Raw genomic sequence first — 113855 nt, 5'->3', positions numbered from 1 at the left:
GTACAAGGTAGCCGCCCGACACGCTGACAAATTCGTCCTGCACTGCATCTTCTGTAAAATCAACCTGCAGGAGACGAATATTTTTTTTCGCCGTTAAAATGTTCAATGCTTCTTCTGAGAAATGCGGGGCAATAATTACTTCTAAAAACACCTTGCTTAATTTTTCTGCTGCCGCTTCATTCACTGTTTTATTAAGCGCAACGATACCGCCGAAAATCGACTGATTATCAGCATCGAATGCATTTTGAAACGCATCTTCCAGCGTATCGCCGGTACCGACACCGCAAGGGTTCATATGTTTAACTGCAACTGCCGCCGGCAGGTCGAATTTCTTCGCCAGCTGGAAGGCGCTGTCCGCATCCCTTAGATTGTTGTAGCTCAGTTCTTTGCCGTGGAGCACCTTGGCGTTGAGAATTGTATTTTGCTCGTCTGACGTTTTAACGTATTTTGCACTCTGGTGCGGGTTCTCACCGTAACGGAGAGTCTTCTCGCTCTGTGCAAAGAAGTTTACGATTGCCTGATCATAGTCGTTCGTGTGGCGGAACACTTTGATCATCAGCTGTTTTCTGAAGTCCTCATCAAGCTCATTATTTTTAAGACGCTCCAGCACTTCTTCGTAATCAAACGGGTCCACAACTGTCGTAACATGTTTGTAGTTTTTCGCCGCTGCACGAAGCATTGTCGGACCGCCGATATCGATGTTTTCAACTGCATCGCTTTCAGTCACATCCGCTTTTCTGACTGTTTCTTTAAACGGATACAGATTGACAGCAACAAGATCAATCGTTTCTATATTATTTTTACGAAGATCTTCCATATGCGCCGCATTGTCACGATCTGCTAAAATACCGCCGTGAACTGCCGGGTGCAGTGTTTTGACACGGCCGTCCATAATTTCATTGAAATCCGTTAAGTCACTGACCTGCTTTACAGCAATATCAGCATCCTCGAGAGCTTTAAACGTGCCGCCTGTTGAATACAGCTCATAGCCTTGTTCAATGAGACCCGCTGCAAATTTCTCTATGCCTGTTTTGTTTGATACACTCAGCAATGCTTTCATAGTTAAACTCTCCCATCCAGTACTTTCTTCAGAGCTTCAGGATATAATTCGTACTCTGCCTGATGTATTTTATCTTCAAGTGATTGAAGTGTGTCATCTTCTTCTATTATAACTGCACTCTGTTCAATAATTTTTCCGGTATCAATCCCGGCATCGACATAATGCACTGTCACACCGGTTACTTTTACGCCGTAATTGTAGGCATCTTCTATACCATTCCTGCCTTTAAATGACGGCAGCAGCGAAGGATGCAGATTAATAATCCGGTCTTTATATGCATTAATAAACTCAGCCGACAATATTCTCATAAAGCCGGCGAGCACAATATAATCAATATTAAAACCTGAAACTGCTTCTCTGATGGCAGTCTCAAATTCCCGTTTGCTGGAATAAGCACCGCGATCAATAATAATTGAAGGTATATTTAATTTCTCTGCCCGTTTAAGTGCGAATACATCCGGCGAGTCAACAATCAGCACTTTAATATCAAATCCGGATTCTCTACTTCTTAAAGCAAGGTTTTCAAAATTAGAACCGCCGCCGGAAGCAAATACCGCAACATTACTGACCATTTATTTTAATTCCCTCTTCAGCAGTGACTTCACCAATCACGCTGCTCGTATAATTGAAGTCTTTCAATATATCGAGTGCCGTATCCGCTTCTTCTTTTGGCACGACAATAATAAAGCCGATGCCCATGTTGAAGACATTATATGCTTCTTCCTGTTTCATCCCGCTTTGTTCGAGCAGCCAGGCGAGTACTTTCGGCACTTCAATATTCGTAACGTCGAGACTCACGCCCAGTGTTTCAGGCAAGGCTCTCGGAATATTTTCAATAAAACCGCCGCCGGTAATGTGACTCATCGCTTTTATCGTTACTTTGCCTTTTAATGCTTTAACTTCCTGCGCGTAAATACGCGTCGGTTCAAGGAGCAGATCAAGCAGCTTGTCGCCATCCAGCTCTGCAGTCACATCAATTTGATTATCTGCAATAATTTTACGGACCAGGCTGTAGCCGTTTGAATGAATGCCGCTTGAAGCGAGACCGATAATTTTATCGCCGGCTTGAACAGATGTTCCGTCGATATACTGATCTTTCTCAACTGCACCGACAGCAAACCCCGCAATATCATATTCACCTTCGCCGTACATTTCTCCCATCTCGGCAGTTTCCCCGCCTATCAGCGCGCATTCAGACTGCACACAGCCTTCCGATACCCCTTTAACAATCTCTCCGATATGTTCAGGAACCACCTTGTTAACAGCAATATAATCAAGGAAATATAACGGTTCTGCGCCGGTCGTAATAATGTCGTTTACACACATTGCAACAGCATCGATGCCGATCGTATCGTGACGGTTATAATCGATGGCGAGCTTCAGTTTCGTGCCGACACCGTCAGTACCCGACACAAGTACAGGGGAGATCATCTTTAACTGTGACAAATCAAATGCTGCGCCGAAACCTCCAAGACCGCCGATAACTTCGGGACGCATAGTGCGTTTTACATGTCCTTTCATCTGTTCGACCGCTTCATATCCGGCATTAATATCGACACCGGCTTTTTTATATTGTTCAGACATGGTTATACTCCTTTCGTTTTCGCATCTTTTTCCTGCGGCAGCAAGCCATCAGTATTTTCAATCGGATAATTCCCTGTAAAGCACGCATCACACTGTCCGCGTGAACCGTATTTTTCATATACTTCATGCATTTTTTCTACGGATAAATAAGTTAATGAATCTGCACCAATTTCTTCCCGCACCTCTTCAGTTGATTTCGATGAGGCAATAATTTCCGCATGCGTCGATACATCGATACCGTAATAGCATGGATTTTTAAGTGGCGGTGATGACACCCCCATATGCACTTCTTTAGCACCCGCTTTTTTCAAAGCTTTGACGATAAATTTACTCGTCGTCCCCCGCACAATGGAATCGTCGATAACAATGACGCTCTTACCTTCAACTATATCTCTGACGGGAGACAATTTCATCCGGACTGCGCGTTCACGCGCTTCCTGTCCCGAGGCGATAAATGTTCTTCCGACATAACGGTTTTTTAACAACCCCTGTTCGCCGGGAATTCCTGATTCATCGCTGAACCCTTTAGCCGCAGCGAGACTTGAATCCGGCACGCCGATAACCATATCTGCTTTAATATCCATTTCTTTAGCCAGTTCTTCACCGAGCGCTTTACGAATTGTGTATGTTGACGTGCCGCGGAACTCTGAATCTGCACGTGCAAAATAAATGTATTCCATAGAGCACATATTCGGGTTTTCGAAATCTGTATAACGATCAAAATCAATACCCTCGTCGCTTATTGTAATGAGTTCCCCCGGTTCAATATCACGGATGTACTCTGCACCAATTGCGGTAAAGGCGCACGTTTCGCTGGCTACGCAGTATGCACCGTCTAGCGAACCGAGCATCAAGGGGCGGACACCGTGATCATCAAGCGCTACGGTCAATGCATCTTCGTGCAAAATTACAAAGGCGAACGCGCCTTTAAGCTGTTGAAGTGTTGTTTTAATTCTTGCCTTTCTCGTCGGTCCTTTGGCACGTCTTAGCAGATGTGCAAAAACTTCCGAGTCGGATGTCGTCTGGAAAATCGCACCGTCATCTTCTAATGCACGTCTAATTTGCAATGCATTTACCAGGTTTCCATTATGTGCCAGTCCTAAATCTCCTGTATGACTTTTAAATAAAAATGGCTGCACGTTAGATAATTCACTGCCGCCAGTCGTTGCATATCTTACGTGACCAATTGCCTGCCAAAAAGGATTCAGTGATTCCAGCTGTGTTTTGGTTAGTGCTTCATTTAAAAGCCCTATCCCCCGGGCTCCGAATAAATATTCACCGTTTGATGCTACAATTCCAGCCCCTTCCTGTCCCCGGTGCTGTAAACTGTGAAGCGCCATATATGTCAGTTTACTTGCTTCGCTGTGCCCCCAAATTGCAAACACACCGCATTCTTCATTCAATCCACGTAATTCATACATGACGGGATTGCCCCTTCCCAATGCGCTTTAATTTCAATTAACGATTGTATCAGCTCAAAGTCTTTTGTCTTCACGCTGAATTTATCACCAGATAATTTTCCAATTTCTACAGCATCTTCTATATCCATGCCGCTCTCTGCAACAACTAGGTAATTAGATGCACCTTCAGAGAAAAGCAGATCTTTGCGGACATCTACGTTTACATCAATACCAAGGTTGAAATAACCAGCAAGCTGAGCAAGTTTAGTAATTAATCCGCCACGTCCAAGTGGTGAAATTTTATTAATTTCACCGTTAACTAATTTCCTCTGTAAACTGATTCCACGCTTATATTCAAGTTCCAAATCAATATTACGAACTGTTTTGCGTATTCTATTTTCCAATATTTTTTCAATTTGACTGCCGGAAAATGATGGTGTTAATTCACCCACAAGATACAGTGCATCGCCTTCACTTACTTTAGAGCTTTTCATAAAGTTTACATCATCTATTAAACCTACCATCCCAACTACTGGTGTTGGCAGTATTGATCCTTCTCTATTTTCGTTATATAAACTGACATTCCCCGACACTACTGGTGTTGATAACGCTAAGCATGCTTCCGCCATACCTTTAGTTGATTCGCTCAACTGATTATATATAATTGGATTTTCCGGGGAACCGTAATTTAAACAATCAGTCATTGCCAGCGGTGTTGCGCCTGTTGCAATAATACTTCGGAATGTTTGAGCAACTACCTCTTTCCCACCATTATAAGGGTCTGCATAGACGTATCGGCTCTTGCCGTCGATTGCCATCGATATTGCTTTATCAGTACCTTCTACCCGGGTTACTCCTGAACCGAAACCTGATTCTTTTACAGTATTCGCACCTACCTGGCTGTCATACTGATCAAAGATAAATGACTTATCGCCGTGCGTTGGATGACTGATTAACTGTATAAAAACATTTTCCAGATCTTCATTTGAATAATCTTCGCGCGCTTCATCCTTGTCAGCTTCTTGTTCTTCTAAAATGTACTCTGGTGCTTCTTCTGATAAAGGCATCACAGGAATATCTGCATACAGCTCATTTTCAAAATAAAGCAGCAAACGGTCATTATCAGTTACTTCGCCAATAACAGCAGAATCTAGTTCTTTAGCATCGAATAGTTCCAGGAACTTATCTTCAGATCCATTTTCAACAACGAGCAGCATTCTTTCCTGAGTTTCAGATAACATCATTTCATATGGTGAAATACCTTCTTCACGCACAGGAACCTTGTCAAGATACAGCGTCATACCGGAGTTTCCTTTAGCTGCCATTTCAGAACTTGACGATGTTAAACCGGCAGCTCCCATATCCTGAATGCCTACAAGTTCCGGCATGTCTATCGCTTCAAGAGTCGCTTCCATTAATTTTTTACCTGTGAATGGATCACCAATTTGCACAGATGGCCGTTTAGCATCTGATTCTTCACTTAGTTCTTCAGATGCAAACGTGGCACCGTGGATACCGTCACGTCCGGTCTTCAGTCCCACATAAATTACTTTATTACCGGTACCTTGAGCAGTTCCTTTTTGAATCTTATCATGCTCGATAATTCCAACACACATTGCATTTACTAATGGATTTCCGTCATATGATGAATCGAATTCAACTTCCCCTGAAACTGTTGGTATACCGATACAATTACCGTAACCGCCAATCCCGCTTACAACACCGCGTAATAATCTTCGATTGTTGGCAGTTGTAAGTTCACCAAAACGAAGTGAATTTAACAAGCCGATTGGGCGTGCCCCGATTGATACTATATCGCGAATAATTCCGCCTACTCCCGTCGCTGCACCTTGATAAGGTTCTACTGCCGAAGGGTGGTTATGTGATTCTACTTTAAAGACAACAGCTTGATTATCTCCAATGTCAACAACCCCAGCCCCTTCGCCGGGCCCCATTAAAACATGCTCGCCAGTTGTCGGGAATTGTTTTAAAAATGTTTTAGAATGTTTATATGAACAGTGTTCACTCCACATTACTGAAAATATACCCAGTTCAGTATAGTTAGGCTCTCTTGATAAAATATCGATAACTTTTTGATACTCAGTATCCGTCAAACCCATTTCCTTATATAATTTCTGTTCTTTTATGTCCTGTGCCGTAGGCTCAATGAATCTCATTTTATTTGTCCCCCCACTTAGCGATACTATCAAAAATTCTATAACCATCTTCACTGCCTAATAAAGTTTCTAATGCACGTTCAGGGTGCGGCATCATACCACAAACATTGCCGGCTTCATTAACAATTCCTGCAATATCATTTCTGGAACCGTTTGGATTATTATTATAAGTTAAAACAATTTGATTATTTTTCACTAATATTTCATATGTCTCATCAGAACAATAGTAATGTCCTTCACCATGTGCAATAGGGAAAATCACATTTTCATTATGTTCATACTGGTCTGTAAACGCTGTTTGATTGTTGACAATCTTTAAAGACTCATTGCGGGAAATGAATGTATGACTGTCATTATGTATGAGTGCTCCCGGCAGCAAACCAATTTCAGTTAAAATTTGAAATCCATTGCAAATACCCAGGACCGGTCTGCCTTCGTCAGCCAATTTTTTTATTGCAGCCGTAACTGGTGCAACACTCGCCATAGCTCCGGAGCGCAAGTAATCTCCAAATGAAAAGCCACCCGGAATCAGAACACCGTCATAATTATCCAAAGAGGTTTCGCGATAATCCACATAGTCCGCTTCTGCACCACTTTTAATCGCTGCATTGTATAGATCACGGTCACAGTTTGACCCTGGAAAACGAATAACTGCAAACTTCATTTAAAATGTCTCCCTATCTAAAATTTTATATTCGTAAGTTTCAATTACTGTATTTGTAAACAATCTCTCAGCAAGCTGTTTGACAATATTCTCAATCTTTTCATTATCATTCTCTGCAATATCGAAATACAATACTTTACCTACTCTAATATTAGATACTTCATTGTGTCCAAGTTCTGCTACCGCCCTGTCCAATGCTTCTCCCTGAGTATCTAAAACCTGTTCCTGCAATGTTACGATTAATTCAATTTTCTTCATCTTAAATTCCCTCCAGCTTATTATAAAATTTATTATACGTATCAATTAGTGACCCTGTATCGTTACGATAAACGTCTTTATCAAAGTTTTCATTGGTATCTTTGTCCCACAAGCGGCAAGTGTCAGGCGAAATTTCATCAGCAAGCAGTATATTGCCTTCGACATCTCTACCAAATTCAATTTTAAAATCAACAAGTGTCAAATTCATCTTATTCATAATTCCTGTAAGGACTTCGTTAACTGCGAGTGCTTTTTCTTTCAGCTCTGCAACATTGGAATCAGTGCCATGACCGAGAAGCTTAATATGATCCTCAGTTACAATGGGATCGTTTAGCGAGTCTTCCTTTAAGTAAAACTCGACTAACGGTGTTTCAAACACTTCCCCCTCCGTGACACCTAAACGTTTTACAATATTTCCTGCCGCAGTATTTCTGACAACGACTTCAAGCGGAATGATATCGACTCTTTTTACAAGCTGACTCGCTTCCCCGGTCTTTGCTATAAAGTGGGAAGGGATGCCAAAAGCATGGAGTCTTTCAAAAAGAGCAGCTGAAATAATATTGTTTAAATGCCCTTTACCTGGAATAAAGTCATGCTTTTCTCCGTTACCCGCAGTAACTTCATCTTTGTATTCAATAGAAAGTACATTTTTATCATCAGTTTCGTATACACTTTTCGCCTTGCCCTCGTATAATAAAGTCATTCTTCTCACTCCTTCTCAAAGCTTGTTTTTAAACGCACTAACTCCGCTTCTACATCATCGGTTAAAACTGTTACATGTCCCATTTTCCTTGCCGGTTTGCGGTCTGATTTACCGTACAAATGAACATTCCATTCGGAATAATCAAACAATTCAAAGTCCAGTCGGTCCAAGTCTTCACCGAGAAGGTTCATCATGATTGCATCTTTGTGCTGATAAACTTCCGGCAATGGCTGGTCTGTCACGCTTAGTATATGTGCATCGAATTGGCTGATGTTACATGCCTCAATTGTGTAATGTGCTGAATTATGAGGACGCGGAGCAATTTCATTTACGTACAATTCCCCGTCCTGATCTATAAAGAATTCGATTGTAAATACGCCGACGAACAGCATCTCTTTCATAATTTTATCAGCTTCAGCTTTCGCCTTTTCAAAATAATCGACTCTAGCCGGTGCAATTGTCCGGTATAAAACCTGATTGCGGTGAAGGTTTTCCTGCAGCGGGAAATAAATTATCTCTCCACTTGCACTCCGTGCTGCAGTCAATGATACTTCTCTCGATAAATCTATATATTTTTCAACGATAAATGCTGTATCTTCAAATGGTATATTTTCATTTAATAGTTCCTGTTCTGAACTGATATAATACTGGCCTTTGCCATCGTAGCCGCCTGTTGTCGTCTTCACAATTAACGGATATGAATGTATTTCAGCAAATGCTTTGACATCTGCTTCAGATGAAATATTTTCAAATGGCACTATACTCGCACCCGACTCTTTAATTGCATTTTTCTCAGTCGTGCGGTTTTGCAAAGTAAGTACTGTTTCTGCACCCTGAGGCACGTAATAGTCAGAGACGAGTTTTCTTAAAATATGTGCATCAATATTTTCAAATTCGTATGTGACAACGTCTGACATGTCACTTAATTTAATCAATGCTTCTTCATCGCTGAAATCAGCGTGGATAAAAGTATGGCATACAGAACGTGCCGGAGCATCTGCTGACGGATCGAGCACTGCAACTTTGTAACCCATGCGCTGGGCACTTTGTGCGAGCATTTTTCCAAGCTGTCCGCCGCCGATAATACCAATTACAGCTGCCGGATATAATCGTCTACTTAAGGTCATTTTGCATATCCTCAACTTTCTTTTCGAGACTTTTCGTATATTCAAACAGCTTCTCAAAAACTGCTTGATCTGATATTCCAATCATTCTTGCTGCAAGGAGTCCGGCATTTTTAGCACCGGGAATACCGATAGCCTGTGTGGCAACCGGAATCCCTCCCGGCATCTGAACGATGGACAATAAGGAATCCATGCCTTTTAAAGATTTAGATTCGATAGGTACACCAATTACAGGTGCATTTGTTAAAGATGCAATCATTCCCGGCAGATGTGCAGCACCGCCTGCGCCTGCAATGATAATATCGATGCCTTCTGACGTTGCGTTTTTGGCATATTCAACCATCATCTCCGGTGTACGGTGAGCACTGACTACTTTTGTCTCATAGCTTATTCCGAAATAATCCAGCATTTCAGCACTGTGTTTCATAGTGGACCAGTCCGAAGAACTGCCCATAATAATACCTACTGTCATGTTGTATGCACTCCTATTTTGACGAACATTATTTATAATATTAATTATAATGTGCGTATTTTAAATGTCAATGGTTAAATAATTATGAATATCGTCCGTTTTTAAAGTGTTTTCCTTTGAAAACGCAAAAAACCGGGCAGCAGCCCGGTTCTAATTTTTATATTCTTCATTATTAATATCAGTAATAAACATATGTCCCGGTGCATGACTGATTAAAATTTCAGGTCTTGCTTTTAATACAGCATTTTGAGGTGTGACGCCACACGCCCAGAACACCGGAACTTCATCTTCTGCAATAGCAATCGAATCTCCGTAATCGGGACTATCAATATTTTCTATTCCGATTTCTTGAGGGTTTCCAACATGCACCGGTCCCCCGTGCATGTTTGGAAAGTCATTTGTTATATTAATTACTTTATCGATAAGCTCTTTTTTAAATGGACGCATGGAAACTACTGTCTCTCCTGAAAAAATGCCGGCAGGCACCGTTTCGATATTCGTTTTATACATTGCGACATTGCGCCCTTCATCAATATGTTTAATATTGATTCCCGCATCTAAAATTGCCTGTTCGAAAGTAAAACTGCAGCCGATTAAAAAGGTGACAAAATCATCCCGCCATTCATCTTTAATATCGCTGACTGTATTTGTCAGCTTACCTTTTTTATAAATGTTATACAGCGGAACATCCGTGCGGATATCCGAGTTCTGTGCATATCTGCTGGTAAACTCGCCCGCTTCAAGCACTTCAATAATCGGAACCGGTTTACTGTTGCGAAGAGCAAATAACAAGAAGTCAAAAGCATATTCCTTTGGCAGAATTGCTAAGTTCGCCTGTACTTTATCTCCCGAGATACCGGACGTCGGACCTGAATGTTCACCTGTTCTAATCTTCATTCTTATATTTTCAGCATTCATTTAATCACCTATCCATTCCATAAATCTGCAAGACCCTGAAGCGACATAAATCCTGCGATCAACGTAACTACAACTGCAATTACACCGAAAACAATCATCCATGTCGGATGGTGGTAATTTCCAACGATGCTTTTTTTCCGTGAAGCAAGAAGTATCGCACCGAGTGTCAGCGGCAGAATCAGTCCGTTGAAAGAACCTGCCAGTATAAGCAGAGTAACCGGGCGGCCGACAAGTAAGAATATTAAAGTCGACGTCGCAATAAAGACAACAATGACTATATTATTATACCTGTCAAAGACCTGGTTAAATGAGCGCATAAAACTTGCACTTGTGTATGCCGCACCAATTACAGATGACAGAGCCGCTGCAAGCAGGACAACACCGAACACTCTCATTCCAATATCACCGAGAGCAAACTGAAAAACAGAAGCCGGCGGGTTTTCATCTGATAAGACTGCACCCTGAGTCAGTACCCCGAGGACTGCCAGGAATAAGAGAACCCGCATAACACCTGTAGTTAAAATTCCCCAGTTTGCAGCGTGACTGACAAAGCGCAGGTTTTTCTCACCTGTCATTCCTGCTTCAATTAAACGGTGGGCGCCGGCAAAAGTAATGTAACCGCCGACTGTGCCTCCGACCAGAGTAATAATCGGCAGCAGCATCGCAATTGGATCTTCAGGTAAAATTACCCGTTTAGCCGCTTCAGCAACCGGCGGCTCTGAAATAATCATTACATATGCTACGATACCGATCATCAGCACTCCGAGCACCTGTGTCACGATATCCATAACAGCACGGCCGTTCTTTATTAAAAATATTATAATTGCAAAAATACCTGTAATTGCAGCGCCAACTCTTACATCCCACCCGAAAATGGCATTGAAACCAAGTCCTGCACCAGCGACATTTCCGATATTAAAAGCAAAACCGCCGATTACAATCAGAATGGCAACTAATGAGCCGAGCCCTGGAAAGACTTCGTTTGCCACATCCTGTCCGCGTTTTCCGCTGACTGACAGTACGCGCCAAATATTTAGCTGCGCACCGATATCAATAACGATGGATGCTAAAATGGCAAAGGCAAAACTCGCCATGAACTGCTGTGTGAATACTGTTGTCTGTGTTAAAAATGCAGGTCCGATTGAAGATGTTGCCATCAGGAACACCGCACCGAACAGCAGTCTGCGCTGTGCGGCTGTCATTTTCGGTTTATTTTCCATATTTGCACCCCTCAGTTATAACGTTTCGATAGAAATTCCTTTTTCTTCTATCTGACGTCTGATTTCTTTTACAAATTCCAATGCTTTTTCTCCGTCTCCATGGACGCAGATGCTGTCCGCCTGAATATCCACGTCTTTTCCGTTGATACTTTCTACTTTACCTTCGGTAATCATACGGACAACACGTTCTGTAGCGAGAGTACTGTCGGTAATCATCGCACCTTCCTTGCTTCGTGAAACCAGCGTGCCGTCATCTTCGTAGGCACGGTCTGCGAATACTTCATTAATGACATCAAGCCCCAGAGTTTTTCCGGCTTTGACTAAATTATTATTGGCAAGTCCCATTAATTTTAAATCTGGATTAAAATCTTTAACCGCTTTTGCGATAACATGAGCGAGATCTTCATTTTTAAAGGTCGCATTGTAAAGCGCACCATGGGGCTTCACATGATTCATATCAAGTCCGTATGTCCGCGCTATACCGTCCAGCGCTGACAGCTGATAGAGCATAATTGCATGAACTTCCGTTTCTGACAATTCCATATACCTGCGGCCGAAGCCCATTAAATCCGGGAATCCCGGATGGGCTCCAAGACCTGTTGAACCCGATTCTTTGATGCGTTTAACCGTCTCAATCATCACGGCCGGATCACTGGCATGAAATCCGCACGCCACATTCGCTGAAGAAATCAGAGGAATGATTTCCGCATCGTTGCCGATTGTATAATTTCCATAGCTCTCCCCGAGATCCGCATTTAGATCAATCGTTAATTTACTCAATTAAACCATCCTTTACTCAATAATATTTTCTGTATGAAGCAACTTAATATCGTAATCATTCGCTAACACTTTCGGATGTCCCAGCAGATAATACTGAAAATCTAAATTTGTCTTAACCGGTTCAATAACTGTTTCCCCGAGCACAAGTTTCAGTTTGAATAAGGCATCTTCCCGGTTATCAGCCTTCACAATAATTTTAGCAATCATCGAATCGTAATACGGCGGTATAGAATAACCGCTATAAATATGCGTGTCCACACGTACATTTCTGCCGAGGCCAAAATGCAGTTTCTCAATTTTACCCGGTGAAGGCATAAAACGATTTTCCGGATCTTCCGCATTCAGCCGTGCTTCAATGGCATGTCCTGACAGCTTCACTTCACCCTGTGTAATACCGATATCATTATTAAATGCAACATCAATCTGAGCTCTGATAATATCAATTCCGGTCACTTCTTCCGAGACGGTATGTTCAACCTGTACCCGCGTATTCATCTCAATAAAATAAAAACGCTTTTCTTCAGCTACATATAAGTACTCAATTGTCCCTGCTCCGCGGTAATTCAGTTTTGCAATCGCCTGCCGCGTCGTTTCTGTAATATCAGCACGTTCTTTACCGCTTAAAATGGTTGCCGGTGCTTCTTCAAGCAATTTCTGGTTATTTCTCTGAATCGAACAATCCCGCTCAAATAAATGGATTGCTCCGCCCTTGCCGTCACCGATAACCTGAATTTCAATATGGCGTGCTTTTGGAATGTATTTCTCAACGTACAAGCGGTCATCGTTAAAAGAGTTTTTTGCTTCTTTTTTTGCTTCATCGTACAATTTGTCCACATCTTCATCATTGTGGGCAAACCGCATACCTTTGCCGCCGCCGCCGGAAACAGCTTTTATTACGATAGGATAGATAATTTTTTTTGCCAGTTTCTTCACTTCATCTTTTGTTTTGACAATGCCGTCACTGCCCGGAATAACAGGAACACCTGCTTTTTTCATAGTCTCTCTTGCCATGGACTTATCACCCATTTTTGCCATCGTTTCCGGTGAAGGTCCTATAAATATCAGACCGAGCTCTTCAGTCCGTTTTGCAAATTCAGGTGTTTCCGATAAAAACCCGTAACCCGGATGAATAGCATCTGCCTTACTCATAATTGCAGCCTGCAGTATATTATCGATGTTTAGATAGCTGTCAGCGCTTTTCGGTCCCCCGATACAATAAGCTTCATCTGCCAATGCAACATGAAGACTATCTGCGTCACCGCTCGAGTAGACTGCAACGCTCGCAATATTCATTTCCTTTAAAGTTCTGATAATTCTTACCCCGATTTCACCGCGGTTCGCAATTAAAACCTTTTTCATCGTCATGCCTCCTCTGGACGGACACGAAACAGCACATCACCGTATTCCACAGCATCTCCATTGGCCACAGTTATTTCTTCAACGATACCCGCGACGCTGCTTTTCACATCGTTAAATACTTTCATCGCTTCAATAAAACCGACCTGGTCCCCTTTAGAAACTTTATCTCCTTCTGAAACAAATATCTCATCGCTGTTTTCATCTTTCTGATTGTAGAAGGTTCCGATTTGACCGGCTGTTATTTCAATCAGTTTGGAGGCTTCCTCTTCTGAAACTGCCGGTGCAGGTCGGTCTGCCGCAGGCTGTACTGCAGCTTCCGCGCCTTTCTGTTCGATATGAATATGAGTATCATTTTCCGAGATGCTGAGTACAGCCAGATCTTCTTCTTTTAACAATTTAACCAGTTTTTTTATTTCTTTAAAATCCATTATTTTATCCTCCAATTAATTGCGTAATACTTAATGCATCCCGCCGTCTCGCATTTTTAAAATTAACTGATGTATTAATATATGAACCGTCAGTTAATGCCTTCAGACTGTCTTTATACAGCTGTGACGCTTCATCTACACTTACTTCGGTAAATGTAATCTTCTCTCCCGGTTTTTTCTGGGCAATTTTTGGCAGGTCGACTTTTGCGACAGTGCCAATTTTCTTATAGCCGCCTGCGGTCTGGCGGTCGGCAAGCAGAACGATCGGCTGCCCGTTTTTCGGCACCTGGATGCTGCCGAATTGTGTCGGTTCACTCAATATATCGTCGTCATCTGCAGATCCCACCGCCGGACCTTCAAGACGGCAGCCCATCCGGTCGCTGTCTTTTGTAAGGGTATATTCACTTTCTGTAAATATCCGTTTATTCACAGAATCAAATCTGTCATTTTGCTGACCCGGGATAAAGCGTATCTCAGTATCTTCAGTCAATATTTTTGTGATTACCGGAAAATTATGTTCCACTGTTTTCCCTTTGACTGGCAAAATATACCCCGCCTTTAAGACGCGTCCTTTGTAACCGCCCATCTGGCTTCTCGTATGAGTTGAGTAGCTGCCGAGTTCCTTCGGAAGATCGAGCCCGCCGCTGAAAGCAATATATGTACGGGCACCTTTTTTAACACCGCCGAACTTTACAATGTCACCCTTAACGAGATCAACAGCAGTTCCTGTCTCAAAAGGTTCTTCGTTAATTGTCAGTTCCATTTCTGCTCCGGCAGACGACATACTCGTGCTGTGCAGTACTTCAAAGGTAATTCCGTAAAGCGTGAGTTCGAGCACGCCGCAATTATAATCATTGCCGAGCAGTGCATTCGCAAGATAATAACTTTCATAATCCATGACCCCTGCAGGGGTAAAACCGTATGATTCATATCCGTAGCGGCCAAGATCCTGCACTGTCGTAAACAGGCCCGGATTGATAATTTTAAGCGCCATCTGCTTCACCTCTGTATTCTGTCTCCACAGTATATTCACCTTTATCGTATGCTTCTTTTATGCGGTAATATTCCCGCTCGTCAATTGACGTAAAAATAATTCTGTCCCCTGCTTCATATAAAATTGCATTGTCACGCGAGCTGTCGTACAGCGGAACCGGGGTTCTTCCGAGAAGATTCCAGCCGCCCGGAGAATCAAAAGGATAAATACCGGTCTGCCGTCCGCCGATGCCGACGGTGCCTGCTTGAATTTTCATTCTCGGCGAGTCTAGTCTTGCTTTAAACAGCTTATCGCTGAGCCCTCCTAAAAAAGGAAAACCCGGCATAAATCCGAGCATATAAACAAGATATTCTTTGTTGCTGTGCATGCTGATGACATCTTCCGGCGTCAGCCCGTTTTCTTTAAAACGAGCGAGGTCCGGGCCGAACTCCCCGCCGTAGCACACCGGTATTTTAACAACTTTATACGCGTACTCCCTGTCTTTCAATTCTCTTAATTCCAGTGCTTTTACTGCTCCTGTTATTTTTTTTGAATCAGCTTTAAGCACATCAAAATATATAATCAGACTCGTATAGGATAAGACAATATCAGTGATGCCTTCTAAGTTAAGTTCCGTTACAGCTGATTTCAGCTGTACAAGCTGTTTATTGATTTTTTCATCGATCTCGCTGCCTAAATTTACCGTCAGCGAATCTTCTGAGTATTGTTTCACTTTCATTTTCGGTCTCCTTTTCAGTAATAGCTGCAGCTGTTAATTGCGGCCGAGTCTTTCTGCCGCCCCATCAAACTGTTTTTTAATAGACGGTATTTTTAAGGCATACAGAACGAAGCTTACCGGTGAATCAGTAAACAGTTTTGCTGAAATAGTTACCTCAGAGCGGTCTTCCACAGGGACGATATTAAACATTGCTTTTACTGTTCCAGCCGGAATTTCCAGTTCCAGTTCTATTCTTCTGTCCTGTCTGAATCCGGTAATTTCAGCTTCCACAGGCGATGCACTGTATTGAAGTATGGCTCTCGTTCCTTCTTCTCTCGGCATTGAAGTACTGTTTATGTATTCGATATCCGTTAATTTTTCTATCGTATTTAACAGCTTTTCATCACTTTTAATCACGCTGAAAATTTCTTTAGGTGTCAAACTGATTTCCTGATGATAAAAATATAATTGCAGCTCCATTTATTCCACCCTGTTTCTAAGTATTTTATTCCACTTTTCACTGAAACCGTATACAATCATAAGTATAAACAAATAAGCACTATCTTTCAATATCAGAAAATTCTTGCTATAATTAATTACTTATATCAAATACGGGGTGAGTCATGGTTACCATTTCAACCGAGAAAAACATGTCATTCGACGATATCGTCGATCTCTACACTTCCGGAGACACTGAATTGTATACCGATTATAACCAGCTTTATCAAAGCATTTTAAACTCGGATTACTGCATTACTGTGCGGGACGGCAAACAGCTCGTCGGCATTATCCGTTCAAGCGGCGACGGCAATATTAACCAGTATATAGCAGAGATTGTTATGCACGCCGGCCATCCTACACCGGGCATCGGCTCCAAGCTGCTGGATGCCTATTTAACTGCAGCAGCGGAGGTCAGTAAAATTTATATCCTGTCGCATGAACATTACCGAACTACTTTTTCGAAAACATGGCTGCAGTACAAAGGTTTTAGGCTCATCGCGGAAAACGGGGATATCATAGTATATATGCTCGACCGCGGGATTAAATACTAGCATTCTGCTAAAGAACATTGGAGTGATTTTAAATGATCAGCATTTATGAATTAAAACCAAAGTTCCAGCAGCTTCTTATGCCGTTCGTTAATAATCTTCACAAACATCATGTCACCCCAAACCAGGTGACAATATCAGCATGCCTGTTATCGATAATTACGGGTGTGCTTTTTTATTTTAATTATGACAGCCGTTGGATATATATCGTTATTCCTCTATTTATGTTTGTACGGATGGCGATGAACGCTATTGACGGTGTACTCGCTAAAAAATTTAACTTAACCAGCCGCCTCGGAAAGTTTTTAAATGAGCTCACAGATGTCATCAGTGATACCGCACTCTTCATTCCTTTTACTCTAGTCACTCATACCTTTTCGGCAAGTGTTATTATCTTTATCACTTTGTCTATTATAAGTGAGATGGCGGGAGTACTTGCAGAAGTTACATCAGGAGAGCGGCGCTACGATGGACCGATGGGAAAAAGCGACCGTGCTTTCCTAATCGGTGTTATCTCTGTCATACTTTTATTTAAAATTCCGCTTGAACCTTACCTGCATATTATCTTCATAGCTGCTTCTATATTAATTGCATTTAACATTTATAAACGCGTACTCGGCGGACTGGAGGAAAGTTCATGAATATAAATCTGCTGACTGATGAAGTACTTTACGTCTTAATCGGTATTGTCGGTGTCTTAGTTATTTCTACAGTCATTACTAAAATAATGAAGCGAAAAAATAAAAGCAACGGTTTAAAAGAAGTAGAAATGCGTATTCGTTCATGGTGGGTCATGTTCATTATTTTTACGTTTGCACTGCTTATTCATTCGACAATTTCACTGATTTTTATGGCACTGCTGTGTTTCCTGGCTCTGAAAGAATATTTTTCACTCATTCCATTTAACCGGGCGCATCGTCTTGTATTATTTTGGGCATATCTGACAATTCCCATTCAGTTTTTGTTAATATATCTCGGCTGGTACGGGATGTTTATCGTATTTATTCCGGTGTATATGTTCCTGCTCATTCCTATACAGGCTATAATCGTCGGTGAAACGAAGAATTTTCTGCGCTCTATTGCGACTGTTCAGTGGGGTGTAATGCTGATGGTATTCGGGCTGTCGCACCTGGCCTTTCTGCTCGTCCTGCCCGGCCGCGAGGAAAGCGTTGCCGGAGCGGGTCTTGTGCTGTTTTTAGTCGTCCTTACTCAAGCGAACGATGTTGCACAGTTTATATGGGGCAAGATGCTCGGCAAGAAGAAAATTATCCCGAAAGTCTCACCGAATAAAACATGGGCCGGCTTTATCGGCGGTGTGCTGACCACGACTGTACTCGCTGTACTACTGGCACCGCTTATTACACCCTTTTCGCTTCTCGCGAGCATTATAGCAGGACTCTATATCGGCTTGACCGGCTTTGTCGGTGACATTAATATCTCAGCTTTAAAACGCGATTTAAATATTAAAGATACTTCTGCCATCATTCCCGGACACGGCGGTATTCTCGACCGTGTCGATTCACTGACATATACGGCGCCGCTGTTTTTCCACTTTACAAGATACTTTTACTTTTAGGTGATGACTATGAAAAATCTGCTGTTTGCTATTTTAGTAAGACCGGTTATTTTGTTTGTTCTAGGCTTGAATATACGCGGAAGAGATAAGCTGCCGGAGAGCGGGCCGTGTGTGATTATTGCCAATCATAACAGCCATCTCGATACCCTGGTGCTGATGTCCCTGTTCAGAGGCAAAAGCTTTTCAAAAGTCCGTCCGGTTGCTGCGGGTGATTATTTTATGAAGAATAAATTTCTGGTTTTTTTCTCAACTAAAGTAATGAATATTATTCCGATAGAAAGGAAGATGACCCGGGACTTCAGAGGCATGTTTAAACCAGTACTTCAGTCACTGGATGACGATGGTATTATTATATTGTTTCCTGAAGGTTCGCGCGGCGAAGCTGAACAGCTCAGTAAATATAAAAGCGGTATATATTATCTGATGCGCGAAAAACCTGAAGTCCCTGTAGTTCCTCTTTTTATTCACGGGCTCGGCAAAGCGCTGCCGAAAGGCTCATTTGTATTTGTGCCTTTTTTTATCGATATCTTTGTCGGTGATAAATTTTATTACAAGGATAACCGCAATGACTTTATGACGGAGCTGAATGAGCGGATGAATACACTGCAGGAGGAAGGACAGTTTAGCGAATGGTAATGATGATCGTTATTTTTATATGGGGGTTAAGTGAGGCAACGTGGTTTTTTATTATTCCAGATGTCATTTTATCGCTGTACGCAATCAGAAAAAAGAAGTTTAAGTATGTAATATATGCAAATCTTACAGCAGCAGCAGGAGCACCGGCAGGCGGTATTATAATATTTATATGGAGTAGCTCTAATGCGGGGCAGACCGAAGCATTTATGCTTAGTATTCCAGCAGTTCATGAATATATGATTGAACATGTGCATCGTACAATGAGAGACAGCACTTTCACCGCGCTGATTACCGGCCCCCTGTTCGGCGTTCCGTATAAACTTTTTGCTGCGGCTGCACATGAGTATACAGGCCTTGTAATGTTTCTTATATTTACCATCCCGGCAAGGCTGCTGCGTTTTTTAACCGTCTCTATAATTGCATATGCACTGTCGCATTATGTATTTAAAACACTGTCTATGCAGATGAAAGTTATAATCTGGTCTATTGTCTGGATAATCGTTTATGTAATTTATTTCAGTATTCACAGCCCATTTTAATGATTATCCTGAAGGTCAGGTTGAATCCTTCCAGCGAGAAACTGTACTGTTAAACTGTATTAAATGGTAAAAAGTTAAGGAGGACCCGGATATAAATATTTTCAGCACAAATAACCCGTACGTCAGCTCCCCCTATGGAGTCTGGCGTACGGGTTATCTATACTTTATGAAATAAAACTATTTCCGACCGCTTCAGTTACAGTTTATTTTTTAAATTTATTAAATCAGATAATTCCCAAGTACACTGTTTACGTCGTGCACAACAACAAATGCCTGATCATCATTTGCTTTAATAAGCCGTTTCAAACGGTTAAGCTGTGATTTGTTAATAACTACAAACAATATATCTTTTTCTTCTTTTGAATAGTAGCCGTGGCCGTCTAATATCGTGACACCACGGTGTATTTTCGTATTAATTAAATTCGCCAGCAAATCCGGGTTCTGAGAAATAATCGTTACTGCTTTTTTCGGGTTCATACCTTCTATAATGAAATCCATTACTTTTGTTGCGATATATAAAGCGATGACTGTCAGCAGCACCTGTTCAAGTGACATTACTGTCAGACCGATTGTAATGACAATTAAATCGAAGAACAAAAGTGCATAAGAAACGTTAACATCGAGAAATTTATTGGCCATTTTGGCTAAAATCGTCGTTCCTGCTGTCGTTGAACCGATTCGGATAATTAATCCTATACCCATTCCGATAAACAGCCCGCCGAATACTGTGTTGATTAAAATCTCATCAGTCTGTATCTGCCATGATTCTGTTACCCAGAGAGCAAGAGACGTCATTGGAATTGTAAATATTGTATACAGCATTGCGCGTCTGCCTAAAAATTTAAAGCCGACGATAAGTATTATGAAGTTCAGTATTAAATTTGACAGTGCTGTCGGTATGCCATAAGCATAAAACAAAATAATGGAGATACCGATGAAGCCGCCCTCACCGAGGTTTCCTGCAATCATAAAGCCGTTCACACCGATAGCGAATAGAAACGATCCTACGATGATGGTCAGAGCGTTGATTAATGTCTGGACGGTAAACTCTGAGTTAAATGTCAGTCTTATCTTTTCGAACCGGGTATTTTTTAAAGCTTTTCTGATTTTCATGCATATCCCCCTTCGGCACTTGTACTTTTTCTATGTTATATTACTTTAACACATCTTTCAACGCATGAAAAAAGCCGTCACAGCAGACGGCTCAATTTTGCTTATATACTTTTTAATATTTTCCCATCTTTTGCTACAACTTTAATTTCATCGTTATTTTTCAGAATTCCTATATCTTCAAGCGGGTTGCTTTCAGTTAAAATGAAATCTGCAAGATACCCTTCTTTAACGACACCGAGGTCTTCAATTTCCATACATTCCGCTGCATTTTTCGTTGATATAACGATAGCATCCATCGGCGTTGCTCCCGATTCCACCATCAGTTCAAGTTCCCGCAGATTTGTACCATGCTTGAAGACTCCGGCATCTGTACCCATCGCAATCTTCACACCTGCGTCATATGCTTTCTTAAAGCTTGCTTTATGATCTTCCATTACTTCTTTAGATTTCTGAAGACCCACTGCGGAAATACCGAGTTCATCGGCAAATTCTATTACTGACACCGGTGCAAGCAGCGTGGGAACGAGATACGTTCCTTTCTCTTTCATCTGTTCAATCACTTCATCGTCCAGATAGATACCGTGTTCAATCGAATGAATTCCCGCTTCTACACAATTTTTAATACCTTCAAGCCCTTGTGCATGCGCCATTACTTTAACACCATTTCTAAATTCTGCTTCTTCAACGATTACTTTTAATTCATCCAGCGAATACTGAGTAAATTTAGGATGGTCTGTCGGGCTTGAAACCCCGCCTGTTGCCATCACTTTAATCACGTCAGCACCGGCCCGGAGTAGTTCGCGTGTCTTCTTGCGCACTTCTTCAACACCGTCAGCAATACCGTCCGGCATGCCTTCATAAGGCCGTACAATACCGAGCTCCACGCCCGAATAATTATAACCGTCACCGTGACCGCCTGTAATAGATAAAGCATTAATTGAAACCTGCATGCGCGGTCCGGTAACCAGGCCGTCATTAATTGCCTGCTTGAAGCCGAGAGAGCTTCCAAGTGCATCTCTTACCGTTGTAATACCTGCATTAATCGTTCTTTCAGCATACTGAGCCGCTTCATAGAAATGATACGAAAATGGTGTTGCAATTCTGTCGGCGAGCGGCTTAAATTCTGTAGATAAGTGTACATGCGTATCTATCATTCCGGGCAGCATGTATTTCCCTTGTCCGTCGATTACTTCAGCGCCGTTTGTTTCAACAGAATTTCCAACATGGGTAAAGCGGCCATCTTCAATAACAACCGTTACATTTTCTTTGACATCAGCACCGCTGCCGTCAATCAGATTAATATTTTCTACAATTAATTTACTCATTATATAAAAACTCCTTTTTTATAACATTCCCATAACAAATGATGCAACCACTATCGATGCAACAGTAACAGTAACAAACCCGCCAATCAGCATCGGTGTCACAATTTCATTAAATACACGTGTCTGATCAACCTGGTTGTCAGTCGTACTCCGCGATACTTCTTCACAAATAATATAATCACCCGGAAAACCGACCAGTGCAGTAAGTGCAATTGGCATTCCTTTAAACGGATGCCAGCCGACAGCTTTCGACGCGATAAATCCGCCGGCTGCAAGACCTCCGATACCACATGCTAAAATCAGCAGCACGGCAGGAATATTATTCACAACATCCTGCGGTGTAATACCGCCCATTGTACCGATAATAACAAAAATTAAAGCTACCATCATAAAGCTGAATGAGTTTGACTTTTCAAGCACTCCCTCGGGAAACAGTCTGCCGTTCAGCATTAAAATACCGAAGAGGAGACAGAATAATGTAAAGTGAACTCCTGTCCATTCGCTTAAGACAGTAGCCGCCGCCGCCAGTAAAAATACTGTGAATAATAAAATTACATTGTTCTTGAGCAGATTAAACCTTACCGGTGTTTCTTCTTCTTTTTGAGATTCTATTTCTTCTTCCGTTGCTTCAGTCGTGCTGACAAAATGTCCGGCATAGCGTTTTAAGAAGAATGAAATTAACGGCATCCCAATCGGTGTCTGGAAGGCTGCGATGAGCACCGGTACGACAATTAAAGCTGTCAGTCCGAGTTCCGTCAATTTTTCTGTTGTAATTAATAAAGCTACGACGCCGCCTGAAATCGGCCCGACACCGCTTGCCGCAGTTTCAAAATCGAAAACTAAAGGAACAATTAATAAAACCAAAACAAGCGCTCCGATTAAGCCGCTGATTGAAATGACGACTGCACGCCATTGTTTTTTTAATATACTTAAAGGCATCAAAGTTCCCATATGTATAATAAGCGGCCCGATTAATAATGCACCAAGTGCAGGCAGCGTAGATAATTCTAAAATATTTTCGGGGAATACTCCCGTCCATGTTAATAATAAGTAACCGATCATTGCTGTCATCAGCATTGGAATACGCGCTTTCGAGTAAATAGAAATAACCTCTCCAAGTGCCAGCAAAGCAAACAGCATGACGGTGGCAACTAATGGTTCCTCAATCATATTATTTCCCCCTTTTAAGGTAATGTTTGAATTATACGACAATTCAAACATTATTTAAATATGATTACGTTTCCATCATCCGAATTTTCCGAATTAATTGTTTTTATCATCCAGTATCCGCTTAAGATTTTTAATCATTATCTTAAATTCATTAAATCCATCCGCCGTTAACTCCTGGCTGTCGTACCGGTATTTCTTATAAAGGTCAATCATTTCTTTGTTGCTTTCACTCCTTATATTCATTCTTTCTGCCCATTCACTGACAGTTTCACCGTGATATCTTCCAAGTTCTTTTTTAGCAAGCCACTTCTCAAAAGCATAATATTGCTTTCTGATTCTGCTGTCCGGCTGAGATACACTCTCAGTTCTTTTTTCTTCAGGTATATTATCTGTCACAGCTGTTTTGTAGGTCTGCACCGCTCTATTTTCTTTTACAGGCAGGCTTCGTTTTCTAAAGTACATAAAAAGAAAAATAGCGATACAAGCAGCTGCCAGTACAAGTAATATAGTCATTACCGGCACATCGCTGATTGCGGCAGTCCCTTCAAAAGACTCTTCCACCGCATCTCCTTCATCATTAACTTCCATTTGTTCCTGTTCCATTTCAGGAAATTTAAACTCTACTTTCTCTAAAAACGAGAAGAACGGTCTCAGCATCATTACAAATCCGTTAAGCATAAAAATAAATAGCGTCTGTATACCAAATACAATATAGTTATACACAACAGTAAATAAAGCTGCTGATCCAAGCAGTACGAGAGATGACATTACTAATACCTGGAGGCGGGACCCCGCTCTGTAACTGCTGCCTGCCATCAGCATAATTATTCTCCCTAAAAAATAAAAGACAAACATGCCTGCAGCAATGAAATGAAGCAGCTGGTAATGCATAATTATAATATCTGAAGGAATCAGATTAATAACAAGCAGCAGCAAAAGCATAATTACCAGCATCAGATTGTTATAGTGATTATTAATATTGTCATGCATCTGTTCGAGAGTCCACACTGAATAACCGGCAATTAAAAACGCTGTCAGCCAATAAGAACCTGTAAGCATTAACAGAATAATTCCAAACGGCACAAGAAAGTAAATATAGGATAACTGCCACTTTCCCGCAATGAAATGACTCATTACAAGCAGGAGGGAAAGTATGCTGACTAAAGGAAGCAAGTGAGATTCATGTGCTGCTGTATTATGAATATTAATTAATATTCCAATAAACAACGGCACAAACATTTCCACGGTGTAGTAAAAGATAAACATCGAGTGGTATTTCATTTTATTCATCTGCTCACCGCCTTAACCGTCCCGGTATTTTTCCCGTATCTTTCAAGCCCCTTGTCATTCAGTTGATATATCGTAATGCCCCTGTGTAAAAAGTATTCGAGTTCTCTGTCGATTAGTGCATCCGTTTCTCCTGTAAAAATTATGTGGGTTGGCACCTTTTCATACAGCCTCACGTGGTTTAAAAATCTTTCGAAAGCTATCGTGAATGTTACTGTTTTAATTTTCGAGAGTGCTTCCAGCACCGGTCTGTAACTCCGGAGCCCATTCAGTTCATCGATTCTGAAATAGCTCCCTTTATCAAAAGTTTTCATATTTGCAATGAGACTGTAAGTAATTTCTTCTTTAGCGATCTCTCCAGTTAGAAAACTCAGCTTCTCAAATATTCTTTCGATATTCTCAGGAGGTGCGAATACTGATTCAGAGCGCAGGTTAACAAGTATCAGCCATTCGGTACAAGTTGTCTTTTCATAAATTTTAGATTGTAGTTCTCCCATTCTTGCTGACTGCTTCCAGTTAATATCTCTGAATGAATCCATCTCCATGTACTCTCTGTTGCCGAGCGTTAACAGCGGATCATTATACAGAGATTCATTATTTTTAAATAACCCTTGAGCAATTTTGAATTTAATCGGTTCATTATGAACAGCAAACTTATCCGGGTATATCATGATTTCATGTTTTGCAGAACCTATCTGTCTTAAATCCATATAACCAAAACCGAATATCCTGGGAATGCTTATACGGCTGTCAACGATGTAGCTCACGCCGCGTTTTACCGCAGTGTACGGTATTTCTATAACTGTTTCACTTTTAGACAGCACTGTAAATATCGCAGTTGTTTCTGTCTGCTGACGGATTTTCAGTGCCTGGTCGCTGAAAAACTTAATATCGTTGCCGGCAATAACTGTGAGCTCGGCACTTAAAATCGGCATGATACCCTTTTGTGCAATCCGGATCTTCAGCACACCGGACTCACCTTTATAATGCCTGACTTCATCATTAATAATGTCAACATGAAGATGTTTCATAACATTTCTTTCATAAAACCTGTTCAGCCCCATGGCTGACAGCAGAACACCAAGAATAAAAACAACGTAAATATTTATGGTCGCCGCATAAAAAATATCAAAAATAATCAGTACAGATGCGATTACTGTAAACAGCGAAGCAATCTGTGTCTCGCTATAGTCGTACTTATACCTCATCACGGCTCACTCCAAATTCAACAGGCACAGCTGTTTCATTTAAAATATCCTGTATAAGCGCCTCTCCTGTCGTAAGTGTCATCCCTTCTATATTGAGCACTATTCTATGAGCCAGCACATACGGCGCAATATATTTCACATCTTCAGGCGTGACATAATCTCTGTTATTAATCAGGGCCACGCCCATCGCTGCGCGTATTAAACCAAGGCTCCCCCTCGGTGAAACACCAAGTTCTGTAAATTTGTGATTTCGCGTCTTGCCGACTAAATCTATTATGTATTCTTTGACCGTATCATTAATACGAATTTCAGACGCCTGTTTTCTGAGCGTCATAATCTCTTCTTGTGTAAACACCGGATTAATTTCAATCTTATTTTTATTTCTATGCATATCGAGCATTTTTAATTCTTCACTCCGACCTGGATAGCTAAGTGAAATCTTCATTAAAAACCTGTCCATCTGCGCTTCCGGCAGTTCGAATGTGCCCTGCCTCGATTCAATCGGATTCTGGGTTGCCAGCACGATAAATAAATTATCGAGCTCTACGCGTTCTCCGTCTATTGTGACCTGCCGTTCTTCCATCACCTCAAGGAGCGCCGACTGCGTTCTCGGTGTCGCCCTGTTGATTTCGTCAGCAAGTAAGATGTTTGTTTTGACGGGCCCCATCCTCAAATTAAAACTCTGGGTCTTCGGATTATACATATTCATGCCGGTAATATCCGTCGGCAGCACATCCGGTGTAAACTGGATACGCGAGAATTCCCCGTCCACAGCGGCAGCCACAGCTTTTGACAATACCGTTTTCCCCGTTCCCGGCACGCTGTCGAATAATATATGTCCTTCCTGAATCAAGCTGATAAATACCAGCTCAAGTACTTTATCCTGTCCGATAATCACCTTTCCTATTTCTTCTTTAAACTGCGCAAGCTTTTTTACGGCTGACATTCAAAATCCCCCTTATTTTGTATACGTTTTCTTAATTATAGCAATATTTAAACAAAATAAAAAAGCACCGAGTAAGGGAGGTCAAACTCGGTACTTTCATTAAACATTATTCTGCAGGCTGACCAGGTTCAAACGCCGGTGTAAACATCTCATGTTCAGCTTCTTCCATTAACAGGTCGTAAACTTCCTGAGATGCGAGCGCGCGTTTTGCCGCCTGCATTTTTGGACTATCTGCTTTGCCTTCACGCGTTACCAGCTGGAAGGCAAATCTTTTTTCATCTTCATCTTCAAGTAAAATGGCATCTTTCGGATAAAGTCCGATATTCGCAATTAAATTCGGGTGTTCAAACACAAGCTCCACACCATCTTCATAGGCTGCTGTTAAGTTAAACAGGTCGACAGGTGTGAATTGGAGGTCTTTCGGGTTCTCAACAATATCGGACACCGCAGCATCGATGCCTGTATCTTCATCGAGTGTAATCAGTCCTGCACTGTCTAAAATCAGCAGTGCCCGGGCTTCGTTCGGCGGGTCACTCGGAATTGCGACTTCCGCTCCCGCTTCTATTTCATCAATTGAATCATATACCGGCGAGTAAAAACCGACATTAGAAATATATGCGGGCTGAATTGCAACAAGATCGGCTCCCGCTTCTTCATTAAAACCTTCCATATAAAGTTCGTGCTGGGATAAGCTGCCATCGACTTCATCATTAAATGTTGCTTCATTGTACTGAATATTATCGTTTACAGGCAGAAGTTCCATTGTGTAGGGCTCTTCAATCACTTCAGCTGCAACTTCAACCATAGAGGTCAGCGGTTCAGATTGAGAAGCGATAACAATATGCGTATCATTTTCAGATGCTGTACTTTCTTTATTATCATTGCTGCAGGCTGCAAGCAGCAGCATCAAAAGAAATAAAGGAAGTAATTTCTTCATCATTCTTCACCAGGCTCGAATGCAGGTTCGAGGTGTCCTTTCTCTGCAAGTTCATTCAGGAAATCATACACTTCCTCAGACGTGAAAGCTTCGTTTAAAGCTTTGATTTTATCAGAATCTTCATTACCTTCGCGTGCAACAACACGGATGGCGAAAGTATTTTCATCATCATCTTCAAGCAGCACCGCGTCACTCGGCGTCAATCCGAGCGGCTCAATATAGGTCGGATAGTTAAAGACCAATGGAATGCCGTCTTCATAAGACGAACTTAAGTTCAGCAGATCAACATGGGTGAAGTTCAAATCTTTCGGATTGTCTTCAATATCATCTACGGAAGCTTTGTGTGTAACATCATCAGCCAGTGTAATAATATCTGCATTATCGAGAATCATGAGTGCACGTGCTTCGTTTGTCGGATCGCTTGGAATTGCAACTTCAGCACCGTCTTCCAGTTCATCGATTGAATCGTATACCGGGGAGTAGAAACCGACAATTGCGTTATAGATTTGCTCCATCGCCACTAAATCGGCATCGCTTTCTGCATTAAACTGTTCCATAAATGGTTCATGCTGTGCAAAACTTGCATCAGCTTCATCGTTAAACACCGCTTCGTTGTACTGTATATTGTCAGCTACTTCAATCAGTTTAACCGTATAGGGTTCTTCAATTGCTTCCGCAGCTATTTCAACAATATCCGTCATCGGCGTCGTCTGCGAAACCACTGTAATTTCTGTATCCTCTTCAGCACTTTCTTCTTCGCTGCCACAGGCTGCCAGCACTAATACCAAAGCACTGACAATACTTAACAGCCAATATTTTCTCTTCATAATTTTAATCCCCTTTTATCTTTTATCAATTTTTCTTGCCAGCCATAGACCGAACCACTGTGCAATCTGCACAAAAACAATAATAACGACAATTGCAGTGTACATAATATCTGTTTCATACCGCTGATAACCGTAACGGATAGCGAAATCACCGATTCCTCCGCCCCCGACGACACCCATAATAGTTGAATATGATATAAAGCTTACGAACGCGGTCGAAAAACCTATAATTAAAGAGCTTCTTGCCTCGACAAATAAAAAGCGATAAACCAATTGCGGTATTGAAGCCCCGAGTGCCTGAGCTGTTTCAACAACACCTTTTGGCACATCTAAGAGGGACTGCTGAACAAAACGCGCGTACAGTGCAATCGCAATAACCATCAGCGGAAACGATGCCGCAACGGGATCTCCGGTAGCCCGGCCGTATACTTCCCGTATCAGCGGCTGCATCGCAATAACAAGCAGCAGGAAAGGAAATGAACGGACGATATTTACCACAACGTTCGCTGTATGGTATATAAATTTGTTCTGCAACGGTTTATCTTCATCAGTTAAGTAAAGCAGAGTTCCGAGCGGCAGGCCGAGAACAATAGCCGCAGCCATCGCAAAACCCATCATAATCCCTGTTTCATTTAAACTCGTCAGTAGATTCGGCCAATATTCAGCAACACGTTCAAAATAGACAGTAATCATCTCACTCATTTTTTAGCACCTCTACTATACGGTCGTAATACGAGGCATCGGAAAGTACATGAGAGGTCTGTTTTATATCGATCGTATCGATAACATTTCCTTCTTCAAGCACGAGTGTCCGGTCGCATAATTGTTTAATCACATTTAATTCATGGGTTACGACGACGATAGTCATGCCGTATACTTCATGGGCCTTTCTCAGTACGCTGACAATTTCGTCAGTAGTTTTTTCATCCAGGGCGCTGGTCGGTTCATCGCAGAGCAGTATTTTCGGGTTAGTGATTAAGGCCCGGGCTATACCGACACGCTGTTTCTGACCGCCCGACAGCTGTCCCGGGTAATTATCTTTTTTGCCGCTTAAACCGACGAAAGAAAGCACTTCTTCTGCATCAAGAGCGGATTCAAACTTGTGAAGCTTTAAAGGCAGAGTAATGTTTTCGAGCACTGTTTTATTATTAAGCAGATTGAATTGCTGAAAAATCATGCCGATTTTTTTACGGTATTTTCTTAACTGCTTTGGTGACAGGCTGCCGATATTATCGCCTTCCACGGTTACGGTTCCCTCGTCCGGTGTTTCAAGAGCATTAATCATCCGTAGCAGCGTCGATTTGCCGGATCCGCTTTCACCGATAATACCGAATTTTTCTCTTTTTTTTATATGAACAGATATATCGTTCAAGGCATTGAACGGTCCATCACGGCCCTGATACTGTTTAATAATCCCATTTAATTCAATCATTTAAAGCCTCCTTCGCAAATTACCACTGCAGTAAACTGTTATAATATAAACAGATAACATATGTAACAGTGTTAAACTGTATCAGTCTGTTCTCATAAAATTGTAAACAATACTATATCAGTTGTAAAGGGGGAAAATAGAATGAAGGCAGCAATGCCCTTTTTAACATTTGAAGGACGTGCTTTTGAAGCACTGGAATACTATAAAGAGGTGTTCCATCAGTTTGATATCATTCAGCTGGTGAATTATCCTGATTCAAATAAAATACAGCAGGCCATTATACGTATAGGCAATATGCATCTCATGCTCCGTGATTCCAAGGTTCCATCGGAATTCACCTTTACACCGAGCATGTCTGTTTATATTGAGTGTGAAGATTTAAATGAAATAGAACTGTTGTACAGAAAACTTAAGAAAAATGGTGCTATTCATATTCCGCTTGATGATTATAATATGAGCAGGCGGTATGCGTGGATTCAGGATCAGTTTGGTGTTTCGTGGCAATTAAATTTAATTTAAACACAAAAAAGCCATTCCTCTCTCTTCAGGAATGGCATCTTATATTATTTCTTATAGAGATAAAGCACTGATCAGTTTGTTTAAGAACGGACGTTTAACTTTTCCAACATTCTTCTTTTCACTTAAAATTGAATTATTATACGCAACTTCCTTATATTCCTGCATACGAACTTCTGCTGTAAGTTTATCAGATATAATCATTTTCACCCTCCTAATTTGAAATTATATATTAGAGTATTTCTCTGTACCTCTTTTATGTATCTTAATAATACTATATATACCAACGCTTTTCAAATGTTATGTGATGATTTTATCAAAGTAAATCTATTGTTAATTTTTAGTTAATTCACATACAAATAATATTATATGTAGTTAAGTTTTATATGTATTTATATTAAGATTATTTTATTCATAAAATTGTATATTAACCCGTCTTGTTATCGTTTTCATTCAGATCTTATGTATTGAAACGTTTTCATTATTTATGGTAAAAAATAAAAAAGAGCGAAATAGTCGCTCTTTTTTCAACTTATGTTACTTATGTTTATTTTTCAGTATTGCGACATTCAGCACGTGAGGCACCTTATGTTTTTTTTCATCATCTATAGAATCCAGCAGGTCTGCTATTTTTTCCATTGCCTTATCCATACGTTTTTGCTTAAAACTGACAAGCCATGAGGATGTGCCAAGTCTGCCGAGCCATTCCTGATCTGTAAATTTCACTTTATATTCGTGTTTGAAAAATTCTTCCAGATCCAGCTTTTCATGACGCCAGTCACTGAACCATTCTACGGGGAAACCATTAATCAGCTGAATTGAGTCTTCTTTAGAACCGGCCGGTTTCAATTCTTCATTCTTGGAACTTTTCTTAATAATTTTCATAGATTCTTTCATCATCTTATTGGCCACTTTGAAGCCGATATCCGCCACAATTAAAATGCCGTCGGGTTTTAAAATGCGCCTGACTTCTTTGGCTGCTTTGTCGCTGTCAAACCACTGCCATGCTCTCATCACAAAAACAATGTCATACGTATCATCATCGAGACCTGTTTTCTCTGCAGTGCCTTTTGTAAAATTGATTCTGTCATCTTTGCCGACATATTTCTTGCCGATTTCTATGAACTCTTCCGATGGTTCAACCGCATCTACAATCGCTCCGTAGCCGCTCAACGCTTTGCTGAGGAAGCCGGGACCGGCTCCGATATCTGCAACTTTGCTTCCCGACAATTCAATATTCCTTTTAGCCAGTTCTTCAAAAAATACACTCGGAATATCATTTCTGTGTTTAAAATACTCCTCGGCATAATTATGAAATTTTGTCTTCATAATAAGTTTCCCTCCACTAATACTGATTATCTTATATTATCAATGTATTTTACTCACATGTCCACCTTAAGGTTTGTTAAGATTTAAAGATACAGTTATTTTCATAAGGAGGATAATTATGACGCGTGTTTTAGTTTCTATCGTTATTATGGCATTATGCTTTTTGGGAATCCACTGGATTATTGAAACTTTCTTACCATCCATTCCTGATACGTATGCGCTGCCGATTTCCGTATTACTTGGTGCAACAATAGGTTTCTTTGTTTATATTCAGATTGATAATCGTATCGGATAAATCTTTTTAGTGAAATTATATTTAATATAGGGTATAATAGTTAAATTGATTTTAAGGTAAAGGGGAAAATAAATGTCTGAAACATCTCAAAAAAAACCGGATTACAAATTAATTATCATCTTATTATCCGGTGCTTTCATCTCGTTCTTATCGAACACTTTTTTAAACGTCGCACTTCCTGCAATCAAAAATGATTTCGGGATTTCAACTTCAGCTGTACAATGGGTTTCTACATCCTATATGCTGGTCTCCGGTATTATTATACCGACCACGGCGTATCTGATGCAGAAATTCAGCGCCAGAACATTGTTCTTAACCGCAATGTCGCTGTTTCTCCTCGGGACAATCGTCGCCGGATTCTCTCCTGCTTTTATCGCCCTTATTCTTGGCCGGATGATACAGGCTTCCGGTTCAGCAATGCTCATGCCGCTTTTAATGAATATTATGATCAGCAGTTTCCCGCCTGATAAACGCGGTACTGCGATGGGTCTATTCAGTTTAGTCATGTTCTTCGCCCCGGCAATCGGACCGACTGTATCGGGTATCGTAGTTGAAAATTACTCATGGCATGTTCTGTTCTACATGATGATTCCAGTGCTGATTATCGTACTCGTCGTTGGTTTCTGGCAGCTGCCGGAAATTCAGCAGAAACGCGAAGCCCATATAGATATTATGTCTATTATTCTGTCAACTATCGGTTTCGGGGGCGTGCTTTACGGGTTAAGCTCTGCAGGAGAAAACGGTCTCGCCAGTTCGAGCGTTTTAATTCCTCTGCTCATAGGTATTGCCGGTATTACGCTCTATGTAATCAGACAGTTTAAATTAGAGTTTCCAATGCTGGACTTCAGAGTATACAAGTATCCAATGTATACTATCGCTTCGCTGATTATCGGCGCAGCAAACATGGCTCTATTTGCCGGAATGATCTTAATTCCTATTTTCATGCAGGATATTCAAGGATTAAGTCCGCTCGACACCGGTCTTTTAATGCTTCCGGGAGCTTTGATTATGGGATTCATGAGTCCTGTGTCAGGTAAATTGTTTGATATGTACGGGCCAAAAACAATGGCAATTACCGGCCTTGCTTTGGCTGTTGTCACAACTTTCTTTTTGAGCCGTCTCGAAATAGATACATCATTTACGTATTTATTAACTATTTATATGGTTCGTGCACTTGGTATGACAATGGTCAACACGCCTGTTATGACCAACGGTATGAACTCACTTCCGTCACATCTGACTCCGCACGGTTCATCACTCAACAGCATGCTGAACCAGGTCAGCGGTTCAATTGGTATCGCGCTTCTGATAACAGTAATGCAGACATACACAAATATTACTGTGAACAATATGGATAGCCCGACAGAAGCGATGATTAACCAGGCGACACTGGAAGGTATCAACCTTGCCTTTCTCGTTGGTACCGGCTTTTTATTCCTCGCACTTGTCGCTGCCTTCTTCCTGAAGCAGTCAAGTTCAGCGGATACAATCGGCAAATCGATTGCCAGAGCACGCCCTATAAATGAAGACAATAAAAAAATCAGCAGAGATTAATCTCTGCTGATTTTTTTATTTTGCGTTAAGCTCGATAATTCTTATAATTGTCTTCGCTGATTTTTCCATATCATCAATAGATGCAAATTCAAATTTGCCGTGGAAGTTTTCTCCGCCTGTAAAAATATTTGGTGCCGGCAATCCTTTATAAGACAGCTGCGAACCATCTGTACCGCCGCGAATCGGCTCAATAACAGGTTCAATATCTAAAGATTTCATGGCTTCTTCAGCCAGGCTTACAATTGTCATATCTTCTTCGATAACTTCTTTCATATTGTAATACTGATCTTTCAGTTCCAGTTCTATTTTTGCTTCCGGATACTTTTCCCGGAATTCATCTATTTTCTGTTCCACTGTTTCTTTGCGTTCTTTAAATGCTGATGTATCAAAATCCCGGATAATCATACTGAATTCCGCTGTTTCTACGTCACCACTGAAGTTTAATATGTGATTGAACCCCTCATAGCCTTCAGTCTTTTCAGGTGTTTCAGCAGCATCAAAAGAAGTAATTATATCCGCAGCAATACGGACAGCATTCACCATTTTATTTTTCGCCGTTCCTGGATGAACACTGTTTCCAATTACTTTTACTGCTGCCCCTGCGGCATTAAAACTTTCGTACTGCAGCTCACCGACCGGGCCGCCGTCGACAGTATATGCAAAATCAGCATCGAATTTTTCAATGTCGAAGTCATGCGGTCCTCTGCCGATTTCTTCATCAGGTGTAAATCCGACTTTTACTGTTCCATGTTTTATTTCCGGATGACCGATTAAGTATTCCACAGCTGTTATTATTTCTGCGATACCCGCCTTATTATCGGCACCGAGCAGAGTTGTACCATCTGTAGTCATCAATGTATGTCCCTGATAATTATTTAAATTCGGAAATTGTTCCGGTGTCAGTACAACATTAAGCGCTTCGTTTAAAACAACACTGCCGCCTTCATATTTTACGAGCTGCGGTTTAACATTTGTTCCCGTAAAATCTGTTGCGGTGTCTACATGCGCTAAAAAACCGATTGTTTTTTTATTTTCAGCATTTGCAGGCAGTGTTGCAAAAAGATATCCTTTATCATCTAAATTAACATCGCTCATACCGATTGCATTAAGTTCTGTCTCGAGTTCTCTCAGCAGATTCCACTGTTTGTCAGTTGATGGTACTGTACCGCTTGACGCATCGGACTGTGTATCAATTTTCGCGTATCTTGCAAGCCGTTCAATTAATTCTTCTTTCATTATCTTCATCCCCAGTTTTTATATTTTGTTAATATCATTATAACCGTAAAATGATTCCTCTATGGATATACCGTCTATTGTAATCGTTTCTTTTCCAAGATAATACCCGCCCATATGCCTGTAAAAATTCACTGCAGGATTTTCCGACAGGACTGCAACAACCATTTTTTTGTAGCCGCGTGCTGCGAGATTTTGTACTGTGTATTCGAACAAGGCACGCCCTATCCCTCGTCCGTGTACGTGCTCATAAGAGTAGATCGCGTATAATTCGCCGTCGAAGCCCGGATATGTATCCTTGTCTCTGTTTTCACCGCCAATTGCAAAACCGACAATTTCATCATCCAGTTCAGCGACGTAGAGCGGCTGATTAACGGCAGCCTGTTTCCAGATTCTCTCTCTCTTTTTTACATCGAGACTGTCGAGGTAGCTTTTTGGCACTATACCCGGATAAGTCGTATTCCAGCTTTCAACCTGAACTTTCGCAATACCTGCCGCATCTTCCGGCACTGCCAGACGAATTATCATACATTCATCTCCTTATTTAAGAAATATCTGTTTTCAATCTTTCAGAGCGTTCATATCTTTCAAGACTCAGTTCAATCAGCCTGTCCAGTGTTTCGCTGTAGGGAATCCCTGAAGCTTCTAGCAGCTTCGGATACATGCTGATGCTTGTAAAACCGGGCAGTGTATTGACTTCATTAACGATAACTTCTCCATCCGGAGTTAAAAACACATCCACCCTTGCCATACCTTCACAGTCAAGTAACTTGAAAGCATCGTATGCAATCTGCTGAATCCGCTGCATTTCTTCTTCTTCCAGCTGCGCCGGGATATTTAAAAGCGCCCCGTTTTCATCCAGATATTTTGAACTGTATGAATAAAAGTCTGTCTGCGACACAATCTCTCCGGGAACCGAGACAAACAGTTCTTCATTACCGAGAACAGACACTTCAATTTCACGGCCTTTGATGCCGCTTTCAATCATCACTTTTGTATCGAATAAGAAAGCCGAGTCCAGCGCCTTATAAAATGATGATTCATCCGAAACTTTTGACACACCTACTGATGAACCCTGGTTGACCGGCTTGACAAACATCGGCACACTGAGCTTCTCAAGGGCCTGCTCATACGTCTGTCCATCTTTTTCATAGTAATTCAGTACAATTGACGGTGCGACTTTAATACCTGCAAGTTCAAGGAGCCTTTTCGTCATATCTTTGTCCATGCATACCGCTGAGCTGCGGACGCTGCAGCCGGCATACGGAAGCTCAGCGAGCTCGAGAAGTCCCTGTATACTGCCGTCCTCTCCTGCTGTGCCGTGCAGAATCGGCAGTACTGTATCAAGCTCAATCAGTTTTCCGTCAGCGGTCAGACCTTCGGACGGTATAACTGATATTTTTTTACTATTTGAATTATCCAGCATTTCTATTTTTTTATTATCAGCTGCCAGGAGCCACTCACCCTGTTTGGTAATATTAATCAGACTGATATTATACTTTTCTTTATTCAGCGCTTCAAATACGCTTTTTGCAGAACGCACTGACACTTCGTGCTCTGTCGATTTACCGCCGTATATAATACCAACGTTTATTCTCTTCATATTATAAGCTCCTCAAATCTGTTTATTCTGTACACCTGATTTTACACCACTTTGCTTTAGAAGTTAATTTTTTATAATACTGTTTTGTTTATTACTGCAGTCGGTAAAAATTTAATAGTGGTATAATTTAATTGTTTATATTACATAAGAAAAGGATGGGGCATGGTGAAGAAATTTTTATCTTATTACGCACCTTATAAAGTCTTATTCACAGTTGATTTTCTATCTGCTGTTATCGTCGGTTTGCTGGAACTCGCATTTCCTGTAATCGTCAGCATGTTCATAGATGAACTGCTGCCCACCGGCAACTGGCAGTGGATATTAATTGCTGCTCTGGGATTAGTGCTAATTTATCTGTTCAACACATTGATGCAGTTTATCGTAACATACTGGGGACATATGCTCGGGACGAACATCGAACGTGATATCCGGAATGACCTGTATGGCCATATACAAAAGTTATCGTTCAGATTTTTCGATAATACCAAGACCGGAAAACTGTTAACCCGCTTGACAAACGACCTGATGAACATCGGGGAAATGGCGCACCACGGACCCGAGGATCTATTCATTGCGGTTATGACGCTGCTCGGTGCTTTCGGAATTATGTATTACATCCATCCCGAACTTGCAATAATCGCATTTATTATCGTTCCGTTAATTTTAGTAATTGCCATTTACTTCAACAAAAAAATGACCGTCGCCTTTCGTGAACTGTTTGGCCGCGTATCTGAATTTAACCATCTAATCGGCGATAAAATCGGCGGCATCCGTCTGGTTCAGGCTTTTGCAAACGAAGATCAGGAACTTGAAGAATTTAAAAAAATCAACGACCGCTTCAGAGCCACAAAGTTAAAAGCCTACAAAATTATGTCTTTCAACACATCCAGCACTTATATGCTGATGCGGCTGGTCACTGTTTTCATCCTTATCGCAGGTGCCTATTACGTTATGCGCGGAGAGCTGACTTACGGTGAATTCGCAGCATTTATTTTAATTTCTAATATCCTGTTTAAACCACTCGAGAAAATTAATGCCGTCATTGAATTATATCCAAACGGTATTGCGGGCTTTAAACATTTTCTCGATACGATGGCGGTACAGCCCGATGTTAAAGAAAAAGAAGATGCGCTTGAACTGGGGAATGTGAAAGGTGATATTCAATACAGCAACGTGACTTTTAAATACGAAGAAAAAAATGTACTGACTGATATATCATTTAATATTTCTCCGGGTGAAACGATTGCTTTTGTCGGACCTTCCGGAGCCGGAAAAACTACCTTGTGCTCGCTGCTCCCCCGTTTCTATGATGTGTCGGAAGGCAGCATTCAGATTGACGGCACAGATATTAGAGATTTAACACTGTCTTCACTCCGGAAGAATATCGGCACAGTGCAGCAGGATGTATTCTTATTTGCAGGCACACTGAAAGAAAACGTCGCTTACGGCAAACCAGATGCAACAGACGAGGAAGTCTACGATGCACTTCGAAAAGCACAGCTGAAAGAACTTGTCGACAGTTACAGGGACGGACTTGAAACAATCGTCGGCGAGCGCGGTGTCAAACTGTCAGGCGGACAGAAACAGCGTATTGCGATTGCACGCATGTTCTTAAAAAACCCGCCGATTTTAATTCTTGATGAAGCAACCAGTGCACTTGATACAGCGACGGAAATGTATATTCAGGATGCACTGAACCGTCTTGCCGAAGGACGCACAACACTCGTTATCGCCCATCGTCTCGCAACAATTAAAAATGCGGATCGTATTATGGTCGTAACAAAAGACGGTATCGCTGAGAGCGGCACCCATGAAGAGCTCCTGTCACTCGACAGCGGTGTATATAAAGGACTTCATCAGGCTCAGTTCAGGCAAATATAAATTGACAAAAGAATTCTTAATTGTTAGACTAATTAACATTATTAAAACTTTAATTAATGAGAGTGATTTTTATGTTATCCACAATAAAAATATCACAATTAAATAAAGACTTTTTCAGCTATTTTAGATAGCGTCTGTATTCCATCGTGGATGCAGGCGAAACCTGATCTATGATGGCTGAATTAATGATGCAGAAAACCAGCCATTAGAAAAAATCTGATTGGCTGGTTTTTTATATTTACTTTTACCAGGCCAATTGGATTCTGTTAACAGAATCCAATCTGGTCTTTTTTAATATTAAAAATAAGGAGTGTTTCAAATGAAAATTGGTTATCAGGGCGTAGAAGGCAGCTACAGCACACTTGCATGCGCAGCATATGCCGGAAGTGAAGAGTATACAGCGGAGGGTTATATGACATTTAAACTGCTTGTTGAAGCACTTTTAAACGACGAAGTGGATTACATTGCGCTGCCTGTTGAAAACTCAACAAGCGGACCGATTACAAGAACAATAGATCTGATGAAATATCTGGATGTAAAAGCAATTAAAGAAGTATATGTGAAAATAGACCATGCACTTATTTCCAAAAATCCAATTGCGCTAGATAAAATAACTGAAGTATACTCGCATCCGGAAGCATTGGAACAGTGCTACACATATTTAAGCCGGTACCCAAATATTGAAGTGAAGGAATTCAGCGATACAGCAGGGGCTGTACATATGGTTAAAGAATCAGAGGACGAAACAATTGCAAGTATTGCGGGCAGCCATGCCGCTGAAATGTACGGCATGAATATCGTCCGTGAAAATATCAGTGATAATCCGCTTAATACGACGCGCTTTTTAATCTTCAAAAAAGAACTGAGCGAAAAAATTCTGCATGAAAAAACATCACTGTACATAGAATCTGATCACAGCACCGGTTCCTTAAGCGGCATTCTGGATATTTTTAAAACATATAATATCAACCTGCTCTATTTAATGAGCAGACCGATACAAAACAAACCATTCTCCTACGGTTTCTTTATCGATATTGAAAACGATTTAGACCGTCCGAATTTCGATGCCGCACTCTCTGTGCTGACAAAAGAAACGTCGTATATTAATATTCTCGGCAGTTATGATAAAGGACTCATCCCGGAGTATGAAGGAGTGATTCAGAATGAAGAATATACTGACAGGTAAAAATCATTTATTTACAAGAATTGCAATTGGCTTTGCGCTCGGTGTTATACTCGGTATATTCCTCCCCGGATTTTCGATGAAAATTAAATTCATCGGAGATATATACTTAAATATTATTCAGGCAATGATTATCCCGATTATATTTGTTGCAGTATCTACAGGTATTATTAATATCGGCAGCGGTAAGGATCTGGGAAGAATCGGATTTAAAAGTGTTTCGGTATTTGCTGTAATGTTCGTTGCCACAGCAGCAATCGGACTTCTGATTTCATATATTGTCAGACCTGGGAAGCATATTAATATTGGTTCGAGCAGCTATGAGGGAGAAGTAGCTATACCATCTGTTGAAGATTTTTTTATGAATATTATTCCCGATAATCTATTTATGGCACTGACTGAAGGCGATATACTTGCGACTATTATCTTTACTGTTATTTTTTCCATTGCTATTGTCGCCGTAGGAAAAGAAGCGGAGCCTGTGAAAAATTTTATCAACAGCCTCTCGTCAGTAATATTTAAAGTGCTCAATTACATTATGGAGCTGACGCCGTTCGGGATTATTTCTCTCATGGCATTTGCTGTAGCAGAATACGGAGCAGGTATATTCTCTTCTCTCGGACTCTATATTGTCACGGCGTATGCATCATGCATTATAGCCTTTATTATAGTAATGCTTATCCCGATATGGATATACACGGGCCTCACTCCTGCTGAGCTTCTTAAAGGCATTTACAAGGTCTGGCTCGTCTCACTTGCCACAACAAGCTCTGCTGTCACGATGCCCACCACTATCAAAGTGACAAAGAATGATTTTAAAGTCAGCGAATCGATTACAAATTTTGTCGTTCCTCTTGGAACAACAATAAACATGGCCGGCGGAGCAATATCTTTCAGTCTGCTCGCTGTATTCGTTTCTGACTTTTACAATATACCTCTCGGGGTCGGCCAGATTATTTATCTCGTTATTATCGCAACAGTAATTAATATGGCGGCACCGGGTATTCCGGGCGGCGGAATTGTACTCGGTGCATCATTCCTGACACTGCTCGGCCTCCCAATTGAACTGATGGGTCCGATTGCCGCTATATACAGGATCCTCGATATGGCCTACACTACGATGAACATAACCGGTGACGCGGCAGCGGCAATTTTAATTGATGAATCAGAAAAACGCCGTCATAATAAGAGAAGTATCAGCGCAAAGGCTTAAATATTTGCGCATAATCACTGAATCCAATATTCAAAAAACCGTCCGGAACACGATTCTTCCGGACGGTTTTGTCTATTTATCATCATTCTTTTGTATAAAGAAGCCATTCTCTTCATCCCACTCCGCGAAAAATACGTCTTCCAAATCCGCTCCGGTTTCTTTTTTGATGTTCTCCCTTAACCAGGATTCATCCCGATTAATATTTTTGAGTCTCTGATGCTCGACCTTCCCTCCGTCTATCAGTAGCTCCGGCAGGACGTTCTCACTGTACTCCTTCATTATTTCAACTCGTGTCGGCGCTTCTTCGCGTGCATACTGCATCACTGAAAGCTCTCCGCTTTCTTCAAGTATTCCGTATTTCACCTGACTTAGAGAAAATACATCTTTCATTCTCAGCAGCATCCGCACTTCATCAACGTCCATATTATTTTCATCCATTATCTTTCTGTCTAAATGACCTTCATTTATCAGCAGCTGTGGATCTCCTTGTGAAATACTTTTAAATCTCCGGCTTTTTAAAGCAAATTTTTCTAAAACAAATATAAGCAGCGCCCAGAAAAATATAGAGAACAGCATCTCATAAACGGGCACGGTCGCATCATACAATGATTCTTCTATAATGCCTCCAAGTATCAGAGCATAAACAAAATCAAGAGGAGTAACTTGAGCAAGCTCTTTTTTCCCGATCAATTTAAGAACAATCATGACTCCTATTAAACCTAAGGTTAATTTCATTGCATACATCAGCATATCTTCCATTTTCCTACCTCGCTTCATTCTTAAATGCTAAAAGATATCTCTGTACTTATAGAAGTACCCCTGCTTATGTATTCAAAACAAAAAGAGACGGCTTCCTTTGAGAAACCGCCTCCTTTGTTGTGTATTCTATTATTTTCCTCCCGCTTTTGATTTCACGAGAATATCTCTTTCATCAATATCATTGATTTTCTTTGCACTATCGTTCAGATAATACTTACCTTTAGTAATATAAGCAATAACGATTGTTAGTACCGCTGCCAGCAGTGCCGCAAAGAATGCTGCTGTACTTTGCATGAATGGACCCATGTAGCCAAGTGCTGCGATTGTTCCCAGCAGACTTGAAATAATCAGAGACCAGACACCCACTGGATTCCATTTATATAAATATTCCTGGCGTTCTTCATAGTAGCCGGGCCCAATTTTCATCATCCGTTTTACTACGAGGAAATCAGTAACCAAAATCGCTGCCCATGACATCAGAAAGACACCCTGGAATGTTAATGCTGCATCTAAATGATCGGTAATACCGCCGAGCATTAAAGCCATTGCCGTAACACCTGCAACTACGACCCAGAATCTGCGGCCCGGTTTAAAGTTTACGACGTTTTCAAAGAAGTTTGATAATGATAAAGAACTGCTGTAAATATTGGTTACATTAATACGAACCTGAGTGAGCATCGTAAATAATGCACCGCCGATACCTAATAAGTGTACAATGTATACACCCGGATTCGGTTCATTTAAACGCACTCCAAACCATATACCAAGTCCGCCCATTACACCGTAACAGAAAATCTGCGGAATAAATCCTATGGCAAGTGATCCGCCTTTAATGTGATTCGGCTTCAGGAAGCGAGCATAGTCTGATGCTATAAGCGCAGTCAGTCCGATAATTCCATGCTGCATACCAATACATAATAAGAGCGCTGTTCCGCCAATCTGCATTCCTTCCGGCATATATGTCCAGAATGCGCCGTCATATTGTGACGGTGTCATGAATGACACTACGATTGCTGTAATTAAAAACACAAAGAATATTGGCAATGACCATTTTTGTAATTTATCGAGCTGTTTAATTCCGAACCAGTTAAGTGGAATAACGAGTGTTCCAAATACGACTATGAGCAGCCATACAGGAATTACAGGGAAGAATTCGTGTACTGCAAACACGAGAATCATACCTTCAAGTGCACAGTACATAATAAAGTTAGAAGCATATATTAAAGATGTTAATGACGCACCTATGTAGCCGAAGCCTCCGCCCCGCGACATTAAGTTTACGTTCATTCCCGATCGTGCTGACAGGTAAACGATAACTGTACCCATGATACCTGCAACGATAATTGCGTATGCTGCTGATATCAGAGCATTAATTGCACCGAACTGCAGTGCCATAACACTCCCTATTTGGAAGTAGAATATTGCTGTAGCAATACCAAAAGTAATGTTGGTAATACTGAGCCATCCCATTTTACGTTCGTTATATGGAACTTTAGATAATGAGTGGTCACTCTCGGTCGTTTCAATCTGCTGATCTGCTGTTTGCTCAGACCTCATAATTATCCTCTCCAATCTTATGAAACTTTATATTAAGGCGACTTTTACACTATACACTCTTTTCGCGAATAAATCAAGCTCTTATGTATATTTTTACACTATATAGTCGACATAATATGTATATTGACAATTAAAATGAAAGTATAACACTATATTCTTATTGAAATTTAATTTCAAAATGCATAATCTATTTGAAATAATGCACTAAAACTCATACAGTATATATATATAAAAACCTTGCCGGAACTGGCTTTTCCCGGCAAGGTTCTTTCATGAAATTTATTTATATTTTGCCCCTTCAGAGTAAGTATTTTGAGCATTCCATAATAAATATTCCTCCACACCATTATCTTTTAATGCTTCAATCTGGGCCTCTACTTCTGCCGCTCCATAATTTATATAATTACCCGGTCCGAGATATGAAGCAGTAAAGTCCTGAATCCAAGGTCTCGATTTTGGCGGTTCTTCAAGTTTCCCAAGCACTTCATTTTCCACTTTCATATACTGGTTAACTACTTCGTACGGTTCTGTATCTGGCGTATCAAAGCCAAATGCACCTGCGCCCCAGTGCGACGGGTATATCATCGATGATATAATATCAACATTATCGGCAATTTGAGAGAAGTTCTGACCAATCCCCGGCGCTTCCTGCTGGGTAGCTGCATAGCCGAAAACATCTACTGATACATCGACATCATAAGGTTTTAACTGTTCATTCGCATAAGCGACGAAGTCCGTTACAGCATTTACTCTCTGCTGCACCTCATCAGCTTCAGTATCTGCATACTCTCCAAAATCATAAGTAAGTTCAGAAGAGAGAGTTTCAAATGCTTCCGGGAACCTCACATAGTCAAACTGAATTTCTTTAAATCCGAGCTTGGCTGCTTCTATGGCAATGTCCACATTATAATCCCAGACTTCCTTAACAAACGGATTGACAAAACTTTCCCCGCTTCCGTTCTGCCATACTGTTCCATCGCTGTTTTGATAAGATAAATCCGGACGTTCCGCAGCAAGCCTCGAATCTTTAAAGACAACAATACGCGCGATCGGGTAAATCCCGTTGTCTTCAAGTGTCTCCATCAATACTTCCGGATTAACATAATCATACATGTGGGCCTGTGCAACTTCATTATCGACATCAAGCGGCATCATAATATCACCGATATCTTCTTTAACGTCGATAACCATAGAGTTTAATTCCGTATTATTGACGAGTTCTGTCAATTCCTGCATCCTCTCACCGCCTGCGGAAAAAGCAGTTACAAATATACCTTTTACTCCTTCTTTCGGATAAGCAATATCAACGCCGGACTGATGCTGAAATACAGGTGCTGTATCCTCATTAAGCGAATACAGAGGGCCGTCATTTAAATCCAGCTCAGCAAGAGGCTTTTCTGTTTCTTCCGGTGCCGTGCTTTCACCTTCACTTTCCTCTGCAGCATTTTCTGCCGCTGTCTCTTCTGCAGTTTCAGGCTCACTGCTGCCTGTCTCTCCTCTGATTGCCAGCGCAAGCAGTAAAAACAGTACTGCAAGAATTCCTCCGACCATAATTAAAAATTTTCTCGTGCTCATTCAGTCACCCCGCCTTCAGTATCGATTGTTTTCGGATCAATCAGCGTATAGCCTTTGTCTCTAAGACCGTTAACGATATCCTGAAGCGCCTCGCTGGTCCATGTACGGTCATGCATTAGCAAGTTTGCCCCATCGCCGAGCATCTCAGTATTTACCATAATATCCGCGAGTGATTCCGCTTCCTGATACTCAGGCTCCCAGTCAAAACCGTATGTCCAGTTCATAACTGTCATGTTTTCTTTTTCCGCTGTGCTGATGGATGCTTCACTGTTGACCCCGAACGGAGCTCTGAAATATTTCGGCCGCTCCCCGACCGCTTCTTCAATCAAGTCACTTGTATCGATTATTTCAAGTGCAGTATCTTCAGGAGTAATCTCCTGCATATTAAAATGGTTATAAGTATGATTTCCGATTTCGAAACCCAGCTCATGAATTTCTTGCAGCTTTTCCCGTCCTTCTTCCGACTCGATAAACATGCCGTTAACAAAAAATATGGCAGGGGCACCGAGTTCTTTTAATGTATGAGCCATGGCTACTGCATTTTCATCCGGAGCATCGTCTATCGTAAGCAGTACAGCAGCCGGTTCGGCTTCCTCCGAAGACGGCACTATCGCAGACGTTTCAGGGTCTACCGTATACAGTTTTTGAGATGCGCTCTCTTCTATTTTTACGTCAGTTGTCCCAGTCTCTACCTGTGCTGATTTTTCACTGCCTGCCGTCTTTGCGCCAAGTGCATTCTTCATCTCATTACTGCTGTTTTGAAATGCCTGCAGCTGCTCGTTAATCGACTGATAGTATGCTGCGACTTTCCCGTGAACTTCATTAACTTCCGTTATGCCTTCCTTCAATGTATTATAATCGGCATTCTCGCTTGCAAGAGATTCAAAAAAGGCAGTTTCTGTACTGCTGACATTTTCATAGCCCTCCCGCACATTCTTAATACTTTCACCAAGCTTCTCTACTGTTTCCGCTAACTGCTGGACCTGTTCTTCTTTCAGTTCTTCGCTTTCGCTGACATCAGCAGAACCGATATTTTCTGACATACTCTTCAGTTCCCCTTCAATCTCCGTGAGACCTGCTGCCAGTTCACTGCGCTGATTTAAATTTTCATAGAGCGGTGACTGGTCATTTTTAAAGTCAGACAGCTCTTCATCAGTCACCGAAGTATTAAACAAAGCGGACATTTCCGCTTCATAGTCAATAATGTTCTGCATGGTGTCCGTCAGTGCCGGCACAGTATTTTCTTCAATAGTTTCAATGTTTGATAAAACTTTATTTTCCGGACTACCACAGGCACCAAGTATGACCGCAGCTGCAGTAAACAGCATAACTATTATGTATTTCCTCATCGATAACACCCGCTTTCCAAATTTACTTAATAAAATATTCCTCCAATATAAAAAAGGGCAGCTCCATATAATGAAGTTACCCTCTTAAATATAAAAAATGCATATTTTACACTTATTTCATTTGGAATCCGGATCAATACTTACACTGCAGTACATCCCCGCAATGAATAATATCAACACTGCCAGGTACACGATAAAGTTATACTCCACAGGAATAAGAGTACCCACGCTGAACATCAGCAGAGTCGCTGTTAAAAATAAGAGAATGGCTGCTTTTTTCATTTACTTCTCATCCTCTGTAATCCATACGGTCTTCTCTTCAAAAGGAATTCGTTTAGGTTCCGGGTTTTTCTTCATATCCGATTCCCCGACGAAAATAACACCTAAAATTTCTTCCTCATCCGTCAGTTTAAAGTAATTTTTAACGGGAGCGGCATAATATGCCGGACCGCTCTTCCAGATTGCACCGAGGCCAAGACCGTGTGCTTCAAGAAGAATGTTCTGGACTGCAGCGGAAACCGCCGACACATCTTCAATGTAAATTGCTTTTTTACTATCCTGTTTTGGACTCAGTGCAACGACAATTGCCGTGGGTGCAATAAGCGGCTTCCTGCTGATTTTTTTAATGCGTTTCTGTCCCGCTTCGCTTGCAGGATCATCCACCCGCGATTTTGCCCATTCAGCAAGCACACGCGAGAGGGGGAGCCGTCCGTCTCCCTGCAGCACAAAAAACTTCCACGGCTCGGTATGATGATGGTTAGGAGCCATAATCGCCGCCTGGAGCAGCTGTTCAACAACCTCTTTACTAACCGGTTCAACATCCTTAAATATTTTTATACTCCGCCTCGTTTGTATCGCTTCTGTAATATTCATTATTTTTCTTCCTCCGCACTTTTCAGACGTTCTTCAATCCAGCTGATGACAGTATTGAAAATTTCTGTCTTCATAGTAAATTCGTTAAATATTTCATGCTCGAGTTCAGGGTAAATGATTAATTGTTTATCTTCTGAAGATATTTCATCATGAAATTCCACTGAATCCTGAACAGCTACAAGCCCATCGTTCTCTCCGTGAAGAATAAGCACTGGATCTTTAAAATCTCGAGCTTCAAGTTTTAAATACTCGATACCTTTTTCAAGCGTCCGGATTAGTCCGACAGATATCTCCTTTTTATTCAGCGCATCCTCAACGTAATGTTTAAGAACAATTTCTGTACTGCATAGTCCTTCGCCCAGTTCATTTTTAATATAATCGTTGCTGTCGAGCCCGACAGGAATGCCCGCAAACAATTCGTGGTTATAGCGTGTCAGCGCGCCGGATGTAATATACCCGTCAATTTTCCGCGGATACTTGGTACCGTATAGTGCAGCTGTATAGCCCCCCATGCTGTGGCCGATAACGAAAACCTGCTGCTGCGGCAGAAGCTTTCTTGTATAGAGTACTATAGCACCGAGATCATCTGTAATCTCATCAACTTTTGAATAAAAAGTATTTTCGCCGGAAGAGTGACCGTGTCCGCGCTGATCATAGCGGATGACATTGAATCCTTTTTGTATCAGCACATTTGCAATATCATCATATCTTCCTAAATGTTCCGCAAGACCATGAACAATAATGATTGTCGCCTTCGCTGTTTCAGGCACTTCTGTCGTCTGTACTTTCGCATAAAGCAGCGTTCCGTCTTTCGACTCAATGTACTTTACAAATGACATAATCATCTCTCCAATCTCTGTTACTTGAAATTATAACCTTTCCGCCGGGAAATTGCATATCTTAAAAGGTTAATATATTATTGATGGTAATACTAATTATAAAGGTGCTATTATGTCCAGTCAGAAAAAATATATACTCTCATTTACATGCGGCTTTCTCTTATATCTAATTATGTTTGTCGCATTAATTTACTTTAATTTCATTTATTATACGACCGGTTTTTTTGCTTTCGTTATTTTTGCCTTCGTTGCATCAGTAGTGTTCAGAATGCTTGCACATAAATTTGCAAAAGAAGGTGACCGTCCGGATCTTTACTATATGATTTTTATCGGCAGCTTTGTTATTCCGACACTGATACATATGGTTTTCTTTATATAAAATTTAACCAATTTAAAAATCGCACTTGTTCTCCCAGAGGAGTCAAGTGCGATTTTTTAAGCTTAAAGAGTTTCTATGCATTTACTTTTAATTTATTCGCAAATAATTCTAAAATAATCGCTACGACCAGAATAATAAGTGTAATCGCCCCGACTTCCTGCATATCATAGTAGAAGGTGCTCGCCATGAATAATTCGTAACCGATACCGCCTGCTCCGGCGGCTGCACCCATAGCAACTGCTACCCCGAAATTAATTTCAAAGCGCAGGAATGTCCACGAAATTAAAAAGCTTTTTGTCTGCGGCACGATGACCTGGAACAGAATATGAAAATAACTTGCGCCGGAAGCACGCAGCGCTTCAATTTTACCTTCGTCTACTTCTTCAAAAGCTTCCGAGTATGCTTTAACCAGATATGCAATGGAGTGGAAAATCATACCGATTACCGCTGCTACAGAGCCTAAGCCCGCTGCAATCGCAAATATTAAAACCCAGAGCACAGTCGGCACCGCACGCACGACAGTAATAAATGCTTTAATCGTGTTGCTGACCCACGGTTTTGATAGATTAACAGCTGTTCCAAATGCTAAAAAAAGTGAAATTACTGCTCCTAAAATAGTCGATAAAAACGCAAGCGATAAAGTGATTGTCACTTGCCACAGCGCATTTGACCAGGTTGTATTATTTAAACTCGGAGATAAAAACATCTGCCCGAGATTATCGAGTGTCATCGGAATGGCATGTGTCAAATCCAGGCCTGCGTAATCCATAATAAAGAATCCGATAACCGTGAATATTGCTGAACCGAATAATAATCCCTTTAAAACTCTTTGTCCTCTGCAGGGTTTAGAGACCTTAATGCAGCCATTTTTATTACGTTCAACAAGAGCAGTCATTATAAAATCTCCCTTCTGATGATGTTTGATATTGCTTCAATCACAAGGACCGCGAGGACGATTGCCAATGTAATCAGTGATACCATTTCATAATTCAGCTGTTTATAATACAGATCGAATAAGTAGCCGATACCCGTTCCTGTTAAAAGTCCGACGAGCGTCGCACTGCGTATATTCGTTTCAATCATAAATAAAATCCAGCTGAACATCTGCGGCATGCTGCCCGGCAATACCGCTTTAAATATCGTATGCCAGTATGTAGCTCCTGTTGCTTTCAATGCTTCCACGGAATCTTTGCTGCCTTCATCGATTGTTTCTACAAAAGCTCTGACTAAAAATCCGAATGAACCGAAAAATAAGGCCAGGAATCCGGTCATTGAGTTCGTTCCAAAACTGATGACTAAAATTAATGCCCAGGCAACGACCGGAATATTACGTGATATTGAAGCAATTATTTTTGCTGCCAGCATTAACGGTTTGTTAATATAAGTCAGTTTTGAGCCCATGAGAGCAAATACAACAGCAAATACTGCAGCTGTCGTTGTGGAAACAATTGAAATTAAAATTGTTTCCCATAAAAGACGCATTACACTGCCGAGGTTTGCCAGTGTCGACGATGAAAACCATATGTTGCTGGCCATCCATGACGCTGCTGCAGGAATCGACAGCACACCTTCTATATGATTATATTCGGTAATGTAGCTCGCGAGCATAATCAGTCCTACAATGACGACGACTGTCAGCAATAAATAAAGATTTTTCTTCTGAATAATATTTATTTCATTAACGTTTAACGTACTTGTTTTGCCCATCATTAATCACCTACTCCGTAATTAAGTCATCAAAATCCGTACCGTAAATCGACTGGATGACTTCTTTATCAATTTCAGCCGGATGGCCGTTAAAGACTACCTGACCGCTGTTTAAGCCGATAATACGGTCCGAGTAATTTTTAGCTACATCCACCTGATGCAGATTAACGATTACCGTAATGCCTTTTTCACTGCATATTTTTCTGAGATGATCCATAATTACTCTTGAAGAACTCGGATCCAGTGAAGCTATCGGCTCGTCACAGAGAATAATTTTAGGTTTTTGCACTAGGGCACGTGCGATACCGACACGCTGCTTCTGACCGCCAGACAGCTCATCACAGCGCTTGTAAATGTGGTCCTGAATACCCAGTTCCGTAATAATATCGAGGGCTTCCTCTTTCTCTGATTCTGTATACATTGAGAAAATGCCCTGCAGGCTATTTTTATAACCTAAGGTGCCGTGCATCACATTTTCAAAGACCGACAAACGGTCGACCAGATTATAATGCTGGAAGATCATCCCAATATTCGTTCTCATATGTCTCAATTCTTTTCCTTTAACACTGGTAATGTTTTTGCCATCGAACGTAATCTCACCCGACGTCGGCTCTATCATGCGGTTTATCGAACGAAGTAACGTAGACTTCCCGGCACCGGACGGACCGATAATCGACAATAATTCACCCTGCTTAATATTGAAATTAATTTCTTTAAGCACCGACTTGCCTTTTGAGTATTCCTTATTCAGATTTTCAATCGACATGATTACAGGCATTTCTTTAAGCTCTTTTTTCGATGCGGTTTCGACTTCGTTACCTGTAACTTCTATATCTTCATCAAAAGAGATCAGTACTCCATCTGTTTCCTTCTTGTTAAAATCTGTTCTATTTTTTGTTACTTCTTTTGTTTTATGTTCCACCGCCATGGAAGATGCCTCCTAATTAAAAAGAGGGGAAGTCCCCTCTCAGATGAATAAATTTTATATCGCTGGATGCCGGTTTAAATTTTCAATTTAGTTTCCTGAGTTGAGTTCTCTAATCGGGTTGAACCACTCATCTTCAACAACTACAAAACGCTCGTCCGCTGACTTGGTAAATAATCCGCCTTCTTCTGCATCTTCAGGAACGAAAATCTTTTCGTTATTTGCAACTTCATCAGAAGCAAGAACTTCCTGAATTTCATTGAATGTTTCTTCACCTAAAGTGCTTACGTTACCAATAAACGGTGCGTTCAGTACCGGTGTTGCCGAGATGATTCCAAATTGCTCTCCAGCAAGATTGGAGAATGGGTCTGCTGCACCTTCAGATACTTCGTAAATCGCACCTGCTGTATTTTCTTCGCCTTCTGCAAGTTCTACGTAGTTCTCAACACAAGTGTCACAGAAAGCTGCAACATCTGCTCTCTCGTTAATTAAGTTGACTGCAGAGCCCTGATGAGTGTTACCGAACATTACCTGCTCAAAGAAACGTCCGCTTTCAGCTAAATCTTCTTCTGTTAAGTCTGCATATTCTTCAGTTTCAGTAAATTCATTTAAAATCGTAGACGTTGGTACTCTGAAACCAGATGTTGATGAAGTTGAGACAAATGAAAAGTTGCTTCCCGGGAATTCTTCAATTGAGTATTCGCCTTCGCCTGTTTCATATTTTTCCATGTTATCGACTTTAGTAGCGAACCAGCTGTAGTATAAAGCATCTTCTTCAGTTCCTGACGGTCCTGACGGCACCGCCAATGGTTCGATATTGTCATTGCGTTCCTTAGCCTGTATGTATCCTTCTGCACCTGTAAATGCGAGGTCTGCATTATCATTAACAATGCTCTCGATGGCTATTGCATAGTCTGTAGTCAGTTCATGTTCTACTTCTCTGCCTGTCGCTTCTTCTAAAATCGCTCCAATTTCTTCGCGTGCATCAGCAAGCTCATTGCCGGATTCGTTCGGATACCAGACGACACTTAGAGGCTCATCACTGCTCGAAGCAGCATCTGCAGAACCGTCTTCTGTCTGTGTATCTCCTTCTCCGCCGCATGCTGCAAGCGCTAAAACAAAAGCTGAACCAAGAAAAACATTCATTAACTTTTTCATTTTCAAACTCCTTAAGTTTTATTTACATGATTAATTTAAAATGATTTTAGAAGGCAAGTAAATGCACTTTACGTCTATTTAACACATGTTTATACTATCTAAATAATTGGGCTGTTTCCTTTAATAATCCGCTGTCTATACCAATCTCATCAGTTGCTCCGAAATCTCCGTGATAATCTGACCCTCCTGTAATGAACAGGTCATATTTCTCACACACAGCATCGATTTTTTCATAATCAGTGGGACCGTGATCCGGATGATATTTTTCTATTCCGTCGATTAGTTCATAGTTATCCTCAATCAGTTCATAACTGTGCAGCTGACCGGGATGAGCAATGACCGCGAGGCCCCTGTCCTGTTTAATTGCTTTCAACGCTGCGATATAGTCGATATACTCTATATCTCCTGCAGCAGGACCGTTGTTCTTAAAGAGAGTACGGTACTTGGTTGTATATTTCGGGCAAGTGTAATGGTCATCGCATATTGCGTGCATAATATGCTGCTTATATATGATACCGGCCGGTCCAACGGTTTTTTTGACTTCATCCATATCTATATCAATACCGTAATCTTCAATTTTTTTAATTTGTTCCAAAGAATGCTGATGACGCCTCGTTTGTAAAGGCTCCGTTAATTTTTTAATATTCGTTGCATCCAAATCATAGTTATATCCCAAAACGTGTACTTTTCTCCTGCGTTTAAAATCGTAAGCTGAGATTTCTATGCCCGGAATTAAGTCGATACCGAGACGTTTTGCATATGGTAACGCTTCATTATATGTCAGATTTGTGTCGTGATCGACGAAGCTTAACATTTTAACATCTCTTTCTTTTGCCAGATTCAGCACTTTATTTACACTATCTTTACCATCGGAAAAGCTGCTGTGCACATGCAGATCTATTTTTTCCGTCATACCGCACGCTCCTCGAGCATTTTCGTACTCATGTCATATACTTTTGTGCATAAGCCGTCCATAAATTCCAGATCGTGAAAAATGCCAATCAAAGTTGTACCATTATCGATCAGTTTTGAGATTGTTTCCCTGACTTTTAGTTTCGATTTCTCATCAAGCGATGCTGTAGGCTCATCGAGCAGCAGAAGACGCGGGTTTTTAACGACTGCACATGCGATATTTAAACGCAGTTTCTCCCCGCCGCTGAAAGTGTTTGGATAGTTATGCCACAGTGCTTCTGGAATATCGAAGTGTCTGAGTGTTTCTTCAGCTTTTACCGCGGCGCTGTCTTTATCGACGCCCATTTCAAGCATTGAATTAATAACAAGCTCAAGCGTTGTTGTACGCGGCATAACTTTTAAAAATTGAGATACATAGCCGATTTCTTTCGTGCGCAGTTTAATCAGTGCTCTGTCTGATATATTATGCAGATCGACGGAGCCGAAATTCTCGGAATCGTAATTCACAGTACCTGCTGTCGGTTTATAAGTGCCGTAAATACTTTTTAATATAGTCGATTTACCGCTGCCGCTTTCGCCGACAATACCGAGAAACTCGCCTTTTTCTACATCGAACGATACCCCGCTGACTGCTTCTCTTGTCTGATTCAGATGGTGAATGGTGAATGATTTGCTGAAATCATTTATTTTAATCATAGTTATCCTCCTAATCTATCCGGTAGTGGTACTGGCTGACAATTTTTCCGTTAACAATACATTCTGTAATAGTCGGATAATCGTCAAAAATTCTTATGACGTTTAAATCCGCTTTTTTACCTGGTGCAACCGAACCAATTTCATCGTCCATCTGCACTGCTTGGGCTGGATTCAGCGTAATTAGTTTGAAACCGTCAACGAGCGGATAGCCTGCTTCTTTGTTTAACTTAAATACAGAGTGAAGCATGGCAGGCGGGTAATAGTCGCTGCAGAGAATGGATACGCACCCTTCCATAATTGCATCTTTTGCGTTTAAATTACCCGAGTGCGAACCGCCGAGCATAATGTTAGGCGCTCCGGCGAGCGTATACATGCCCTTGCCGTGAGCGTATTTTGCAACTTCCATCGTGATTGGAAATTCGCTGATCGTCGTTGCCAGCGTTTCATTAAAATCAATTTTCTCTGTTGCATCATCGTCATGAGATGCCACTGCGATGCCTTTTGAACGTGCCAGTTCTGACATCGTTTCCATTTCTTCAACTGACAGTCTGTTCATTTCTTTTTTATTTTCAATCTGTTTATTAATTTCTTCATCAGAAAGATCCTGGTAGCCTTTCATCGTATGACGGTACTTTTCAATATCGCGGTACTGTCCCTGACCGGGTGTGTGATCCATAAAACTCAGGAGATGGACACGCCCTTTTTCAATATGGTCTTTGATGGTGCTGACCATGCCGAGTGAATCTAGCTCAAAACGCGCATGCAGACGGTGACGGATTAAGTGTTTCTCAGAATGCGTGCGGTGGATTGCATGAATCAGTTTATTCACATTATCCGGCTGCCTGACCGGTTTGTGTCCGAATAAATCCTGTTTATATATCGATAAAGAATGGAACATTGTTGTAATGCCGTGCGAGCTTAAAATTCTTTCCGACTCTTTTATACCGATATTAAAATCCATCACTGTCGTCGGACGCGGTGCAATAATGCCTTCAATATAGTCGGAATGAATATCGATAAATCCTGCAGTCACATAACCGCCTTTAGCGTCGATAACTCTCTGGTGACCTTCAGTATCCGCCTCTGCCGTCGGGACAATTGTTTTAATTGTGTCACCTTCAACCACGACTGCATGATTTTCTAAAATTTCTGTCTCTGTTATGACGCTGCTGTTTATAATAATCAAAACTTGTCACCTCTTATAAGATTGAGTAAACTAACTGCTGAGTATATTTATGCTGCGGGTCTTCCAGAATCTGATCGGTAATTCCGTGCTCGATGACCCGCCCGTCAAGCATAACTATGGTCCGGTCACAGAGCATGCGGATAATCGCAAGGTCGTGAGATACGACAATCATACTGACACCCATGTCGCGCTGAATTTCTTTAATTAATTCCAGCACATCTGCCTGCACTGATAAGTCGAGCCCGGTTGTAACTTCATCCAGCAATAATATCGGCGGGTAATTCGACAGCGCCTTAGCGATTTGCACGCGCTGCTGCATACCGCCGGAGAAATTTTTCGGTGCTTCGTATTTACGGCTGAGCGCAATGTTAACTTTCTCAAGGAAGTGATCTGCCCGGTCTGTCATCTGCCCGACGTTGCGGTTTCCGCTCGCAATCAGTTTTTCTGCAATATTGGTCACCGATGAAAAATCCATCTTTAAACCCTGAAGCGGGTTCTGATACACCATACCGAGCTGTTCGTTCCGGATCTGTCTCTTTTTCTGGCTGGAGACGTCGCAGGCATTGCCTTCAATGCTCGCGTCACCTGGCAGTATATATTCACCGCCAGTCGCTTCCTGATCAAAGTACAGCGTCTTCATTAAAGTGCTTTTCCCGCTGCCGCTCTCACCGACAATGCCGAGAATTTCACCTTTATACAAGTCGAGTGACGCGTTCCTCACTGCATACACTGTATGGCATTCAGGACACATATTTTTTTGCAGTTCGGCATCAGTTCCCCTGCAATAGTCACAGCCGCTGCCAAATTTTTTCGATAAATCTCTCAATGACAATACAACTTCATCATTTGCCGGCATTGTTCACAGCCTCCTCGTTCAGCTTCTCAAGCATGTAGCTCGTATCGTTGGTCAGGTAGTACGTTTCTCCTGTTTTCTCGTCCTGAAGTTCATCCATGTAGACGCCGGTTAAACCTGACTCGCGGCAGACTTTATCTTCAAATTGTTCAACTTCAAATGGATAATCTTCAAAAGCGAGTGATTCCACTTTGGTGTACGGCGGTACGGCATGAATCTTCTTCTCGCGCCCGGCACCGAGGAGAATAAGTCCTTCGTTGTAGTTCATTTTCGGATTATCAAATCTCGGAATCGGGCTCGGTGCCATAACATAGCGGTCATTTACCATGACCGGATAGTCGGCATCATCTGTAATGTGGCCGTATTTCATAATCTGCTCAAATAATTTTATAAATGCGCCGCTGTATTCTTTATCACCGTGCAGCATTTTTGTTTTGCGCTCGCTGACTTCAACGGTTCTTAACGGTTCCGGCATCGGCACCTGCAGCACTAAAATCTGAAAAGGCTTCAGCGGAACTTCCGGGATTCTGTGACGCGACTGAATCAGTGAGGCTTCCGATGTATGAATGGTTTCTTTTACGCCTGTTGTGCTCTGTATTAAATTGCGGATATTAACAGCGTTGACGGATTCGTCTGAACCCTGGTCGATAACTTTTAAAATATCTTCCCGGCCGACGAGTGACAGCGTCAGCTGCAGGCCGCCTGTTCCCCATCCTCTGGCAATCGGCAGTTCACGTGACGCAAATGGCACCTGATAGCCCGGAATTGCGATTGCTTTTAATGTTTTTCTGCGTATTTCTTTTTTTGAGTGTTCATCTAAAAATGCGAAGTTCTGACTCACTGTCTTTCCTCCTTGCCCTGACGCATACGGTCGAGTTTTGATTGGAATGTAACGTAGTGCGGCAGTTTTAAGTGTGAAATAAAACCTGTCGATTCAACTGAATCAATATGATATAAAACAAATTCATCATCACTCGTAGCGACACCCGGTTCCGGATGCTCGAGACTGTAATCCAATACGCTCATGGCGATGGCTTTCGTTTCATTTTGGCCGAAGACAAGACCGTAGCCGATTTTAATCATCAGATCTTTTTCACCGGCATCCGAATCATCTTCATCTAAGTCCGGCATAAAGCCGTCTATTTCAGTGACTTCATAATCCCCGATAAAATACTCGCCGTAATCATCATCTAAATCGACATGAACAGGCTGCTGGCCGACACGGCATTCTCCTATATTCGGATGGGAAGCAATTCCGTAACCTCGAATTTCAGCATAGCCGAGTGACGTCACTGCACCAGTCTGGCCGCGGGTTAATGCCTGCAGTCTCTGACTTCTCGTACTCGGATACTCGATCGCCTTTTTCGTAATATCGTCCGGTTCATCATTATTTTCCGGTTCACGAACGAAGAGCCCTTCTTCCTCTAAATAATCGATGACTTTCGGCAGTTTATCGAGGTCATAATTAAACGGAATCTCTTTGCAATCCACCGATTCTCGAGGCCCGTCTGCCAGTTCTTTTAATGAATCATCTAAAAGGCGGTGGGTGAAGTCTGAAGTGGCACCGAGGATCTGTCCGCCCGGTATGTCTTTAAAGCTCGCAGACACGCGGCGTTCAACGAACATTTCTCTCGTGTCTGTTACCGTTGAATAATATAATCTCGGTAAGGTCGAACGATGCGCACGCATCAGGAACACTGCTTCCTCCATATTTCCTTCCGCCTGCTTGATTGCGAGTGCCGCTATATCACGGTCATAAAAACTCGCTTCGCTCATGACCTGGTTGATCAGCTGGCGCATATTTGTTTTAATATTTTCAACATCGATGTCGGCTCCATCTTCAAGCCGTCTGTTTTTATATAAAATTACCGAGTTATTGATAGCATGTGCGCCGCCTTTAACCGCAACGTAACCCATTTAAAGCACCTCCACTTTTGTCGTTCTAGGAATGATCACCGTATTATTTTCTTTATCGGTCAGTATTAAATCAATGCCGAGCGGAAACTCTTTGCAGACTTTATTTCTGAGTGCAAACCAGCTGTTCTGGAAAGATAATTGAATATCTGTCGACTCTTTAATACCGGGACCGCTGAGGCGATAAGCCTGCCCTTTGCCGATACTTTCTATATCGATTAATAGCGTTGCTGACTTTTCAGGAGAAATTAACACACCTGTCATCACTTCCTTAAAATACTCCGCTTTTAAATCTGCTTCTTTAGTCACTAAAAAATCTGCTGACGAATAATCTATATTCGCAAGACCGCCGGTTAATACTTTTAATTCTTTGCTCATCGTTTTATCTGCTGAATAAAATGAAATTTCATTATCGAATAAGGTCATGGCAGTCAGCAGTGCCGCATTGCTGAAATCCGTATAATTCTTAACGTCTTCAGTTATTATTTCAACATGCCCCGGCCGGCTTGCCGCATTGATCAGCTGACGGTAGACCTGCTGTGTTGTATGTACAATTGTATTCACCGTTATCCTCCTAGTCGTTCATCATTTCGAAGCTGACTTTAGTTTGCAAAATTTTCTCTGTTTTTTCTGCAATATCATTTGCCTCAATATTTTTAAGTGATTTTAAAATGTCATTTAACTCCGCTGTAAATTTGTCCAGTTTAAAACTTAAATCGATAAAAGCCATAGCCTCCGACAATTCGTTATCCGAACCTTTCACGAGACCCGTGCCTACAGTTGAGCCATGTCTGATTTTTGTTTCAGTAATCAGCACTTCACCCATATAAAATAAAGAATTTTTCGCATGTTCTCTCGTCTTCATCATAACCAGACCTTCACTCGGCTCACTGATGATTTCGAAGTCCAACGCTTCTTTAAAATTGTTATAGAAATCGATTGTCTCTGTTCTGCCGTACTTGGAAAAAATACGTGTCCATAATTTTCTGTCCATGTCACAACCTCCTTATGAATTAATCCTAACTTGTTGCCAAGCAGGCTGAGTTTAAGTATTGGTAAAGGAATGTAAACGTTGGATTGATAATTGTTAATTCAGGATGACTGCATAAAAAAAGACCGGAACTCTCGAGTTCCGGTCTCAGCTCTCATCTGACAGCTGATGTTTAAACAAATCGCTTCTGTATAATATTTTTACCCGCTCCAGACAATCACCCGTCTGCTTATCATAGGTATCTGTTTCAAAGACCAGCAAAGGAACGAGTTCACTGCAGTTTAAAATCCTCATCTCTTCCAGTGTCGGAAATTGAGTAGAGATAATGCGATCTTTACTGCTTAACTGCTCGTGTCCTGAAGTTTTAAAGTAGTTATAAACAGACTGCAGACTATCTTTATCGCTGTATATATCCGGAAACAAGTCTTCCCTTATATAAGAACTGTGAATCGCACAGGGAACTTCATTGACAATTCTAAGACGCGTCACTTTAAATATTTTTACGTGATCCGCCACTCTGAGTGACTCACTGTAATATTCCCGTTCTTTTTCAGAAGCATAATCGGCGTAAATTATCCGGCTTTCGTACGGAATATTCTGCTCCTGCATTTTTTCTGAAAAGCTCGTCGTACCCGTAACAGCAAATTCAATCGTCGGCAAAGGTTCATTAACGAAACGCCCCACGCCTTGTCTGCCATAAACAATACCCATTTTCTCCAGCTGCACCAGCGCATTTCGCGCATCGATCCGCTTCGCCCGGTATTCTTCAGCCAGCTCATTTTCACTCGGCAGTTTATCACCGGGTCCGAGTTCTCCCTGCAGAATCATTTCCTGAACTCTCGTCCTGATTAAAGTTTCTTTTGTGATTTCCATATTATCCAAAGACACAATTCAGCTCCTTACGACACGATAAATTTATTATACATGGCCGCTTAAATTCATCCTAATAATACCAATAACCGAATATTATTATATTTTTACACAATATATTAAACTAAATATGAACTTTATTTAAATTTATTGTTGATAAGTTCGTTATTTCTGTTAATATAAATACATTCATTAACTTACATACTTAAAGGAGCTTTTGGAATGGACTTGTTAAAAAACAAAATTTTATCAGAAGGTGTCGTACTTTCGGATAACGTATTAAAGGTAGATAAATTTTTAAATCATCAGATTGATCCTGAACTGATGGTGGAAATCGGCAAAGAATTCCACAGCAGATTTAAAGATACAGAAATTACAAAAGTACTTACCTTGGAATCTTCAGGTATCGCGCCTGCAGTAATGACAGCTTTGAACTTCAATGTTCCTGCGGTATTCGCAAGAAAAAGAAAATCGCTGACTTTTACTGATGATTTATTATCTGCACAAGTCTTTTCTTATACGAAACAGGAAACAAATATGATTAGTGTATCCAATCAATTCATTCAGCCGGGAGATAACATTTTAATTATCGATGACTTTTTAGCCAACGGCGAAGCAGCCGGTGCTTTAACTAATATCGTTGAACAAGCGAAGGCTAATGTTTCAGGCATCGGCATCGTGATTGAAAAATCATTTCAAAGCGGAGCGGCAATTCTTAAAGAGAAAAACTACCGTGTGGAATCTCTCGCGCGCATCGAGTCTTTATCGAATCATACTGTAACATTTTCCGGAGGCAATGAGTAATGGCTCAGGAATCCAACGTTAAAGATTTCTCGCTCGGTCTGCAGCATGTACTTGCCATGTATGCCGGCGCAGTTATCGTTCCGCTGATTGTCGGCAACGCCATCGGTTTAACACCTGCCCAGCTGACCTACTTGATTTCCATCGATATTATGATGTGCGGGGTGGCAACAATTCTTCAGGTTTGGAAGAATAAGTTCTCCGGCATCGGTTTACCTGTCGTACTCGGATGTACGTTTACTGCCGTTGGACCGATTATTAACATTGCCAACACCTACAGCATTCAATCCGTTTACGGTGCTATTTTAGTATCGGGTTTAATCGTAGTGCTGATTGCTTCTTTTTTCAGTAAACTGATACGGTTTTTCCCGCCGATTGTAACCGGCAGTGTGGTTACGGTTATGTATAGTGACGACTACCCTGCAGCAGCACCGACAAGCCTGTAGCCGCCTGCGTCCGTCCGCTTCATTTCGCCCCAACGATTCACCCTTCGCCCTGCAGCATCGATATCCTGCGATATCCTGCGCCCTGTGATGGCCTGCAGCCGCCTGCGACCGTCTAACCGGACGATTACCCTGCATCGAATAGTTATCGGCCTGTAAATGCGCCTGTAAGCGTCTGTATACGCCTATAAACACAAAAAAAGGACGAATCCCCGAAGGAATCCGCCCGTTTTTCATGGTCGATATTTATATATACGCCTAATTCGGCCATATAGGCTTACTGTGGCGTTATAGCGATAAGGTGATACAATGTTCATATTCGATATTCCGAACCAATGGCGGCACGCTCTCGTCAATTTAAACGGTAGTTTGCGCATCAATACGAATAAAAAAAAAGACACTGCCTGCGAAGACAATGTCGATTTCATAAAATCATAAAACATATGAAGTTATTCACCAATAGGATTATAGACAAAATGACGAAGTTATACTGATTAGATAACAGCTAACTTAGTTATTAATTAAACTATGTTACATTTAAACAATATAATTAATGAAACTTCTTGTCGGGAAATTCGTACCCCTGCTGTCGGTAGTGATTTTTAAGTTCTCGTAATTTCGTCTGTGTAATTCCGATACGTGCTGCGATTGCTATATTTGATATTTGATAGTCATATAACCACGACTGAAATTTTTCCGGCGGTAATACCTTTTTTAACGTTTCCATATCCATTTATGATACCCCCTGCATTATTGTTTCCGACATTGCTGCCGTATATGCTTCGAATTCCTTTCGAGAATTGACCGTTTCCCCTGCTGCATTAAGCTGTTCAATTTCTTCGTCGGTCTTTCGATTGTTATAACAATAATTCGTATATTCTTCGAACTGCTGCACGGTCATTTCGTTTTGATTCGCAAGATATTCGACGACCTGCAGGAAGCCCGCTTCGATTTGTTCACGTGTGCGGCCGTAATCCGTTATGATTTCGTTGATGATGTCTTCACGACGAAAGAATTCGAACGGGTTATAATCCGATTTACAGTTGTTGATATATGCGTCTAGTCGCCAAACGTTCTGAATCGTATGTCCGCCGCCGTGACCTGTCGCAATGGCGATAAAATGTTCCGTGTGTAGGTCGTCAGAACCGGTTATCGGACAATAAGGGAAGCGGCTGACGATTCCGGCGGATTGTGTAAGCGTTAGGCTGTCCGGTAACGCCCGCTTCCTTGCTCGCCGCCTTACGTCATATAGCGCATACTGTTCACGATTCTTTTTTTTATGTTCCCGCCTAATTTCCTGTTTTCGTTCTTTTACTTCCGGACGGCTGTTATATTCCCTTTGCTTCTCTCGATATTCCTTCGACTGCCTTTTAATTCGCCTTTGAGTATTTCGGCATATCTTACAAATGTTTCGCTTTCCGTCCATATTTTTCGAATGTTTTCCGAAGTCATCGTAATGCTTCAAGTCGTGGCAACCGCTACAGACTTTTCCGACCCTTCTGCCGTCATGCCGAGTTAAAAACTTCCCCCGTCCGTTCTTCCCTTTACATAATTCGGGCGGTTCTGTCTGTCCCCTGCCGCCTGCCACGATTAATTTCGCTAATCCCGTCATTTATGACACCCCCTGCGCTTGTTCCTGCGCTTGTTGCTGCATAGCGGCCAATTCGTTCATTCGCTGCCTGCAACGCTGCTGCAGACGGCTGATTCGTTCCCTGCACCTTAATCGTTAGATTTCCGACCTTATATATTGATTGCGTCATATGATATGCGCCCCTTTTTCGATTTGATACGGGTATATGTGGACGAATCAATTCGTTATGTGACGCTGCGGGGCGAAATATTTTCATGGTAGACGATTTGGTAATAATGGCGACGTGCTGCAGGCGTTGCTGCTGTGCGATTCTCGTTGATAAATGTCACTGCATTCGATCTGAATGACATCTTATTCCGGACAACAAAAAAGACACCGACCAAATGGCCGATGCCCTGCGTATAATTATCTCGTTGTTGCGAATGTCGTTTTGTTATCTGCTGTAAACATATCAACGTAAATCGTCCCGAATGTAGTGTCTGACGAATCTGATGCACGATGCCCGACGAATCTTGCCATGTCTTTGTTGTCGTTGCCGGTCGTAATTTGGTAATCGTATGAACTGTATAGCTTCGTCCCTGCTTCAAGTGTGCCGATGCGTTCCCCGTCGATGTCGTAATATTCCGCTTCATGCAGCAGCGTCGTGCCTAACATTCCATCGTTCCTATATTCGAAATTGCCGACGCTGCATGTCTGCGTAAAGTCACACCCGCCGAAGTGTCGAAGTGTTAAATAGATATGGTCGGTTAGTGTCGCATAGTTGCGGCTGCCGAATTTCGTTTCTGAATGATTTATATTCGTTCTATCCGCTTCGCCGTTCGTTAAATGCTCGGTAAGTGTATGTGCAACGAATGTCTTCGCTGCTTCGCCGTTTTCGTACGTCTGAATCGATTGCATTGCGTACTGTCTGACGTTGTCTGCCGGATACGTCGCAAGCCTTTCGCTTCGTGTGGCCTGCTCGTCGTCACTAACGAAGAATAGTTCCCCTTCGTTTAACGTCCCTGCTGCGCCTGCTGCGTCGATGCTGTCGTAAGTGTCCGCTGCGTCCATCGAAACGTATAACGTATTATTCCCGCCTGCGCCTGTATCGAAATTTAATTTCGGGTGATGTGGCTGCTGCTCGATGACTTGGACGTCCCTTTCGTTCCCCTGTATAACATGGCTGTAAAATAGTACCGATATACAGACCAATAAAGCGGCCGTTAATATGATTCGACCCCAACGTAATGTGTATCTATGCATGATTTCGATGTCCCTTCTATATAAGCTGTAATATAAGATTAATGACGACTAATACCAACGTTATGACCGTGATAATTAAAGCGGCTTTTCTCATTACTTCACCGCCCGAAAGTTTGGCGTCGCTTCCTGCTGCTGTCTATATTCGGCCGCCCGTTCGTTGCTGTTAATCGCTCGTAAAGCTAACTCGATTCTGTCTATTTCCTTAAACTGTCTTAATTCATGTTTGTCTGCGTCTAACTGCTCGCCGTCTTTCCTGCGTTGGTCTTCTAGCGTTCTGCTTCGTTTATAGCTGTTCAATGCATCAAATGCTTCATGGATTAAATCCCTATTTGTTTTCAAATTTATCGTTCCTTTCGAGTTTAATTATAAAGGCGACCGAAGCCGCCCGATGCTGCTGCTTATTCGAAAAACTTAGCTACGCCTTCGCTGTCGACTGTATAGAATGGCTGTTCGAGAACGTCCCCGACGCTGTTACTATAATACTTCGAATATGAACCGCTGTAAGTGATGTAAAATGCCGGATAGCCTTCGTAAGTCCCTACTGACGTTATTCCGTCATGCTGTCCGTTCGATTCCTTCGCCCATCTCGTAAAGCCGGCTTCTAACTGCGTAATTACCGAACTGCCTGCCAATCGTGATGCTTCGGCCTGCCCGACTAATTCTACAAGGCCGTCGGTATAGGTTACTGCTGCGCCCGACTGCAAGTTCCCGCCGGCTGCATCTGCGTCGAATTGGCTGCGGTCTATGCCTTCGTAACTGCTGCGGTCTGCTGCTTCCTGAACGAACGTTTCAAGTTCGGCGACTTCGGCGTTTGCCTTTTCAAGTTCGCTTTCAAGTCGTGTTATTTCCGCTTGGATTTCCGCTTCGTCTTCCGAGTAATCACCTTCGGCAACTTGTTGCAATTCTTCAATTTGCGCCGTTAATTTATTACGTTCGGAATCAATACGTTGAATTTCTGCGTTCGCTTCGTCGATGCTTTCGTTATGCTTCGTCATCAATGCGTTGAACTGTTCCGTTAAATATTCATTATCCGCAAGGGCTTCGCTGATATCCTGTTCCATCTGCGTAACGTTTCCTTCGATATTATCGACACTGTCGCCGCCTTCCCAAACGACATTACCTACGACAATTCCTGTTGTGAAAAACCCTGCTGCGACTAATGCTGTACCTAATTTAGACATGTATAAAATTCCCTTCGATTATGTTTTATTTGATTAATGATGCTGCTGCTTTATTTGAAGATGCTTCGGGCAATACGGCCGGTTACTTTGCCGTATACCCTGCGGCCGATTCGTTTCCCGACCTTGCCGTTTTTGACTGCCTTTGCGTCGTTGCTGTATTTCAGTATTGCGTATAGAAATCGCTTCATTTCGACACCCCCTTTCGATGTGGTATAATTCGAATCAGTAAGGGACGGTTTTATTTCGCCCCCCTTGATTATTGTTTGACCTGCCGATATATCGAATGTACTACCGACAATAACAGTTGTGCGACTGTGTCGAATGTGTACATTCTTTGTATCGGTCTTTTTTACGTTCCTGCTGCTGCAGCGTCGTCTTATTGCGCAAGATTTACCGCCTGCCCTGCGCTTGTAAGTGTGAAGGCACCGTCTAACCGGTAATCTCGGCCTATTGCTTCCCAATCGATGTAATTTTCAAGGTGCGAAGGTATTTCTACCGTCAAAAATCCGTGTTCATTCAGTGCTTCGCCTAACTCTTTATCATTGCTGACGTCATCTAAGATAATGGCGTCTGCTGCCGCTTCAATCGCCTGCATGATATCGCCCGTTACTTCGGTAATGGCCGGTAGATTGTCTTTGTCGTAATCGTCCATGTCTTCGAGTTGCTGCGCAATGTCGTTCAATTCAGATAATCCTTTGCCGCTGATTGTGTAATCGGTAAAGCCTTCGACATTGAAGTTGATATCCATTATTTCGGTTTCTTCCTGTGGTTCTATCGTCGCTAACGTGGCGTACGTATTCACTCGATGGATAATGTCCGCTATTTCGTCGTCAGTTTTCGGCAGCGTCGTCCACATTCCGACAAGTTCACCGCTGTTATACGCCCCGATGCTGCCTATCCATACGCTGATATCTGCGCTGTTGATGTCTTCGTCATAAAGCGGCATTGGTCGTTCTAGCGGTACGCTGTCGCCTGCTGCGTCGTCATCGTCCGTGACGAATACTATTTCGACATGGTCGTCGATGAACTGTTCGGCGTCTGCTGCTTCGCTGCCGTGTGATTCGATTACTTCGTCCCCTGCTGCTGCTGCGTCTTCCTGCGTCCTGCTGTCGTCCTTGTCGGGGTCGTATCCTTCCGGAACGATTCCCACTACATACGAATGTCCATCGACCATGAACCAACAAAATATGTCGCAAGGTAATTCGTCAAATTCGTCTATTGTCGGCTGCCTATCGTTGAAGCGGAATAATAAGCCTGCGTGGAATGCTTCGATGGTCTTTTCGGTATACTGCATTATCGTTCCTGTTGTGTAATGTTCACGGTGCAGCTTGGCTTCATGGCTGTCGATGACGCTGCGCACTTCGGCTTTATCCGTAACATTGACCGCACCAATAAGCTGCCCTGCTGCTTTCAATATCTCGTTCGCTGCACGTAATTCGTCCGCCGGCTTGGTCGTGAATTCGCCGATTAGTTCGATGTCTGCGGTGCTGTATTTTGATAAGTCTGCGCCGCTGATTACGTCTTCAATAATCGCATCGGCCTGCTTACCTTTTGCGCCTGTCCATTTCGCTAATGCTTCATATTTCACTACGTCCGATTTTGTCGTGTGCAGCCCTGCAAAGTCGAGTTTTTCTTCGTTGATTTCCAATGCGCCGCCTTCGTTGATTGTGTCGATGATTTCGTTTGCTTCGTCTGCTGCCTTCATGTTTTCGCATTCTTCGCAATCACATGGCGCAAGTGTTTGGATTACTTTGTAAAGGTCTTTTTGATTGTCTTCGTGTGCTGTGTGCGTGTCCATTGATTCGAAGTAGTAACCTGCTGCTGCGTGCGCCCAAACGCCGTCGATGTCCTTGTAAATTTCTTCGATTCCTGCTTCGTATTTCTTTGCGATTTTCATGCCTGTAAAGTTTTTCATTTCGATTCCTTCTTTCATATAAGTTTATGTATCAATGTAGGAGTATGAAGGGCGAATGAACGCCCTGCGCTGCTGCTCGTCTGATTAGTAGATTTCGACTGTAGGTTCGACGGTCACTTCGTCATACATTGCGAACCAATTCACGACACTACGTTTGACCGCTGCTGCTCGTTTCTTTGCTGCCTTCAAATTGTCCGTCGGTGAAGCGTCATCGAATGAATCCGTAACCCAAGTGTCTTGATGGTCGCCGTCTTGGTACCAATTGACTTCGACGTCATAGACGCCTTCGTCGTCTTCGGATTCGAATATTTTAACTGCGACTGTTACGTCGTCTTCATAATTGACTGCTGCGAAAAGTTCTTTCTTTAATTCTTTCATTTCCATGTTTTTCAATTCACTCATTCCTTTCGATTTCTAACTATGCTACACTGGCAATCCGTTATATTTCGTATGCATTTTTTCGGTAGTCACTTTCCGATGTCGGTGAAGCACTGATAACAATATAACGTGATAGCGCAATAATGTAAAGCCCTTTTTATAAATTCTTTATTTTTTCTTTGGTTTGGCGTATTATTAAAGTTATTGAAATATTACATAACTGCAACGAAAGGGCGTTCTGCCAATGATACGTGTAAAACTTTTAGAACTATATGAAAAGCACGATGTAACCCAAAAACACGTTTCCCAAGTAACCGAAATTCGAGAATCAACACTTTCGGGTATTGCTCGGAATACAAAAGCACATTTGAATGTCGAAATCTTGGACAGGTTATGCGAATACTTTGATGTAAAAGACATTAGTGAAATTTTGGAGTATATCCCAAATGAAAAAACCGGCGGTTCATAAAGAACTACCGGCCTTTTTTATATATTTATTATCCATTGGTAAGACGTCCGTGCCTTTGTAAGCAATCGTAAGCACTTGAAGGGGCTGTCGATTCCATTACGTAGGTAAATGGACACGGTCGTCTATAGATAATTATTTATTATGCTGATTGAATCTGTTTAATTTTCACCTTGTTCTCTCGTTTCAAATAGAATGAATGAAACGCCCTTTCGAATTTCTTTAAGCTACGCTGCAGGCTTTGCTGTACGGCTTGCTGCGTTGTTCCGAACATTTCTGAAATTTCACGTTGAGTGATTCCTTTTTCATAGTGAAGAAATAAATAACTTTCTGCACGTTCATTTAATTTGACGGTAGAAATAACCTGCTCGAAGTCCATTTCGTACGCTATCGCAAGGAAGTCGCCTTTTTCTGCATCTGTTTTAAAGAAATGACGGTTCATTAGATAAGCGTGTATCACTTCTACGTCATCGAATTTTATTTTACGTTTGATAGTGCCGGCCATTAATTCATTCCCCCTACGTCTATGTTATCCGAAATACTTTTTCTTTCTACGTTCGATTTCCTGTTCGCCTTCTTGCGGTGTTCTGTATCCATTATGAACGCTGCTTTCGATTGCTTCGACGTCCATGTCGTAAAGTTCATTTTCAAGCGTTGCAATCTGTTGCAGGATTCTATTATGTTCCTGCTCGGCTTCGATTTCTCGGATACGTTCTTCGATTTGCTTTCTATCCATACGCCACCCCTATCAGTCGGATTCTTTGGCTGCTGCTGTGTTACGCTTGTCGTCTGCGTCCGCTTGGCCTACGATTAATTTTTCCATAGTCGAAAGGGCTTCGCCTGCCGCCTGTCGCTGCCTAATCGCATCTACCATCGACGGCACGACTGTTTCTTCGCCCCGTTCTGCAGCGAGTTCTTCATACCCTGCGGAAATCTTATTCAATGCCCTGCCGTTCTTCCCCCGTTCACCATTATCGTATTTAATTGCATCTGCCATTTTAACGCCCCCTGTAGAATAAATTTTTCTGCTGTTCCATTTGTCGGATTGTTCTAACCGGTAAAAAGAAAACTTCGGCAACTTCGAACGGTGAAAATTCCCCCGCATATTCGAATGCTTTCGCTTTCCTTTCGTCTACGATTTTATTTTTAAACTCGTCGATTTTTGGTAGTTCTTTCATTGCCGAACACCCCCCGATTACATTTTTAATTACTGCGCCCACGTCGGAACGGTACCGTTTTTTACTGCCGTTTTCTGCGTCTGTTCAGTTACGCCAATACTTGCGCTTTCACTCGTCCAGCCTGCCGGAATTGTTACCGGAATATTTAATGCCGTTTCGAATGTTTCGCTTAATCCTGCAACCTGCGCAAGATTTCGAATTTCCGCATCTGCTGCGCCTGCCTGTCTGCGTTCTTCGCCGACCTTCGCCAACGCTTGAAGGAATGCTGCACGTGCTTCCTGCGCTTCTTTAACGGCTGCATTGACCTTTTTCTGTGCGGCCTGCTGCTGCGTTGCTCGTTTCTTGCGTACGCTTGGAATCATTTCGGCTGCGATTTTCTTTTTAACCTTTTCAAGGGCGTCAAGGACTTCATCTGTCGCCTTCAATTCCGCACTCTTATCGTTTAACAATTGCTTCGCCTGCTGCATTTCCTTTTCGTCGATGTCGCCGACTGCATACAACTGCATCGATTCGTCTATAGCCTGTCGGATTTCGTGAAATTGTTTCGATATCTCTTTACGCTCGGCCGTCTTTTCTGCTATTCGTTTATCTACATTTTCGATTTTTTCTACTGTCATCTAATTCGCCCCCTGCTTTATAATATGCCTAACGTCTTTTAGTAATTCGCTGCTGACGTTCATTCTTTCAAGAATAACTTTCGATTGTATTTCGTCTAACTCTTTTCGGTGTCCATTTTCTAAATGCGCAATTGACGACCGTGTTCGTTTTATCAACGCTGCGGCTTCCGCTTGGTTAATGTTTCGCAAGGCTCGAAGGACACGCATTTCCCTGCCGTTAAGTTTTTCCTTGTCCATGATTTCACCCCTATTCGATCGGATAGATAGTAATTGTATTTATGGTCGTTGATAGTTAAATAAAAGGAACGACTTTCGCCGTCCTTCTTTTTAATATAAAAAATAGGTAGTTTTATTCGGCCACTTAATACTTAATTAAGCTGCACATACTTTTAACAACTAAAATTTTAAATATTTTATTCGTCTTTTTTAGGTGCTTCAAGGACAACGTTTTCCGTGCCGCCTTCCTTTTGAATCATCTTTTTCAAGTCGTTCAGTTCGTCGCTTAATTGTTTATCCTGCAGATTGAAGCGATTAAGGTTATGTCCTGCCGGTCGCTGCTCGGCGATAACTTCGTGCTTTTCGGTCATATATCCGAACCATTTAAAAATTAGTTCGATATGCTTTGCGCTGCCTGCTTCCGCCTTTTCGAACAATGCTTCGATGACATTCGGCATTCGCTGCTGCGATTTCGATTTAATTTCGACGTCGACCAATTCTGCGAACTTCGGTTCTTTGCGCCATTTGTGCAGCGTTCGAACACCGATGCCGACTTCTTCTGCGACTTCTTTGATGGTGCCACGTACGCCCTTCGGCTTCGAAAGCAATTCGGCCGCTTTTAAATGCTTGTCGGTAAAGACGCCATTCTTAATGTCCCCGTACTGTTCAATAACTGATTTCGCCACGATTACACCCCCTTGCTATCGTTTGAGTTTATACCTGCTTTGACGTCCGATATCGTTTCTCATATTGATTAAATCAGCTTCATTAAATCCGAATGTATCTATAAATCTTTTCGAAACTGCTTCGGTCACTTTATAATTTCCCCTTTCTAACTGCGAATAATACGCCTGTGATAAGCCGATGACATTCGACATTTTTATTTGATTAAATCCGTTTGCGTGTCGTGTATACCTAATCATTTCGTGAGTAACTTTCATTTATCTACACCCCTTTATCAGTCGACAATTTCGCAATGGAACCGCTGCGGCCTTGTATCTGATTTCTATTGTTATATCTTTTAATTAATTATGTAACTGTTTACTAACCTATAGGCAATCTTTAGATTGCAAAGACGACAATAATTGAACTTTATTATTGTTGGCTTTCGGTCTTATCTTTAGATTCATTTATATCGATAAATATATTATGTCCTTAATCGCTATTGCATATCGCTTACTTCGTAAGTTCTTTTTTAGCTTCGATTTACCAATCGTTAAAACCGAAGTTCTTCGCCCCTGTCTTCGTGCTTTCGCACTTCGAAGGGCTCCCCAAAAAGGGAATTGAACTGGCGGGCTTTTTCACAACTAAATTATTTAATATTTTATTTACTTTTTTCATCGACACCCTTCGAACCCTTGCGCCCCAACGGTTACAAGAATAAAGTTTTTTTACGAAAAACGTTGTTAGATTTTCGGTAATTTTCGACATAGTAACGCCTGCTTCACGTCCCCGCTGCTACTAAGTAACGTCTGGCGGACATGGTGACGTAACGACTGACGGACATACCTATGTAACGGCAAGGTTACAAGAAGAAGAAAAGACCTTGAAGAATAAACATAAAGAAGAAGAATTACTTCGTAGTGTCGGCAATGATAATAAAAATCAAAACGATTTCCCGAAAGTTTTCAAAAAATATTACGAAAATTTTTACACGGTCGTCACATTCCGGCAGCATCGTCCCACATATAAAATTACGATATAAAATAATATGCGAAGGTGATTCGATGAATAAACTAATTGACGATGTACACGTAAAGTATTTAGGAATGTCGACGGAAATATTTGACTTTATCAAACGTGAAGCAATCGAAAAGTATTACGAAATGTCAAAGTTCGACGTTATTGTCGTCCTGTACGAAATGAATGACGATGCAGGCATTGAAGACTTGCACGTAATTATCGACGGGGTCGAAATCAGTATAACCGGCCATAACTTCGACGGGACGGACGACCTGCAGACTTATATTGCGACACACTTCGAAGCATTGCGTAAAATGGCAATATTAAATTAAATAACGATAAACGGGCGGATTCCTTCGGGGGATTCGTCCTTTTTCGTCTGTGTGGACGCTGTGACTTCACTGTAAGGCGGCAGGGCTTTATATGAGCATTCGTATAGCTGCGGGCTGATGTCGCTGTATGCGTCCATATGAGCGATATAAGAGTATGTGAAGTAAGTGTTACATAGCACGGATATTGCAGGCGGAATTATTGGCGAAGGTTCGGACGATATCATCGGCCATATGTACGTATATACTGACGGCCATACGACGACGCTGCTGACGTTCCTGTCGATGTGTGGACGATGTAAGGAATTATCGAAGGCGGACGCTGTGCGGTGCCTATATGGACGATGTGAAGCGGCAGGGGACGAAGTGCAGGCGAAGGAATGGCGGAAATCATTGTCGTTCTGATGTCGAAGGACATGTCGAATTGAAGCGGCAGGGAATGTCGAAGCTATGGTCGAAATCATTGTCGATGTAATGGCCGAAGTGCAGGGCGAATTCTGTGTCGATATGTGGGGAAATAATTGTCGAAGGATAGGCGAAGGGTATGACGTCAAGGTGTCGATAATACCCCCGAAGGTTTATAAAAATGTTATGTATATGTTCTGAACGCCTTCTGCAGGGATTCGAAGGGGGGCGTCCCCCGTTGGGGGGGTCTTCGTTGTTGTGTCGAATAGTTGAACTTACTGATATGGCGGGGACTACTTTCGATATTTATACAGATTATACATACACCCCCTTTCGTTTATTATTCAATTGTTTACGTTATACGACAAACGACATTGATTTCGATTACATTATACGACAAGGCTGCTTTATCATTCGTTGATGCTGCGCCGTTCCCGTCGACTTCATTCGTTGCTGCTCGTCGTATATTCTGTATTATGTGACGAAAGATTCCGGCTAGATTATCGCCTGCATATACATTGATTGATGCAATAATATACCGTGCTGCTGTCGTCCTTGATGATGCTGCTGCTGTTATCTATTGTCGTAAGTCCTTCTGAATCCGAAACATTTCAAAAGCTGCCGTCCGTCCGGTGCCGTTCACGGTTATTCTATGTCGATATCACCCACGTTAATACCCACGAAATACCCGAAATTACCCCCGAATAACCGCCCTAATCCACGTTACCTTATCGCCTGCAAGTCAGTCATACCAACGGTTACAGCGATTCCTTGACGCCTGCTATATATCTATCGATAAGTTAGTTGTATACGTAAACATACCGCCCTGCTGTCGTTCCTGCTATCGAAACCCCCCGTTCACTCTTTTCGCTTCACTACGTTAAAGTGCATACCTGCTTCGCCCTGCAGACGTTCCCTGTTGCCGTAAACGTTACATGGTTAGTCGTAAACGTTACATACCTATCGACCTGCAGACGTCCCTGTAGATGTTCCCTGCGTCCTGCTGACGTCCCTGCTATCGTCTTGCTTCGTCCTGCAGACGTTCCTGTAGACGTTCCCTGCTTCGTCCTGCGCCCTTGTATTCGACCCTGCAGACGTCACATTCCGCCCTGCTGTCGTCACATATACCGACAAGGATACGAAGGGGCTGCGGCATGATTGCCTGCGTCTATAATCCTGCTATTGCGCTATTGCGTTATATTATATATAATCGAAGTTGTATCTATCAAATAAACGTAATCAATCGAAAGGAATGACTAATCAATATGAATCAGAAAACAATTTCATCAGACGCACGTGTTGCGGTATATATCAGACGTTCAAGGGACGAAGACGGCATCGGCATCGAAGAACTGTTAAAGAATCACCGACAAAGGCTGCAGGTGTTTATGAACGAAAAGGGCTTCGAAGGGGTTGAGTGGTTCGAAGAAGTCGCAAGCGGCGGCAGCATCGACGGTCGGCCGGAATTTAAACGTCTATTATCGAACGTGCAGGCCGGACATTACGACGCTGTTGCGGTTATACATGAAGACCGTTTGACCCGTGGCGACGAAGAAGACCGTGGGAAGATAAAGAACATTTTCAAAGCGACCGGAACGCTGCTGCTGACGGTAGATAATAGAATTATTGATTATAACAATCCGACCGACCTGCTAACTTCCGGATTTACCGGCCTAATGTCGGAATATGAGAAAGCGCAAATCCTGCGTCGGTTCCGTGACGGTAAAATCACCGCTGTACAGAATGGAACACCGCACTCCGGAACGACTGCATACGGCTACACTTGGGACAAGAATACGAAAACGGCCGAAGTCGTGCAGCATGAAGCCGACGTCCTGCGTATGATGGTCGATTGGTACTTAAAAGACGGATTGTCTGCGGGACAAATCGCCTTAAAGCTAAATGACTTGAAGATACCGTCCAAACGTGGCGGCTTTTGGCATAGTGAAGTCGTTTCAACAATGCTGCAGAATGATTTTTATACCGGCGTCGTTTATTACCGGAAATATAAGACCGAAGTCGATTTCGTTAATGATGTCGTAAAGTATACAAGTAAATTAAACGACGACCCCGAAACAGTTATAAAAGCACGGGGGAATCATACGCCATTAATTACGGATTACGAACATGCAGAAATAATAAAACGTATCGAAGAACTGCGGAAATATAAGTCGAAAGATAGACGAGTTCGTAAAAATACGTATCGATTATCGGGTCTGATTTATTGCCCGCACTGCGGCCTATGTCAAGGCTTGATGCGGCGAAAAGGCATGGCGAACCGTACGCACGTACGTAAATGCTTGAAGAAATCGACACGACGGACGCCCGAATGTGACGATACAAGGGGAATTCGTGAAGACTATGTATTTGAAGCGGTTAAAATGCGCCTGCAGCAATACAGGGACACCCTATTCGCACCGACGGAACCAAGCGACGACAACGCTGCGATGAATTCGTTAAGCAGAATGATTAAAGCACATGAAGCTGCCATCGAAAAGGCACGGAAACACTTCGACAAGATTAAAGAAATGTTCATGAACGACATTATCGACATGGACGAAATGAAAGAAGAAAAGCAGCGGCATTCTGATATCATAAAGCGAAATGAAGCGGAACTGACGAAGCTGCGAATGAATAAAGATTTCCACGATGAAGAACGAAAGGAACAGCAGCGGAAATTATGGTCGTCTGACGATGTTGAAAGGGTCTTTAATAACGAATTATCAGATAGCGAAATGAATGATGTCTTGCGTCTGCTGATTGTTAGAATCGTTTACCAGTTTAACGACGAAGGCGGCGTCGATATAGAAATTACTTATCGATGATTTTCGGCCTTTAAATTGAATATGTAATACCTGCGGGGTTCTCGGATTGTCGGGAACCCTTTTGTTATGCGGTTTATAGCCGTGGTCACTTTAAATAGTGCTAGTGACGACTATCGGACTGACACTTATACCGGTAGCGATAAATGACCTCGCCGGCGGCCAGGGGGCTGAAGACTTTGGTTCGGCTGTCAATTTATTTTTAGGCTTTTCGACTTTAATTATTATTTTAATCATTTTAAAATTTGCTAAAGGTTTCTTTGGTTCAATCGCCATATTAACAGGAATTATTATCGGAACAGTAATCGGCGCCTTTTTCGGGCGTGTTGATTTCACACCGGTGCTTGAAGCCTCATGGCTGCATTTACCGCAAGTGTTCTACTTCGGCACTCCGGAATTCCATCTGCTGCCGATTTTAACTATGACACTGGTTGCTTTAGTCAGCCTTGTGGAATCGACGGGTGTATATTTTGCACTTGGAGATATTACTGAGAAGAAAATTAAAGGCGATGATTTAAAACACGGTTACCGCGCAGAGGGAATGGCAATTATTTTAGGCGGACTCGTCAATGCTTTCCCTTATACGACGTTTTCTCAAAACGTCGGTCTGATTCAAATATCAGGTGTCCGCAGAAATAAAATTATTTATATTGCCGGCGCCATGCTGATTATTCTAGGACTTGCTCCAAAAATCGGTGCGGCCACGCTGGCAATACCGGGACCTGTTCTCGGCGGAGCTATGCTTGCCATGTTCGGCATGGTAATCAGCGCAGGAATTAAAATGCTGTCACACGTTGATTTAAACAAACAGGAAAATATGGTGATTGTGGCTATCTCTCTCGGCATGGGACTTGCAGTAACCGTCGTACCTGACCTGTTCGCTGTCCTGCCTGACAACCTTTCAGTCATTACATCAAGCGGAATTGTGATGGGCAGTATGACAGCCATTATACTCAACGCAGTCTTTAACTTTAAATCTATTATTAATCCGCGAAATATATAGAAGACCACGCACCGGACTTGCCGGTGCGTGCTTTTTTATGGTGTGCGTGCCGCCGTGAATTTTCGGCGGCGCACAAGGAGCGTTCTCGTGCCACCGTCAGTTACTTCCGGTTGCCATTCCGCTTCAAGTTGTAATAAGATTAACTTAAGTAAACAATTTAGGGAGTGTATCATATATGAAGAAAATGAACGTTGAAAGTTTTAACCTGGATCACACAAAAGTGGCGGCACCTTATATTAGACTCGCAGGAACAAACGAAGGACAGTACGGAGATACAATTTATAAATACGATATCCGTTTCTGCCAGCCTAACAAAGAGCATATGGATATGCCTGCACTTCACTCAATTGAGCATCTAATGGCTGAAAATATTCGCAACCATCACGAACGTGTTGTTGATTTAAGTCCTATGGGATGCCAGACAGGATTTTATCTTTCAGTATTAAACGATGAAGATAAAGCAGGCATTGAAAATGTTATGGAGAAAACATTGAACGATGTCCTTGAAGCAACTGAAGTTCCTGCATGTAATGAAGTACAATGCGGATGGGCAGCGAGCCACAGCTTAGAAGGTGCGAAAGAAATCGCGCACAAAATGCTTGAAGGCCGGGACAGCTGGAGCACAGTATTTGCTGAATAATATTTAGATTATGATCGGGATACATGTGATTCGGCGTCATACCAATCCCGGAGAGCTGGGATGCCCGTCACAATTCTTTACAGACCACCAAAAATTGCGACTCACTCAAACATAAAACAGCTCAGATATCTTTAATTCAAGATATTTAAGCTGTTTTATTTATTCAAGATTTTCACTGACTGTGATTCATCATTTCAATTTACTTACGCGTGTGACAAGCGTAAAATATACAGGATAATCTATAAAATAAGAAAGAGGTTTTCCGTAATGATTATGCCGGTATGGCTGATGTGGTTAATTCCGCCTGTTGTTTTTATGATAATACCATTAAAAATGCTGATCGACTGGTTTGCGATTTATTTACCGCTCGATAAAAAATATAAACGCAAGGAAATTACTGTTAAGGCTTCTTGGAAAATCTGGCTGACTGATATCGGTCTGAATCTTGCTGCTGTTGGAATTATGTATGCGGCGCTGTTTATCGACCCGCTGTTCAGAAGCAATCCCGCTTCATTCGACGATGTAAAAGAAATCAGCAATGCTACTCCTGACTGGATTGTCGCTTTTTTCGAAGGCGTTATTGCAAACCCCTTCAACAGTATTTACAGCATGATTTTTGTACTCCTTGTATTCATTATCATAATTTTTATCCAGTTTAAAATCACACAAAAAATCTATGCTAAATTCGGTCTCGACGATAAACAAATCACCAGATCGAGTATTATCTCAACACTATTAATGGCACCATGGATTATTATTATCCCAACATCATTATTCTCATCTATTATTTAAGAAAAAAGTCACTGGCGGCTGGATCCGTCAGTGACTTTTATTATTATTATTATGAAAATCATCTTTTATATATGACAGATCTCCAAACACTCTCATGCGCATAATAATTATTTTTAACTCTGCATTCTTCCGAGCACCTGCTCAGTTGTCGGCATCGCGTGCTGCGCGCCGAATTTTTCTACACTGATTGATGCTGCAGTGTTGGCGAAATAACAGCTTTCCTGCAAGCTTTTACCTTGCGCAATATAACTGACAAAGGCGCCGTTAAAGCAATCTCCTGCACCTGTCGTATCGACAACTTTCGCTTTCATGGTCGGCACGTCGACGCGGAAGGCATCGACTGAATAATAACAGCCTTTGCTGCCGCTCGTAACGACAAATTTATCGACGTGGTCTTTTAAAATTTCAGGATGTGCTGCTGCCAGCTGTGTCAATTCAATCTGATTCGGCGTAATATATGTACTGTAATTTATAATATTATCCGTCAGCTTTTGTGCCGGCGCCGGGTTAACAACTAAATCAATATTATTCTCTCCGCACACCTGTGCAACATAATCCACTGTGTCCATCGGAATTTCAAGCTGGGTGACGACGACATCGCTTTCTAAAATTGCCTGACGGTGTTTATCGATTACATCTGTTGTAACATGTGCATTCGCGCCCGGTACAACGATAATTGTATTATCCAGCGGGTTTACGGTAATCATGGCAATACCGCTCTCCATCTCATCAATCATCTCAATATTACCGACGTTGACACCTTCTTTTCTCAGACTTTCAATCATTTCAATCCCGAACGCATCGTTGCCCACTCTGCCGATAAACGTCACGTCGCAGCCGAGTCTCGCTGCTGCAACGGCCTGGTTCGCACCTTTGCCGCCGCACAGTGTCGTGAACTTTTCACCAGTCAGTGTTTCGCCGATTGACGGGTGACGTTCTGCCGTAACCACCAAATCCATATTTAAACTGCCTACAATTGTTACCTTAGGCTTGCTCATCTGTTCTACCTCCAAGAATTACTATAGACTGCCGAGTTTAGCCTGCAGTATATTTTGAAATGCTGTTAAATCTATATCGTTAAGAAGTGTCACATTACGCCCCGCTTCAGGTGCAGTCTTCCGCACATCGCATACAGTCATGCCCCGGTTGATATCATCTGTACAATCTACATCAACACTGACCTGCATTCCTTTAAATATTTCAGGATTAGTCAGATAAATAACCGCAACTGCATCGTGAATATGCACAAGTTCACTGTTAATATATGCAGGAGAATCAAAGTAAAATTTCAGCATTTCGCCAAATGCATTCTGCACTTCTCCTTCGCTGTTAAACAGTGCTTCGACCTGCTCCCGGTCGAGCCCGCTCTTATGGGTCACGTCAAGTCCGCACATTACAATCGGCAGGCCCGAATCAAAGACGATTTTCGCAGCCTCAGGGTCTCCCCATATGTTGAATTCCGCTGTTGGGGTTCTGTTGCCGAATGTGCCGCCGCCCATTAAGACAATTTCTTCAATGCGTTCCGCTGTTTCAGGAAATACTTTTAAAAGCAGCGCAATATTTGTCAGCGGACCGACAGGAACCAGCGTCATCTTTTCATCTTCAGGAAGATTCATAATATAATCTCTGATAAGCTGGAATGAATTGCCCGGCTCAGCCTGCTTTGAAGTTCTAGGCAGTACAGTATTGCCGAGTCCTGTCTCGCCGTGGACGTGTCCCGCATCTTCTTTTTGTCTTATCAGAGGTCCTTCCGCTCCTTTAACGACAGGTACATCCAAATCGAGAAAAGCGCTCAGTGCAAGCGCATTGTTCGTGACGCGCTCTATCGTCTGGTTCCCCGCCACCGTGGAAATCCCGTGGATATTTAATGCATCTCTGCTTGCGGCTGCCGCAGCAAGTGCTATTGCATCATCAATCCCAGGGTCGCAGTCAATCCATATATTCTTCTTACTCATCAGGCTGTCCTCCGTCAAATAATTTCAAAATTTCTTCAAATAGTCTCCAAAATGCTTCTGTGTCCACCCCGAAGGCCACATTAGTGTTCGGCTCTCTGCCTGTTACACTCAGCGTATCGATTACTGTCATACCGTATGAATATTCACCCTTCGTCTCAACAGTCACATTTAAGTATTCTGTCTTAAACAGTTCCGGTTTTAAAAGATACATCGTCGTGCACGCATCATGAATCGGGCCACCGTTAAAGCCGAAATGATTTTTATACGTTTCGCCGAAAAAGATCAGCAGCTCTTTAACGAATACAGCAATCTTATTATCGATTTTACCGACACGCTCTATAATATCATCAGTCGCAATAACCTGATGTGTCACATCGAGACCGAACATCGTCACAGGAACGCTACTGTCGTAAACAACTTTCGCCGCTTCTGCATCGACAAAAATATTAAATTCCGCCGCCGGTGTCCAGTTGCCGAAGGTACCGCCGCCCATTAAAACAATTTCATCAATATTTTCAATGATTCTCGGTTCTTTAATCAAAGCCATAGCAATATTCGTGAGCGGTCCTGTCGGAACGAGCGTAACCTGTTCAGATGAATTCATTACCTGTTCTATAATAAAATCAACAGCATGTCCTTCTGTGACCTCTACTTGAGGATCTGGAAGATCCGGGCCGTCCATACCGGTTTCCCCATGAATTTCAGGTGCAATTTCACTCGCCTTTACGAGGGGTCTTCTCGCCCCCTGGACAACCGGCACATCCAGTTCCAGCAGTTCGCAGATTTTTAATGTATTAATTGTATTTTTTTCGACTTCAACGTTGCCTGCTACAGTCGTAATTCCTAAAATATTTAAGTCACTGGCAGCTGACGCGGCGATAATAATCGATATTGCATCATCATGCCCCGGATCACAGTCTAAAATAACATTTCTCATCAGTAAACACTCCAATTCGTAGTCTTAAAACAATTATCTCATGTGCCGCCTGAATTTTACAGACAGACCCTGATTATATTTGCCGCTTCATTCTTAAAGACGTCTGCACTTCACCATCTGTGCTTTTTGTTTCTTTCAGTGACTGGCAGACAAATCCCCGCGCTTTATAGAATGGCAGGCCAAGTTCATTATCTTGCTGCACCGACACCCATTGTTCATCGGCACCTTTACGCTTTTGATGCCGCGTCAATTCATCTAATAAAGTCTTGCCGATTCCACGATACCTGTATTTATCGTCAATATAAAATACATATACTTCCGCAGTTTTAGCTCCTGTCATTCCGCCGCCTATTACTCCTCTGATAATACCGTCTTTTTCAGCCACATAGGAATAGCTGCCTTTTTTAATATCTGCTGTAACTTTGTCAGGATTGTACCAGTATTTCACTGTCTGCTGCTGAAACTTACTGCTCATCTTCCCTTCGACAGTCTGTCGCCAGCCCGTGCTGCAAATATCTGCTATACGTTCAGCATCTTCCGGTACCGGTTTTCTGATTACAAGAGCCATCTAGCCACCTCCTGATTAATTTTTATAATAATAAACGGCCAGCTGTGTCCGGTCCCGTAAATCCAGCTTCGTCAGCATCTGGGAAATATAATTTCTGACTGTTCCTTCACTCAAATAAAGCGCCTCGGCAATTTCTTTATTATTGAAGCCTTCTGCCACCAGTTCAATAATGTCCTGCTCTCTTGTCGACAGGTCCGTAAAGTCCTTATGTACAGACTGCGCCGACATACTTTTTACAATATTGCTGTCGAAGACCATATTTCCTGACAGTACCGCTTCAATAGCCGGAATAATACCTGCCAAATTATCTTTCAATAAATATCCTTTGCAGCCTATGTTCAGTGCTTCATGAATGTATTCATCATCTTTAAAGGTTGTAATAAGAAGGATTTTCGCTTCGGAATCGGCAGCCAGTATTTCTCTGCTCGCTTCAAGCCCCGACTTCTCGCGCATCCTGATATCCGTCATTAACAAATCCGGATTGTGTTCGCTGTACAGTTTTACTGCATCAAAACCGCTTGTGCCCTCGGCCGCAACTTCATAATCGGAATTTTCCACTATTGTCGTCAGCGCAGAGACTACGAGCGGGTCATCATCTACTATAACTATTTTCATTTTCCAGCCCCTCCTTGTAAAATATTGCGTGCACGATAAACCCCTCGTCTTTAAAAACATTCAGAACACCGCCGTATTTCTGCACTGTTTCAGTCATCGACTGAAGACCCATTCCTTTTTTGAAATAGCCTTCGGTACTCCCGTCATCTTTCACCGTTAGTGCTAAAAATTTAGGGTGTTCTTTAATAACAATTTTAAATGCTCCGGCGTCTGAATGCTTTCTAATATTCGTCAGCGCTTCTCTTACGAGGGACAGCATGTCTATTTTCTGTTCGTGCGTCAGCGTGAGCTTTACATCATAGATAAACTCTCCTTTATAATTTTCCATTTCTGCCAGATAACTTTCGATTCTTGCTTCAAGCTCGATTGAAGTGTCATATAGGTTATGAATGCTGTTTCGAACATCATCCATACCCATTTTTAATCTTTCCTGCAGCTGTTTTAAAGATTTTCTTAATTTATTCTCATCTTTTACATACTGCAGTGACTCAATCAGCAGAATGCTGCTCGACAATGAATGACCGAGTGCATCGTGCATATCACGGGCAATACGATTTCTTTCGTTCAGTTCCGCCATATAAATATCTTTCTCGTGGGACTTCATCAGTTCATTGTGCTGAGCTTTTAAACGCATATTATCTTCGGTCAGCCGGTCGCGCATTTTTCTGTTCAGTTCTTTTGCTGCTGACAATTCCAGTGACAGCGCAGTCAGATAAAATATTAAGACGCTTAAAATCAGCAGCCCCCATTGCTGAAAAATTAAAATCGGAATCAGTGCAAGTATTCCGTACTTGCCGTATTCGGCAAATATTATATGAGAAATAAGCGGCAGGAAGTACAGATAATTTATATCAAGCAACAAAAGAAAGCCAAAAAGCACAATAACTATAAAGAGCATGTATTTTCTATTGATTACATCGATACTGAATGCTGCGATAAAAGATATCAGTATTACTGTGACTTGTGCTTCATCCGAATTCAGCAGATAGTATGCCGCAAGTGTAATAAAGATCATAATCTTTTCATATATTTTTGTCATCGCTTCACCTCACAATATGACAATTGTCACTGCAGTTTATGACTCGGGACACTAACGGTGCATTTATTTATATTATAAACTTAAATTAACCAATATAGTACAGGAGGCAATAATATGATTGTAATGGACAAAGTAGTGAAGAGGTACAAAGATGTTATTGCACTTGATCACTTCTCTTTTCAGGCAGAAGAAAATGAAATTATCGGCCTGCTCGGCCCGAACGGCTGCGGCAAGACGACAGCCATTAACTGTATGCTTTCCTTACTGAAGTTTGATCAGGGCACTATTGAATTATTCGGCGAACCCGTTAATCCAAATAACAATAAAATTAAACGCCGGATTGGCATTGTGCCTCAGGAGCTTGCTATTTTTGATAAGCTGAACGTCGTTGAAAATATTGATTTCTACTGCGGACTTTACGTGACAAATAAAACGGAGCGAAAACAGTTTGTAGATGAAGCCATCTCTTTTGTCGGACTCGAAAAATACAGAAAATTTCTTCCGAAGCAGCTTAGCGGAGGACTTAAAAGAAGATTAAATATCGCCTGCGGCATCGCGCACAAGCCGAAAATTTTATTTCTCGATGAACCGACCGTCGCAGTCGATGCACAGAGCAGAAACTTTATTCTTGAAGGCGTAAAAAAAATGAAAGAACAGGGAACTACCGTCATTTACACCACCCACTACCTGGAAGAAGCTGAAAATCTGTGCGACTCCTTCGTTATTATGGATAACGGCCGCAATGTTGCGAACGGTACACTCGATGAACTTCAAAAATCTATTTCCACCACTGAAAGTATTACCGTTAAATTTATTTCCCGCAACGACACACTTGCAAGCCGCCTGAAACAAATTCCTCACGTCAATCAGATTATTAAAACCGGAGATAAGTACAACATTCAATTCGATAAGCATCACAACAATTTGACTAATCTGATTCGCTTTATCGAAGATAACTCGCTGACTTATACAGAAATCGCAAGTGAACAGCCATCGTTGAGCAGTATCTTTTTAGAACTGACAGGCAAGGAGCTGAGGGACTGATGAACTTTCTGCGCCTCACTTATTATTTACTCATTATTAACTTTAAAGATTTTGGATTTCTCTTTTGGACAATTGGCTATCCTCTCGTTTTAGTCACGATATTTATGGCGACAACGTCAAATATCGGCGGAGAAGATATGTCAGATATAGACGTTGCTGTTACCGAAGATAATGAATACAGCACAGTGCTGCAGGAGATAGACTTTATCAATGTTCATGAAATGTCAGACAGTACCGCAAGAGATGAACTTTCTGAAGAAAATATTACAGGATATATTACGGAAGACGGCAGCCTGATTGTACAAAACAGCGGTTTTCAGCAGTCCGTACTTGAGTCAGTGATGAACCAGATCCACCAGACTGCGGCACTTGGAATATCTCCTGAAAACTTTAATTTTGAGGCTGATTTTATTCAGACTGAAGACATGGAAACAGAACCGCAGGTTGTTATGTACTATTCAACTATTGCCATGGTTTCTCTCTACACCATATTTACGAGCATGGAGCTCATTTCATCAATGCGTCCGAACTTAAGCACAATGGGAGCAAGATTCTCTGCCAGCCCGTTCAGCAAAGCAAAATATATACTCGCAAGTTCTGCAGCGGGTCTCACGCTCGGCTTATTTTCAAACGGTCTCTTAATCGGTTATTTAATGATTTTTAATGATTCTGTGCTGTTCAATCATCTGCTTCCGACGCTAGGCATTATAATTGCCGGCAATATTGCCGGACTTGGACTCGGCTTTATAATCGGTTTAACCCCCCGGGTGAACATCAATGTAAAATCCATCGTTCCTGTCGTTTTTATCGTCGGACTGGCTTTCCTGGCTGGCTTAATGGGTCCAGGTCTAAGAACTGTAATTAACCGCGAGATGCCGTTCATTAATGAATTTAATCCGCTCGCACATATTACAGATACAATTTATCGGATAAATTTAATGGATAACTTCGACAGCTACTGGTCGACAATCGCCTTCTTAACCGGTATTACAGTTGTCAGTTTTTTCATTACTCTGTTTGCATTAAGGAGGAAACAATATGACTATCTTTAAAATAATACTCCTCCACTTCTGGAAGTTTAAATGGATGATTATACCGCTGGCACTGGTGTTTTTCCTAATTGCAGCAATGTTCAGTTCATTCGGCGGCACCGATACGTTTGAAAGCGAAAAGCTTGGCGTTACGGTGGTGGATGAATCTGAGTCCGGGTCTTCAAAAGCGCTGATTGAGTATTTAAACAGTTCGCATGATGTTGAAGTGCTCGGCAAAACACCGCGTAATTATTTGGAAGAACAGGTTTTCCTCATGGAAACTCACGGGGCAGTAATCATCCCTGAGGATTTTGAAACACATGTTAAAAATGGAGAACCAGCCGTTGAAATCATTACTGATGAACGCGCAGCATCCAGTGTCCAGCTGGACAGCGAAATTTCGAAATTTCTTATTTTTGCAAACGCACAGTTTAACGAAGGAGGAGAACTCGACAGAGATAAGCTGCAGACAGCATTAACCGATACTGTAAATGTAGAGTTAAATAACGATACCATGAATGCAGACGGAGAAAATTTTGAAAATGCCGCGGCATATTCCAATTTTGCTGCTTACTGGCTAATGCTGTTCATTATGCTGTCAGTCGGCAATCTGATGTCTGAATACAATAAGCCCGAGTTGCAAAAACGAATCATTGCTGCGCCGGTATCATCCACATCAAGCGCAGTGCAAATATTGGGTGCACAGTCGCTGGTTGGATTTTTCGCAGTACTTGTTATGTTCTTCGGACTTGTCGGCCTGTATTATAATCACCTGGACGGTATACCGCTCGTTCACATTTTCGTTGCGCTCGTACTGATTATGGCCTTCACACTCGCTCTGCAGTATGCGATTAATGCACTCACAACGAACCGTTTTATCGTGAACGGTCTTGCCAATCTCATTACGCTCGGACTGGCATTTCTCTCCGGTATCTTCATTCCTATCGAGTTGTTCGGTGACGGTGCAGAGCGTATCGCGGAGTTCCTTCCGCTGTATCACTACACACAAATTTATGCGTCACCGGATATTACCTGGAGTGAATCAGCACTGTCAATCGGCATTCTCTTACTGTATATACTCGCCTTTCTGATTATCGGTATTATCTTCAGCAATCAGCGTAAAAGTACACAATTATAATATTTAAATATATAATGGAAGATAACAGCATTAAAGGTGGGTTAGTCTATGAAAACAAAAACAGTTTCCGCTATGACGGAAAAAGGGCTTGATAAGAAAATCGCAGAATTCTTTTACGAGAATCAGTACATTGAAGTAATCGACATTAAATTCAGCGTGGGCAGCGTGTTTGCAGTGCTGATCCTTTACAGGGATAAATAAAGATGGTTAAGGGGGTTCCCTTAACCATCTTTTGTTTTTAGCTGTTATTTATTTTTAAATATTTCATCGATATATTCAACATCTTCCGGGTCCAGTTCAATATCTGCGGCACGCATATTTGCTTTAATCTGCCCGCCTTTTTTCGCTCCCGGTATAATCACATCGAGCGATGGTCTCGTTAAATAAAATGCGAGTACTACCTGCGCGGTATCTTCATCGTATTTTTTAGCAAGTTCTTTTAATTTCTCTACCTTTTTCAAATTGTCCTTAAACTGGTCTTCCTGATAAAACGGTAAATTGCTTCGTAAATCTTCAAATTCAGTATTTTCATCGTATTTCCCTGCAAGCAGCCCCGCTGCCAGCGGGAAGAAAGGAATAAAAGTAATTTTATTTGCTGAAGTGTAATCGAGCATCTCGTCTTCCGCTTCGCGGCTGAACAGATTGTACTCGTTTTGTATTACATCAACATGGTTGTCTTTATTCGCTTCTGCCAGTTGTTCGACAGTAAAATTCGATACGCCGATTGCTTTAATTTTACCCTGCTCCTTCATTTCATAAAGCGCCTGTACTGCTTCATCTTTCGGAGTGTCTTCATCCGGCTTATGAATATAAAACAAATCAATATATTTAGTCTGCAGTCTGTCCAGCGCATCGTCCACTGCCTGTTTTAAAAATTCCGGCGAGTTGTCGATGACCATATCACCATTATCGAGTTCACGCTGTGCTGCTTTTGTCGCTATAACTACATCTTCTCTTTTATACTCTTTTAAAACTTCACCGATTAGTTCTTCAGAACGTCTCGGACCGTATATAAATGCAGTATCGAGCATTGTCACTCCTGCATCGAGCGCATCTCTGACAGTCTGTTTACCCTCTTCTTCATTCACATCGCCGTATAAATTATAGCCGCCGACAAAATTTGTTCCAAGAGCGATTGGATGTACTTTAATTCCCGATTTACCTAACTCAACTAGTTCTGTCATTTTGCATACCTCCTGAAATTAAATACATTTAGTATCTTTCCGTTTTAACAATCTGTCAAACATAGCGGATGGTGCAGATTTACCTTGCAGTAAAGCGGTTTTTTTAGCATACTATAAAGGAGTGGAAAACTATTTAAGGAGTGTTTTTTAATGAATCAGGAGCAACTTGAAAAAGTAAAACAAGGTCATGGTTTTATTGCCGCACTTGACCAGAGTGGCGGAAGTACGCCAAAAGCTTTAAAAGCATATGGTGTTGATGAAGATCAGTATACTAATGAAGATGAGATGTTCGATCTCGTTCACGAAATGCGCATGCGCATCGTGACTTCACCTTCATTTACTTCTGATAAAGTCCTCGGCGCAATTCTGTTTGAACAGACGATGGACCGTGAAGTAGAAGGTCAGTACACTGGTGACTATTTAGCTCATAAAGGCATCGTACCATTCTTAAAAGTCGATAAAGGACTTGCAGATGAAGAAAACGGTGTGCAGCTTATGAAACCTATACCGGGTCTTGAGGATTTATTAGCACGTGCAAACGACCGTCACATTTTCGGTACAAAAATGCGCTCCAACATTCTTTCTGCGGACAAAGAAGGAATTATTGCCGTTGTAGAACAGCAGTTTGAAATCGGCAAACAGATTATCGCTGCAGGCTTAGTACCGATTATCGAGCCAGAAGTCAGCATTAATGCCGGAGACAAAGAAGAAATCGAAGAAATTTTAAGAGATGCGATTTTGGAAGAGTTAAACGGACTTGCTGAAGATGAGCTTGTAATGCTGAAGCTTACACTTCCTACTGTACCTAATCTGTACAAAGAACTCGTAAATCACCCTAACGTGATTCACGTTGTGGCACTTTCAGGCGGTTACACGAGAACTGAAGCAAATAATATGCTGAAAGAAAACGAAGGTATTATCGCGAGCTTCTCACGTGCATTATCAAGCGACTTAAATGCAAATCAGTCTGCTGAGGAATTTGACAGCAAACTATCTGAAGCAATTGATTCTATTTTCGATGCATCAGTGAATAAAAAATAAGTAAACTTTAAGACAATGGCCTGCCATTGTCTTTTTATAGGGGGAGAAAATCATGAAAGCACTGCTGAATATCGACTATACTTACGACTTTGTTGCGGATGACGGCAAACTCACCGCAGGTAAACCCGCACAGGAACTTCATGACTATATCGTGACCACGACTCGTGAATTTATCAGCAGCGGAGATTATACTGTGTTCGCTATTGATGCACACCAGGAAAATGATCCGTATCATCCTGAAACGAAACTGTTTCCGCCTCATAATATTATTGGGACAGAGGGACGGAATCTGTACGGTGAACTGGAAGATCTTTATCAGAATTATAAAGATCAGGGAAATGTATACTATACCGATAAAACTCGTTATTCCGCTTTTCTTGGAACCGATGTGGAACAGCGTTTAAGAGCAAGGGGTATTACTGAAGTCCATTTAGTCGGCGTCTGTACCGATATTTGTATTATGCATACTGCGGTTGATGCCTACAATAAAGGCTTTGATATTGTTATTCACAGAGACGGTGTAGCCAGTTTTAACTTAGACGCACACGATGTGGCGCTCGCCCACTTTGAAAACTCTTTAGGTGCGAAGATTATATAACATATAGTTAAATTGGATTTGCGGTCCCATGATAACAGCTCATGTGACGACAAAAACCCGTACAGCTGCCTCTCATAAAGGAGTCCGCTGTACGGGTTTTTCTAGTTTTAAAATGTCGATAATCCAGTCAATTCCTGAATCCTGTACATCATCGTTTTAAATAGTGACGCTTCTGCTTTTTCTTCATAGTCAAGCGTATACTCCGCTCCGTCATTCATCCACAGGCGGTCGTAATATGCAGTGACTTCTCCAGCAAATTCACTGCCCTGCGGCGCCATCACTACCACGTTTGTTTCCAGATTATAATTATCCAGATTCCGCCTTGTAAAGTTAGCCGATCCGCCGTTAAATATAACTTCATCCGCAGTTTCCAGCATGATAAACTTCGCGTGATACTGTTCCCCGCTCGATTTATACCAGCGGATATTCGGCTGAGTGTCATGATTCATCAGCTCATCGGCCACCGGTCTGTTCGGCACACCATTTTTCTCGTTACCGAAAGCATCCTGATTAATATCAAGTATCATGTTGATTTCCACACCACGGTCGAGCGCTGTTTTAAATGCTTCAATAATATCTCTGTCAGATAAGTAGAACAGCCCTATATTTAAAATATCATCCGGGCCGGCACTATTCACGATTTCCAGTATATTATCCTTTATCTTTTTCTCTGTAATCAGCTTTACAGTATACTGCCCTTCACTCTCTTCAGCTTTTTCAGGCATTTTATCAGCAAAATCGCTGAAAACACGCGTATTTCCTCCGCTGAAATTCACTACTGCTCGTTCTGATTCCAGCATATCGTAGAGAATATCTCCGCTTAGTTTCACAGCGATATTCGAATGATGCGCACTTGCATCATGCGGGTTTGCCGACGCAATAAGGCCATTCTTTTCATTAATAATTAATTTTCTGTGATTAGCCTTAAAATTCAACATCGTTAAATAAGATCGTATATTTACTTCCGGACCCTGCGGCCTTAATGCGTTCATCAGCCACTGGTCTTCAGACGTTCCGAACCATTGAAAATAAGTCCTGTAAAAGCCTGAATACAATGGATTAGAGTCCCGCAATTTCGAAAGATCGGTAAATATGACTTCTATTCCAGCCTCTTTCAGCTGTTCAATATGCGGCGGTGTATACGTATCGTAGAAAGTATTAATTCTATCTGTGATAAAGATTATATCCATATCTGGATTTTCTTCCTGTTTAGCTGTCAATTTATCTGTTAAATTTTGAGACAGGGGCGGAAAGTCCAGAGTATCGTGGTTATAATCATCGTTAAATAAAAACATATCAAGGACCAGAAATTCTTCCGCTTCATCAATCATCGTATAAATCTCTTCAAAAATTTCCTGCTCTTCTGTTATTTCGTTATTCTCTGTATATGTAAGATCGTATAAAAATCCCGCATCGTCTGTTTGATATTCTTCAGACTCGTACGATACTCCTGACGTTACCGGTACAAAATAACGTACACCCGCAACAACGAGCGGTATAAGTATTAATACAACAAAAACAAGTAAGAAAAAATATCGTTTTTTCATAATCCACCCCTGTAATTAATAGTATTAATTTACACTTATCTCTATTCTAACAAAGAAAGATTGCGAAAGTGATAAGATATTTTTCGTATAGATGGTATAATATAACTTACGAATTTTAAGGAGTGAAATGTGTGAACATTAATGTACTGTACGAAGATAACCATTTACTCATTGTCGATAAGCCGGTTAACATCCCTGTCCAGGAAGATAGTTCAGAAGATAAAGACTTATTAACTATGTTAAAGGAATATATTAAAGAAAAATACAATAAACCCGGAGCGGTTTATTTAGGGTTGGTTCATAGATTAGACCGCCCTGTCGGCGGAGCTGTCGTTTTTGCCAAAACTTCAAAAGCAGCATCACGTCTGTCGAATGAAGTTCGCCTTCAAAATTTCGACCGCGAGTATCATGCTGTTGTAGAGAATCATCTGGATCAGAAAAAAGGCACTTTAACGAATCATTTATTTAAAGATGCCAAGAAAAATATTTCCAAAGTGGTTCATAAAAATCACCGCGGTTCAAAAATGGCCAAGCTGGATTATGAAACTGTTGATGAAAACAGACAATTTTCACTTGTAAAAGTGAAGCTTCACACAGGCCGGTCACATCAAATCCGCGTGCAGCTGTCGCATTTCGGACATCCATTGTTCGGCGACCAAAAATATAATAAGAATGCAAAAGTCGGTCAGCAGATTGCCCTTTACTCAACTTATCTGCGTATTAAGCATCCTACGAAAGACGAGTACGTGGAAGTTCACTGCAAGCCGCCTGAAACATTCCCTTGGAGTGATTTTAATGTGTCTTATTAATTTTAATATCGGAACGCACAAAAAATATAAAATGGTGTTTGCGGCGAACCGTGATGAATTTTATTCACGGCCGACCGCACCGATGTCCTATTGGGAAGACCATCAGAATATTTTAGGCGGCCGTGATTTAAAAGCAAAAGGCACCTGGCTTGCGGTATCAAAATCAGGTAAAATAGGAGCATTGACTAATATCCGGACGCCAAAAGAAATGACCTTGAAAGCTGAAAAGTCCCGCGGGGAACTGATTGTCAATTACCTGCTGTCAGAAGAAAGTCCTAAAGAATATTTAACAAATCTTTCGGAATACAGCAGTGACTATGCAGGCTTTAATCTGCTTACAGGTACTCCTGATGAACTTTATTACATGAACAATTACGATAACAAGATCTCACGGGTAACTGAAGGTACGCACGGGCTGTCCAATGAATACCTCGATACACCCTGGCCTAAAGTCGTTATCGGAAAAGAAAAGCTGGATGAAGTCTTGTCGGAAGATGAAGTAGATATAGATGCTTTATTTAATCTGCTCCGCATCGATACCGAGGCAGCAGATGACATCGTTCAAAAAACGGGTGTCGAGTTTGAACTCGAAAAGAAATTATCACCGCTGTTTATCGATATCCCTGATTTTGATTACGGCACCAGATGCTCCACTGTCGTTCTTGTCGACCATCAGAACAACATTACATTGATTGAGCGCACCTTCAAAAACGGTGCCTTAACCGGTGAAGTTACTGAGACGATATCAGTCAATAAATAAAAAAACAGGTTCGCAAACTCCCTGTCAAAAAAACTAAGGAGATTTACTATTATGAATATCAGAGACATGTCTATTAATGCTGTCTTAGCGGCAATTTATGTCGCACTTACTGTAATTAACCCGATTGGCACTGGAGCGATTCAATTCAGAATCAGTGAAATACTTTGTGTCATTCCATTTTTTAACCGAAAATATATACCGGGAATGGTACTGGGTGTCGGTATTGCAAATATCTTTTCAAGCCTCGGTTTAATCGACGTCGTTGTCGGTGTAACTATATCGGTAATTGCCTATACATTAAGTTATTTTATAAAAAACGTCTGGATAAACGCCCTGCAGTACAGTGTCCTTGCAGGACTATTTGTGGCACTTGCCCTGTATTTAGTTCTTGGACTGCCGTACTGGTTCAGTGCAGTAACAGTTGGACTGTCGACGCTGATTACGACATTTATCGGCGCGTTTATATTTAAAAAAATCGGCCATAGAATTTTGCCGGAATAAAAAAATTACGCCCCCATCTAAATGGAGGCGTATTTTTTATCTGGTTGCTGTTATTTAGTTTCAGGTGGTGTGCCTTCAGGGAAGAATTCTGCGTAAACTTCGTTGACTGCATCCATATCTGCAAGGTCTTTAACGAAGATATTCACTTTAACCATATCTTCCATTACGTGGTCAACGCTTTCGATAACCGCTTTGATGTTAGTTAAAGCCTGTTTAGTTCGTTCTTTAATGCCCCCTTCAACTAATTTACCAGTTACAGGATTGATTGGCAGCTGTGCTGATAAATTGCTGTAATGTGAAAACGATGCTGACTGAAAAGACTCGTCAAACTTCGGTGCGTTATCCGTATTAGTTGGCGCTACTGCATTATAGTCACTCATGAATAATATGCTCCTTTAAAGTTAGGTTTATTTGAAATATATAATCAACAAAGTTTATAACTTATTTCGCTGATAAAATATATACTTCATTATCCACCTTAAATAAAGAACAAATAAAAAGAATTGTCATATAACACATTTTCATCTTTCATTTTATTGCTTCCTACAAATATAGAATTAAAAAAAGGTCTTCCAAAGGTTAAGCAACCTTATGGAAAACCTTCCGTTAACACATATTAAATAAAAAATAGACTAACTGTGACTACATCATGCCGGGCATTCCGCCGCCCATGCCGCCCATATCAGGGCCGTCATTTTCTTCCGGAATGTCTGCAACGACTGCTTCTGTCGTTAAGAACATTGCTGCTACAGAACCTGCATTTTGCAGTGCTGAGCGCGTTACTTTAGTTGGATCCACGATACCAGCATCAATCATGTTAACCCACTCATCAGTTGCTGCGTTGTAGCCGATTCCTGACTCCTGCTGTTTCAGCTGCTGCACGATAACAGAGCCTTCAAGTCCCGCGTTTTCAACAATCTGGCGAAGCGGTGCTTCAAGTGCTTTCAGTACGATGTTAATTCCTGTCTTCACATCGCCTTCTGCTTCCAGTTCCGCAACTTTCGAGTACACTTCAACCAGTGCAGTTCCCCCGCCTGCTACAATGCCTTCTTCCACTGCAGCGCGCGTTGAGTTCAGCGCATCTTCAATGCGGAGTTTACGTTCTTTCATTTCAGTTTCAGTAGCCGCTCCAACTTTAATTACCGCAACGCCGCCTGCTAATTTCGCCAGACGTTCCTGTAATTTTTCTTTGTCAAAGCTTGAAGTTGTTTCTTCAATTTGCGCTTTTATCTGGTTTACACGGCCTTCGATTACTTCTTTATCTCCGGCACCTTCAACGATAGTTGTATCATCTTTTGATACGTGAACCTTGCTTGCATTACCCAGTAAATCGAGCGTTGCGTCTTTAAGCTCAAGACCAAGTTCATCAGTAATGACTTGTCCGCCCGTTAAGGTCGCAATATCTTCGAGCATTGCTTTACGGCGGTCGCCGAAGCCCGGTGCTTTCACTGCGATTACATTAAATGTACCGCGGATTTTGTTTAATACCAGATTAGTCATTGCATCGCCGTCAACGTCGTCCGCAATAATTAAGATTGGACGTGACTGCTGCACAATCTGTTCTAATAACGGCACTAAGTCCTGGATGCTTGAAATCTTTTTGTCCGTAATCAGTACATACGGGTTTTCAAGCTCGGCAATCATTTTTTCAGAGTCGGTAACCATGTAAGGTGACAGGTAGCCGCGGTCAAACTGCATTCCTTCAACAACTTCCAGTTCAGTTTTAAAGCCGCGCGATTCTTCTATCGTAATCACTCCGTCATTGCCGACTTTTTCCATAGCTTCAGAAATATATTCACCGATTTCAGGATCGTCTGCTGAAATCGCACCAACTTGTGCAATTGCATCTTTATCCTGAACAGGTTTTGACACTTCTTGAAGTGCTTCCACCGCGCGTTCAACCGCACGGCCGATTCCTGTACGGATGCCGACCGGATTTGCTCCGCTCGTTACGTTTTTAAGCCCTTCCTGAATCATTGCCTGAGCAAGTACTGTTGCTGTTGTTGTACCGTCACCGGCAATTTCATTCGTCTGGTTTGCAACTTCTGCAACGAGTTTTGCACCCATATTCTCATATTTGTCTTCCAATTCGATTTCTTTAGCAATTGTGACACCGTCGTTTGTAATTAACGGAGATGAGAATGATTTATCTAAAACGACGTTGCGTCCTTTTGGTCCTAAGGTTACTTTTACAGCATTAGCTAGTTTGTCCACACCAGCCAGCATTGACTGACGTGCATCTTCTGAAAATTTTAATTCTTTAGCCATTATATTGCCTCCCAAAATGAATTATATGCGATGTTTATATTATTCAATTACTGCTAAAATTTCTGATTCAGATAAAATTAAATAGTCATTATCTCCATGCTGGACTTCTGTGCCTGCGAATTTTGCATACACAACTCTGTCGCCTTCTTTAACTTCAAGATCTACTTTTGTACCATTTTCAAGTATACGTCCTGAACCGACTGCAACTACAGTACCTTCCTGCGGTTTTTCCTTGGCGGAATCAGTCAGAATGATGCCGCTCTTTGTTGTTTCTTCTTTTTCTGTTAAATTTACAACTACACGATTTCCAATAGGTTTTAACACGGAAATGCCCTCCTTATTAATCTTAAATTCAATAAAATTAACTGCATGGTTTGGCACTCATCAATATTGAGTGCTAACAATAATTATAATAATCAAACATGGTCAAAATTGCAAGTGATAAGATTGTATTACTTTTGAGTTTATCTGTTTTAATGTAAGATAAAATTATTGATTATTGGAGGTTTAAATTTGAGACGCGTATACAGTATATTAATTATTTTAACATTCCTTGCAGTACAATTCGCACTGCTCCCCGTTGGCTTAGTTTTCACAGCTATGGATCCTTCACTCGGACCCGGAGAACTCGTTGAAAAAATGATGCCTTATCAGGTCCTTACTTTCGGGCTTGGAGCAGTTATTGTAGTCATTATCGGCAATCTGCATAAGAATAAGAACAGAATAGAACTTGGCAAACAGACAGACAGCCTGGTAACAACAGTCTGGATTATCGGCGGTGTATTCCTCGCCTATATGTCACAAATTGCGGCAGGCCTCATTAATATCTACGTTCTTGGAAATCCGGTCGAAAGTCAAAATACGACAGAAATTGTCGATATGATTTTCAACTCTCCCTGGATGATTCTGGTCGTTGTATTATTCGGACCGATTATTGAAGAATATGTGTTCAGAAGAGCAATCTTCGGTGAGATTTACGAGCTGTTTCCTATGAACAGCACCGCACAGAAAGTACTTGCATTTTTAATCGCAGGACTTGTGAGCGGATTAATCTTCGCGGTCGCTCATGCTGACTTTACACATATCCTGATCTATTTATCGATGTCTTATGTTTTCAGTTTTTTATATGTTATTACAGGACGCCTGCTTGTACCAGTCATGGTGCATATTATTATGAACGGACTCGTGGTCCTGATTCAGACCGTCTTCGCAGACTTTTTAGAAGAAGCAGAACAAATGCAGAATCAGCTGAATGCAATCATTTCACTGTTTATGTAAATATTTTGAGCCGGGTTGCTTGTTTTCAGGCACCCCGGCTTTTTTGTTGTCATGTATACGCATTGAAGCTTGCGTAGGCATGAACGGGTGTCATGTATACGCATCGAAGCTTGCATAGGCATGAGCGGGTGTCATGTATACGCAACGAAGCTTGCGTAGGCGTGAACGGGTGTCATGTATACGCATCGAAACTTGCATAGGCATGAGCGGATGTCATAACAAAAAAAGCTCGAGAACCTTAATATCAAGATTCTCGAGCCTATTTATTTTTTTCAAACAGTTTAGAATCCGCGGCCTGCACCGCCGCCTCCGCCGGAGCCGCCGCCAAATCCGCCGAATCCTCCGCCGCCGAAGCCGCCTCCTGAGCTGCCACCGCCAAATCCTCCGCCGCCTGGAGGGAAGAATATCACGGGGCCGCCGCTTCTTCTTCGTCTGCCGCCTGAGCCACCGGAACCTCCGGAGCCCCCGCCGCCTGAAAACATTTTGTAAATAAAGTACAGTACCGTCATAAATATTGCCAGCCGGATCAGAATTGAAAATATACTGTCATTCTGTCCTGTTCCGGTATCTTCAGCGGGTTCATCGCGCGTAAATTCACCATCTTCATAACCGTAAGCGGTTAAAGACTCATCATATAAAGCAGTATATAGATTAGTCAGAGCCGCTTCGTAATTTCCGGCAACTAAATCTTCATAAGCCACATTATCAATAATGCGCCCTATTTTCGCATCGTTTAAGTATCCTTCAACACCGTAACCCACCTGTACTTCGATTCCTCGGTTGTTGAATTCATTGTCATTGTCCAGATTTAAAAGAATAACAATGCCGTTATCTTTTTCGACTTTACCGACACCGTATTCTCTCAGTGCACGGAGAGCAAAATCCTGGCGATGTTCCTGTCCTGTAGAATCCATCGTCATTAATAACAGTTCGGCACCCGTTCCTTCTTCCAGATGTGTACCCTTTTCGTTAAGTTCATTAATTGCACTGTCGCTGAGTACACCTGCATTATCCTGCACAAAATAATGACTTTCATTGAGCGCCGGCATATCTACTCTTGCTTCTGCAGGCGTACTGAGAAGTAATATACTCAGCACGACAACTGTAAAAGCAAAGGCTTTTTGCATTACTCTCCACCGTCTGTATCATCTTGATTAGTATTAAACTCTACTTCCGGTACATCCTGTGCAGATTCATCCGCTTCGAAATAAGGTTTCTCATCGAAATTAAATATTCCTGCGATAATGTTGCCCGGGAATGTTCTCGTATTGCGGTTATAGTCCTGCACTGCTGTGTTGTAATCCTGACGCGCTACTGCGATACGATTTTCCGCCCCTGCAAGTTCATCTCTTAAACCTGTAAACTGCTCACTCGCCTGCAAATCAGGGTAGTTCTCAGAAATAGCTAAAAGACGTGACAGCGCACTCGTCATTTCATTATTGGCTTCAGCAAGCTCTTCAACGTCACCGCTTGCACCTGCCAGACGTGAACGCGCATCCGCAATGTCAGTAAATATTTCCTCTTCATGAGATGCATACCCCTGTACTGTGCTTACCAGGTTCGGGATTAAATCTCCGCGGCGCTGCAGCTGCGTTTCAATTTGCGATTCTTTCTGGTTAACTTCTTCATCGAGATTTACCAGACTGTTATATCTCGGTACAATCATAATCGCAATAATAACAATCACTGCGATAAGTACACCAATTGGTATAAGTAACTTCTTCATCGTTCGTCCTCTTTTCGTTAAGTATTAAAAGTATGCATAAGACATTACTATTATATATTACCCCAATTTCAGCAAATTATTACTATACACACTACCATATTTATAACAGACTTTTTACTCCTTATGCTAAAATACTGATTAAGACCACTAAGGGGGAATTTTAATATGGTAACAAAGTTCGAAGACTTTAAATATGAACGTCCGGATTTAGGACAATTTGAGAAAACTGTAGACTCACTGCTGCAAGAATTTGATGCTGCTGATTCTGCAGATGCACAAGTCACTGTACTCGATAAGCTGAACACTGAATTTAACCACCTCGATACGATGGCGACACTGGCGTCTATCCGTTCATCGATTGATACACGTGATAAGTTCTACGACAGAGAGCGCGACTATTTCGATGAAAATGATCCTTCCTTCACTGAAATTACCAACCGCTACCGTAAAGCTATTACGACAAGTAAATTCCGCGATGATTTGGAAGCGCGTTTTGGGGAACAGCTTTTCAAACTGTCGGATAATGCTTTAAAAACATTTGACCCTTCAGTCAAAACACTGCTTCAAAAAGAAAATAAGCTCGCTACCCAGTACGATAAATTGCTTGCATCAGCTGAAATTGAATTTGACGGCAAGAAATTGAACCTGTCGGAATTCACACCGTATACCCAAGACCCCGACCGCTCAGTCAGAAAAGATGCGGTGCTTGCTGTTCAGGGCTTTATGGGGGAACATCTTGAAGAAATCGATAATATTTACGATGAACTTGTAAAAACGAGACACGAAATCGCAACAACGCTTGGTTACAAAGACTTTGTAGAACTCGGTTATATCCGTATGAACCGTATCGATTACGACCGTAAAATGGTTGAGAAGTTCAGAAAACAGGTTGAGGAATATGTGGTGCCAATCGTAAGCGAACTGAAAAAACGGCAGGCTGAACGTATCGGTCTCGATTCTCTGAAAAGCTATGACGGCAACTTTGAATTTATTACGGGTAATGCCGCGCCAAAAGGCAAAACGAAAGATATTATGAAAAATGGCGCTGAGATGTATAAGGAACTGTCACCTGAAACAGATGAATTTTATACGTTCATGACCGAACGCGATCTGTTTGATGTGGAAGCTAAAAAAGGGAAAGAAGGCGGCGGCTACTGTACGATGATCGCAGATTATAAAGCGCCGTTTATCTTCTCGAACTTCAATGGTACCCAGGGTGATGTGGAAGTGCTGACCCACGAAGCGGGGCACGCCTTCCAAACGTATATGTCACGTCATCTGACAGTGCCGGAATATGCCTTTCCGACCCTGGAATCGGCAGAAATCCATTCGATGAGTATGGAATTCTTCACCTATCCGTGGATGGAAATGTTCTTTAAAGAAGATACGGATAAATTCAAGTTCTCTCATATGGCGAATTCGATTTCCTTCCTGCCTTACGGTGTAGCAGTCGATGAATTCCAGCATGTGGTTTACGAAAACCCTGAACTGACACCTGAAGAGAGACGCGGGGAATGGAAAAAAATCGAAGAAAAATATTTACCGCATACTGACTATGATGGAATTGAACCGTTGGAAAGCGGATCGTTCTGGCACAGACAGGGGCACATATTCGGTTCACCATTCTACTATATTGACTACACGCTCGCACAAGTGTGTGCGCTGCAGTTCTGGAAACGGGCGAAAGAAGACTTTGACGGCGCTTGGGCTGATTATCTCGCCTTATGTAAAGTCGGCGGCTCACTGCCGTTCAACTCGCTGGTAGAACTTGCCAACCTGAAATCTCCATTTGAGGAAGGTTCACTGGAAACAGTCATCGATGAAGTGCATGAATACTTGAATTCAATTGATGATAAAAAACTGTAAAAATACAGAAGAACAGCGTGAGTTAATTCTCACGCTGTTCTTTTTCTTACTGTCCTAACCTTTTAATAATCTCATCTGTCACTTCAGTCATCTTATACTTACCGCCGAGATCAGGTGTTTGATAACCGTCAGCTGTAACAGCTTCGATGACCTTCAATAAATGTTCTGCTATATTTGCTTCGCCGTTAAATTCCAGCAGCATTTTCGCAGTCCAGATTTGTCCAATCGGGTTGGCAATCCCTTTACCAACAATATCCGGTGCTGAACCGTGAACAGGTTCGAACATTGACGGGTACTTACCGTTCAAGTTTAAGTTTGCTGAAGGTGCAACACCGATACTGCCCATTATAGCAGCACCAACGTCCGATAAAATATCGCCGAATAAGTTACTGCCGACAACAACGTCAAGCTCGTGCGGGTGTGTTATAAAATATGCGGCCAAAGCATCGATATGTTTGGACTCTGATTTAATATTTGGATGCTTCTCTGAAATCTCTTCAAAAATTTCATCCCAGAAAGGCATGGCGTGAAAAATACCATTGGATTTAGTGGCACTTGTCACAAGACCTTTCCGCTTCGACGCAAGATCAAATGCGATATTCATTGCCTGCTTCGTCGCACGCTTTGAGAAGACGTTGTTCTGAATCGCAATCTCGTTATCATCGTGGAAAATACGGCCGCCGATTGAACTGTACTCCCCTTCACTGTTCTCTCTGACAACGACGATATCAAAGTCTTTAGGATCAGCAAGCTTAGAATTAATACCTTTCAACAGCTTCGCTGGACGGATGTTTATCTCCTGCTGGAACTCCTGACGGATTTTAAGCAGCAGACCCCATAGTGAAATGTGATCCGGCACTTTCGACGCATCGCCGACAGCACCTAAAAATACGCTGTCGAACTGGCTGAGCCTGTCCATGCCATCCTCCGGCATCATTGCCCCGTGTTTTAAATAGTAATCACAGCTGTAAGGAAACTCTTCGAATTTAAACTGCAGCCCACCGTGAACCTGTGCAACTTTTTCCAAGACGCGAATCGCCTCAGGCATAATCTCCTTACCGACGCCGTCCCCTGGAATAGATGCGATATTTAATGTTTTCATTCCTTCACCCCGATGTTTATGTATGTAATTTCAGAATATTGAATAATACTGATAAAAATATTATACCATTGAATACAAAATAGAGGTTACAACGAAAAAACGTGGTAACCTCTATTTTATATAAAAAAAGAACCAGATATTCCCCTCTGGTTCTCCACTTTATAGATATCAAAATCTATTAATTATCTGTTTTTAATTTCTTGCTCATAAATAATAATGCTGCTCCTAATATCGATAATAACCCTGCAGCTGCATAGTTAGTTGATTCCGCTTCACCTGTATTCGGCAGTTCTTCACCTTCATACGAGCTTGTCTGTTCCGCTTTCACTTTCTGTTCAAGTTCAAGCTTCTGCGCTTCAGTTAAGTTTTTCTCTTCGATAATTTTAGAAGACATTACGCGTGTCACTCTTTGATCCAACGTAGATATATCGTCCTGAAGGCTTTCTTCACTGAAAGTAATACCGTCTAAAATATCACCGTAGTCATAGCGGTATAATTTTTTCGATTCTGTTCCCACAGCACCGGTATTTTCTTCAGGGACTCTTACTTCTTCCGGTGTCTCTGACACAGATTCTGAACTTTCCGGTGTAACATTTTCTTCAGTTTCAACAGTGCTCTCCGGTTCTTCTGTTACGTCTGACGGCTGTTCTGATGCAGCGTCATTACTTTCACTTTCACCGTCTTCTTCTGCACTGTCTTCAGCACCGGGCTGTTCTGGTGTTTCAGTTTCTGACGGTTCTTCCGGTTCAACAGGTTCTATCGGATTTGTCGGCAGTTCAGAGGATCCTGTGTTTTCATCCGGATTATCCTGATCATCAGACTCATTATTGTTACCTGGTCCTGCAGTGATATTATCCTCTGATTCAGGGTCTTCATTGCTCTCAGGCATTTCCGCTTCAGGGGTCTCTTCTTCCCCCTCAGTTTGTTCTCCCGAATTTTCAGGTGTATTTTCTGCTGCATCCGCTGCTTCGGTATTATCCGTCTGTTCATCAGGTTCAGCCGGCTGGAGGATAGGTGCCTCAGTTTCTTCATTACTGCCGCCGCTGTTCTCTACCGCTTCCTCAGCGTTCTCCGCATTCGTTTCTATATCATTATTATTTATATCCGTTACTGCTTCTTCATTAAATGTTTCCTGTGTTTCTTCTGTTGACTCTGTTTCCTCTGTTTCTTGTGCTTCCTGAACTTCCGCCGATTCTGTCACAGTTTCGGTTTCCGTACTCTCATCTATCTCTTCGTCAGCATAAGCAATGTTAGGGATTAGTACAGTCGTCAGCAGCAATACAGATGCTAATTTCATTTTAGTTCTTTTTGATTTTTGCATATTTTCCCCTCCACGCATCCTGAAATAAATTATACATTTTAGCGTAACTCACATTAATGTACAATTAATTATAGTTGATGCCAGATGGCTTTTCTATACAATATCAAAGTTGTTACAGAACCTTAATATTCGCGTATTATTATGTAATTTTACTAGTGCGTCATATCGTAGGTATTAATAATCGTCTGATAGGCGCTTGAACCCAGTTCTTTGCAGACATAGAAAAACAGCACGTCGCAAATAATCAGCTGTGCAATCCGGCTCGTCATATTCATATACTGAATATTCGTTTCTTCTTCGGTAATTTCAATCGCAATGTCCGAGTTCCTTTTCGCAATTGAAGAATGATTCTGCGTTAAAATAATCGTCATGACACCTAATTTTTTAGCGAGTTTAACGATTTCTATGACTTCCTGTGTTTTCCCCGATAAAGTAATTACAAACAGAACATCATCCGGTTTTGCATTAGTCAAACGTGTCATACATAAATATTTATCAGCAGTAAAGAAAGCATTGATATTTACACGGTGTAATTTCTGCTCCATATCATGTCCGACATTTGCCGAGTCTCCTACTCCAAAGATAAATGTATTATCCGCTTTGGTAATATGCTCGGCCGCTTCCTGCATGCGTTTCCGATTGACAATTTTTTCAGTGTTATACAATGCCTGTATAGTATTTTTAAATACCTTATCAAAAATATCCGCATGGGTATCTTCTTCCAGTTCAATGACACGTGAAATCTTTTCCTGCTCAAGCGTGTGCAGTTCTTTTGCAAGTTCCACTTTTAATTCTTTAATTCCCTGCAAGCCTATTCTTTTAGCAAACCGCACAATCGCAGCATCACTTGTCGATGAATGTCTGGCAATTTCTTTGACAGGCATATTAATTACTTTATTTGGGTTCTCCAGCATAAAATTTGCGATACGCTGTTCGACCGGCGTCATATATTCCAGCCGTTTATTAATCTGACTAAGTACAGAAAACATAATTAACCACCTCTTTTTACTGTTGTGTTGACACTTGTTCTGCATAATATGGTGTAATTATATCACTTCTCGCAATATATTGTTACAGTTTATTCTTTTGTTTTTTAAAACTATCTAATTTTTCTCTTTATTTTACTTCAAGCGAATACTGAGTCAGCTGCACTCTGCAGTCGCCAAATTCAGTCACCATTTCCAATCCTTCAGCCTTATCGCTCGGGAAAATTCTTGCCGTCATCGTGTATTTTCCGTCGTTGATAAATACTTCTATACTCGAACGATCCATATAAATCCTCAGATTCTGAAGATTTTCTTCCAGCTTAATCCGTCTCTTCAGACCGTCTACATTCTGGATTTCTTCACCGCTGAATGTTCTGTCCAGAGTTAAAATCCGCTGCTCACTGTCGTATACGAGCTTAGTTTCATGACGTGTATTCTTACGCATATATATATGCAGGGTCGATGCGTTGTTTTCCAGTATATCGATAATAAGTTCATAGACCTCACCGTAAAATGCTGTCAGTTTTGTCGGGTACTCTCTAAAGTATCCTTCCGCTGTGATTGCTTCTCCCCGCATTTTTTCAAGGTTCGGGTGAGGCAGCTGTCTGATTCTGTCTTCGTCTACGCTCAGTATTCGCGGGATGGTCATTGCATTAAGTGTTCCTTCAGCTGCCAAAGGATAGGCGCTCTCTTCTGCCGCCATCCAAGCAATCAGCACTCTGTTGCCGTCTTCATCCACTGCTGTTGCAGGACGGTAAAAATCAAAACCGCCGTCAAATTCATAAAATTCATCGTGGATGAAATAATTTCCCCGGCGTTCAAAGTCTCCGACCATATAGCCTGACTGATATATATTCCAGAAATGCGTATCGAATTTATCGAGTCCCCTGACATTAAAGATAAATACTGAATCCATATCCAAATCGAAAAATTCCGGCTGCTCCCACAAGTGGCCGAATACTTTATAGCCCGTGTCGAGCTCGCCGTCGAATTTCAAGTTTTCTACTGATGGACCGCGGTAGATGAGTACCCGTCCAAATTCTTCCCTGTTCATTGTTCCGATGAACATCACTACTTCCCTGTCAATTACAGTAACGTAAGGATTGCGGAAATATTCAGTGTAGCCCGACGCATTATTCCTGACCAGCGGAGATGCATATTTCTGGATTTTGCCGTCAGTATTCATATAACCACCGAGCTGGGCAGTTATCAGCTCATCGCTTTTCAGACGCTCTCCCGTATAGAAATAACAGATTTCATTAAAAACCTTGGATAGACTTCCGCCGAATATATTTGCGGAATCGTACAGCGAATCGGGCCTTACTTTTACACCCTCACTCCGAAAGGTTACAAGATCTTTTGACGTTGCGTGATATATGTATTTACTGTCGGGCGTTTCTGTTAAACTACTGTCCGGCGACCACTCATAGAACAAATGGTATATGCCGTTGATGTAGTTAAACCCTGTCGGCGCACCTAAAAATCCAAAGGGCGGCTGAACATGATATACCTGTTTCCACTTCGAATCATCAGCTGCTTGTATCAAATCGTCTATTTCTGCACGCGAAATTTCTTCATGTTTTTTTGGCATATCTGTCCGGTACCTCCCATTTTATTGCAGTTCGTCTTCCAGCTGCTGCTGTTCTGCTTTTAAATATCTGCGGTAGCCGATTTTTGAAATATGAATACTGATTTCATATAGAATAATCATCGGAACTGTAAGCAGCAGATGGGTCATAATATCCGGCGGCGCAATAATTGCAGCCAGCACAAACATTATAAAATATGCGTATTTTCTGTTTTTCTTCAGGAACATCGGCGTAATAATACCGAGCTGTGTTAAGAACAATGTCAGTACCGGCATCTGGAAAATAAATCCGAACGGCAATATCGTTCTGAACAGGAAGCCGAAATACTGGTTTATTCCAATCGTCGCTTCAATTCCCATTTCAACTGATAAATCAAATGTAAACTTAATAATATACGGTACTACTATAAAGTAGCCAAATGCTATACCAATCAGCATTAAGATCATAACTACCGGTATATACAGCAAAGTAATTTTACGCTCTTTCTCATAAAGTCCCGGTGTGATAAATGACCACAGCTGGTATAAAATTACCGGTAAAATAATAATAAATGCTATAGCTACAATAACAATTAAATAAATTTTAAGCGGATCTGTTACCTGGAAAGCATGCATTTGAACATTTTCTGTCCAGGGAGCATTTTGCAGCTGATAGATTAACGGCTTGGAAAAATAAAAACCAGCAAACAGTGCGGCAACAAAAAAGTACATTACTGTTAATAACCGTTTTCTCAGCTCTTCAAAATGTTCGGTAAACTCTTTTTCCTCATCGGCCATTTAATCACCTCTTTAAAAAAAGGCGGCTTTCGCCACCCTCTCAATTATGCTTCTGATTCAATTTTTTTAGGTTCTTCTTTTTTAGCTTCGCTGTCTGATTTTCTGTTCGTTCTGTCATCATCGTCGTCATCGTCGTCAGCAAGACCTTTAGTAGCATCTTTAAATTCTTTCAACGTAGAACCTACTGCTTTACCGAATTGCGGAAGTTTTTTAGGTCCGAAAATGATAAGTGCCACAACTGCAATAACGATTAAACTTACCGGAGTAACCGCCATTAATGTATTTGGTAAAAGAACTTCTGTCATGAATACCCCTCCTATTTATTTTTCATCTGGAAAAATAGTGCCTGCAGCTCTACGCCTAAGTCAATACTGTGTACAGTCACATCAGGACCAGTGCTCAGCCGGATAGGTGTAAAGTTAAGAATGCCTTTAATCCCTGCTTGTTCTAAACGTTCTGCGGACTCTTGTCCAGCTTCCATCGGCACAGTCATAATTGCGACTTCAACGTTTTCCTGCTGTATGATTGTCTCTAAATCATCTGTATGAAAAATATTGATACCGTTAATCGCATTTCCAATAAGTGATTCATTGCTGTCAAAAGCGCCAACTACATTCATTTTATCATGAATGTTTGCAAATTTGTAGTTCAATAACGCACTGCCGAGATTACCTGCTCCGACAAGAATGACATTTTTTACATTGCTGCCCTGGATGTGCTCCAGGAAAAACTTCAGCAGGCTGCCGACATTATATCCGTAGCCTTTTCTGCCTAATTCTCCAAAATAAGAAAAGTCCCTGCGGATAGTCGCGGAGTCAATGTCTAATGCTTCACTGATTTCTTTCGAAGAAACTCTATCATTACCATTATTCTCTTCTTGTTTGAAGTAACGATAATAAAGCGGTAGACGTTTCATAGTTGCATTAGGGATTTTTTTCTTGTTAGACATTCCCTTTCACCTCTATATTTCTAGTCGCTCCATTATAACATAATATATATGGGCTGACACCGGTTTATCTGGTCGAATTATGCCGTTTTTTCGTGTAAACTGGAGAGTGAAATGAGGTAAGCAATAATGATACTTTTACAATTGGGTAATGTCTCAAAGGCATACGGAACAAATACAATCTTTGAAAATCTGGATCTCGAAGTAAAGTCCGGGGAAACGCTCGGCATCGTCGGAAAAAACGGTGCAGGCAAAAGTACTTTAATGAAAATCATGGCGGATGAACTCACATATGACAGCGGCACAATCAGCATGCCGAAAAATGTTTCGCTCGGTTATCTTGCCCAGCAGATGACTCTCGAATCCGAAGACACTGTCAGAGATGAAATGCAGAAGCCGTTCTCGCATATTCTGAAAATGAATAACGATATGGCGGAAATTGCTGCCTGGCTGGCTGAACATGAGCATACACACAGAGACTATGATGAAAAACTTAAACGCTATGAAAATATACAGCTCAGTTTTGAACACAATGACGGCTATACAATCGATGCCCAGATTAAAAGTGTTCTGACGGGCCTGCAGTTTACAGAAGCTGATCTCGGTCGCAGGGTCGAAGAATTTTCCGGCGGACAGAAAACACGTCTCGCACTCGGCAAGATGCTGCTGACCAAGCCTGACCTGCTGCTTCTGGATGAGCCGACCAACCACCTTGATATGGCGACTGTTGAATGGCTGGAACAGTATTTGAAGAGTTATGAAGGTGCAGTCGTAATTATCAGTCACGACCGTTATTTCCTCGACCGCACAGTCGATAAAATCTATGAAATTGAATTACATCGCGGTACGCTTTATCATACGAATTACACAAATTACGTGAAAGAGAAAGAAAAAACATACCGTCTCAGAATGAAACTGTATGAACGCGAGCAGAGCGAAGTTAAGAGACTTGAGACATTTATCGAAAAAAATATTACCCGGGCATCGACTTCCGGCATGGCTAAAGACCGCCGCAAAAAACTTGAAATGATGGACCGCATGGATAAACCTTTTATAGACCGTTCGAGCGCGGATTTTCATTTTACAATTAAACGGGAAAGCGGGAACGACGTTCTCAGACTGAAAGAACTCGCCATCGGCTACGATGATACAGTGCTCCGCAGCAACTTGTCATTTAATGTCGATAAAGGAGAACGTCTGGCTATTTTAGGCCCGAACGGTATCGGTAAATCCACACTCGCTAAAACAATTGCTAAAATCATTCCGGCCTTGTCCGGCAATATTCAATACGGTACAAATGTCACAATCGGCTACTACGATCAGAAACAGGCTGAATTCATGTCTCAGAATAATGTTCTTGAAGAACTGTGGAAAGAATATCCGCATATGAATGAGAGCGTTGTCAGAAAAATACTCGGCCGCTTCCTGTTTACTCAGGACGAAGTCTTAAAACAGGTCAACTCTTTGAGCGGCGGAGAAAAGGCGAGAATACAACTTGCTAAAATGATGCTTGAAGAAAATAATCTGCTTATTCTCGATGAGCCGACCAACCATTTGGATATCGACAGCAAGGAAGTCCTGGAGAAAGCACTGGAAAACTTCCCGGGAACGATTATTGTCGTCTCTCACGACCGCTACTTTATAGATAAAATTGCGACGCGGGTCATGGAAATTGAACCTCATAAAATCATGATGGTCGACGGGGACTACAGCTACTTCCTGCATAAGAAAAAAGAGGCTGAGTTTATGGAAGTGCCAGCCGAAACAGCAACGGAGAAAAAAGAAAATATTTCTGACTATGAAGCTCAGAAACAGCGGCGTAACGAACTGAAAAAGGTTAAAAAACAGAGTGAAAAGCTTGAACAGGAAATACAGACACTGGAAACTGAATTAACGATGATTGAAGATAAACTGGTTGCACCGGAAGTTTTTAATGACTATGAGAAAGCACAGGAATTAAATGACAGACTTCAGGAAATTAATCAAAAACTCGAAGAGCTGATGACCGAATGGACAGAAGCTGAAGAATTACTAGCTGAACTTTAAATTATTTTACCGGAAATTCACTGTATGTTCGATGAAAAAATAAAATTTATCTCAAAAAGTTATCCACAGAAGAAATGCCGTCATAAGTGTCTTCCACACCGTTTTTCCACAAATTTTATAGTTATCAACACACTTATCCACAGAATAGTACACAGTTCTGGATAAGTTACTAACAATTTGTCCACAAATTGTGGACAAAACGTACGTTCCGTATTGACAGAACAGACATCTCATCAAACGTAATATTAACTGAATGTATGTTCGAATTAATAAATGCAAAAAACATCGCACTTGACCTTCCTCTGATCAAGCGCGATGTTTTTTATTCTATATATTTTCCGGAGTCAGGTTTTGCGATTTCGTCAAAATTATTTACAAGTTTATCAAGTGCCTCAGCAAGTTCATTCCCGGTCATCGGCTGTCCATGTCCGGTAATTGCAATTTCTGGATTGACTGATGCAAGTTTTTCGACAGAAGCTTGGGCTGCTTCCCAGTCCGCTGTAAAATATCGCGGCGGACCGTAAATATTTTTCTCTTGTGTCAGGACATTATACAGTGAATCCTGTTTCACCGTAATAAATGCATCTCCTGCAATCAATGCCTTATCTTTTTCACGGTAGAAGGAGACGTGTCCCTCGGCATGTCCCGGCGTGTGAACCCATTCAAAATCGGGCATATACGGTACACTTCCGTCTGCCGGCAGTTCATGAAGCCGTTCTGTTATATCGATGCCTGCGTGCGGGAACATCGGAGACATTTTCGCCACCATCCCCCCGTAAACTGAAGGATCCGGAGCCTGATAATCTTTCATGCCGTTAAGATACGGCAGCTCCAATTTGTGCGCATAGACAGGCACATCCCAGTGTTCAGAAAGCTCTATTACTGCACCGACATGATCAAAATGTCCATGCGTTAAAATAATCGCTTTCGGTTTACTGTTCTCTCCAAAGCGTTCCTTAGCCGCTTCGATAATTTTCTCTGAAGATTTCGGCATGCCGGCATCAATTAATACAAGATCACCATCATCCGGTCTGCCGTAAAATACTACGTTGACAATCTGTACTGTATATTGATATAAGTCAGTAAGCACTTCAACACCTTTACCGTTCTCTTTTGACGTTACCGGCAGATATTTATAATCATCTCCGTAATGCATACTTGCAGCCATTTATAAAGCCTCATTTCAACTGATTATTGTACTTATTTATAAGTACCCGGATGAGGCTCAGCTAATCATCTCTAAGATTAAACAAAAACACTGCAGAATCTCATAATGAAGATTCCGCAGTGCTTTTCATCTTTCTATTCTCCGCTGATCATCCACGATACACCGTACGGATCTTTAAAACTCGCAAAGTACTCCGTCCACTCTGTCGGTCCCGCTTCCATATCTGCATGGCATCCTGCTTCAATTGCTTTACTGTAAAAGGATTTTACCTGCTCCAGTTCATCTGGATTATTAATATCGAACGTAAATGCAGCAGCTGCACCTGCGTTGTCAATTTCCTTATGTCCCCACGTAGAGCTCGCCATAAATTTTTGTCCGAGTACTTCAAACTCAGCATTCATCACAAAAGTTTCTGCATCTTCTTTCGACATCCCCATTTCATCCAGAGCATCAGCAAACATCGGATCGGTCGCGAGTGATTTTGAGTTAATGACTGCATCAAAATTCTTTTCGTAAAATTCGAGGGTCTCAAGTGCATTTACATTATACACCTCAGCCCAATAAATAATATTATATATCATACATTTCTGAATAAATATTCTCTAAATTATAAATATTACTTAATCCGATGTAACTTCATATCCTCGATTTTATAAACCCTGTCTGCTGTCCGGCTGACAAACTGACGGTCATGCGAGATTAAAATAATAGTCCCCTGATACGCTTTTATAAATTTTTCAAGTGCCTCTATCGTCATTAAATCGATAAAGTTCGTCGGTTCATCCAGAATGATTACATTTGAAGGTTTAACAAACATTAATGCCAATGATACTCTCGTCGCTTCCCCGCCGCTTAACTTATTAACCGGCTTCATGACTTCGTCAGGTGAAAAGCCTAAATTGACCAGCATACTTCTTATAAGGGTTTCGTTCATTTCTGAATGACGCTTTAAAAACTGCACGGCTGATTCTCCACCGAACAACTTATAATCCATTTGATTGTACTGTTCAATTACAACTTTCGGTGAAATATCAAAATTATTTCCGCCTTCGATCATATCAGTAAGTAGGCTCGATTTTCCGCTCCCATTTCTGCCTGTGATTGCAATGGTTTCTCCCTGCGGAAATTGGAAGCTCACCTTATCTAAAAGAATATCCCCGCCGCGCTCAACAGTGACATCTTGCCCCATTATCGGAAACTTATTATGAAGTTCCATCGCTTTTGACATCGGAAATTTCAGTGCAGTTTCATGAATTGGAAGTTCCGTCTCTTTCAGCTGCTCCATTCGGCTCTCCATCGCTTTCGCTGCTTTAAATGCCTGTTTTTGCACTGTATCTTTTTGCTTGGAACTCGACAGGCGGTCCGGCTTTATATCTCCGCTTTTATTTTTACCAGCTGCTGTCATTTTTTCCGCCTTTTCTTTTTGTTTGCTGATCGCTTTGTTCAGTCGTTCTTTTTCTTTTAATATATTTTCGTGTTCACGTTCAAGTGTCAGTTTTTCTTTATTTTTGGCTTCTTCATAATCATCGTAATTACCGTTATACTCAGTTACATTACCATCTGACACTTCCCATATCTTAGTCGCCAGACTGTTGATGAAGTGTCTGTCGTGACTGACAAAAATTAAGGTGCCGTAATAGTATTTGAGTTCTTCTATTAAATACTCAATACTTTCATAATCGAGATGTGTCGTCGGTTCATCGAGCAGCAAACCAGTCTTATAATCCGACAGCGTCTGGACCAGTCTGTATTTTGTTTCTTCTCCGCCGCTCAAATTATCATTATCCGGAACATTCATGCGGCTGAGCATTTCAAAATCGAGAGTCCCGCCAATGTTCTGGTCTGAGCTTCCCATCTGGCTTAAATAATTAAATTCTGTTTCTCTTTGAACTTCTCCCGTATACTCTGTAAATTCTCCGGCAATTATTTTAAGCAGTGTCGATTTACCCGATCCGTTGCGGCCGACAATTGCAATCCGGTCATTAATATAAGCTTGCAGATTTGCTATGTCAAAAATATCTTTATTGCCGAAAGCGACTGATATATTATTTAATTTTATACTTAATTCATTCATTATAATTTGCACTCCTGTTCGAGTCTGCAAACTATATTTCTGCACAAAAAAAGAGACAGTTCTGTGCTGTCCCAAACGTACATTTTTATTTTAAAAAAGGACATACTAATCCCGTGTATAAATATAGTTTGAACAAGACTTTTGAATTTTTATTAAATTATAGATTCAAAAGTGTGTTCCAAATACGCGGTATCATAACATGTCCTCCTTAAATTAATTATTAACATTATACCACAATTAAAAGTGAAAATATACCATTTTACTCTAAGTTAAAAAGCATACTCTTCTATATCGATAAAGTTCCGTCCATTAAGTGTTAAATCTGCTAAGTGATTTTTTTCATACAAATGATAGGCCGCTGCACCAATCATAGCAGCATTATCTGTACAGAACTTCAGTTCAGGTATTTGAAGGTTAATATTTTTGTCATTGCACATAGACGTAAATCTGCTCCGCAATTCGCTGTTTCCTGCAACCCCGCCGGCAATAATCAGATTTTTGACATCATATTTTTCCAGGGCAGCAAATGTTTTTGCTGTCAGTACATCGGAAACGCTTGTCTGAAAGCTTGCTGCGACATCACTTTTATTTACTTCAATTCCTTTTTGCTTACAATTATGAAGTTTATTAATCACTGCTGATTTTAAGCCTGAGAAGCTGAAATCAAATGTTTCTTCTTTCATTAATCCTCTCGGGAAATTAAAAGTGTCTTTTCCGCTCTGTGCCAGATGATCGATATGCGGACCTCCTGGATAAGGCAGATCAATCACCCTTGCCACTTTATCGAAAGCTTCTCCAACAGCGTCATCTCTCGTTTCACCGATAATTTCGAACGACATATGATCTTTCATATATATCAGCTCTGTATGACCGCCTGAGACTACAAGTGAAATGAGCGGAAATTCCAATGGTTTTTCCAGCTGTGCTGCGTAAATATGCCCTGCTATATGATGAACAGGAATCAGCGGTAAGTCATGAACGAAAGCAAATGCTTTTGCTGCGTTGATGCCGATAAGGAGTGCGCCTATCAGACCAGGACCTTCTGTAACAGCCACAGCTGTTAAATCCGAAGGCTCGAGTTCAGCATCTTTTAAAGCCTGTTCTATAACCTGTGTAATTGCTTCTACGTGATGACGTGATGCAACTTCCGGCACTACGCCCCCAAATCGCTTATGACTTTCTATCTGGCTTACTACTACATTTGATAAAATTTTATAGCCATTCATAATAACGCTTGCTGCAGTCTCATCACAACTAGTTTCTATTGCCAGTATTGTAATATCCTTACTCATTAAGATTCACCCACATCACGTGTGCATCAAGTCCTTCTCCATAATAATTTTTACGTACGCCGCCATATTTAAAGCCGTTCCTTTCATACAGTCTCATTGCCGGTGTATTATCGACCCTGACTTCCAGAGAAACTACGTCAGCTTGAGGTTTTACATAGTCTTTAATATGCTGAATAAGTACATGGCTGTAGCCTTTGCCGCGCATTTTTTTGGAAACTGCGACAGTAGTAATCTGACATTGATCCACTACAAGCCATATACCTGTATAACCGATAATTTCGCCATCCAGCTCCATAACAAAATAATGAGCAAATTTATTCATTACCAGTTCTCTCGTATAAGCTTCCATCGTCCATGTTGAATTTTTAAATGCTTCGGTTTCTATTTCGTACACCGCATTTAAATCTTCAATTTTCATTTCTCTTATTACTGGTTGTCCTGCCAATTTCTTTCCGCCTCCGAGATACGCAGATAATCAGGTGTCAGCTGATCCGCATCTTCAAGTTTTAATGCTTTTTCATATCGTTCTGTCTCTGATATACGCGGTGTCACATGAGTATATCCATCGATATCAATAGTGATTTTTTCATCACTGTTTAATAAATAAACAGCTTCGGTAATTTCAGCAGATAAAGTACTGAATTCAATATACTGAGGAGCTATCACTTCAGTGTAATCATCTTCCTGAATGTTATACATTGCACCGTATACATATCCTCTTCTCGCATCGATAAGAGGCACGGCATTACCTCTGATATGATTCGATACAGCAAGCACAAATAATGATGATACTGAGTATACAGGGATGTCCAGCTGTTTTGCGAGCATTTTAGCCACAGTAATACCGATGCGGACTCCGGTATAAGAACCGGGCCCTTTTGCGGCGATTATTCTGTCTATACTGGACTTTTTAATATCGGCAATTTCAAGCACTTTTTGTATATTATCCACCAGTGTTTCAGAGTGGGTTTTCTTATAATTTGTATTAATTTCCGCAGCCATTTTACCATTGCGGTTTACCGCAACCGATAAAGCCTGGTTGCTTGTATCAAGCAGTAAACTTATCATAAACATCCTCCGCAATTTTAATATTGCTATCTCCTGTTGCTTCAATAGTAACCAGGCGTCCGTTTTCACTTTCATACTTAATATTAATACTTATTGTATTTTCAGGTAAAAATTCAGCTATGAACTGCGGCCATTCTACAAGCGCAATATCTGTATCGTTAAAATATTCTTCAAATCCTAAATCTTCTTCTGAATCTTCCAAACGGTAACAATCCATATGATGAAGTTTAACATCCGCATTATATGATTTTATAATATTAAAGGTCGGAGATGTCATATGTCTTTTCACACCTAAATATTTACCTAAAAACTGAGAAAATGCCGTTTTACCGCTGCCGAGATCTCCTGATAGAAGAATAACAGCACCGCCGGAAATTTCACGTGCAAATATTTCAGCCAGCCGTTCAGTATCTGCCAGTGAATTTAATTTTAAAGTATACATGCTGGTACTCCTTCAATAAATAATATATTAATCTATTATAATACAAAAAAAGAGACCTATAAAGGTCTCAATGCGGCTCATCGCATCCATAAATTGAATATGTTATGTACAGCCTGGCAGCGTCCTACTCTTGCGGGACGTCAGTCCAACTACCATCGGCGCTGGAGAGCTTAACTGCTGTGTTCGACATGGGAACAGGTGTGGC

At 41.6% G+C, this 113855-nt stretch carries 129 protein-coding genes, 1 rRNA gene, 2 pseudogenes and 1 riboswitch (1 of these 133 running past the window's edge); of the genes and pseudogenes, 33 read left to right on the top strand and 99 right to left on the bottom strand.

Features of this window, described 5'->3' with window-relative positions:
- The 18 genes from purH to DFR63_RS07870 form a co-directional block, all read right to left on the bottom strand.
- Nucleotides 1-1060 carry the 5' portion of a bifunctional phosphoribosylaminoimidazolecarboxamide formyltransferase/IMP cyclohydrolase gene (purH, locus tag DFR63_RS07955; protein WP_115885414.1) on the bottom strand. Its footprint begins 416 nt before the window's first position, so the window shows 1060 of its 1476 coding nt (coding positions 1-1060); the start codon lies at nucleotides 1058-1060; its stop codon lies beyond the left edge, outside the window.
- Between the two features lie 2 nt (nucleotides 1061-1062).
- Nucleotides 1063-1632 (bottom strand): phosphoribosylglycinamide formyltransferase, encoded by a 570-nt coding sequence (gene purN, locus DFR63_RS07950; protein WP_115885413.1) that lies wholly within the window; start codon nucleotides 1630-1632, stop codon nucleotides 1063-1065.
- Nucleotides 1622-2644, bottom strand: a complete 1023-nt coding sequence (purM, locus tag DFR63_RS07945; RefSeq protein WP_115885412.1) for a phosphoribosylformylglycinamidine cyclo-ligase — start codon at nucleotides 2642-2644, stop codon at nucleotides 1622-1624. The genes purN and purM overlap by 11 nt, the downstream gene beginning before the upstream one ends.
- 2 nt (nucleotides 2645-2646) lie before the next feature.
- Nucleotides 2647-4065 (bottom strand): amidophosphoribosyltransferase, encoded by a 1419-nt coding sequence (gene purF / locus DFR63_RS07940; protein WP_115885411.1) that lies wholly within the window; start codon nucleotides 4063-4065, stop codon nucleotides 2647-2649.
- Nucleotides 4044-6221 (bottom strand): phosphoribosylformylglycinamidine synthase subunit PurL, encoded by a 2178-nt coding sequence (purL, locus tag DFR63_RS07935; protein ID WP_115885410.1) that lies wholly within the window; start codon nucleotides 6219-6221, stop codon nucleotides 4044-4046. The genes purF and purL overlap by 22 nt, the downstream gene beginning before the upstream one ends.
- Before the next feature lies 1 nt (nucleotide 6222).
- Complete coding sequence (gene purQ, locus DFR63_RS07930) at nucleotides 6223-6885, bottom strand: phosphoribosylformylglycinamidine synthase subunit PurQ (protein ID WP_115885409.1); 663 nt, start codon at nucleotides 6883-6885, stop codon at nucleotides 6223-6225.
- Complete coding sequence (gene purS / locus DFR63_RS07925) at nucleotides 6886-7143, bottom strand: phosphoribosylformylglycinamidine synthase subunit PurS (RefSeq protein WP_115885408.1); 258 nt, start codon at nucleotides 7141-7143, stop codon at nucleotides 6886-6888. It lies immediately after the preceding gene.
- A 1-nt stretch (nucleotide 7144) separates the two neighbouring features.
- Nucleotides 7145-7846, bottom strand: a complete 702-nt coding sequence (gene purC / locus DFR63_RS07920) for a phosphoribosylaminoimidazolesuccinocarboxamide synthase (protein WP_115885407.1) — start codon at nucleotides 7844-7846, stop codon at nucleotides 7145-7147.
- A 5-nt stretch (nucleotides 7847-7851) separates the two neighbouring features.
- Nucleotides 7852-8973: a 5-(carboxyamino)imidazole ribonucleotide synthase gene (purK, locus tag DFR63_RS07915; protein WP_115885406.1), complete on the bottom strand. Its 1122-nt coding sequence runs from the start codon at nucleotides 8971-8973 to the stop codon at nucleotides 7852-7854.
- Nucleotides 8960-9442 carry a 5-(carboxyamino)imidazole ribonucleotide mutase gene (purE, locus tag DFR63_RS07910; RefSeq protein WP_115885405.1) on the bottom strand — a complete coding sequence of 161 codons (483 nt, stop codon included), beginning with the start codon at nucleotides 9440-9442 and terminating at the stop codon, nucleotides 8960-8962. The genes purK and purE overlap by 14 nt, the downstream gene beginning before the upstream one ends.
- A gap of 150 nt (nucleotides 9443-9592) precedes the next feature.
- A complete protein-coding gene (locus DFR63_RS07905; protein ID WP_115885404.1) occupies nucleotides 9593-10360 on the bottom strand; it encodes a putative hydro-lyase in 768 nt (255 codons plus the stop codon).
- Between the two features lie 8 nt (nucleotides 10361-10368).
- Nucleotides 10369-11580: an NRAMP family divalent metal transporter gene (locus DFR63_RS07900; RefSeq protein WP_115885403.1), complete on the bottom strand. Its 1212-nt coding sequence runs from the start codon at nucleotides 11578-11580 to the stop codon at nucleotides 10369-10371.
- Nucleotides 11581-11595: 15 nt separating this feature from the next.
- Complete coding sequence (locus DFR63_RS07895) at nucleotides 11596-12360, bottom strand: LamB/YcsF family protein (RefSeq protein WP_115885402.1); 765 nt, start codon at nucleotides 12358-12360, stop codon at nucleotides 11596-11598.
- Nucleotides 12361-12372: 12 nt separating this feature from the next.
- Nucleotides 12373-13719, bottom strand: a complete 1347-nt coding sequence (locus DFR63_RS07890) for an acetyl-CoA carboxylase biotin carboxylase subunit (RefSeq protein WP_115885401.1) — start codon at nucleotides 13717-13719, stop codon at nucleotides 12373-12375.
- Nucleotides 13720-13721: 2 nt separating this feature from the next.
- Nucleotides 13722-14147 carry an acetyl-CoA carboxylase biotin carboxyl carrier protein gene (locus tag DFR63_RS07885; protein WP_115885400.1) on the bottom strand — a complete coding sequence of 142 codons (426 nt, stop codon included), beginning with the start codon at nucleotides 14145-14147 and terminating at the stop codon, nucleotides 13722-13724.
- A 4-nt stretch (nucleotides 14148-14151) separates the two neighbouring features.
- Nucleotides 14152-15141 (bottom strand): 5-oxoprolinase subunit C family protein, encoded by a 990-nt coding sequence (locus DFR63_RS07880; protein WP_115885399.1) that lies wholly within the window; start codon nucleotides 15139-15141, stop codon nucleotides 14152-14154.
- Nucleotides 15131-15859, bottom strand: coding sequence for a 5-oxoprolinase subunit PxpB (gene pxpB / locus DFR63_RS07875; protein WP_115885398.1), 729 nt, complete (start codon nucleotides 15857-15859; stop codon nucleotides 15131-15133). The genes DFR63_RS07880 and pxpB overlap by 11 nt, the downstream gene beginning before the upstream one ends.
- A gap of 33 nt (nucleotides 15860-15892) precedes the next feature.
- Nucleotides 15893-16318, bottom strand: coding sequence for a hypothetical protein (locus DFR63_RS07870; RefSeq protein ID WP_115885397.1), 426 nt, complete (start codon nucleotides 16316-16318; stop codon nucleotides 15893-15895).
- A 143-nt stretch (nucleotides 16319-16461) separates the two neighbouring features.
- On the opposite strand from DFR63_RS07870, the gene DFR63_RS07865 reads away from it, so the two are divergent.
- From DFR63_RS07865 to DFR63_RS07845, 5 genes are read left to right on the top strand one after another with little or no spacing between them, the layout of a single operon-like run.
- Complete coding sequence (locus DFR63_RS07865; protein WP_115885396.1) at nucleotides 16462-16890, top strand: GNAT family N-acetyltransferase; 429 nt, start codon at nucleotides 16462-16464, stop codon at nucleotides 16888-16890.
- 32 nt (nucleotides 16891-16922) lie between these two features.
- Entirely contained in the window at nucleotides 16923-17528 is a 606-nt protein-coding gene (locus DFR63_RS07860) for a CDP-alcohol phosphatidyltransferase family protein (protein WP_115885395.1), read from the top strand.
- Nucleotides 17525-18463: a phosphatidate cytidylyltransferase gene (locus tag DFR63_RS07855; RefSeq protein ID WP_115885394.1), complete on the top strand. Its 939-nt coding sequence runs from the start codon at nucleotides 17525-17527 to the stop codon at nucleotides 18461-18463. Before DFR63_RS07860 ends, DFR63_RS07855 begins: the two co-directional genes overlap by 4 nt.
- 9 nt (nucleotides 18464-18472) lie before the next feature.
- Complete coding sequence (locus tag DFR63_RS07850) at nucleotides 18473-19099, top strand: lysophospholipid acyltransferase family protein (protein WP_115885393.1); 627 nt, start codon at nucleotides 18473-18475, stop codon at nucleotides 19097-19099.
- A complete protein-coding gene (locus tag DFR63_RS07845; protein WP_115885392.1) occupies nucleotides 19093-19638 on the top strand; it encodes a hypothetical protein in 546 nt (181 codons plus the stop codon). The genes DFR63_RS07850 and DFR63_RS07845 overlap by 7 nt, the downstream gene beginning before the upstream one ends.
- Nucleotides 19639-19857: 219 nt before the next feature.
- On the opposite strand, the gene DFR63_RS07840 is transcribed toward DFR63_RS07845, so the two are convergent.
- The 10 genes from DFR63_RS07840 to DFR63_RS07795 all read right to left on the bottom strand — a co-directional run bounded on the left by DFR63_RS07840 (nucleotide 19858) and on the right by DFR63_RS07795 (nucleotide 29883).
- Nucleotides 19858-20751 (bottom strand): YitT family protein, encoded by an 894-nt coding sequence (locus tag DFR63_RS07840; protein WP_115885391.1) that lies wholly within the window; start codon nucleotides 20749-20751, stop codon nucleotides 19858-19860.
- Between the two features lie 101 nt (nucleotides 20752-20852).
- Nucleotides 20853-22076, bottom strand: coding sequence for a metal-dependent hydrolase family protein (locus DFR63_RS07835; protein ID WP_115885390.1), 1224 nt, complete (start codon nucleotides 22074-22076; stop codon nucleotides 20853-20855).
- Nucleotides 22077-22094: 18 nt separating this feature from the next.
- Entirely contained in the window at nucleotides 22095-23246 is a 1152-nt protein-coding gene (locus DFR63_RS07830; protein ID WP_115885389.1) for a hypothetical protein, read from the bottom strand.
- Between the two features lie 93 nt (nucleotides 23247-23339).
- Nucleotides 23340-24536, bottom strand: coding sequence for a DUF4129 domain-containing protein (locus DFR63_RS07825; protein WP_115885388.1), 1197 nt, complete (start codon nucleotides 24534-24536; stop codon nucleotides 23340-23342).
- A complete protein-coding gene (locus tag DFR63_RS07820; protein ID WP_115885387.1) occupies nucleotides 24533-25741 on the bottom strand; it encodes a DUF58 domain-containing protein in 1209 nt (402 codons plus the stop codon). Before DFR63_RS07820 ends, DFR63_RS07825 begins: the two co-directional genes overlap by 4 nt.
- The gene (locus DFR63_RS07815; protein WP_115885386.1) at nucleotides 25731-26687 is read right to left on the bottom strand and encodes an AAA family ATPase; all 957 of its coding nucleotides are present in this window, start codon (nucleotides 26685-26687) and stop codon (nucleotides 25731-25733) included. The genes DFR63_RS07820 and DFR63_RS07815 overlap by 11 nt, the downstream gene beginning before the upstream one ends.
- A 106-nt stretch (nucleotides 26688-26793) precedes the next feature.
- A complete protein-coding gene (locus tag DFR63_RS07810) occupies nucleotides 26794-27624 on the bottom strand; it encodes a MetQ/NlpA family ABC transporter substrate-binding protein (RefSeq protein ID WP_245954163.1) in 831 nt (276 codons plus the stop codon).
- On the bottom strand, nucleotides 27624-28451 hold the full coding sequence (locus DFR63_RS07805; RefSeq protein ID WP_115885384.1) for a MetQ/NlpA family ABC transporter substrate-binding protein: 828 nt from the start codon (nucleotides 28449-28451) through the stop codon (nucleotides 27624-27626). Before DFR63_RS07805 ends, DFR63_RS07810 begins: the two co-directional genes overlap by 1 nt.
- A 15-nt stretch (nucleotides 28452-28466) precedes the next feature.
- Nucleotides 28467-29153: a methionine ABC transporter permease gene (locus DFR63_RS07800; protein ID WP_115885383.1), complete on the bottom strand. Its 687-nt coding sequence runs from the start codon at nucleotides 29151-29153 to the stop codon at nucleotides 28467-28469.
- Entirely contained in the window at nucleotides 29146-29883 is a 738-nt protein-coding gene (locus DFR63_RS07795) for a methionine ABC transporter ATP-binding protein (RefSeq protein ID WP_115885382.1), read from the bottom strand. The genes DFR63_RS07800 and DFR63_RS07795 overlap by 8 nt, the downstream gene beginning before the upstream one ends.
- Nucleotides 29884-30024: 141 nt before the next feature.
- On the opposite strand from DFR63_RS07795, the gene DFR63_RS07790 reads away from it, so the two are divergent.
- The gene (locus tag DFR63_RS07790) at nucleotides 30025-30402 is read left to right on the top strand and encodes a VOC family protein (protein WP_115885381.1); all 378 of its coding nucleotides are present in this window, start codon (nucleotides 30025-30027) and stop codon (nucleotides 30400-30402) included.
- Nucleotides 30403-30453: 51 nt separating this feature from the next.
- Here DFR63_RS07790 and DFR63_RS11810 read toward each other — a convergent pair whose 3' ends face one another.
- Both DFR63_RS11810 and DFR63_RS07785 read right to left on the bottom strand, forming a co-directional pair.
- Entirely contained in the window at nucleotides 30454-30603 is a 150-nt protein-coding gene (locus tag DFR63_RS11810; RefSeq protein ID WP_162842318.1) for a hypothetical protein, read from the bottom strand.
- A gap of 333 nt (nucleotides 30604-30936) precedes the next feature.
- Nucleotides 30937-31728 (bottom strand): class I SAM-dependent methyltransferase, encoded by a 792-nt coding sequence (locus DFR63_RS07785; RefSeq protein WP_115885380.1) that lies wholly within the window; start codon nucleotides 31726-31728, stop codon nucleotides 30937-30939.
- A 118-nt stretch (nucleotides 31729-31846) separates the two neighbouring features.
- Here DFR63_RS07785 and DFR63_RS11805 point away from each other — a divergent pair, with 118 nt between their 5' ends.
- Nucleotides 31847-32023: a hypothetical protein gene (locus DFR63_RS11805; RefSeq protein ID WP_162842317.1), complete on the top strand. Its 177-nt coding sequence runs from the start codon at nucleotides 31847-31849 to the stop codon at nucleotides 32021-32023.
- A gap of 72 nt (nucleotides 32024-32095) precedes the next feature.
- Entirely contained in the window at nucleotides 32096-33577 is a 1482-nt protein-coding gene (locus DFR63_RS07780; protein WP_115885379.1) for an MDR family MFS transporter, read from the top strand.
- A 15-nt stretch (nucleotides 33578-33592) separates the two neighbouring features.
- On the opposite strand, the gene pepT is transcribed toward DFR63_RS07780, so the two are convergent.
- Genes pepT through DFR63_RS07765 form a run of 3 tightly spaced genes read right to left on the bottom strand, consistent with a single transcriptional unit; the run spans nucleotide 33593 to nucleotide 36413 of the window.
- Complete coding sequence (gene pepT / locus DFR63_RS07775) at nucleotides 33593-34813, bottom strand: peptidase T (RefSeq protein ID WP_115885378.1); 1221 nt, start codon at nucleotides 34811-34813, stop codon at nucleotides 33593-33595.
- Between the two features lie 18 nt (nucleotides 34814-34831).
- Entirely contained in the window at nucleotides 34832-35338 is a 507-nt protein-coding gene (locus DFR63_RS07770) for a GNAT family N-acetyltransferase (RefSeq protein WP_115885377.1), read from the bottom strand.
- A gap of 16 nt (nucleotides 35339-35354) precedes the next feature.
- The gene (locus tag DFR63_RS07765; protein WP_115885376.1) at nucleotides 35355-36413 is read right to left on the bottom strand and encodes a D-alanine--D-alanine ligase family protein; all 1059 of its coding nucleotides are present in this window, start codon (nucleotides 36411-36413) and stop codon (nucleotides 35355-35357) included.
- 162 nt (nucleotides 36414-36575) lie between these two features.
- On the opposite strand from DFR63_RS07765, the gene DFR63_RS07760 reads away from it, so the two are divergent.
- The 3 genes from DFR63_RS07760 to DFR63_RS07750 all read left to right on the top strand — a co-directional run bounded on the left by DFR63_RS07760 (nucleotide 36576) and on the right by DFR63_RS07750 (nucleotide 40690).
- Nucleotides 36576-38294 carry an ABC transporter ATP-binding protein gene (locus DFR63_RS07760; protein ID WP_115885375.1) on the top strand — a complete coding sequence of 573 codons (1719 nt, stop codon included), beginning with the start codon at nucleotides 36576-36578 and terminating at the stop codon, nucleotides 38292-38294.
- A gap of 319 nt (nucleotides 38295-38613) precedes the next feature.
- On the top strand, nucleotides 38614-39480 hold the full coding sequence (locus DFR63_RS07755) for a prephenate dehydratase (RefSeq protein ID WP_115885374.1): 867 nt from the start codon (nucleotides 38614-38616) through the stop codon (nucleotides 39478-39480).
- Nucleotides 39458-40690, top strand: a complete 1233-nt coding sequence (locus DFR63_RS07750; protein ID WP_115885373.1) for a dicarboxylate/amino acid:cation symporter — start codon at nucleotides 39458-39460, stop codon at nucleotides 40688-40690. Before DFR63_RS07755 ends, DFR63_RS07750 begins: the two co-directional genes overlap by 23 nt.
- Nucleotides 40691-40762: 72 nt before the next feature.
- Here DFR63_RS07750 and DFR63_RS07745 read toward each other — a convergent pair whose 3' ends face one another.
- The 7 genes from DFR63_RS07745 to DFR63_RS07720 form a co-directional block, all read right to left on the bottom strand.
- Nucleotides 40763-41449, bottom strand: coding sequence for a DUF421 domain-containing protein (locus tag DFR63_RS07745; protein ID WP_162842316.1), 687 nt, complete (start codon nucleotides 41447-41449; stop codon nucleotides 40763-40765).
- A 129-nt stretch (nucleotides 41450-41578) separates the two neighbouring features.
- Complete coding sequence (locus DFR63_RS07740; RefSeq protein WP_115885371.1) at nucleotides 41579-43006, bottom strand: purine-cytosine permease family protein; 1428 nt, start codon at nucleotides 43004-43006, stop codon at nucleotides 41579-41581.
- Nucleotides 43007-43285: 279 nt separating this feature from the next.
- Nucleotides 43286-44581 (bottom strand): putative glycoside hydrolase, encoded by a 1296-nt coding sequence (locus tag DFR63_RS07735; protein WP_115885370.1) that lies wholly within the window; start codon nucleotides 44579-44581, stop codon nucleotides 43286-43288.
- Entirely contained in the window at nucleotides 44578-45930 is a 1353-nt protein-coding gene (locus DFR63_RS07730) for a polysaccharide deacetylase family protein (RefSeq protein ID WP_115885369.1), read from the bottom strand. The genes DFR63_RS07735 and DFR63_RS07730 overlap by 4 nt, the downstream gene beginning before the upstream one ends.
- A gap of 117 nt (nucleotides 45931-46047) precedes the next feature.
- Nucleotides 46048-46212, bottom strand: coding sequence for a hypothetical protein (locus tag DFR63_RS11800; RefSeq protein WP_162842315.1), 165 nt, complete (start codon nucleotides 46210-46212; stop codon nucleotides 46048-46050).
- The gene (locus DFR63_RS07725; protein WP_115885368.1) at nucleotides 46213-46803 is read right to left on the bottom strand and encodes a nitroreductase family protein; all 591 of its coding nucleotides are present in this window, start codon (nucleotides 46801-46803) and stop codon (nucleotides 46213-46215) included.
- A complete protein-coding gene (locus DFR63_RS07720; RefSeq protein ID WP_115885367.1) occupies nucleotides 46803-47642 on the bottom strand; it encodes an alpha/beta hydrolase in 840 nt (279 codons plus the stop codon). The genes DFR63_RS07725 and DFR63_RS07720 overlap by 1 nt, the downstream gene beginning before the upstream one ends.
- Before the next feature lie 112 nt (nucleotides 47643-47754).
- On the opposite strand from DFR63_RS07720, the gene DFR63_RS07715 reads away from it, so the two are divergent.
- A complete protein-coding gene (locus tag DFR63_RS07715) occupies nucleotides 47755-48021 on the top strand; it encodes a hypothetical protein (protein ID WP_115885366.1) in 267 nt (88 codons plus the stop codon).
- 73 nt (nucleotides 48022-48094) lie between these two features.
- On the opposite strand, the gene DFR63_RS07710 is transcribed toward DFR63_RS07715, so the two are convergent.
- The 13 genes from DFR63_RS07710 to DFR63_RS07650 form a co-directional block, all read right to left on the bottom strand.
- Nucleotides 48095-48916 (bottom strand): PhnE/PtxC family ABC transporter permease, encoded by an 822-nt coding sequence (locus tag DFR63_RS07710; RefSeq protein WP_115885365.1) that lies wholly within the window; start codon nucleotides 48914-48916, stop codon nucleotides 48095-48097.
- Nucleotides 48916-49728, bottom strand: coding sequence for a PhnE/PtxC family ABC transporter permease (locus DFR63_RS07705; protein ID WP_115885364.1), 813 nt, complete (start codon nucleotides 49726-49728; stop codon nucleotides 48916-48918). Before DFR63_RS07705 ends, DFR63_RS07710 begins: the two co-directional genes overlap by 1 nt.
- Before the next feature lie 10 nt (nucleotides 49729-49738).
- A complete protein-coding gene (gene phnC, locus DFR63_RS07700; protein WP_115885510.1) occupies nucleotides 49739-50506 on the bottom strand; it encodes a phosphonate ABC transporter ATP-binding protein in 768 nt (255 codons plus the stop codon).
- Nucleotides 50507-50743: 237 nt separating this feature from the next.
- Complete coding sequence (locus tag DFR63_RS07695; protein WP_115885363.1) at nucleotides 50744-51811, bottom strand: PhnD/SsuA/transferrin family substrate-binding protein; 1068 nt, start codon at nucleotides 51809-51811, stop codon at nucleotides 50744-50746.
- Nucleotides 51812-51905: 94 nt separating this feature from the next.
- Nucleotides 51906-52724, bottom strand: a complete 819-nt coding sequence (locus DFR63_RS07690) for a PHP domain-containing protein (protein ID WP_115885362.1) — start codon at nucleotides 52722-52724, stop codon at nucleotides 51906-51908.
- Entirely contained in the window at nucleotides 52721-53425 is a 705-nt protein-coding gene (locus DFR63_RS07685) for a phosphonate C-P lyase system protein PhnL (protein WP_211313789.1), read from the bottom strand. Before DFR63_RS07685 ends, DFR63_RS07690 begins: the two co-directional genes overlap by 4 nt.
- A gap of 4 nt (nucleotides 53426-53429) precedes the next feature.
- Nucleotides 53430-54605, bottom strand: a complete 1176-nt coding sequence (phnM, locus tag DFR63_RS07680; RefSeq protein WP_115885360.1) for a phosphonate metabolism protein PhnM — start codon at nucleotides 54603-54605, stop codon at nucleotides 53430-53432.
- A gap of 13 nt (nucleotides 54606-54618) precedes the next feature.
- Nucleotides 54619-55461 (bottom strand): ATP-binding cassette domain-containing protein, encoded by an 843-nt coding sequence (locus DFR63_RS07675; protein WP_115885359.1) that lies wholly within the window; start codon nucleotides 55459-55461, stop codon nucleotides 54619-54621.
- Entirely contained in the window at nucleotides 55448-56299 is an 852-nt protein-coding gene (locus tag DFR63_RS07670) for an alpha-D-ribose 1-methylphosphonate 5-phosphate C-P-lyase PhnJ (RefSeq protein WP_115885358.1), read from the bottom strand. The genes DFR63_RS07675 and DFR63_RS07670 overlap by 14 nt, the downstream gene beginning before the upstream one ends.
- The gene (locus DFR63_RS07665) at nucleotides 56296-57375 is read right to left on the bottom strand and encodes a carbon-phosphorus lyase complex subunit PhnI (protein ID WP_115885357.1); all 1080 of its coding nucleotides are present in this window, start codon (nucleotides 57373-57375) and stop codon (nucleotides 56296-56298) included. Before DFR63_RS07665 ends, DFR63_RS07670 begins: the two co-directional genes overlap by 4 nt.
- Nucleotides 57376-57936, bottom strand: a complete 561-nt coding sequence (gene phnH, locus DFR63_RS07660; protein ID WP_115885356.1) for a phosphonate C-P lyase system protein PhnH — start codon at nucleotides 57934-57936, stop codon at nucleotides 57376-57378.
- A gap of 10 nt (nucleotides 57937-57946) precedes the next feature.
- Nucleotides 57947-58366: a phosphonate C-P lyase system protein PhnG gene (locus DFR63_RS07655; protein ID WP_115885355.1), complete on the bottom strand. Its 420-nt coding sequence runs from the start codon at nucleotides 58364-58366 to the stop codon at nucleotides 57947-57949.
- A gap of 144 nt (nucleotides 58367-58510) precedes the next feature.
- On the bottom strand, nucleotides 58511-59251 hold the full coding sequence (locus tag DFR63_RS07650) for a GntR family transcriptional regulator (RefSeq protein ID WP_245954162.1): 741 nt from the start codon (nucleotides 59249-59251) through the stop codon (nucleotides 58511-58513).
- Nucleotides 59252-59455: 204 nt separating this feature from the next.
- Between DFR63_RS07650 and DFR63_RS07645 the strand changes: the two genes are divergently transcribed.
- Nucleotides 59456-60037 carry a xanthine phosphoribosyltransferase gene (locus DFR63_RS07645; RefSeq protein WP_115885354.1) on the top strand — a complete coding sequence of 194 codons (582 nt, stop codon included), beginning with the start codon at nucleotides 59456-59458 and terminating at the stop codon, nucleotides 60035-60037.
- Nucleotides 60037-60438, top strand: a pseudogene (locus DFR63_RS07640) (solute carrier family 23 protein); the annotation flags it as partial. The gene DFR63_RS07645 and the pseudogene DFR63_RS07640, both read left to right, overlap by 1 nt.
- Before the next feature lie 589 nt (nucleotides 60439-61027).
- On the opposite strand, the gene DFR63_RS07635 reads toward DFR63_RS07640, so the two are convergent.
- The 9 genes from DFR63_RS07635 to DFR63_RS07605 all read right to left on the bottom strand — a co-directional run bounded on the left by DFR63_RS07635 (nucleotide 61028) and on the right by DFR63_RS07605 (nucleotide 66799).
- Nucleotides 61028-61210 (bottom strand): hypothetical protein, encoded by a 183-nt coding sequence (locus DFR63_RS07635; protein WP_115885353.1) that lies wholly within the window; start codon nucleotides 61208-61210, stop codon nucleotides 61028-61030.
- On the bottom strand, nucleotides 61211-62089 hold the full coding sequence (locus tag DFR63_RS07630; RefSeq protein WP_115885352.1) for a hypothetical protein: 879 nt from the start codon (nucleotides 62087-62089) through the stop codon (nucleotides 61211-61213).
- A complete protein-coding gene (locus DFR63_RS11645; protein WP_147302208.1) occupies nucleotides 62022-62237 on the bottom strand; it encodes a hypothetical protein in 216 nt (71 codons plus the stop codon). The genes DFR63_RS07630 and DFR63_RS11645 overlap by 68 nt, the downstream gene beginning before the upstream one ends.
- Nucleotides 62238-62473: 236 nt before the next feature.
- Nucleotides 62474-63259, bottom strand: coding sequence for a hypothetical protein (locus DFR63_RS07625; protein ID WP_147302207.1), 786 nt, complete (start codon nucleotides 63257-63259; stop codon nucleotides 62474-62476).
- A 144-nt stretch (nucleotides 63260-63403) separates the two neighbouring features.
- Entirely contained in the window at nucleotides 63404-63649 is a 246-nt protein-coding gene (locus DFR63_RS07620; protein WP_115885350.1) for a hypothetical protein, read from the bottom strand.
- A 59-nt stretch (nucleotides 63650-63708) separates the two neighbouring features.
- Nucleotides 63709-64491 carry a hypothetical protein gene (locus DFR63_RS07615; protein WP_115885349.1) on the bottom strand — a complete coding sequence of 261 codons (783 nt, stop codon included), beginning with the start codon at nucleotides 64489-64491 and terminating at the stop codon, nucleotides 63709-63711.
- 50 nt (nucleotides 64492-64541) lie between these two features.
- The gene (locus DFR63_RS11795) at nucleotides 64542-64679 is read right to left on the bottom strand and encodes a hypothetical protein (protein WP_162842314.1); all 138 of its coding nucleotides are present in this window, start codon (nucleotides 64677-64679) and stop codon (nucleotides 64542-64544) included.
- A gap of 188 nt (nucleotides 64680-64867) precedes the next feature.
- Nucleotides 64868-66406 carry an antirestriction protein ArdA gene (locus tag DFR63_RS07610; RefSeq protein WP_162842313.1) on the bottom strand — a complete coding sequence of 513 codons (1539 nt, stop codon included), beginning with the start codon at nucleotides 66404-66406 and terminating at the stop codon, nucleotides 64868-64870.
- 84 nt (nucleotides 66407-66490) lie between these two features.
- Nucleotides 66491-66799, bottom strand: a complete 309-nt coding sequence (locus DFR63_RS07605; RefSeq protein WP_115885347.1) for a hypothetical protein — start codon at nucleotides 66797-66799, stop codon at nucleotides 66491-66493.
- A 229-nt stretch (nucleotides 66800-67028) separates the two neighbouring features.
- Between DFR63_RS07605 and DFR63_RS07600 the strand changes: the two genes are divergently transcribed.
- Nucleotides 67029-67253, top strand: a complete 225-nt coding sequence (locus DFR63_RS07600; RefSeq protein ID WP_115885346.1) for a helix-turn-helix domain-containing protein — start codon at nucleotides 67029-67031, stop codon at nucleotides 67251-67253.
- Nucleotides 67254-67392: 139 nt separating this feature from the next.
- Here the strand turns inward: DFR63_RS07600 and DFR63_RS07595 are convergent, their stop codons facing one another.
- From DFR63_RS07595 to DFR63_RS07560, 8 genes are all read right to left on the bottom strand, one after another.
- Nucleotides 67393-67755 carry a sigma factor-like helix-turn-helix DNA-binding protein gene (locus tag DFR63_RS07595; RefSeq protein ID WP_115885345.1) on the bottom strand — a complete coding sequence of 121 codons (363 nt, stop codon included), beginning with the start codon at nucleotides 67753-67755 and terminating at the stop codon, nucleotides 67393-67395.
- Nucleotides 67756-67779: 24 nt separating this feature from the next.
- Complete coding sequence (locus tag DFR63_RS07590) at nucleotides 67780-67986, bottom strand: hypothetical protein (RefSeq protein ID WP_115885344.1); 207 nt, start codon at nucleotides 67984-67986, stop codon at nucleotides 67780-67782.
- Between the two features lie 12 nt (nucleotides 67987-67998).
- Nucleotides 67999-68247, bottom strand: coding sequence for a hypothetical protein (locus tag DFR63_RS07585; protein WP_115885343.1), 249 nt, complete (start codon nucleotides 68245-68247; stop codon nucleotides 67999-68001).
- A 1-nt stretch (nucleotide 68248) separates the two neighbouring features.
- Nucleotides 68249-68428 carry a hypothetical protein gene (locus tag DFR63_RS07580; protein ID WP_115885342.1) on the bottom strand — a complete coding sequence of 60 codons (180 nt, stop codon included), beginning with the start codon at nucleotides 68426-68428 and terminating at the stop codon, nucleotides 68249-68251.
- Nucleotides 68429-68457: 29 nt separating this feature from the next.
- Nucleotides 68458-69045, bottom strand: a complete 588-nt coding sequence (locus DFR63_RS07575) for a hypothetical protein (protein WP_115885341.1) — start codon at nucleotides 69043-69045, stop codon at nucleotides 68458-68460.
- Nucleotides 69046-69282, bottom strand: a complete 237-nt coding sequence (locus tag DFR63_RS07570; RefSeq protein ID WP_115885340.1) for a helix-turn-helix domain-containing protein — start codon at nucleotides 69280-69282, stop codon at nucleotides 69046-69048. It lies immediately after the preceding gene.
- Nucleotides 69283-69458: 176 nt separating this feature from the next.
- Complete coding sequence (locus DFR63_RS07565) at nucleotides 69459-69947, bottom strand: phBC6A51 family helix-turn-helix protein (protein WP_162842312.1); 489 nt, start codon at nucleotides 69945-69947, stop codon at nucleotides 69459-69461.
- Between the two features lie 15 nt (nucleotides 69948-69962).
- A complete protein-coding gene (locus tag DFR63_RS07560; protein ID WP_115885338.1) occupies nucleotides 69963-70202 on the bottom strand; it encodes a helix-turn-helix domain-containing protein in 240 nt (79 codons plus the stop codon).
- A 605-nt stretch (nucleotides 70203-70807) separates the two neighbouring features.
- Between DFR63_RS07560 and DFR63_RS11790 the strand changes: the two genes are divergently transcribed.
- Together DFR63_RS11790 and DFR63_RS07550 are read left to right on the top strand one after the other, a co-directional pair.
- Nucleotides 70808-70966 (top strand): hypothetical protein, encoded by a 159-nt coding sequence (locus DFR63_RS11790; protein ID WP_162842311.1) that lies wholly within the window; start codon nucleotides 70808-70810, stop codon nucleotides 70964-70966.
- Nucleotides 70967-70988: 22 nt separating this feature from the next.
- On the top strand, nucleotides 70989-71276 hold the full coding sequence (locus DFR63_RS07550) for a hypothetical protein (protein WP_115885336.1): 288 nt from the start codon (nucleotides 70989-70991) through the stop codon (nucleotides 71274-71276).
- 1362 nt (nucleotides 71277-72638) lie between these two features.
- Here the strand turns inward: DFR63_RS07550 and DFR63_RS11785 are convergent.
- Nucleotides 72639-72779: a hypothetical protein gene (locus DFR63_RS11785; protein WP_162842310.1), complete on the bottom strand. Its 141-nt coding sequence runs from the start codon at nucleotides 72777-72779 to the stop codon at nucleotides 72639-72641.
- Between the two features lie 164 nt (nucleotides 72780-72943).
- Between DFR63_RS11785 and DFR63_RS07545 the strand changes: the two genes are divergently transcribed.
- The 4 genes and pseudogenes from DFR63_RS07545 to DFR63_RS07530 all read left to right on the top strand — a co-directional run bounded on the left by DFR63_RS07545 (nucleotide 72944) and on the right by DFR63_RS07530 (nucleotide 76935).
- Nucleotides 72944-74503, top strand: coding sequence for a recombinase family protein (locus DFR63_RS07545; RefSeq protein ID WP_115885335.1), 1560 nt, complete (start codon nucleotides 72944-72946; stop codon nucleotides 74501-74503).
- 100 nt (nucleotides 74504-74603) lie between these two features.
- Nucleotides 74604-75503: pseudogene (locus DFR63_RS07540) on the top strand (solute carrier family 23 protein); the annotation flags it as partial.
- Between the two features lie 175 nt (nucleotides 75504-75678).
- The gene (locus tag DFR63_RS07535) at nucleotides 75679-76143 is read left to right on the top strand and encodes an S-ribosylhomocysteine lyase (RefSeq protein WP_115885333.1); all 465 of its coding nucleotides are present in this window, start codon (nucleotides 75679-75681) and stop codon (nucleotides 76141-76143) included.
- Between the two features lie 267 nt (nucleotides 76144-76410).
- A complete protein-coding gene (locus DFR63_RS07530; protein WP_115885332.1) occupies nucleotides 76411-76935 on the top strand; it encodes a hypothetical protein in 525 nt (174 codons plus the stop codon).
- A 113-nt stretch (nucleotides 76936-77048) separates the two neighbouring features.
- On the opposite strand, the gene rbsK is transcribed toward DFR63_RS07530, so the two are convergent.
- The 6 genes from rbsK to DFR63_RS07500 all read right to left on the bottom strand — a co-directional run bounded on the left by rbsK (nucleotide 77049) and on the right by DFR63_RS07500 (nucleotide 82049).
- Complete coding sequence (gene rbsK / locus DFR63_RS07525) at nucleotides 77049-77933, bottom strand: ribokinase (protein ID WP_115885331.1); 885 nt, start codon at nucleotides 77931-77933, stop codon at nucleotides 77049-77051.
- Between the two features lie 21 nt (nucleotides 77934-77954).
- The gene (locus DFR63_RS07520; RefSeq protein WP_115885330.1) at nucleotides 77955-78890 is read right to left on the bottom strand and encodes a nucleoside hydrolase; all 936 of its coding nucleotides are present in this window, start codon (nucleotides 78888-78890) and stop codon (nucleotides 77955-77957) included.
- Nucleotides 78883-79827: a nucleoside hydrolase gene (locus tag DFR63_RS07515; protein WP_115885329.1), complete on the bottom strand. Its 945-nt coding sequence runs from the start codon at nucleotides 79825-79827 to the stop codon at nucleotides 78883-78885. Before DFR63_RS07515 ends, DFR63_RS07520 begins: the two co-directional genes overlap by 8 nt.
- A gap of 73 nt (nucleotides 79828-79900) precedes the next feature.
- A complete protein-coding gene (locus DFR63_RS07510) occupies nucleotides 79901-80395 on the bottom strand; it encodes a GNAT family N-acetyltransferase (protein ID WP_115885328.1) in 495 nt (164 codons plus the stop codon).
- 15 nt (nucleotides 80396-80410) lie between these two features.
- Nucleotides 80411-81010: a response regulator transcription factor gene (locus DFR63_RS07505; protein ID WP_115885327.1), complete on the bottom strand. Its 600-nt coding sequence runs from the start codon at nucleotides 81008-81010 to the stop codon at nucleotides 80411-80413.
- A complete protein-coding gene (locus DFR63_RS07500) occupies nucleotides 80988-82049 on the bottom strand; it encodes a sensor histidine kinase (protein ID WP_115885326.1) in 1062 nt (353 codons plus the stop codon). Before DFR63_RS07500 ends, DFR63_RS07505 begins: the two co-directional genes overlap by 23 nt.
- Nucleotides 82050-82163: 114 nt before the next feature.
- On the opposite strand from DFR63_RS07500, the gene DFR63_RS07495 reads away from it, so the two are divergent.
- From DFR63_RS07495 to DFR63_RS11780, 4 genes are read left to right on the top strand one after another with little or no spacing between them, the layout of a single operon-like run.
- Entirely contained in the window at nucleotides 82164-83093 is a 930-nt protein-coding gene (locus DFR63_RS07495; RefSeq protein ID WP_115885325.1) for an ABC transporter ATP-binding protein, read from the top strand.
- Nucleotides 83093-84145: an ABC transporter permease gene (locus tag DFR63_RS07490; RefSeq protein WP_115885324.1), complete on the top strand. Its 1053-nt coding sequence runs from the start codon at nucleotides 83093-83095 to the stop codon at nucleotides 84143-84145. The genes DFR63_RS07495 and DFR63_RS07490 overlap by 1 nt, the downstream gene beginning before the upstream one ends.
- Complete coding sequence (locus tag DFR63_RS07485) at nucleotides 84132-85262, top strand: ABC transporter permease (protein ID WP_115885323.1); 1131 nt, start codon at nucleotides 84132-84134, stop codon at nucleotides 85260-85262. The genes DFR63_RS07490 and DFR63_RS07485 overlap by 14 nt, the downstream gene beginning before the upstream one ends.
- A 48-nt stretch (nucleotides 85263-85310) precedes the next feature.
- A complete protein-coding gene (locus DFR63_RS11780) occupies nucleotides 85311-85463 on the top strand; it encodes a hypothetical protein (protein ID WP_162842307.1) in 153 nt (50 codons plus the stop codon).
- A gap of 44 nt (nucleotides 85464-85507) precedes the next feature.
- Here the strand turns inward: DFR63_RS11780 and DFR63_RS07480 are convergent, their stop codons facing one another.
- The gene (locus DFR63_RS07480) at nucleotides 85508-86446 is read right to left on the bottom strand and encodes an aldo/keto reductase (protein WP_115885322.1); all 939 of its coding nucleotides are present in this window, start codon (nucleotides 86444-86446) and stop codon (nucleotides 85508-85510) included.
- 150 nt (nucleotides 86447-86596) lie between these two features.
- On the opposite strand from DFR63_RS07480, the gene DFR63_RS07475 reads away from it, so the two are divergent.
- Nucleotides 86597-87487, top strand: coding sequence for a fructose bisphosphate aldolase (locus DFR63_RS07475; RefSeq protein ID WP_115885321.1), 891 nt, complete (start codon nucleotides 86597-86599; stop codon nucleotides 87485-87487).
- 49 nt (nucleotides 87488-87536) lie between these two features.
- On the top strand, nucleotides 87537-88085 hold the full coding sequence (locus DFR63_RS07470; protein ID WP_115885320.1) for a cysteine hydrolase family protein: 549 nt from the start codon (nucleotides 87537-87539) through the stop codon (nucleotides 88083-88085).
- A gap of 107 nt (nucleotides 88086-88192) precedes the next feature.
- On the opposite strand, the gene DFR63_RS07465 is transcribed toward DFR63_RS07470, so the two are convergent.
- The gene (locus DFR63_RS07465) at nucleotides 88193-89632 is read right to left on the bottom strand and encodes a phospholipase D family protein (RefSeq protein ID WP_115885319.1); all 1440 of its coding nucleotides are present in this window, start codon (nucleotides 89630-89632) and stop codon (nucleotides 88193-88195) included.
- Nucleotides 89633-89763: 131 nt separating this feature from the next.
- On the opposite strand from DFR63_RS07465, the gene DFR63_RS07460 reads away from it, so the two are divergent.
- From DFR63_RS07460 to DFR63_RS07450, 3 genes are all read left to right on the top strand, one after another.
- Complete coding sequence (locus tag DFR63_RS07460; RefSeq protein WP_115885318.1) at nucleotides 89764-90441, top strand: RluA family pseudouridine synthase; 678 nt, start codon at nucleotides 89764-89766, stop codon at nucleotides 90439-90441.
- Nucleotides 90428-91201: an NRDE family protein gene (locus DFR63_RS07455; RefSeq protein ID WP_115885317.1), complete on the top strand. Its 774-nt coding sequence runs from the start codon at nucleotides 90428-90430 to the stop codon at nucleotides 91199-91201. The genes DFR63_RS07460 and DFR63_RS07455 overlap by 14 nt, the downstream gene beginning before the upstream one ends.
- Nucleotides 91201-91244: riboswitch (PreQ1 riboswitch) on the top strand. (Overlaps the previous gene by 1 nt.)
- Before the next feature lie 8 nt (nucleotides 91245-91252).
- Entirely contained in the window at nucleotides 91253-91702 is a 450-nt protein-coding gene (locus DFR63_RS07450; RefSeq protein WP_245954161.1) for a QueT transporter family protein, read from the top strand.
- A 50-nt stretch (nucleotides 91703-91752) separates the two neighbouring features.
- Here DFR63_RS07450 and DFR63_RS07445 read toward each other — a convergent pair whose 3' ends face one another.
- From DFR63_RS07445 to groES, 3 genes are all read right to left on the bottom strand, one after another.
- Nucleotides 91753-92082 carry a RidA family protein gene (locus DFR63_RS07445; protein ID WP_115885316.1) on the bottom strand — a complete coding sequence of 110 codons (330 nt, stop codon included), beginning with the start codon at nucleotides 92080-92082 and terminating at the stop codon, nucleotides 91753-91755.
- A gap of 262 nt (nucleotides 92083-92344) precedes the next feature.
- Nucleotides 92345-93970: a chaperonin GroEL gene (gene groL, locus DFR63_RS07440; protein WP_115885315.1), complete on the bottom strand. Its 1626-nt coding sequence runs from the start codon at nucleotides 93968-93970 to the stop codon at nucleotides 92345-92347.
- A gap of 39 nt (nucleotides 93971-94009) precedes the next feature.
- Nucleotides 94010-94294, bottom strand: coding sequence for a co-chaperone GroES (groES, locus tag DFR63_RS07435; protein WP_115885314.1), 285 nt, complete (start codon nucleotides 94292-94294; stop codon nucleotides 94010-94012).
- A gap of 189 nt (nucleotides 94295-94483) precedes the next feature.
- Between groES and DFR63_RS07430 the strand changes: the two genes are divergently transcribed.
- Nucleotides 94484-95248: a CPBP family intramembrane glutamic endopeptidase gene (locus tag DFR63_RS07430; RefSeq protein ID WP_115885313.1), complete on the top strand. Its 765-nt coding sequence runs from the start codon at nucleotides 94484-94486 to the stop codon at nucleotides 95246-95248.
- A 281-nt stretch (nucleotides 95249-95529) separates the two neighbouring features.
- Here the strand turns inward: DFR63_RS07430 and DFR63_RS07425 are convergent, their stop codons facing one another.
- Together DFR63_RS07425 and DFR63_RS07420 are read right to left on the bottom strand one after the other, a co-directional pair.
- Nucleotides 95530-96375, bottom strand: a complete 846-nt coding sequence (locus tag DFR63_RS07425) for a TPM domain-containing protein (RefSeq protein WP_211313787.1) — start codon at nucleotides 96373-96375, stop codon at nucleotides 95530-95532.
- Nucleotides 96375-96974 (bottom strand): LemA family protein, encoded by a 600-nt coding sequence (locus DFR63_RS07420; RefSeq protein WP_115885312.1) that lies wholly within the window; start codon nucleotides 96972-96974, stop codon nucleotides 96375-96377. Before DFR63_RS07420 ends, DFR63_RS07425 begins: the two co-directional genes overlap by 1 nt.
- 165 nt (nucleotides 96975-97139) lie before the next feature.
- Between DFR63_RS07420 and DFR63_RS07415 the strand changes: the two genes are divergently transcribed.
- Complete coding sequence (locus DFR63_RS07415) at nucleotides 97140-98840, top strand: M3 family oligoendopeptidase (RefSeq protein WP_115885311.1); 1701 nt, start codon at nucleotides 97140-97142, stop codon at nucleotides 98838-98840.
- 46 nt (nucleotides 98841-98886) lie between these two features.
- Here DFR63_RS07415 and DFR63_RS07410 read toward each other — a convergent pair whose 3' ends face one another.
- From DFR63_RS07410 to DFR63_RS07380, 7 genes are all read right to left on the bottom strand, one after another.
- Complete coding sequence (locus DFR63_RS07410; protein WP_115885310.1) at nucleotides 98887-99942, bottom strand: tartrate dehydrogenase; 1056 nt, start codon at nucleotides 99940-99942, stop codon at nucleotides 98887-98889.
- 178 nt (nucleotides 99943-100120) lie between these two features.
- Entirely contained in the window at nucleotides 100121-101263 is a 1143-nt protein-coding gene (locus DFR63_RS07405) for an LPXTG cell wall anchor domain-containing protein (protein ID WP_162842309.1), read from the bottom strand.
- Between the two features lie 152 nt (nucleotides 101264-101415).
- On the bottom strand, nucleotides 101416-102252 hold the full coding sequence (locus tag DFR63_RS07400) for a MurR/RpiR family transcriptional regulator (protein ID WP_115885308.1): 837 nt from the start codon (nucleotides 102250-102252) through the stop codon (nucleotides 101416-101418).
- A gap of 127 nt (nucleotides 102253-102379) precedes the next feature.
- On the bottom strand, nucleotides 102380-103840 hold the full coding sequence (locus DFR63_RS07395; RefSeq protein ID WP_115885307.1) for a glycoside hydrolase family 32 protein: 1461 nt from the start codon (nucleotides 103838-103840) through the stop codon (nucleotides 102380-102382).
- A gap of 21 nt (nucleotides 103841-103861) precedes the next feature.
- Entirely contained in the window at nucleotides 103862-104614 is a 753-nt protein-coding gene (gene tatC / locus DFR63_RS07390) for a twin-arginine translocase subunit TatC (protein ID WP_115885306.1), read from the bottom strand.
- Nucleotides 104615-104658: 44 nt separating this feature from the next.
- Complete coding sequence (locus DFR63_RS07385) at nucleotides 104659-104889, bottom strand: twin-arginine translocase TatA/TatE family subunit (protein ID WP_115885506.1); 231 nt, start codon at nucleotides 104887-104889, stop codon at nucleotides 104659-104661.
- Nucleotides 104890-104930: 41 nt separating this feature from the next.
- The gene (locus DFR63_RS07380; RefSeq protein ID WP_115885305.1) at nucleotides 104931-105563 is read right to left on the bottom strand and encodes a redox-sensing transcriptional repressor Rex; all 633 of its coding nucleotides are present in this window, start codon (nucleotides 105561-105563) and stop codon (nucleotides 104931-104933) included.
- Nucleotides 105564-105689: 126 nt separating this feature from the next.
- Between DFR63_RS07380 and DFR63_RS07375 the strand changes: the two genes are divergently transcribed.
- Nucleotides 105690-107606, top strand: coding sequence for an ABC-F family ATP-binding cassette domain-containing protein (locus tag DFR63_RS07375; RefSeq protein WP_115885304.1), 1917 nt, complete (start codon nucleotides 105690-105692; stop codon nucleotides 107604-107606).
- A gap of 322 nt (nucleotides 107607-107928) precedes the next feature.
- Here DFR63_RS07375 and DFR63_RS07370 read toward each other — a convergent pair whose 3' ends face one another.
- From DFR63_RS07370 to rrf, 8 genes are all read right to left on the bottom strand, one after another.
- A complete protein-coding gene (locus DFR63_RS07370) occupies nucleotides 107929-108774 on the bottom strand; it encodes an MBL fold metallo-hydrolase (RefSeq protein WP_115885303.1) in 846 nt (281 codons plus the stop codon).
- A 134-nt stretch (nucleotides 108775-108908) separates the two neighbouring features.
- Nucleotides 108909-109325: a VOC family protein gene (locus DFR63_RS07365; protein ID WP_162842308.1), complete on the bottom strand. Its 417-nt coding sequence runs from the start codon at nucleotides 109323-109325 to the stop codon at nucleotides 108909-108911.
- Nucleotides 109326-109390: 65 nt separating this feature from the next.
- Nucleotides 109391-110848: a ribosomal protection-like ABC-F family protein gene (gene abc-f / locus DFR63_RS07360; RefSeq protein WP_115885301.1), complete on the bottom strand. Its 1458-nt coding sequence runs from the start codon at nucleotides 110846-110848 to the stop codon at nucleotides 109391-109393.
- Nucleotides 110849-111117: 269 nt separating this feature from the next.
- The gene (gene tsaD, locus DFR63_RS07355; protein WP_115885300.1) at nucleotides 111118-112140 is read right to left on the bottom strand and encodes a tRNA (adenosine(37)-N6)-threonylcarbamoyltransferase complex transferase subunit TsaD; all 1023 of its coding nucleotides are present in this window, start codon (nucleotides 112138-112140) and stop codon (nucleotides 111118-111120) included.
- A complete protein-coding gene (gene rimI / locus DFR63_RS07350) occupies nucleotides 112133-112558 on the bottom strand; it encodes a ribosomal protein S18-alanine N-acetyltransferase (RefSeq protein ID WP_115885505.1) in 426 nt (141 codons plus the stop codon). Before rimI ends, tsaD begins: the two co-directional genes overlap by 8 nt.
- A gap of 8 nt (nucleotides 112559-112566) precedes the next feature.
- Nucleotides 112567-113208 (bottom strand): tRNA (adenosine(37)-N6)-threonylcarbamoyltransferase complex dimerization subunit type 1 TsaB, encoded by a 642-nt coding sequence (gene tsaB, locus DFR63_RS07345; protein WP_115885299.1) that lies wholly within the window; start codon nucleotides 113206-113208, stop codon nucleotides 112567-112569.
- Entirely contained in the window at nucleotides 113189-113650 is a 462-nt protein-coding gene (gene tsaE, locus DFR63_RS07340) for a tRNA (adenosine(37)-N6)-threonylcarbamoyltransferase complex ATPase subunit type 1 TsaE (RefSeq protein WP_115885298.1), read from the bottom strand. The genes tsaB and tsaE overlap by 20 nt, the downstream gene beginning before the upstream one ends.
- A 111-nt stretch (nucleotides 113651-113761) precedes the next feature.
- Nucleotides 113762-113855, bottom strand: a 5S ribosomal RNA gene (gene rrf / locus DFR63_RS07335); the annotation flags it as partial.

Origin of the sequence: Jeotgalicoccus halotolerans (genome assembly GCF_003387165.1) — a bacterium.
Taxonomy (GTDB): domain Bacteria; phylum Bacillota; class Bacilli; order Staphylococcales; family Salinicoccaceae; genus Jeotgalicoccus; species Jeotgalicoccus halotolerans.
The sequence above is the reverse complement of the archived record's forward strand: the minus strand, read 5'-3'. Positions and strand labels throughout refer to the sequence as shown.

Bases quoted from the DNA above. Each gene is read 5' to 3' on its own strand.
- DFR63_RS07590 (WP_115885344.1), bottom strand. From the start codon at position 67,986: ATGGATAGAAAGCAAATCGAAGAACGTATCCGAGAAATCGAAGCCGAG.
- tsaE (WP_115885298.1), bottom strand. From the start codon at position 113,650: ATGTATACTTTAAAATTAAATTCACTGGCAGATACTGAACGGCTGGCT.
- DFR63_RS07615 (WP_115885349.1), bottom strand. From the start codon at position 64,491: ATGTCTAAATTAGGTACAGCATTAGTCGCAGCAGGGTTTTTCACAACA.
- DFR63_RS07510 (WP_115885328.1), bottom strand. From the start codon at position 80,395: ATGGCTCTTGTAATCAGAAAACCGGTACCGGAAGATGCTGAACGTATA.
- DFR63_RS07750 (WP_115885373.1), top strand. From the start codon at position 39,458: ATGAAGAATATACTGACAGGTAAAAATCATTTATTTACAAGAATTGCA.
- tsaD (WP_115885300.1), bottom strand. From the start codon at position 112,140: ATGAGTAAGGATATTACAATACTGGCAATAGAAACTAGTTGTGATGAG.
- phnC (WP_115885510.1), bottom strand. From the start codon at position 50,506: ATGCCTGTAATCATGTCGATTGAAAATCTGAATAAGGAATACTCAAAA.
- DFR63_RS11805 (WP_162842317.1), top strand. From the start codon at position 31,847: ATGACGCGTGTTTTAGTTTCTATCGTTATTATGGCATTATGCTTTTTG.
- DFR63_RS07370 (WP_115885303.1), bottom strand. From the start codon at position 108,774: ATGGCTGCAAGTATGCATTACGGAGATGATTATAAATATCTGCCGGTA.
- DFR63_RS07560 (WP_115885338.1), bottom strand. From the start codon at position 70,202: ATGAAAGTTACTCACGAAATGATTAGGTATACACGACACGCAAACGGA.
- DFR63_RS07675 (WP_115885359.1), bottom strand. From the start codon at position 55,461: ATGCCGGCAAATGATGAAGTTGTATTGTCATTGAGAGATTTATCGAAA.
- DFR63_RS07710 (WP_115885365.1), bottom strand. From the start codon at position 48,916: ATGACTGCTCTTGTTGAACGTAATAAAAATGGCTGCATTAAGGTCTCT.
- DFR63_RS07665 (WP_115885357.1), bottom strand. From the start codon at position 57,375: ATGGGTTACGTTGCGGTTAAAGGCGGCGCACATGCTATCAATAACTCG.
- DFR63_RS07465 (WP_115885319.1), bottom strand. From the start codon at position 89,632: ATGAAAAAACGATATTTTTTCTTACTTGTTTTTGTTGTATTAATACTT.
- purL (WP_115885410.1), bottom strand. From the start codon at position 6,221: ATGAGATTCATTGAGCCTACGGCACAGGACATAAAAGAACAGAAATTA.
- DFR63_RS07645 (WP_115885354.1), top strand. From the start codon at position 59,456: ATGGACTTGTTAAAAAACAAAATTTTATCAGAAGGTGTCGTACTTTCG.
- DFR63_RS07475 (WP_115885321.1), top strand. From the start codon at position 86,597: ATGAATCAGGAGCAACTTGAAAAAGTAAAACAAGGTCATGGTTTTATT.
- tatC (WP_115885306.1), bottom strand. From the start codon at position 104,614: ATGGCCGATGAGGAAAAAGAGTTTACCGAACATTTTGAAGAGCTGAGA.
- DFR63_RS07575 (WP_115885341.1), bottom strand. From the start codon at position 69,045: ATGACAGTAGAAAAAATCGAAAATGTAGATAAACGAATAGCAGAAAAG.
- DFR63_RS07840 (WP_115885391.1), bottom strand. From the start codon at position 20,751: ATGAAAATCAGAAAAGCTTTAAAAAATACCCGGTTCGAAAAGATAAGA.
- DFR63_RS07890 (WP_115885401.1), bottom strand. From the start codon at position 13,719: ATGAAAAAGGTTTTAATTGCGAACCGCGGTGAAATCGGGGTAAGAATT.
- DFR63_RS07690 (WP_115885362.1), bottom strand. From the start codon at position 52,724: ATGACGGAAAAAATAGATCTGCATGTGCACAGCAGCTTTTCCGATGGT.
- DFR63_RS07905 (WP_115885404.1), bottom strand. From the start codon at position 10,360: ATGAATGCTGAAAATATAAGAATGAAGATTAGAACAGGTGAACATTCA.
- DFR63_RS07580 (WP_115885342.1), bottom strand. From the start codon at position 68,428: ATGAAAGAACTACCAAAAATCGACGAGTTTAAAAATAAAATCGTAGAC.
- DFR63_RS07595 (WP_115885345.1), bottom strand. From the start codon at position 67,755: ATGGCCGGCACTATCAAACGTAAAATAAAATTCGATGACGTAGAAGTG.
- DFR63_RS07375 (WP_115885304.1), top strand. From the start codon at position 105,690: ATGATACTTTTACAATTGGGTAATGTCTCAAAGGCATACGGAACAAAT.
- DFR63_RS07630 (WP_115885352.1), bottom strand. From the start codon at position 62,089: ATGACGGGATTAGCGAAATTAATCGTGGCAGGCGGCAGGGGACAGACA.
- DFR63_RS07455 (WP_115885317.1), top strand. From the start codon at position 90,428: ATGTGTCTTATTAATTTTAATATCGGAACGCACAAAAAATATAAAATG.
- DFR63_RS07865 (WP_115885396.1), top strand. From the start codon at position 16,462: ATGGTTACCATTTCAACCGAGAAAAACATGTCATTCGACGATATCGTC.
- DFR63_RS07415 (WP_115885311.1), top strand. From the start codon at position 97,140: ATGGTAACAAAGTTCGAAGACTTTAAATATGAACGTCCGGATTTAGGA.
- DFR63_RS07695 (WP_115885363.1), bottom strand. From the start codon at position 51,811: ATGAAAAAGTTAATGAATGTTTTTCTTGGTTCAGCTTTTGTTTTAGCG.
- abc-f (WP_115885301.1), bottom strand. From the start codon at position 110,848: ATGAATGAATTAAGTATAAAATTAAATAATATATCAGTCGCTTTCGGC.
- DFR63_RS07815 (WP_115885386.1), bottom strand. From the start codon at position 26,687: ATGTCAGCCGTAAAAAAGCTTGCGCAGTTTAAAGAAGAAATAGGAAAG.
- DFR63_RS07745 (WP_162842316.1), bottom strand. From the start codon at position 41,449: ATGGAAGATATGCTGATGTATGCAATGAAATTAACCTTAGGTTTAATA.
- DFR63_RS07380 (WP_115885305.1), bottom strand. From the start codon at position 105,563: ATGTCTAACAAGAAAAAAATCCCTAATGCAACTATGAAACGTCTACCG.
- tsaB (WP_115885299.1), bottom strand. From the start codon at position 113,208: ATGATAAGTTTACTGCTTGATACAAGCAACCAGGCTTTATCGGTTGCG.
- DFR63_RS07610 (WP_162842313.1), bottom strand. From the start codon at position 66,406: ATGAAAAACTTTACAGGCATGAAAATCGCAAAGAAATACGAAGCAGGA.
- DFR63_RS07450 (WP_245954161.1), top strand. From the start codon at position 91,253: ATGAATATCAGAGACATGTCTATTAATGCTGTCTTAGCGGCAATTTAT.
- DFR63_RS07795 (WP_115885382.1), bottom strand. From the start codon at position 29,883: ATGATTGAATTAAATGGGATTATTAAACAGTATCAGGGCCGTGATGGA.
- DFR63_RS07760 (WP_115885375.1), top strand. From the start codon at position 36,576: ATGGTGAAGAAATTTTTATCTTATTACGCACCTTATAAAGTCTTATTC.
- DFR63_RS07830 (WP_115885389.1), bottom strand. From the start codon at position 23,246: ATGATTGAGGAACCATTAGTTGCCACCGTCATGCTGTTTGCTTTGCTG.
- DFR63_RS07800 (WP_115885383.1), bottom strand. From the start codon at position 29,153: ATGAGTGAGATGATTACTGTCTATTTTGAACGTGTTGCTGAATATTGG.
- DFR63_RS11810 (WP_162842318.1), bottom strand. From the start codon at position 30,603: ATGATTATATCTGATAAACTTACAGCAGAAGTTCGTATGCAGGAATAT.
- DFR63_RS07655 (WP_115885355.1), bottom strand. From the start codon at position 58,366: ATGGACAGAAAATTATGGACACGTATTTTTTCCAAGTACGGCAGAACA.
- DFR63_RS07725 (WP_115885368.1), bottom strand. From the start codon at position 46,803: ATGAATATTACAGAAGCGATACAAACGAGGCGGAGTATAAAAATATTT.
- DFR63_RS07550 (WP_115885336.1), top strand. From the start codon at position 70,989: ATGAATAAACTAATTGACGATGTACACGTAAAGTATTTAGGAATGTCG.
- DFR63_RS07860 (WP_115885395.1), top strand. From the start codon at position 16,923: ATGATCAGCATTTATGAATTAAAACCAAAGTTCCAGCAGCTTCTTATG.
- purE (WP_115885405.1), bottom strand. From the start codon at position 9,442: ATGACAGTAGGTATTATTATGGGCAGTTCTTCGGACTGGTCCACTATG.
- DFR63_RS11795 (WP_162842314.1), bottom strand. From the start codon at position 64,679: ATGAAGCGATTTCTATACGCAATACTGAAATACAGCAACGACGCAAAG.
- DFR63_RS07885 (WP_115885400.1), bottom strand. From the start codon at position 14,147: ATGGATTTTAAAGAAATAAAAAAACTGGTTAAATTGTTAAAAGAAGAA.
- DFR63_RS07420 (WP_115885312.1), bottom strand. From the start codon at position 96,974: ATGAAGAAGTTACTTATACCAATTGGTGTACTTATCGCAGTGATTGTT.
- DFR63_RS07445 (WP_115885316.1), bottom strand. From the start codon at position 92,082: ATGAGTGACTATAATGCAGTAGCGCCAACTAATACGGATAACGCACCG.
- DFR63_RS07405 (WP_162842309.1), bottom strand. From the start codon at position 101,263: ATGCAAAAATCAAAAAGAACTAAAATGAAATTAGCATCTGTATTGCTG.
- DFR63_RS11780 (WP_162842307.1), top strand. From the start codon at position 85,311: ATGAAAACAAAAACAGTTTCCGCTATGACGGAAAAAGGGCTTGATAAG.
- DFR63_RS07880 (WP_115885399.1), bottom strand. From the start codon at position 15,141: ATGGCGCTTAAAATTATCAATCCGGGCCTGTTTACGACAGTGCAGGAT.
- DFR63_RS07730 (WP_115885369.1), bottom strand. From the start codon at position 45,930: ATGAGGAAATACATAATAGTTATGCTGTTTACTGCAGCTGCGGTCATA.
- DFR63_RS07900 (WP_115885403.1), bottom strand. From the start codon at position 11,580: ATGGAAAATAAACCGAAAATGACAGCCGCACAGCGCAGACTGCTGTTC.
- DFR63_RS07780 (WP_115885379.1), top strand. From the start codon at position 32,096: ATGTCTGAAACATCTCAAAAAAAACCGGATTACAAATTAATTATCATC.
- DFR63_RS07505 (WP_115885327.1), bottom strand. From the start codon at position 81,010: ATGAAAATAGTTATAGTAGATGATGACCCGCTCGTAGTCTCTGCGCTG.
- DFR63_RS07385 (WP_115885506.1), bottom strand. From the start codon at position 104,889: ATGGCGGTTACTCCGGTAAGTTTAATCGTTATTGCAGTTGTGGCACTT.
- pepT (WP_115885378.1), bottom strand. From the start codon at position 34,813: ATGAAAGAAGAATTAATTGAACGGCTTGCAAGATACGCGAAAATTGAT.
- purQ (WP_115885409.1), bottom strand. From the start codon at position 6,885: ATGAAGTTTGCAGTTATTCGTTTTCCAGGGTCAAACTGTGACCGTGAT.
- DFR63_RS07410 (WP_115885310.1), bottom strand. From the start codon at position 99,942: ATGAAAACATTAAATATCGCATCTATTCCAGGGGACGGCGTCGGTAAG.
- DFR63_RS07715 (WP_115885366.1), top strand. From the start codon at position 47,755: ATGTCCAGTCAGAAAAAATATATACTCTCATTTACATGCGGCTTTCTC.
- DFR63_RS07500 (WP_115885326.1), bottom strand. From the start codon at position 82,049: ATGACAAAAATATATGAAAAGATTATGATCTTTATTACACTTGCGGCA.
- rimI (WP_115885505.1), bottom strand. From the start codon at position 112,558: ATGAAAATTGAAGATTTAAATGCGGTGTACGAAATAGAAACCGAAGCA.
- DFR63_RS07825 (WP_115885388.1), bottom strand. From the start codon at position 24,536: ATGAATAAAATGAAATACCACTCGATGTTTATCTTTTACTACACCGTG.
- DFR63_RS07425 (WP_211313787.1), bottom strand. From the start codon at position 96,375: ATGCAAAAAGCCTTTGCTTTTACAGTTGTCGTGCTGAGTATATTACTT.
- rbsK (WP_115885331.1), bottom strand. From the start codon at position 77,933: ATGAGCAAGCCTAAGGTAACAATTGTAGGCAGTTTAAATATGGATTTG.
- DFR63_RS07480 (WP_115885322.1), bottom strand. From the start codon at position 86,446: ATGACAGAACTAGTTGAGTTAGGTAAATCGGGAATTAAAGTACATCCA.
- DFR63_RS07790 (WP_115885381.1), top strand. From the start codon at position 30,025: ATGAAGGCAGCAATGCCCTTTTTAACATTTGAAGGACGTGCTTTTGAA.
- DFR63_RS07835 (WP_115885390.1), bottom strand. From the start codon at position 22,076: ATGAGTAAATTAATTGTAGAAAATATTAATCTGATTGACGGCAGCGGT.
- DFR63_RS07635 (WP_115885353.1), bottom strand. From the start codon at position 61,210: ATGGATATGGAAACGTTAAAAAAGGTATTACCGCCGGAAAAATTTCAG.
- DFR63_RS07870 (WP_115885397.1), bottom strand. From the start codon at position 16,318: ATGGAGCTGCAATTATATTTTTATCATCAGGAAATCAGTTTGACACCT.
- groL (WP_115885315.1), bottom strand. From the start codon at position 93,970: ATGGCTAAAGAATTAAAATTTTCAGAAGATGCACGTCAGTCAATGCTG.
- purN (WP_115885413.1), bottom strand. From the start codon at position 1,632: ATGGTCAGTAATGTTGCGGTATTTGCTTCCGGCGGCGGTTCTAATTTT.
- purK (WP_115885406.1), bottom strand. From the start codon at position 8,973: ATGACCTTAAGTAGACGATTATATCCGGCAGCTGTAATTGGTATTATC.
- DFR63_RS07805 (WP_115885384.1), bottom strand. From the start codon at position 28,451: ATGAAGAGAAAATATTGGCTGTTAAGTATTGTCAGTGCTTTGGTATTA.
- DFR63_RS07810 (WP_245954163.1), bottom strand. From the start codon at position 27,624: ATGAAGAAATTACTTCCTTTATTTCTTTTGATGCTGCTGCTTGCAGCC.
- purM (WP_115885412.1), bottom strand. From the start codon at position 2,644: ATGTCTGAACAATATAAAAAAGCCGGTGTCGATATTAATGCCGGATAT.
- DFR63_RS07570 (WP_115885340.1), bottom strand. From the start codon at position 69,282: ATGGACAAGGAAAAACTTAACGGCAGGGAAATGCGTGTCCTTCGAGCC.
- DFR63_RS07530 (WP_115885332.1), top strand. From the start codon at position 76,411: ATGATTATGCCGGTATGGCTGATGTGGTTAATTCCGCCTGTTGTTTTT.
- DFR63_RS07785 (WP_115885380.1), bottom strand. From the start codon at position 31,728: ATGAAGACAAAATTTCATAATTATGCCGAGGAGTATTTTAAACACAGA.
- DFR63_RS07720 (WP_115885367.1), bottom strand. From the start codon at position 47,642: ATGTCATTTGTAAAGTACATTGAGTCGAAAGACGGAACGCTGCTTTAT.
- DFR63_RS07705 (WP_115885364.1), bottom strand. From the start codon at position 49,728: ATGGGCAAAACAAGTACGTTAAACGTTAATGAAATAAATATTATTCAG.
- DFR63_RS07770 (WP_115885377.1), bottom strand. From the start codon at position 35,338: ATGATAATTCGTCTGGCAGTGCCGGAAGATGCGGCAGGTATTGCGAAA.
- DFR63_RS07485 (WP_115885323.1), top strand. From the start codon at position 84,132: ATGACTATCTTTAAAATAATACTCCTCCACTTCTGGAAGTTTAAATGG.
- DFR63_RS11645 (WP_147302208.1), bottom strand. From the start codon at position 62,237: ATGACGCAATCAATATATAAGGTCGGAAATCTAACGATTAAGGTGCAG.
- DFR63_RS11800 (WP_162842315.1), bottom strand. From the start codon at position 46,212: ATGAAAAAAGCAGCCATTCTCTTATTTTTAACAGCGACTCTGCTGATG.
- DFR63_RS07395 (WP_115885307.1), bottom strand. From the start codon at position 103,840: ATGCCAAAAAAACATGAAGAAATTTCGCGTGCAGAAATAGACGATTTG.
- purF (WP_115885411.1), bottom strand. From the start codon at position 4,065: ATGTATGAATTACGTGGATTGAATGAAGAATGCGGTGTGTTTGCAATT.
- DFR63_RS07850 (WP_115885393.1), top strand. From the start codon at position 18,473: ATGAAAAATCTGCTGTTTGCTATTTTAGTAAGACCGGTTATTTTGTTT.
- DFR63_RS07735 (WP_115885370.1), bottom strand. From the start codon at position 44,581: ATGAGCACGAGAAAATTTTTAATTATGGTCGGAGGAATTCTTGCAGTA.
- DFR63_RS07535 (WP_115885333.1), top strand. From the start codon at position 75,679: ATGAAGAAAATGAACGTTGAAAGTTTTAACCTGGATCACACAAAAGTG.
- DFR63_RS07740 (WP_115885371.1), bottom strand. From the start codon at position 43,006: ATGAGGTCTGAGCAAACAGCAGATCAGCAGATTGAAACGACCGAGAGT.
- DFR63_RS07490 (WP_115885324.1), top strand. From the start codon at position 83,093: ATGAACTTTCTGCGCCTCACTTATTATTTACTCATTATTAACTTTAAA.
- DFR63_RS07520 (WP_115885330.1), bottom strand. From the start codon at position 78,890: ATGAGTAAGAAGAATATATGGATTGACTGCGACCCTGGGATTGATGAT.
- DFR63_RS07855 (WP_115885394.1), top strand. From the start codon at position 17,525: ATGAATATAAATCTGCTGACTGATGAAGTACTTTACGTCTTAATCGGT.
- DFR63_RS07820 (WP_115885387.1), bottom strand. From the start codon at position 25,741: ATGAGGTATAAGTACGACTATAGCGAGACACAGATTGCTTCGCTGTTT.
- DFR63_RS07600 (WP_115885346.1), top strand. From the start codon at position 67,029: ATGATACGTGTAAAACTTTTAGAACTATATGAAAAGCACGATGTAACC.
- purC (WP_115885407.1), bottom strand. From the start codon at position 7,846: ATGACTTTATTATACGAGGGCAAGGCGAAAAGTGTATACGAAACTGAT.
- purS (WP_115885408.1), bottom strand. From the start codon at position 7,143: ATGAAGAAAATTGAATTAATCGTAACATTGCAGGAACAGGTTTTAGAT.
- DFR63_RS07545 (WP_115885335.1), top strand. From the start codon at position 72,944: ATGAATCAGAAAACAATTTCATCAGACGCACGTGTTGCGGTATATATC.
- DFR63_RS07585 (WP_115885343.1), bottom strand. From the start codon at position 68,247: ATGGCAGATGCAATTAAATACGATAATGGTGAACGGGGGAAGAACGGC.
- DFR63_RS07845 (WP_115885392.1), top strand. From the start codon at position 19,093: ATGGTAATGATGATCGTTATTTTTATATGGGGGTTAAGTGAGGCAACG.
- DFR63_RS07515 (WP_115885329.1), bottom strand. From the start codon at position 79,827: ATGAGAAATGTTATTTTAGACTGTGATCCGGGGCATGATGATGCAATA.
- DFR63_RS07765 (WP_115885376.1), bottom strand. From the start codon at position 36,413: ATGAAGAGAATAAACGTTGGTATTATATACGGCGGTAAATCGACAGAG.
- DFR63_RS07755 (WP_115885374.1), top strand. From the start codon at position 38,614: ATGAAAATTGGTTATCAGGGCGTAGAAGGCAGCTACAGCACACTTGCA.
- DFR63_RS07495 (WP_115885325.1), top strand. From the start codon at position 82,164: ATGATTGTAATGGACAAAGTAGTGAAGAGGTACAAAGATGTTATTGCA.
- pxpB (WP_115885398.1), bottom strand. From the start codon at position 15,859: ATGAAAGTGAAACAATACTCAGAAGATTCGCTGACGGTAAATTTAGGC.
- DFR63_RS07400 (WP_115885308.1), bottom strand. From the start codon at position 102,252: ATGTTTTCTGTACTTAGTCAGATTAATAAACGGCTGGAATATATGACG.